General features: G+C 67.2%; 105 protein-coding genes and 1 tRNA gene (2 of these 106 running past the window's edge). 57 read left to right on the top strand and 49 right to left on the bottom strand.

Translation table 11 applies throughout. The features are described from left to right. The 13 genes from IBX22_RS18235 to IBX22_RS18175 all read right to left on the bottom strand — a co-directional run. A protein-coding gene (locus tag IBX22_RS18235) for an alpha/beta hydrolase family protein (protein ID WP_194816745.1) crosses the window boundary here: on the bottom strand, window positions 1-487 show its 5' portion. It extends 548 nt beyond the left edge of the window; the window shows 487 of its 1,035 coding nt (coding positions 1-487); its start codon is at window positions 485-487; its stop codon lies off the left edge, out of view. A gap of 283 nt (window positions 488-770) precedes the next feature. Beyond that, a complete protein-coding gene (locus tag IBX22_RS18230) occupies window positions 771-1,838 on the bottom strand; it encodes an alpha/beta hydrolase family protein (RefSeq protein WP_194816744.1) in 1,068 nt (355 codons plus the stop codon). A 212-nt stretch (window positions 1,839-2,050) separates the two neighbouring features. Further along, entirely contained in the window at window positions 2,051-3,106 is a 1,056-nt protein-coding gene (locus IBX22_RS18225) for an alpha/beta hydrolase family protein (protein WP_194816743.1), read from the bottom strand. Between the two features lie 247 nt (window positions 3,107-3,353). Continuing rightward, window positions 3,354-5,252, bottom strand: a complete 1,899-nt coding sequence (zomB, locus tag IBX22_RS18220; protein ID WP_228539133.1) for a flagellar motor control protein ZomB — start codon at window positions 5,250-5,252, stop codon at window positions 3,354-3,356. A gap of 4 nt (window positions 5,253-5,256) precedes the next feature. Next, window positions 5,257-6,189: a decaprenyl-phosphate phosphoribosyltransferase gene (locus IBX22_RS18215; protein ID WP_194816742.1), complete on the bottom strand. Its 933-nt coding sequence runs from the start codon at window positions 6,187-6,189 to the stop codon at window positions 5,257-5,259. A 23-nt stretch (window positions 6,190-6,212) separates the two neighbouring features. Then, entirely contained in the window at window positions 6,213-6,749 is a 537-nt protein-coding gene (locus IBX22_RS18210; protein WP_194817774.1) for a phosphatase PAP2 family protein, read from the bottom strand. Window positions 6,750-6,799: 50 nt separating this feature from the next. Next, the gene (locus tag IBX22_RS18205) at window positions 6,800-8,731 is read right to left on the bottom strand and encodes a glycosyltransferase (RefSeq protein ID WP_194816741.1); all 1,932 of its coding nucleotides are present in this window, start codon (window positions 8,729-8,731) and stop codon (window positions 6,800-6,802) included. After that, window positions 8,728-9,945: a UDP-galactopyranose mutase gene (gene glf / locus IBX22_RS18200; protein ID WP_194816740.1), complete on the bottom strand. Its 1,218-nt coding sequence runs from the start codon at window positions 9,943-9,945 to the stop codon at window positions 8,728-8,730. Before glf ends, IBX22_RS18205 begins: the two co-directional genes overlap by 4 nt. A 111-nt stretch (window positions 9,946-10,056) precedes the next feature. Continuing rightward, complete coding sequence (locus IBX22_RS18195; RefSeq protein ID WP_194816739.1) at window positions 10,057-11,196, bottom strand: hypothetical protein; 1,140 nt, start codon at window positions 11,194-11,196, stop codon at window positions 10,057-10,059. 26 nt (window positions 11,197-11,222) lie between these two features. Next, window positions 11,223-11,954: a DUF5336 domain-containing protein gene (locus IBX22_RS18190; protein ID WP_194816738.1), complete on the bottom strand. Its 732-nt coding sequence runs from the start codon at window positions 11,952-11,954 to the stop codon at window positions 11,223-11,225. Between the two features lie 84 nt (window positions 11,955-12,038). Then, a complete protein-coding gene (locus IBX22_RS18185) occupies window positions 12,039-12,542 on the bottom strand; it encodes a hypothetical protein (protein WP_194816737.1) in 504 nt (167 codons plus the stop codon). Window positions 12,543-12,669: 127 nt separating this feature from the next. Next, on the bottom strand, window positions 12,670-13,458 hold the full coding sequence (locus IBX22_RS18180; protein WP_194816736.1) for a MerR family transcriptional regulator: 789 nt from the start codon (window positions 13,456-13,458) through the stop codon (window positions 12,670-12,672). Window positions 13,459-13,533: 75 nt separating this feature from the next. Beyond that, window positions 13,534-14,478 carry an EamA family transporter gene (locus IBX22_RS18175; protein ID WP_194816735.1) on the bottom strand — a complete coding sequence of 315 codons (945 nt, stop codon included), beginning with the start codon at window positions 14,476-14,478 and terminating at the stop codon, window positions 13,534-13,536. 108 nt (window positions 14,479-14,586) lie between these two features. On the opposite strand from IBX22_RS18175, the gene IBX22_RS18170 reads away from it, so the two are divergent. Further along, window positions 14,587-15,087: a MarR family winged helix-turn-helix transcriptional regulator gene (locus IBX22_RS18170; RefSeq protein WP_194816734.1), complete on the top strand. Its 501-nt coding sequence runs from the start codon at window positions 14,587-14,589 to the stop codon at window positions 15,085-15,087. A gap of 7 nt (window positions 15,088-15,094) precedes the next feature. On the opposite strand, the gene IBX22_RS18165 is transcribed toward IBX22_RS18170, so the two are convergent. Then, window positions 15,095-16,336 (bottom strand): SpoIID/LytB domain-containing protein, encoded by a 1,242-nt coding sequence (locus IBX22_RS18165; RefSeq protein ID WP_194816733.1) that lies wholly within the window; start codon window positions 16,334-16,336, stop codon window positions 15,095-15,097. Between the two features lie 221 nt (window positions 16,337-16,557). Between IBX22_RS18165 and IBX22_RS18160 the strand changes: the two genes are divergently transcribed. Continuing rightward, window positions 16,558-19,428: an N-acetylmuramoyl-L-alanine amidase gene (locus IBX22_RS18160; protein ID WP_375540249.1), complete on the top strand. Its 2,871-nt coding sequence runs from the start codon at window positions 16,558-16,560 to the stop codon at window positions 19,426-19,428. 65 nt (window positions 19,429-19,493) lie between these two features. On the opposite strand, the gene IBX22_RS18155 is transcribed toward IBX22_RS18160, so the two are convergent. Continuing rightward, window positions 19,494-20,294: an HAD family hydrolase gene (locus tag IBX22_RS18155; RefSeq protein WP_194817773.1), complete on the bottom strand. Its 801-nt coding sequence runs from the start codon at window positions 20,292-20,294 to the stop codon at window positions 19,494-19,496. 101 nt (window positions 20,295-20,395) lie between these two features. Next, the gene (locus IBX22_RS18150) at window positions 20,396-21,202 is read right to left on the bottom strand and encodes a hypothetical protein (RefSeq protein ID WP_194816731.1); all 807 of its coding nucleotides are present in this window, start codon (window positions 21,200-21,202) and stop codon (window positions 20,396-20,398) included. Window positions 21,203-21,364: 162 nt separating this feature from the next. Between IBX22_RS18150 and IBX22_RS18145 the strand changes: the two genes are divergently transcribed. Genes IBX22_RS18145 through IBX22_RS18120 form a run of 6 tightly spaced genes read left to right on the top strand, consistent with a single transcriptional unit; the run spans window position 21,365 to window position 29,206 of the window. Continuing rightward, entirely contained in the window at window positions 21,365-22,342 is a 978-nt protein-coding gene (locus IBX22_RS18145; protein WP_194816730.1) for an ABC transporter permease, read from the top strand. Continuing rightward, the gene (locus tag IBX22_RS18140) at window positions 22,339-23,265 is read left to right on the top strand and encodes an ABC transporter permease (RefSeq protein WP_194816729.1); all 927 of its coding nucleotides are present in this window, start codon (window positions 22,339-22,341) and stop codon (window positions 23,263-23,265) included. Before IBX22_RS18145 ends, IBX22_RS18140 begins: the two co-directional genes overlap by 4 nt. Then, entirely contained in the window at window positions 23,262-25,121 is a 1,860-nt protein-coding gene (locus IBX22_RS18135) for an ABC transporter ATP-binding protein (RefSeq protein ID WP_194816728.1), read from the top strand. Before IBX22_RS18140 ends, IBX22_RS18135 begins: the two co-directional genes overlap by 4 nt. 25 nt (window positions 25,122-25,146) lie before the next feature. Then, complete coding sequence (locus IBX22_RS18130; RefSeq protein WP_194816727.1) at window positions 25,147-26,826, top strand: ABC transporter family substrate-binding protein; 1,680 nt, start codon at window positions 25,147-25,149, stop codon at window positions 26,824-26,826. Further along, complete coding sequence (locus IBX22_RS18125) at window positions 26,823-28,496, top strand: ABC transporter family substrate-binding protein (RefSeq protein WP_375540248.1); 1,674 nt, start codon at window positions 26,823-26,825, stop codon at window positions 28,494-28,496. Before IBX22_RS18130 ends, IBX22_RS18125 begins: the two co-directional genes overlap by 4 nt. After that, on the top strand, window positions 28,493-29,206 hold the full coding sequence (locus IBX22_RS18120; RefSeq protein ID WP_194816726.1) for a hypothetical protein: 714 nt from the start codon (window positions 28,493-28,495) through the stop codon (window positions 29,204-29,206). Before IBX22_RS18125 ends, IBX22_RS18120 begins: the two co-directional genes overlap by 4 nt. Here IBX22_RS18120 and IBX22_RS18115 read toward each other — a convergent pair. Continuing rightward, the gene (locus IBX22_RS18115; RefSeq protein ID WP_194816725.1) at window positions 29,203-29,637 is read right to left on the bottom strand and encodes an NUDIX hydrolase; all 435 of its coding nucleotides are present in this window, start codon (window positions 29,635-29,637) and stop codon (window positions 29,203-29,205) included. The two genes, IBX22_RS18120 and IBX22_RS18115, sit on opposite strands and share 4 nt — an antisense overlap. Window positions 29,638-29,751: 114 nt before the next feature. Between IBX22_RS18115 and IBX22_RS18110 the strand changes: the two genes are divergently transcribed. The 5 genes from IBX22_RS18110 (at window position 29,752) to IBX22_RS18090 (ending at window position 34,847) form a co-directional block, all read left to right on the top strand. After that, window positions 29,752-30,468 carry a FadR/GntR family transcriptional regulator gene (locus tag IBX22_RS18110; RefSeq protein ID WP_194816724.1) on the top strand — a complete coding sequence of 239 codons (717 nt, stop codon included), beginning with the start codon at window positions 29,752-29,754 and terminating at the stop codon, window positions 30,466-30,468. 23 nt (window positions 30,469-30,491) lie between these two features. Then, window positions 30,492-31,193, top strand: a complete 702-nt coding sequence (locus IBX22_RS18105; protein WP_194816723.1) for a sterol desaturase family protein — start codon at window positions 30,492-30,494, stop codon at window positions 31,191-31,193. Between the two features lie 142 nt (window positions 31,194-31,335). Next, window positions 31,336-31,554, top strand: coding sequence for a heavy-metal-associated domain-containing protein (locus IBX22_RS18100; protein ID WP_194816722.1), 219 nt, complete (start codon window positions 31,336-31,338; stop codon window positions 31,552-31,554). A 63-nt stretch (window positions 31,555-31,617) separates the two neighbouring features. After that, on the top strand, window positions 31,618-32,550 hold the full coding sequence (locus IBX22_RS18095; protein ID WP_194816721.1) for a hypothetical protein: 933 nt from the start codon (window positions 31,618-31,620) through the stop codon (window positions 32,548-32,550). Between the two features lie 47 nt (window positions 32,551-32,597). Then, a complete protein-coding gene (locus tag IBX22_RS18090; RefSeq protein WP_194816720.1) occupies window positions 32,598-34,847 on the top strand; it encodes a cation-translocating P-type ATPase in 2,250 nt (749 codons plus the stop codon). 70 nt (window positions 34,848-34,917) lie between these two features. On the opposite strand, the gene IBX22_RS18085 is transcribed toward IBX22_RS18090, so the two are convergent. The 4 genes from IBX22_RS18085 to IBX22_RS18070 form a co-directional block, all read right to left on the bottom strand. Next, on the bottom strand, window positions 34,918-35,874 hold the full coding sequence (locus IBX22_RS18085; RefSeq protein ID WP_194816719.1) for a purine nucleoside permease: 957 nt from the start codon (window positions 35,872-35,874) through the stop codon (window positions 34,918-34,920). Window positions 35,875-35,941: 67 nt separating this feature from the next. Further along, window positions 35,942-36,013: transfer RNA gene (locus IBX22_RS18080), tRNA-Gly, on the bottom strand. A 153-nt stretch (window positions 36,014-36,166) separates the two neighbouring features. After that, window positions 36,167-36,823: an HAD family hydrolase gene (locus tag IBX22_RS18075; RefSeq protein WP_194816718.1), complete on the bottom strand. Its 657-nt coding sequence runs from the start codon at window positions 36,821-36,823 to the stop codon at window positions 36,167-36,169. A gap of 178 nt (window positions 36,824-37,001) precedes the next feature. Further along, a complete protein-coding gene (locus tag IBX22_RS18070; RefSeq protein ID WP_194816717.1) occupies window positions 37,002-37,862 on the bottom strand; it encodes an NAD(P)H-binding protein in 861 nt (286 codons plus the stop codon). A gap of 223 nt (window positions 37,863-38,085) precedes the next feature. Here IBX22_RS18070 and IBX22_RS18065 point away from each other — a divergent pair, with 223 nt between their 5' ends. Beyond that, a complete protein-coding gene (locus tag IBX22_RS18065; RefSeq protein WP_194816716.1) occupies window positions 38,086-38,883 on the top strand; it encodes an AraC family transcriptional regulator in 798 nt (265 codons plus the stop codon). Between the two features lie 40 nt (window positions 38,884-38,923). Continuing rightward, complete coding sequence (locus IBX22_RS18060; protein WP_194816715.1) at window positions 38,924-39,346, top strand: PPOX class F420-dependent oxidoreductase; 423 nt, start codon at window positions 38,924-38,926, stop codon at window positions 39,344-39,346. 53 nt (window positions 39,347-39,399) lie between these two features. On the opposite strand, the gene IBX22_RS18055 is transcribed toward IBX22_RS18060, so the two are convergent. Beyond that, the gene (locus IBX22_RS18055) at window positions 39,400-40,149 is read right to left on the bottom strand and encodes a 1-acyl-sn-glycerol-3-phosphate acyltransferase (protein ID WP_194817771.1); all 750 of its coding nucleotides are present in this window, start codon (window positions 40,147-40,149) and stop codon (window positions 39,400-39,402) included. Between the two features lie 120 nt (window positions 40,150-40,269). Between IBX22_RS18055 and IBX22_RS18050 the strand changes: the two genes are divergently transcribed. Both IBX22_RS18050 and IBX22_RS18045 read left to right on the top strand, forming a co-directional pair. Then, entirely contained in the window at window positions 40,270-41,160 is an 891-nt protein-coding gene (locus IBX22_RS18050) for a hypothetical protein (protein ID WP_309234662.1), read from the top strand. 40 nt (window positions 41,161-41,200) lie between these two features. Beyond that, window positions 41,201-42,784, top strand: a complete 1,584-nt coding sequence (locus IBX22_RS18045) for a Rieske 2Fe-2S domain-containing protein (protein ID WP_194816714.1) — start codon at window positions 41,201-41,203, stop codon at window positions 42,782-42,784. 54 nt (window positions 42,785-42,838) lie between these two features. On the opposite strand, the gene IBX22_RS18040 is transcribed toward IBX22_RS18045, so the two are convergent. The 5 genes from IBX22_RS18040 to IBX22_RS18020 form a co-directional block, all read right to left on the bottom strand. Beyond that, window positions 42,839-43,192 (bottom strand): calmodulin, encoded by a 354-nt coding sequence (locus tag IBX22_RS18040; protein ID WP_194816713.1) that lies wholly within the window; start codon window positions 43,190-43,192, stop codon window positions 42,839-42,841. 153 nt (window positions 43,193-43,345) lie between these two features. Continuing rightward, window positions 43,346-44,374: a peroxiredoxin gene (locus IBX22_RS18035; protein WP_194816712.1), complete on the bottom strand. Its 1,029-nt coding sequence runs from the start codon at window positions 44,372-44,374 to the stop codon at window positions 43,346-43,348. A 131-nt stretch (window positions 44,375-44,505) separates the two neighbouring features. Continuing rightward, window positions 44,506-45,492 carry a DMT family transporter gene (locus IBX22_RS18030; RefSeq protein WP_194816711.1) on the bottom strand — a complete coding sequence of 329 codons (987 nt, stop codon included), beginning with the start codon at window positions 45,490-45,492 and terminating at the stop codon, window positions 44,506-44,508. Window positions 45,493-45,639: 147 nt separating this feature from the next. Further along, complete coding sequence (locus IBX22_RS18025; protein ID WP_194816710.1) at window positions 45,640-46,893, bottom strand: oxygenase MpaB family protein; 1,254 nt, start codon at window positions 46,891-46,893, stop codon at window positions 45,640-45,642. A gap of 115 nt (window positions 46,894-47,008) precedes the next feature. Next, window positions 47,009-48,367 (bottom strand): MFS transporter, encoded by a 1,359-nt coding sequence (locus IBX22_RS18020; RefSeq protein ID WP_194816709.1) that lies wholly within the window; start codon window positions 48,365-48,367, stop codon window positions 47,009-47,011. A 200-nt stretch (window positions 48,368-48,567) separates the two neighbouring features. Here IBX22_RS18020 and IBX22_RS18015 point away from each other — a divergent pair, with 200 nt between their 5' ends. Next, window positions 48,568-48,981: a hypothetical protein gene (locus tag IBX22_RS18015; protein ID WP_194816708.1), complete on the top strand. Its 414-nt coding sequence runs from the start codon at window positions 48,568-48,570 to the stop codon at window positions 48,979-48,981. Here the strand turns inward: IBX22_RS18015 and IBX22_RS18010 are convergent, their stop codons facing one another. Then, window positions 48,982-50,829: an EAL domain-containing protein gene (locus tag IBX22_RS18010; RefSeq protein WP_309234661.1), complete on the bottom strand. Its 1,848-nt coding sequence runs from the start codon at window positions 50,827-50,829 to the stop codon at window positions 48,982-48,984. Between the two features lie 75 nt (window positions 50,830-50,904). Further along, window positions 50,905-52,179, bottom strand: coding sequence for a serine--tRNA ligase (serS, locus tag IBX22_RS18005; RefSeq protein WP_194816707.1), 1,275 nt, complete (start codon window positions 52,177-52,179; stop codon window positions 50,905-50,907). 103 nt (window positions 52,180-52,282) lie between these two features. Here serS and IBX22_RS18000 point away from each other — a divergent pair, with 103 nt between their 5' ends. From IBX22_RS18000 to IBX22_RS17975, 6 genes are all read left to right on the top strand, one after another. After that, the gene (locus IBX22_RS18000) at window positions 52,283-53,983 is read left to right on the top strand and encodes an aldehyde dehydrogenase family protein (protein WP_194817768.1); all 1,701 of its coding nucleotides are present in this window, start codon (window positions 52,283-52,285) and stop codon (window positions 53,981-53,983) included. A gap of 45 nt (window positions 53,984-54,028) precedes the next feature. Further along, window positions 54,029-55,168 (top strand): septum formation family protein, encoded by a 1,140-nt coding sequence (locus IBX22_RS17995; protein ID WP_194816706.1) that lies wholly within the window; start codon window positions 54,029-54,031, stop codon window positions 55,166-55,168. A 16-nt stretch (window positions 55,169-55,184) separates the two neighbouring features. After that, window positions 55,185-55,526 carry a metallopeptidase family protein gene (locus IBX22_RS17990; protein ID WP_228538856.1) on the top strand — a complete coding sequence of 114 codons (342 nt, stop codon included), beginning with the start codon at window positions 55,185-55,187 and terminating at the stop codon, window positions 55,524-55,526. A 156-nt stretch (window positions 55,527-55,682) separates the two neighbouring features. Beyond that, complete coding sequence (locus IBX22_RS17985; RefSeq protein ID WP_194816704.1) at window positions 55,683-56,003, top strand: PE family protein; 321 nt, start codon at window positions 55,683-55,685, stop codon at window positions 56,001-56,003. A 40-nt stretch (window positions 56,004-56,043) separates the two neighbouring features. Beyond that, on the top strand, window positions 56,044-57,126 hold the full coding sequence (locus IBX22_RS17980; RefSeq protein ID WP_194816703.1) for a PPE domain-containing protein: 1,083 nt from the start codon (window positions 56,044-56,046) through the stop codon (window positions 57,124-57,126). 47 nt (window positions 57,127-57,173) lie between these two features. Then, window positions 57,174-57,953, top strand: a complete 780-nt coding sequence (locus IBX22_RS17975) for an ESX secretion-associated protein EspG (protein WP_228538855.1) — start codon at window positions 57,174-57,176, stop codon at window positions 57,951-57,953. A gap of 218 nt (window positions 57,954-58,171) precedes the next feature. On the opposite strand, the gene IBX22_RS17970 is transcribed toward IBX22_RS17975, so the two are convergent. The 3 genes from IBX22_RS17970 to IBX22_RS17960 are packed head-to-tail and all read right to left on the bottom strand — an operon-like array spanning window position 58,172 to window position 60,203. Beyond that, a complete protein-coding gene (locus IBX22_RS17970; protein WP_194816701.1) occupies window positions 58,172-58,831 on the bottom strand; it encodes a histidine phosphatase family protein in 660 nt (219 codons plus the stop codon). After that, entirely contained in the window at window positions 58,828-59,742 is a 915-nt protein-coding gene (gene pheA / locus IBX22_RS17965) for a prephenate dehydratase (RefSeq protein WP_194816700.1), read from the bottom strand. The genes IBX22_RS17970 and pheA overlap by 4 nt, the downstream gene beginning before the upstream one ends. A gap of 47 nt (window positions 59,743-59,789) precedes the next feature. Further along, entirely contained in the window at window positions 59,790-60,203 is a 414-nt protein-coding gene (locus tag IBX22_RS17960; protein WP_194816699.1) for a hypothetical protein, read from the bottom strand. Between the two features lie 186 nt (window positions 60,204-60,389). On the opposite strand from IBX22_RS17960, the gene IBX22_RS17955 reads away from it, so the two are divergent. Continuing rightward, window positions 60,390-61,151, top strand: coding sequence for a DUF2470 domain-containing protein (locus IBX22_RS17955; protein ID WP_194816698.1), 762 nt, complete (start codon window positions 60,390-60,392; stop codon window positions 61,149-61,151). Here the strand turns inward: IBX22_RS17955 and IBX22_RS17950 are convergent. Next, window positions 61,148-61,777, bottom strand: coding sequence for a TetR/AcrR family transcriptional regulator (locus IBX22_RS17950; RefSeq protein WP_194816697.1), 630 nt, complete (start codon window positions 61,775-61,777; stop codon window positions 61,148-61,150). The genes IBX22_RS17955 and IBX22_RS17950 overlap by 4 nt on opposite strands. Window positions 61,778-61,826: 49 nt before the next feature. Here IBX22_RS17950 and IBX22_RS17945 point away from each other — a divergent pair, with 49 nt between their 5' ends. The 5 genes from IBX22_RS17945 (at window position 61,827) to IBX22_RS17925 (ending at window position 66,433) form a co-directional block, all read left to right on the top strand. Next, entirely contained in the window at window positions 61,827-63,074 is a 1,248-nt protein-coding gene (locus IBX22_RS17945) for an oxygenase MpaB family protein (RefSeq protein WP_194816696.1), read from the top strand. Window positions 63,075-63,093: 19 nt separating this feature from the next. Then, complete coding sequence (locus IBX22_RS17940; RefSeq protein ID WP_194816695.1) at window positions 63,094-63,882, top strand: CPBP family intramembrane glutamic endopeptidase; 789 nt, start codon at window positions 63,094-63,096, stop codon at window positions 63,880-63,882. A gap of 200 nt (window positions 63,883-64,082) precedes the next feature. Beyond that, entirely contained in the window at window positions 64,083-65,249 is a 1,167-nt protein-coding gene (locus IBX22_RS17935; protein WP_309234753.1) for an LCP family protein, read from the top strand. Between the two features lie 10 nt (window positions 65,250-65,259). Continuing rightward, window positions 65,260-65,802, top strand: a complete 543-nt coding sequence (locus IBX22_RS17930; RefSeq protein WP_194816693.1) for a ferritin — start codon at window positions 65,260-65,262, stop codon at window positions 65,800-65,802. An 82-nt stretch (window positions 65,803-65,884) separates the two neighbouring features. Next, window positions 65,885-66,433 carry a ferritin gene (locus IBX22_RS17925; protein ID WP_194816692.1) on the top strand — a complete coding sequence of 183 codons (549 nt, stop codon included), beginning with the start codon at window positions 65,885-65,887 and terminating at the stop codon, window positions 66,431-66,433. Window positions 66,434-66,728: 295 nt separating this feature from the next. Here the strand turns inward: IBX22_RS17925 and IBX22_RS17920 are convergent, their stop codons facing one another. From IBX22_RS17920 to IBX22_RS17905, 4 genes are all read right to left on the bottom strand, one after another. Beyond that, entirely contained in the window at window positions 66,729-67,649 is a 921-nt protein-coding gene (locus IBX22_RS17920; RefSeq protein WP_194816691.1) for a DUF5926 family protein, read from the bottom strand. 298 nt (window positions 67,650-67,947) lie between these two features. Further along, window positions 67,948-68,715: a glycerophosphodiester phosphodiesterase gene (locus IBX22_RS17915; RefSeq protein WP_194816690.1), complete on the bottom strand. Its 768-nt coding sequence runs from the start codon at window positions 68,713-68,715 to the stop codon at window positions 67,948-67,950. Further along, entirely contained in the window at window positions 68,712-69,701 is a 990-nt protein-coding gene (locus IBX22_RS17910; protein WP_194816689.1) for a DUF4328 domain-containing protein, read from the bottom strand. Before IBX22_RS17910 ends, IBX22_RS17915 begins: the two co-directional genes overlap by 4 nt. A 22-nt stretch (window positions 69,702-69,723) precedes the next feature. Continuing rightward, complete coding sequence (locus IBX22_RS17905) at window positions 69,724-70,086, bottom strand: rhodanese-like domain-containing protein (protein ID WP_194816688.1); 363 nt, start codon at window positions 70,084-70,086, stop codon at window positions 69,724-69,726. A 497-nt stretch (window positions 70,087-70,583) separates the two neighbouring features. Between IBX22_RS17905 and IBX22_RS17900 the strand changes: the two genes are divergently transcribed. The 4 genes from IBX22_RS17900 to IBX22_RS17885 all read left to right on the top strand — a co-directional run bounded on the left by IBX22_RS17900 (window position 70,584) and on the right by IBX22_RS17885 (window position 73,800). Further along, window positions 70,584-71,195, top strand: a complete 612-nt coding sequence (locus IBX22_RS17900) for a hypothetical protein (RefSeq protein WP_194816687.1) — start codon at window positions 70,584-70,586, stop codon at window positions 71,193-71,195. Window positions 71,196-71,433: 238 nt separating this feature from the next. Beyond that, complete coding sequence (locus IBX22_RS17895; protein WP_194816686.1) at window positions 71,434-72,057, top strand: superoxide dismutase; 624 nt, start codon at window positions 71,434-71,436, stop codon at window positions 72,055-72,057. Between the two features lie 138 nt (window positions 72,058-72,195). Next, a complete protein-coding gene (locus IBX22_RS17890; RefSeq protein ID WP_194816685.1) occupies window positions 72,196-72,879 on the top strand; it encodes a DUF1361 domain-containing protein in 684 nt (227 codons plus the stop codon). A 102-nt stretch (window positions 72,880-72,981) separates the two neighbouring features. Beyond that, window positions 72,982-73,800 carry a class I SAM-dependent methyltransferase gene (locus IBX22_RS17885; RefSeq protein ID WP_194816684.1) on the top strand — a complete coding sequence of 273 codons (819 nt, stop codon included), beginning with the start codon at window positions 72,982-72,984 and terminating at the stop codon, window positions 73,798-73,800. A gap of 171 nt (window positions 73,801-73,971) precedes the next feature. On the opposite strand, the gene IBX22_RS17880 is transcribed toward IBX22_RS17885, so the two are convergent. Further along, complete coding sequence (locus IBX22_RS17880; protein ID WP_194816683.1) at window positions 73,972-74,739, bottom strand: SDR family NAD(P)-dependent oxidoreductase; 768 nt, start codon at window positions 74,737-74,739, stop codon at window positions 73,972-73,974. A 228-nt stretch (window positions 74,740-74,967) separates the two neighbouring features. Between IBX22_RS17880 and IBX22_RS17875 the strand changes: the two genes are divergently transcribed. Continuing rightward, window positions 74,968-75,852 carry an SDR family NAD(P)-dependent oxidoreductase gene (locus tag IBX22_RS17875; protein ID WP_194817767.1) on the top strand — a complete coding sequence of 295 codons (885 nt, stop codon included), beginning with the start codon at window positions 74,968-74,970 and terminating at the stop codon, window positions 75,850-75,852. Between the two features lie 92 nt (window positions 75,853-75,944). After that, on the top strand, window positions 75,945-76,622 hold the full coding sequence (locus tag IBX22_RS17870; RefSeq protein WP_194816682.1) for a TetR/AcrR family transcriptional regulator: 678 nt from the start codon (window positions 75,945-75,947) through the stop codon (window positions 76,620-76,622). Between the two features lie 18 nt (window positions 76,623-76,640). On the opposite strand, the gene IBX22_RS17865 is transcribed toward IBX22_RS17870, so the two are convergent. The 4 genes from IBX22_RS17865 to IBX22_RS17850 form a co-directional block, all read right to left on the bottom strand. Then, entirely contained in the window at window positions 76,641-77,333 is a 693-nt protein-coding gene (locus IBX22_RS17865; protein WP_194816681.1) for a TMEM165/GDT1 family protein, read from the bottom strand. Window positions 77,334-77,650: 317 nt separating this feature from the next. Further along, window positions 77,651-78,178 carry a peptidase gene (locus IBX22_RS17860; protein WP_194816680.1) on the bottom strand — a complete coding sequence of 176 codons (528 nt, stop codon included), beginning with the start codon at window positions 78,176-78,178 and terminating at the stop codon, window positions 77,651-77,653. Between the two features lie 210 nt (window positions 78,179-78,388). Further along, a complete protein-coding gene (htpG, locus tag IBX22_RS17855; RefSeq protein WP_194816679.1) occupies window positions 78,389-80,347 on the bottom strand; it encodes a molecular chaperone HtpG in 1,959 nt (652 codons plus the stop codon). A gap of 30 nt (window positions 80,348-80,377) precedes the next feature. Next, window positions 80,378-82,024, bottom strand: coding sequence for a TM0106 family RecB-like putative nuclease (locus IBX22_RS17850; RefSeq protein ID WP_375540270.1), 1,647 nt, complete (start codon window positions 82,022-82,024; stop codon window positions 80,378-80,380). Between the two features lie 247 nt (window positions 82,025-82,271). Here IBX22_RS17850 and IBX22_RS17845 point away from each other — a divergent pair, with 247 nt between their 5' ends. The 8 genes from IBX22_RS17845 to rraA are packed head-to-tail and all read left to right on the top strand — an operon-like array spanning window position 82,272 to window position 87,096. Continuing rightward, window positions 82,272-82,892 (top strand): DUF6474 family protein, encoded by a 621-nt coding sequence (locus tag IBX22_RS17845; protein ID WP_194816677.1) that lies wholly within the window; start codon window positions 82,272-82,274, stop codon window positions 82,890-82,892. Window positions 82,893-82,923: 31 nt separating this feature from the next. After that, window positions 82,924-83,451 carry a hypothetical protein gene (locus IBX22_RS17840; protein ID WP_194816676.1) on the top strand — a complete coding sequence of 176 codons (528 nt, stop codon included), beginning with the start codon at window positions 82,924-82,926 and terminating at the stop codon, window positions 83,449-83,451. Window positions 83,452-83,497: 46 nt separating this feature from the next. After that, entirely contained in the window at window positions 83,498-84,154 is a 657-nt protein-coding gene (locus IBX22_RS17835; RefSeq protein WP_194816675.1) for a YcnI family protein, read from the top strand. Between the two features lie 8 nt (window positions 84,155-84,162). Beyond that, a complete protein-coding gene (locus IBX22_RS17830) occupies window positions 84,163-84,705 on the top strand; it encodes a copper resistance CopC family protein (protein WP_194816674.1) in 543 nt (180 codons plus the stop codon). Further along, complete coding sequence (locus IBX22_RS17825; RefSeq protein WP_194816673.1) at window positions 84,702-85,631, top strand: CopD family protein; 930 nt, start codon at window positions 84,702-84,704, stop codon at window positions 85,629-85,631. The genes IBX22_RS17830 and IBX22_RS17825 overlap by 4 nt, the downstream gene beginning before the upstream one ends. A 37-nt stretch (window positions 85,632-85,668) precedes the next feature. Continuing rightward, the gene (locus tag IBX22_RS17820) at window positions 85,669-86,142 is read left to right on the top strand and encodes an SRPBCC family protein (RefSeq protein WP_194816672.1); all 474 of its coding nucleotides are present in this window, start codon (window positions 85,669-85,671) and stop codon (window positions 86,140-86,142) included. Window positions 86,143-86,202: 60 nt separating this feature from the next. After that, window positions 86,203-86,580 (top strand): DUF5313 family protein, encoded by a 378-nt coding sequence (locus IBX22_RS17815; protein ID WP_194816671.1) that lies wholly within the window; start codon window positions 86,203-86,205, stop codon window positions 86,578-86,580. Window positions 86,581-86,610: 30 nt separating this feature from the next. Then, entirely contained in the window at window positions 86,611-87,096 is a 486-nt protein-coding gene (gene rraA, locus IBX22_RS17810; RefSeq protein ID WP_194816670.1) for a ribonuclease E activity regulator RraA, read from the top strand. Here rraA and IBX22_RS17805 read toward each other — a convergent pair. Continuing rightward, window positions 87,093-87,311, bottom strand: a complete 219-nt coding sequence (locus IBX22_RS17805; RefSeq protein WP_194816669.1) for an RNA-binding S4 domain-containing protein — start codon at window positions 87,309-87,311, stop codon at window positions 87,093-87,095. The genes rraA and IBX22_RS17805 overlap by 4 nt on opposite strands. A 249-nt stretch (window positions 87,312-87,560) precedes the next feature. On the opposite strand from IBX22_RS17805, the gene lysX reads away from it, so the two are divergent. The 4 genes from lysX to IBX22_RS17785 all read left to right on the top strand — a co-directional run bounded on the left by lysX (window position 87,561) and on the right by IBX22_RS17785 (window position 92,422). After that, window positions 87,561-90,863 (top strand): bifunctional lysylphosphatidylglycerol synthetase/lysine--tRNA ligase LysX, encoded by a 3,303-nt coding sequence (lysX, locus tag IBX22_RS17800; protein WP_194817766.1) that lies wholly within the window; start codon window positions 87,561-87,563, stop codon window positions 90,861-90,863. Window positions 90,864-90,999: 136 nt separating this feature from the next. After that, window positions 91,000-91,227, top strand: a complete 228-nt coding sequence (locus IBX22_RS17795) for a hypothetical protein (RefSeq protein WP_194816668.1) — start codon at window positions 91,000-91,002, stop codon at window positions 91,225-91,227. 86 nt (window positions 91,228-91,313) lie between these two features. Further along, a complete protein-coding gene (locus tag IBX22_RS17790) occupies window positions 91,314-91,922 on the top strand; it encodes a histidine phosphatase family protein (RefSeq protein WP_194816667.1) in 609 nt (202 codons plus the stop codon). Between the two features lie 113 nt (window positions 91,923-92,035). After that, entirely contained in the window at window positions 92,036-92,422 is a 387-nt protein-coding gene (locus IBX22_RS17785; protein ID WP_194816666.1) for a hypothetical protein, read from the top strand. Window positions 92,423-92,645: 223 nt separating this feature from the next. On the opposite strand, the gene IBX22_RS17780 is transcribed toward IBX22_RS17785, so the two are convergent. From IBX22_RS17780 to gltB, 3 genes are all read right to left on the bottom strand, one after another. Then, window positions 92,646-93,545, bottom strand: a complete 900-nt coding sequence (locus IBX22_RS17780; protein ID WP_194816665.1) for a cutinase family protein — start codon at window positions 93,543-93,545, stop codon at window positions 92,646-92,648. Window positions 93,546-93,867: 322 nt separating this feature from the next. Further along, entirely contained in the window at window positions 93,868-95,337 is a 1,470-nt protein-coding gene (locus tag IBX22_RS17775) for a glutamate synthase subunit beta (protein WP_194816664.1), read from the bottom strand. Next, the gene (gene gltB / locus IBX22_RS17770) at window positions 95,330-99,982 is read right to left on the bottom strand and encodes a glutamate synthase large subunit (protein ID WP_194816663.1); all 4,653 of its coding nucleotides are present in this window, start codon (window positions 99,980-99,982) and stop codon (window positions 95,330-95,332) included. Before gltB ends, IBX22_RS17775 begins: the two co-directional genes overlap by 8 nt. Window positions 99,983-100,878: 896 nt before the next feature. Between gltB and IBX22_RS17765 the strand changes: the two genes are divergently transcribed. Beyond that, window positions 100,879-102,612, top strand: coding sequence for a DUF4407 domain-containing protein (locus IBX22_RS17765; RefSeq protein ID WP_194816662.1), 1,734 nt, complete (start codon window positions 100,879-100,881; stop codon window positions 102,610-102,612). Between the two features lie 378 nt (window positions 102,613-102,990). Here IBX22_RS17765 and IBX22_RS17760 read toward each other — a convergent pair whose 3' ends face one another. Further along, window positions 102,991-104,538, bottom strand: a complete 1,548-nt coding sequence (locus tag IBX22_RS17760) for an MFS transporter (RefSeq protein ID WP_194816661.1) — start codon at window positions 104,536-104,538, stop codon at window positions 102,991-102,993. Window positions 104,539-104,616: 78 nt separating this feature from the next. Here IBX22_RS17760 and IBX22_RS17755 point away from each other — a divergent pair, with 78 nt between their 5' ends. The 6 genes from IBX22_RS17755 to IBX22_RS17730 all read left to right on the top strand — a co-directional run bounded on the left by IBX22_RS17755 (window position 104,617) and on the right by IBX22_RS17730 (window position 110,604). Continuing rightward, window positions 104,617-105,192, top strand: coding sequence for a TetR/AcrR family transcriptional regulator (locus tag IBX22_RS17755; RefSeq protein WP_309234657.1), 576 nt, complete (start codon window positions 104,617-104,619; stop codon window positions 105,190-105,192). Between the two features lie 80 nt (window positions 105,193-105,272). Further along, a complete protein-coding gene (locus IBX22_RS17750) occupies window positions 105,273-106,175 on the top strand; it encodes a hypothetical protein (RefSeq protein ID WP_309234656.1) in 903 nt (300 codons plus the stop codon). Next, on the top strand, window positions 106,172-107,281 hold the full coding sequence (locus tag IBX22_RS17745; RefSeq protein ID WP_194816660.1) for a DUF4129 domain-containing protein: 1,110 nt from the start codon (window positions 106,172-106,174) through the stop codon (window positions 107,279-107,281). Before IBX22_RS17750 ends, IBX22_RS17745 begins: the two co-directional genes overlap by 4 nt. Then, on the top strand, window positions 107,278-108,261 hold the full coding sequence (locus tag IBX22_RS17740) for a MoxR family ATPase (protein ID WP_194816659.1): 984 nt from the start codon (window positions 107,278-107,280) through the stop codon (window positions 108,259-108,261). Before IBX22_RS17745 ends, IBX22_RS17740 begins: the two co-directional genes overlap by 4 nt. A gap of 2 nt (window positions 108,262-108,263) precedes the next feature. Further along, window positions 108,264-109,559, top strand: a complete 1,296-nt coding sequence (locus IBX22_RS17735; RefSeq protein ID WP_194816658.1) for a DUF58 domain-containing protein — start codon at window positions 108,264-108,266, stop codon at window positions 109,557-109,559. A gap of 88 nt (window positions 109,560-109,647) precedes the next feature. Beyond that, complete coding sequence (locus IBX22_RS17730) at window positions 109,648-110,604, top strand: triacylglycerol lipase (RefSeq protein WP_194816657.1); 957 nt, start codon at window positions 109,648-109,650, stop codon at window positions 110,602-110,604. 10 nt (window positions 110,605-110,614) lie between these two features. On the opposite strand, the gene IBX22_RS17725 is transcribed toward IBX22_RS17730, so the two are convergent. Next, window positions 110,615-111,391 (bottom strand): RDD family protein, encoded by a 777-nt coding sequence (locus tag IBX22_RS17725; protein WP_194816656.1) that lies wholly within the window; start codon window positions 111,389-111,391, stop codon window positions 110,615-110,617. A gap of 43 nt (window positions 111,392-111,434) precedes the next feature. Here IBX22_RS17725 and IBX22_RS17720 point away from each other — a divergent pair, with 43 nt between their 5' ends. After that, a complete protein-coding gene (locus IBX22_RS17720) occupies window positions 111,435-112,442 on the top strand; it encodes a stage II sporulation protein M (RefSeq protein WP_194816655.1) in 1,008 nt (335 codons plus the stop codon). Window positions 112,443-113,586: 1,144 nt separating this feature from the next. On the opposite strand, the gene IBX22_RS17715 is transcribed toward IBX22_RS17720, so the two are convergent. Continuing rightward, a complete protein-coding gene (locus tag IBX22_RS17715; protein ID WP_194816654.1) occupies window positions 113,587-114,996 on the bottom strand; it encodes a hypothetical protein in 1,410 nt (469 codons plus the stop codon). Between the two features lie 137 nt (window positions 114,997-115,133). Here IBX22_RS17715 and IBX22_RS17710 point away from each other — a divergent pair, with 137 nt between their 5' ends. After that, window positions 115,134-115,343, top strand: the beginning of a protein-coding gene (locus IBX22_RS17710; RefSeq protein WP_194816653.1) for a class I SAM-dependent methyltransferase. 414 nt of this gene lie beyond the right edge of the window; 210 of the gene's 624 nt are visible here — the first part of the coding sequence; the start codon lies at window positions 115,134-115,136; the stop codon falls past the right edge of the window.

The raw sequence follows: 115,343 nt of genomic DNA, 5'->3' as shown, positions 1-115,343 counted from the left end.
TGGGCAGTTCCTTGGATAGGAACGTCTCCCACTTGTAGGTGGTCTTCTGGCCGTTGGTGTTACTCGGAGAGACCCAGTCGGTGTAGAAGCTGGACTCGCCACCCACCGGCATCACCAAGGTGATGTTGTCGTTCTTGAACTGCTCCAACGCATTGGTCTCGAAGGACCAGGCGTTGCGATCACCGCGAGCACGCAGGCCATCGAGCAGGTACAGCGCGGCGCTGCCGCCACGCGCGGCCCACTGGACCTGCACCTTGATCGGGCCCATGGCCGAGGGAACCATCAGGTCCTCGAAGCCACCGGCCGGCGCACGCAGCGCCGGCGCCTGGATGGGCGCGGCAACAGCGGTCGGAGCGGCCACACCAGCGGCGATCGGCAGCGCCAACGTGGCGGCGCCGACGGCCAGAATTCGATTACGCCAACCGCGAGGTTCGCTGTGCCGGCCCGGCTGAGTACTCTTCGGCGCGGCGGCCCTGCCGAAACGCATGAATTCTGCTCTCTTTCTGCTGTTGTGGCATCACTCGAGACGCACGCCACATTCGTGCCCGGAGCCCGACCTCTCGGCACAACGGCGGCGCTACAACGATCTGGTCACACACTTGCACTCGAAGAGCACAAACTGTGATCGTGCGGTGACGATACCGCGTCGGCGACGTGATGTCGTCCCCTGGGCCGGATTTTGTTATGCCGGGCCGGATTTCGCAAAGAAAGCGCACCGCCCGGCACACATGTGCCGGGCGGTGCTATCCGATCTTGCTATGGCCGTACGGTCAGCCGATATTCGCCGAGAGGTCCGGCACCATCCGCGCCGCTTCCTCGATCCAGTTGTGCCAGTTATGGATACCGACCGGCGGGAACGAATACACGGCGTTGCCGCCACCCAGAGTGTCCATACGCACCTGAAACGCCTTGGTATTGATGTAGGCGAGCCACTCCAGCGGCATGCCCTGGATGACGTCCATCGCCGTCCGGATATCGCCGTCCATCGGCCATCCGCTGCCCGCCGCGATCCACAACCGGGTGCCGTTGTGAACCAGGTTGGGCGCGAACACGAATGGGTCCATCCGCAGCCAGCTGGGGCCCCAGGGCGGGGCCATCGAATCCACGTTGTACCCACCCGCGTCGATCATTCCGACCCGGATCGCCTCACGCATGCCGGGAGCGGAAATGTTGAGGAAGCCCGACATCGCACCGGCGAAACTGAATTGGTCCGGGTGATAGGCGGCCAGTGTCAGGGCCGCGGAACCGCCCATGGACAGACCGAAGACACCATTGCGATAAGGGTTGAACCCCAGCCGCTCGCTCAGCGCGTTGCGCAGATCGCGGGTGAGGAAGGTTTCCCAGTCGTACCGATAGCTCTTACCTGGACCACCGGAAATGACGTTGAAGCCACCCGATCCGGAGTCCGAGCTGCCCGTGGGCGGCTGGCCGAAGAACGAGCTCGGCGCGTTCCAGTCGGCGTAGAAGCTGGACATGCCGCCGACCGGCATGACCACGTTGATATTCCAATCCGCGAGTATCGCCGGAACGCTGGTTTCGATTTCCCAGCCGCTCAGAGTTTCCGGCGCGCGCATACCGTCGAGGGCGTAGACGACGCGATGGGTGTTGCCGTCGCGGGCGCGCAGGATGCGCGATTTGATCGGGCCCATCACCGGGGAGTCCACCCAGAAGTCGAAAGCCCCCGGGTCCAAGCCGGCTCGCGCGACCGGGGTACTGATGGTGGCGACCGCTCCCAGCGGGACCAGCAGCGCGGCAACTAATGCCAGAACCACGGGCTCGAGCCGGGTGCCCGAGGTTGCTGAACTACTCGGCCTCCGTATCCAGCGGGCAATTCGCATTCGACTCGACCTCTCATTTCAGACGATCAGCCAGCAAATCTGAGTAGCTCAAAGCCAAGATGAGTACATGTTGCTGGAAGTTGACCCCCGCTACAAGCACCGTGCGTTTATGGCCCTTGCGATTCGTTGCCGACGGTGTGGCGGATGTGCCCGAAATGAAAAAACCGCCCGGTGCGCGAACGCACCGGGCGGTTGGTGAAGCTGCGGCCGACTCAGCCGATGTGGGCCGACATATCCGGGATCATCCGGTTGGCCTCGGCCTCCCAGTTGGCCCAGTTGTGGATACCGGCGGACGGGAAGCTGTAGACCACGTTCTGGTAGCCCAGCGTCGCCATGCGCACCTGGAAGGCGCGAGTGTTGACCAGCGCCAGCGCTTCCAGCGGCATGCCCTGGATGACGTCCATCGGGTTGTTGATGTCGCCGGCCTGCGGCAGCGCGCTGCCCGCGGCCACCCACAGGCGAGTGTTGTTGTTGCGCAGCTGCGGCGCGAACACGAACGGGTCCATCCGCAGCCAAGCCGGGCCCCACGGCGGCGCCATCGCGTCGATGTTGTAGCCGCCGGCGCTGATCATGGCGACGCGCAGCGCCTCACGCATGCCGGGCGCGGAGATGTTCAGGTAGCCGGAGTACGAACCGGCGTAATTGAACTGGTCCGGGTGGTAGGCGGCCAGGGTCAGCGCCGCGGAACCACCCATGGACAGACCGAACACGCCGTTGCGCACCGGGCTGAAGCCCAGGCGGTCACGCAGCGCGTTCTTCAGGTTCTGGGTGAGGAAGGTTTCCCACTTGTAGGTGTTGGCCTTGCCGAGCGTCTCCTGCCAGCCCGACGAGCCGGTCATCGAGGAACCCGAGGAGGAACCGGACGGGCCGGAGCCGGTGGCGATGCCCATGAAGGTGCTCGGGCCGTTCCAGTCCGCGTAGAAGCTGGACGGGCCGCCGACCGGCATCACGACGTTGATATTGGCGTTGGCCAGGGCGGCGGGAATGTTGGTCTCGATTTCCCAGCCGCTGAGGTCGCCGCGGGCGCGCATGCCGTCGAGCACGTAGGCCACGCGGTTGGTGTTGCCGTCCGCGGCCCGGATGACGCGCGACTTGATCGGGCCCATGCTGGAATCGACCCAGAAGTCGAAGGCCGCGGGATTGAACGCGGCCTGCGCGGCCGGGGCGCCGGCGGCGACGGAGGCGCCGAGTGGCAGCACCACTGCCAGCGAAACCAGCACCGACTTCTTCAGCCAAGAACCGGCACGCCGGACTCTGAGAGGTCGCATATCTCTGTGGGGCCTTTCCCTCATCGCGACCGGGTTTCGGCCGCCTTCGACGATCAGCCCCGCCGGAATCTGCCCACGCAGAGTGGACGCCCCCGACGGGCGCACTTTCACCGAGCGTATCGCTACATCGATGCCCTGGTGTTATCAAACCGATATGACTGAGGCGCACGCCACGTTTATCGGCCTTTGTGATGTGCTCCAATTCTTCGCGAAACCGGTGCGAAGAAATGGGCCCACCAGCGAATCACTAGCGCGGCGGATCCGGATAGGGATTCACCAATCCACAACGCTCGATCTCATACTTCGGCACCCGATCCATCCGATATTTGGCGAAGGTCAGCGAGTGCAGCAGGTTGTGCTTGAACCGGTTCCAGGTGAGCGGATCCCGGTAGGAGATGAGCAGCGCCTCGGTCGCCGGGCAGGACATCGCGGTGCGCGCCTGCGCGGTCCACTTGTCGTCCATGAACCACGGCATCCACGGCTTCACATCGACCATGCCGGACTCGACGATCACCCAGTCCGGGTAGAGGCTCTTGTCGTGGCCGATGCGGCCGTCGACGAGCCGTTCGGTGTGCGCGGCCAGCGGATAGGCCAGGCCCATCGGATCGATGACGCGCACGTCCAGCGGGACGTTCATGCTCGTCATACCCAGGTTCAGGAAGTACACCGTGTGCCCGGCGCCACCCTCGGGAATCGGCAGCGGCGGCGGCGCGACGTACCAGAACATGAACGACGGCGAGTTCAGCAGCACGCCGCCGTTAGGGCTGGCGGCGATGTCGTCGACCATGGCCCGGATCCGCGGGTAGTCGAGGTAGTCCTCGGCGCGGATCGGATGGTCGTGGCCGGTGTTGAGCACGTAGTAGATGCGCTCGTCGACGATGCCGGAGGGCCGGATGACGGTGCCGGTCGTGATCGCGGTGGTGCTGGCGGCGAACAAGGCCCAGCCCATCGTGCCGACCCACGCGACCAGGATGCCGGCCAGCGCCCAGCTCACCCGGCGCCCACGTTCGGGCAGTTCGAGCGGGATGACAGCGACCGGCAACAGCAGCAGGAACAACTGCGGCAGCAGCATGCGCCCGTGCATGAAGTCGCCGCCGACGCGCAGGGCGTAGACGGTGAGCAGCAGCCCCGCCGTGATCACAATGGTCACCACCGCGCCGGGCGAGCGCAGCCATTCCCGGACCCGCTGCACGGTCCAGCGCTGCCGCTCGCCGTGCGTGCGACGGGCACGAGCGGCGAGCACGCCGACGACGAGCAGCACCAGCACCGGGATGAGCAGGTAGTACGGACCGGCGAAATCCCAGAGGTAGGTGAACCCCTGGCTCCACTTCGCTCCGCCCGCGTCCTTGGCGACGGCGGTGTTCGGATAGGGCAGGCCGTAGTAGCCCATCCGCCAGATCTGGTAGCCCAGCGGCACCAGCCCGGCGACGGCAACGATGAAGCCGCGCACGATGATCGGGCGCAACCGCGACTCCGGCATCGGCGCCAGGAAGATCATCATCAGCGCCAGCGCGCCGACGAGGGTCATCTCCGGGCGGATCAGCGGCGCCAGCCCGGCGAGGAACACCAAGCCGAACAGCTCGGGCATGCGCACGCGGTCGGCCTGCGCCCAGCGCATCATCATCCACCAGAGCAAACCGATCCAGCAGATGACCAGGCCGCTCTCCAGACCGGAGGTGGCGTAGTCCCGAGCCGGCGGCAGTGCGACGTAGACCAGCACACCGGCGGGCAGCAGCAGCGCCGACTTGGTGCCGCCCCACAACCGCGCCGACCCGAGCATGGCGAAGATGACGGCCAGCACCGACATCGTCAGCGCGATGCCGAGCACCACGTACTCCAGCCGCGCCTGGGTGACCCAGCTGAAGAACCACACCAGGTAGGTCCAGGCCGTACTGGTGTTGGCTTCCACGCGTTCGCCCGCGTTGAACACCGGGCCGTTGCCCGCGAGCAGGTTCCGGATGGTGCGCAGCACGATCAGGCCGTCGTCGGCGATCCAGCGCCGATTCCAGCCGCCGACCGCGAAAAGCACGGCGGTGAGCACGATCCCACCGACGAAGGTGGCGCGGGATAGCACAGGGAACCGCGAGGCGGAGCGCTCTTCACGCTCCGCCTCGTCTCCGATCCGATCCACTTCCGCGACCAGCATCTCGTCAGGTGAGATAGACAGCGACACCTACCGCTCCGATCAAAGCGATTGCGAGGAGCTGGAGGACACGGTCCCCCAGCGCGATCTCTTCGGGTTCACCAGCCGCGCCGCCATCGACGTCGACCGCATAGCGCAGGACTGCCATGGTGCACGGCACCATCGAAATCGCGTACCAGATGGTGTCGTTCTTTTCGCCCTGCTGGAACGCCCACAGACCATAGAAGATCACCAGGGCAGTCGCCGAGAGGGTCCAGACGAAGCGCAGATAAGTGGGGGTGTAGTACTCCAGCGACTTGCGGATCTTGGCGCCGGTGCTCAGCGCGATCTGCAGTTCGGCGTAGCGCTTGCCCGCCGCCATGAACAGCGAACCGAACGCCATCACCAGCAGGAACCACTGCGACAGATCGATGCCCGCCGCCGCGCCGCCGGCCACCGCGCGCAGCAGGAAGCCCGAGGAAACGATGCAGATGTCCAGCACCGCTTGATGCTTGAGCCCGAAGCAGTAGGCCAGCTGGATGCCGATGTACACCGACATCACGATGGCCAGATGCCAGGACGCCACGAACGAGATCAGGATCGATCCGATCAGCAGCACCAGCGCCAGCGCGTAGGCCAGGTTCACCGGCACCACACCGGCGGCGATCGGGCGGTACCGCTTGGTCGGGTGCGCGCGGTCGGCGTCGACATCCATCGAGTCGTTGACCAGATAGATGCCCGAGGCGGCCATACAGAACACCACGAACGCGATCGCGACGCTGCCGAGCACGCCGAGATCGCCGACCACATCGGGGCCGGCGGCCAGCGGCGCGGCCAGCACCAGCACGTTCTTCACCCACTGGCGCGGGCGCATCGCCTTGATCACCCCGCCGGCCAATGTCTTCGGCGGACCCTTGACGACCGCTTCGGCTAGGTCCGTGCTGGTCGGCTCTTCGCTCATCTCAGTCTTTTCCTTGGCGGTGGTCACGACTTATCGAGTCTCTTTTCGGCGGCAAGCACTACAGCGGCGGACGCGGCACCGAGCGCGGATCCGGCGAGCACATCGGAGGGATAGTGCACTCCGAGAACGACCCGGGAGAGCAACATCGGCGGTACGAGCACCGCAGGCAAGGGTAGCCCGGTGAGCCTGCCGAGCAACACGGCAGCCGCCGTGGTGGAGGTGGCATGCGAGGACGGGAAGCTCAGCTTGCTCGGCGTCCCCACGTTGACCTGCACCGACGGATGATTCGGGCGGGGCCTGCGGATTACGCGCTTGATCACGATGGAGGCGGCGTGCGCGCCGACCGCGCCGACCGCGACCCCGGCCCACTGCCGGCGGCGGGGCTTGTCGACCAGCCAGCCGGCCGCGGCGATGCCGACCCAGCCGAGCGCGTGCTCACCGAAGTGCGACATACCGCGGGCGGCGGAAACCACTGCCGGGTTGGCGCCGATGGTCGACTGCACGGCGTTGAGGATCGCGACCTCGGGCGGGCGGTTCTCCTCGACAGATCGATCCTCCAGGCGAAATTCTTCTGGCAGTTCGTCTTCGGCGAAGCTCCCTGGCACGGCGTTCACTTCTGATCGCTCCCCTTCTCGATACCGAAGGCCTTTTCCCACGCGGCGGTGCTGGTGAGTTCCGGATGCGCGGCACGATAGCGCTTCTGCATTTCCGGGAACCGGGCGGCCAGTTCCTTGCGCAGGCGCAGGGCCTCCTTGAACAGGCCGAGCGCCTGGCGCGGATCCCGCTTGCGGTAGACCACGCCGCGGCCGTCGGCGGTCGTGACGGTGACGCCGTCGACCTGGGACAGCAGGAACCAGCGCGCGTCCAGCGTGGGCACGTTCAACTGCGGGGTCTGGTGGTGTTCGGTGTGCGCGGGCTTGACGTTGTGCACCACGCCCTTGGCCAGGCGGACCACCTTGGCGATCGGGTTGGCCGGTTCCCCGACCGCGCCGACGCCGAGATGGCTGGCCAGCGGCAGTTCGGTGGAGGACGGGAGGATCACCGCGTCCGGGAACTGCTTGCGCAGCTCGTGCACCGCGCCCAGCGCGCTCGGCAGCAACTGGAACAGCCGCTCCGGGCCCGCCAAGAAGTCCTTGATCGCCAGGTTCTGGATCGCGACCGTCGAATATTCCAGGCACAGCAGGTGCTTCAGCGTCGCCTTGACCGTGTTGACGACCATCCCGCGGCCGTTGCCGGCCATCTGCAACGAGGCCACCACCAGACGGTTGCGCAGATGGAAGTACGCCTGCCAGTCGATGGCGTCGTCCTTGTCGCTCCACGCCATATGCCACACCGCCGCACCGGGCAGCGTGACCGTCGGGTAACCGTGATCCCGTGCGCGCAAGCCGTATTCGACGTCGTCCCACTTCAGGAACAGCGGCAGCGGCTGCCCGATCTCCTCGGCCACCCGGCGCGGGATGACGCAGGTCCACCAGCCGTTGAAGTCGACGTCGATGCGCCGGTGCAGCAGCTTCGAGTTGTCGCGATCCTTGAGCGGATACTTCGAGAAGTCGTGGTCGTACTCGACATTCGGCGCCGAGGACCACATGAAGACGCCGCGATCGACGACCTCGCCCATGGAGTGCAGGTGCGAACGCTCCTGCAGGTTCAGCATCTGCCCGCCGACCAGCATCGGGGACTTGGCGAACCGGGAGAAGGCCAGCGCGCGCAGGATCGAATCCGGTTCGATCTCGATGTCGTCGTCCATGTAGACGATGTACTCGGCGTCGGAGTGCTTCAGCGCCTCGTACATGACCCGGCTGTAGCCGCCGGAACCGCCGAGGTTGGGCTGGTCGCGGATGACCAGCCGATCACCCAGGGTCGCGGCCGCTTCGGTGAAACCGGGCTCGTCGACCACCTTGCGGTTGCCCTGATCGGCCACGATGACCTTGGCGACGTGCTCCAGCACCAGCGGGTCCGAGCCCAGGGCGGCAAGGGTTTTCACCAGATCGGTGGGCCGGTTGAAGGTCGGCATGCCGCAGGCGATGGTGCCCGCGCCGGGCGCTTCGACCGGGGCGTACCAGCCGCCGGACAGCAGCGTGACCGCCGTGTCGGTGGTGATGTCGAACCAGAGCCAGCCGCCGTCCTCGAACGGATTCAGTTCGGCCTCGAACTCGACGGTGGTGGAATCGGCGCCCGGAGCGACCGCGAACTCGTTGCCCTGCACATGGATTCGCGAACCGTCCGCCTTGGAGCGGTACAGGTCGACGCGGCCGTGCCCGGCCAGTTCCAGCCGCAGCACCACCGATTTCAGGATGCTCCAGCGCCGCCAGTAGCTGGCGGGCAGCGCGTTGAAGTAGGTGCAGAAGGAAACCTCGGACTCCGCGCCGATGGAGAGCTCGGTGCGGGTGGAGGCGTGCGCGCGGCGCGCGTTGGTGGTGGATTCCTCCAGGTAGAGGGTGCGCACATCGAGCGGCTCGCCCGGGCGCGGCAGGATGATGCGCTGCAGCAGGGAGATCGCGCGGGTCTCGGTCACTTCGTCGACCATAGAAGGAGAGCTCATGCGTTGTCCTCCAGCGCCGCGCCGGACTCCAGATGCGGGCGCAGCACGTTGTCGAACATGTTGAGCGCCGAGCCGATCGCCATGTGCATGTCCAGGTACTGGTAGGTGCCCAGGCGGCCACCGAAAAGCACCTTCTGCGAAGCGGTTTCGGCCTTCGCGCGCTCGCGGTAGGCGAGCAGCTTGGCGCGGTCCTCGGGGGTGTTGATCGGGTAGTACGGCTCGTCGCCGGTCTGCGCGAAACGGGAGTACTCGCGCATGATTACCGTCTTGTCCTGCGGGTAGTCGCGCTCCGGATGGAAGTGGCGCGGCTCGATGATGCGGGTGTACGGCACGTCGGCGTCGTTGTAGTTCATCACCGAGGTGCCCTGGTAGTCACCGGTTTCCAGCACTTCGGTCTCGAAATCGATGGTACGCCAGCCCAGTTCGCCTTCGGCGTAGTCGAAGTAGCGGTCCAGCGGACCGGTGTAGACGACGGGTGCGTCCGGGTTCTGGGCGCGCAGCTCGTCGCGCACGTCGAACCAGTCGGTGTTCACGCGCACCTCGATCAGGTCGGAGGCGGCCATGTTCGACAGCCACTTCGTGTAGCCCTCCTTCGGAAGGCCCTCGTAGGTGTCGTTGAAGTAGCGGTTGTTGAAGTTGTAGCGGACCGGCAGGCGGGTGATGTTGCCTGCGGGCAGCTCCTTCGGGTCGGTCTGCCACTGCTTGGCGGTGTAGTCGCGCACGAACGCCTCGTAGAGCGGGCGGCCGATCAGCGAGATGGCCTTTTCCTCGAGGTTCTGCGCGTCCTTGGTTTCCACCTCGGCGGCCTGCTCGGCGATCAGCTTCTTGGCTTCTTCCGGGGAGAAGTAGCGGCCGAAGAACTGGGAGATCAGGCCCAGGCCCATCGGGAACTGGTAGGCCTGCCCCTTGTGCATCGCGAAGACGCGGTGGTTGTAGTCGGTGAACTCGGTGAACTGCTGGATGTAGTCCCAGACCCGCTTGTTCGAGGTGTGGAACAGGTGCGCGCCGTAGACGTGCACCTCGATCCCGGTTTCCGGTTCCGGCTCCGAATAGGCGTTGCCGCCCAGGTGGTGGCGGCGATCGAGGACCAGCACGCGTTTGCCGAGTTGGGTGGCTGCGCGTTCGGCGATGGTCAGGCCGAAGAAGCCTGAACCGACGACGATCAGGTCGAAAGCGGAGTTTGCGGAGTTACCGGGGGACGATGCGACGGTCACGGGAGCCCAGAGTATCGGAAGTACGCAACCCGGCTGGGTGCAGTCAGCGCGGGCACGACTTCGCAGCCGATTTCCTGGGGAAATACAGCCGTTTGTGCGGGCCTTCCGCGATCAGAAGTAGCTGAGAACCTCGGCGTCGAACTCGTCCGACGACGGCGCCGCACTCGGCGGCCGATAGCCGGCGGCCCGCACATGCTGCAGAAACGCCTCGGGGACCGGAAAGCGGTGCTTGCTCAGGTAGTGGATCGAATCAACCCGCCAGATCCACTGCCCATCCGAATGCAACGAAGACGCACTCGAGATCTGCGTAGCGGGATCGAACACGTCCGCCACCACGTCGAGCACATCGAAAACCCCCGGCGCCGAACGCATGTACTCCAGCACCGCATCCCAATCCGGCAGCTGCTGCCCCGCACTCTGCTCCCGCAGCGACGGCAAATGCGGCTTGCTCGAATACATCTCGCGATACATCCCCACCGGCTGCAGTGTGAACTTTTGCGGAACACTCCCCGGCGCCCCGTACTGCGGTTGATTCGGCTGGCCGAATGCGGCTGGCTGGGCATACGCAGGCGGCTGACCATACGGGCCAGGCTGAGCGTAGGGCGCAGCGTGGCCAACCGGGACAGGCTGGTCATACGGTGCGGGTTGTCCAAACGGTGCGGGTTGTCCGTAAGGAGTGGTCTGGCCGTAAGGATCCGGCTGACCGAGCGGAGGCTGGCCATATCCTGCCGGCTGACCATATCCGGCAGGCTGGCCAAAGCCTGCGGGCTGGCCAAAGCCTGCGGGCTGCCCGTAAGGGTCATGGCCATAAGGCATTTGGCCAAACGGCGGCTGACCATACCCAGCAGCCCCGTGCTGACCACCGGCGATCCAGCGCGCTGTCGACGGTGCAATAGTGCAACCGAAGACAGCGCCCCAAAGCAAGAGTCCGATCGCGGCCGCCGGCCCGGCAATGACCGTCCCGACCAAGCCGAGGGCGACACCGAGTCCGGAAATCCCGAGCACGATCATCCGGCCCGCCTGTTTGCGCTGAAACAGCATCACCGCACCGGTCAGCGTGAACACCGCGACGCATCCGAGGACCAAGCCGATAACCGACGCGCTCGGCCCGCCGCCGCCGACCAGAGCGCCGACAGATGCGACCACACCGAGTACGCCCCAGAGGGATGCCAGCACCCCAGCGGTAATCGCCGTAGCCCCGCTGACCGGCTGCGAATACCCGTATCCCCCTGGGCCATACGGATAAGTCATCGATACTCCCCCTTCGAATGCTCAGATCAGTAGCGCGGCGGGTACTGCTGCTGGCCATAGGGATTCGCGGGCGGGGGCACCGGCTGGCCGTAAGGGGCCTGGCCGTAGGGCGCACCATATGGGGCGACCGGCTGGCCGTAGGGGGCAGCGGGCCGGCCGTAGGCGGGAGGCATGGCGCGGCCGGGGGCGGTCGCGAGCCAGCGGGTTGTCGAGGAGACGAGGCAGAGGGCGATGATGAGCGCCGCGATCAGCAGGCCGATCCAGCTGGTCGCGGAGTTGACGCCGTACTTGGCGGCGTTGATCGCGCCCACCAGGTTCAGCAGGCCGCCGATGCCGGCAACGGCGATGAGAATCACCCGGCCCGCTTGCTTGCGCATCAGCAGCAGCGCACCGCCGAGCGCCCACAGGGCCGCGATCAGCAGGCCGACGATCGCCAGGAAGTAGAGGAACCCGGTATCGGCACCGGCCGAACTTCCGGTGTACTTGCTCAGGCTCTTGGTCGCGTCTTCGAGTCTGCTGATAGCGCTGAAGGACATGATGCTGCCGATCAGGCCGAGCGCGGCGAGGAGCAGCGCCAGCCCGCCTGCCGCCTTGGCGGTGCCCCCGGTTTCCGGCATCCCCGGATAGCCGCCGGGTCCGCCGTAGGGAGTGTGCCCGGGCTGCGCATATGGCTGCTGTGGGTAGCCGCCGGGCTGCGGCCCATACGGATTCGGCTGCTGCCCGCCCGGTACTCCTTGCGGCCCATACGGATAACTCATCGGGTCCTCCCCCTGTGAAGCATTATTTTCCGCGAACCATACCGGCCGCGGCCGACCGTTCGCACAACGAATCCTCGGCACGAATCACGGCCGGCGACCGGCGGCGATCCAGCGCCCGGTCGAGCCCCAGGAGGCCAGGAGCAGGACGAGCAGCCATGGGGAAGCCGCGAACGCCGACGCATAGGCGAGGTCGCTGTTCGGGATCTGGTCGAACAGGACGACCACGGCCAGGACCGGGGCGAGAGTGATCAGCACCCCCAGCAGGGCGCCGACGATCACCATGCTGCGCCCCGCACGCCGGCGACCGGCTAGCAGCAGCGAACCGACGAGCAAGAAGAAGGCCGACAGCGCGATGGCTCCGATCATGGCGACGAGGGTGGAGTCGGCCCACCCCGGGGTCCTGCCGTCTTCGATCACGGCGAACACCAGATTGTCCGTGCGCAAGAATTCGTAGAGGCCGAGCGTGTTCCACACACCACCGGCCAGCGCCAGAAATGCTGCGGTGTAAGCGGTTCCGCCGCCCGGGCGGTGGTACCCACCCTGCGGGTGCAGCGGCTGGCCGGGGTAGGCGGGCAGGAATGTCGTCATCTGGATCGTCCCCTTCTTACGGTGTGCGCGAACCGTAACGAGGGCCATCCGGCCAACCGCATAACGAATCCTTGGCATGACGAAGCGCCCGCACTGGATGTGCGGGCGCTTCGGCGGATCAGCTAGGTCAGTCCTGGTGGGTCTCGGCGTAGGCCTTCATCGCGTCGCGGACGAACTCCGCGGTGCCTGCGCCGTGGATGTCGTAGTTGGCGCGGAAACGGTCGTCGGAGACATACATTTCGCCGATGCAGGCGAAGGTTTCCATCGGGTACTTCTTGCCGCCCCGGCCGTTGCTCATCCAGGCGTGGTGGCGGGCGGTAATGGCCAGGACCTCGGCGCTGTCCGGGGCCAGCCCGGCGGTATGGGCGTCGCCGTAGGCGGTGGAGATGTCCTGCGCCTCCTGCATGAACGCCTGCTTGCCGTTGTCGTCCAGCGAACTCCACCACTTGTCGCTGTCGTCGTAGGCTTCCTCGCCCCACCGTTCGATCACTTCGTCCTTGTACTGGGTGTGATCGTACTGGGTGTGATCGAACCCGTCGAAAACTTCAGTAGCCACGAGCTTTTCGCCTCTTTCCGTTTTGTGGAGCGTGGTCAGTACCGAGTCGATCTGGCGCTGGATCCGGCCCTGTTCCTGCCTTAGCAAATCCAGATGCGTGCGCAGTGCGTTGGCCGTATCCTGCTCTCCGGCGAGTACATCGGCGATAGCCCGAAGGCCGAGGCCGAGTTCTCGCAGCAGCAGGATACGTTGCAGCCGCACGAGGGAGTTCTGGTCGTAGTAGCGGTATCCGTTCGCGCCGGTGCGGCTGGGCGAAAGCAGCCCGAGCTGCCCGTAGTGACGCAGCGTGCGGCTGGTGGTACCGGCCGCCTTCGCCAGATCCTGGATGGACCATTCGCCGGTGTGGAATACCGTGCTCATGACCTGTTCTCCTCCCTGTGTCTCGTCGGTATAACCAGTCTGCAAGTTGACGTAGCGTCAAGGTCAAGCCTGAAGTTATTTCGCTGAAACAGCCCCTACCAGCATGCCCGCGGCCTGCGGCGGCGCAACCGGCGCGGCGAACCGAGCCCGCGCGGTGGTCTGGCCGAGGACGGTGGCGCCGAGCGCGACAGCCATGCCGAACACCTGCAGCGGGGTCAGCGCCTGTCCCAGGGCGATCCATCCGATGACCGCGGCCGACACCGGCGACAGCAGGCCGAGGAACGCGACCGAGGTGGCGGGCACCTTCGAGATTCCGCGCAGCCACAGCCAGTAGGCGACGGCCGTGCCGATGATGCCGAGGTAGAGGTAGCCACCGATGGCCGCACCGTCCAGGGCGGGCGGCGCACCTTCGATGAACAGCGCGAGCGGGGCGATGAACAGGCCCCCCGCGGTGAGCTGCCAGCCGGTCATGCCGAGCAGGCTGACGCCCTCGGGACGACCCCAGCGCTTGGTGAAGATGGTGCCCAGCGCCATCGACGCGGCCCCCGCGAGTCCGGCGACGACGCCGACCGCGTCGAGTTGCGCCGTGCTCTTCAACACCACAAGTGATACACCCGCGACACCGACGAGTGCCGCGAGAGCCTTACGCGTGCTGAGCTTTTCGGCCAGCACCAGCGTCGCGAAGCCGAGCGCGAACATCGGCGCCACCGCGCCGAGCACGCCGGCGATGCCGCCGGGCAGCCGGTAGGCGGCCAGGAACAGCAGCGGGAAGAACGCTCCGATATTGAGCACCCCGAGCACCGCGGCGCGGCCGATCCACGCGCCGTGCGGCAGCGTCCGGGTGAAGGCCAGCAGGATCAGGCCGGCGGGCAGCGCCCGCATGAGGGCGGTGAACAGGGGGCGGTCCGGGGGCAGGAACTCGGTGGTGACCGCGTAGGTGGAACCCCAGACGATCGGGGTGAGGGCGGTGAGCGCGAGGGTGGCGGCGGGTGAGCCGGTTCGCACTGCGGGGGTTGTCATGATGTTCGCTCCTCATTGATAATCTCAACGTTGAAATATTTACTCGCTCAGGTGTCTCATCGTCAAGTAGATGAACGTTAAGATTTTTAAGACCGAGAGGAACCGCAGATGACCGACGCGATCGACCTCATCGCCGCGCAGTGGGAACGCGAACGCCCCGACGTGGACGTCACCCCGATGGCGGTGATCGGCCGGATCACCCGGCTCGCACAGCTACTGGACGCCGAGCTCAAGAAGTTCTTCGCCGCACACGACCTGGAGTTCTGGGAGTTCGACGTGCTCGCCACCCTGCGCCGCTCCGGCACCGAAACCGGCCTCACCGCAGGCGCTTTGAACCGCTCCGCGATGCGCACCTCCGGCGCGATCACCAACCGGGTCGACCGCCTCACCGCCCGCGGCCTGGTGCAGCGCGCCGCCTGCCCCAACGACCGCCGCGCGATCCGCGTCCAGCTCACCCCCGAGGGCCGCGCGCTGGTCGACAAGGTGCTGCCGCTGCACATGGCGAACGAGAAGCGCCTGCTCGAGTCCCTCGGCGGCGACAACCGCACGAAGTTGGCCGACCTCCTGCGCGAGCTGGCCGAGTCGCTGGGCGACACCACTCTGGACTGACCGAAGTTCAGCCGGGGGCCAACTCCTGCAGCGTGCCGAAGTCGACGACGCGCGCGCCCATGGACGGCGTCGCGACGATGATGCCGTTGGTGAACATGCGGTAGTTACCGACGCTCCTGGGCAGTCGCAGTTCCGGTCCGAGTGGCGCGCCGAGAGAGCCGGTATCGCCGCCGAGCCTCAGGTATTCGTGATCGATGGGTGACAGCGCACCCGCGGCCGCGACCATCGGTTCCGGGCCGGGGACGATGCCGAGTTCGGCGGGCGTGGGGCCGACTTCGAAGGTGTAGATGTCGGCGGGTCCGCCGCCGTCGGGAGCGGAGGAGTACTCCGAGCGCAGGATCCGGCCCTCGCGCAGCAGCACGGTGCCCGCGGTGGCATAGACGGCCTCGGCCGCGCGGGCGTCCTCGATGACGGTTCCCGCATAGACCTGGCAGGCGGTGGTGTCGCAGGTCTGGGCGTAGGGGTAGCGGGATTCGGCGAGCGCGTAGGAGCGGGCGGCGATGGCCTGGGCGCGCAACGCCTCGCTCGCGCCCTGGTCGGCCCAGTTCGCCTGCATTTCGGCGGGGACGACGCCGAGCAGGTAGTCCTCGACGTCCACTCGGTTGACCGTGCGCGCCACGCCGCCCTCGGTGGCCAGGCCCAGCGCGCCGCGGTAGCCGGTGCCGTTGCACAGCATCAGGTGTTCGGCCGCGGGTCTGCCGGGACCGGGGTCGATCGGGTAGACCCACGGGTCCTGAGTGTCGGTCTGCCACAACACTTCTCCGTCGCAACCGACGGTCACGACAACATTCGCGCCGCCGTCCGGCAGCGCGGTCAGGTGCGCGACCTCACCGGGGCCGAGCACCCGGCCAGCAACCTGCAATCCGGCGTCGGCGTAGGTGTCGAGGGTGGAGTCGTCCTGCGTCATGAGCCGCACCGCGACGGTGGTCGGCGGGATGACGCTCAGCGTCGCGCCCGGGTAGTAGTGCTCGAGGATGCGCTCGGCGGCCCACCCTTGCACCGCGTTGTCGAAGGCGCCGTGCTGACTCATGCCGCGGCCGTGTCCCGGTCCGGCCAGCTGCTCGTACGCGGCAGGCCAGTTCGCGCAGGTGAGGGCGGTTCCGACGAGAGCCGCCGCGCATCCGGTAACCAGCAGCGGACGCCACGTTCCGGTCAGTGCGGACGGCCGGATCCGGCGTCGGCGGGGCGTTTTCCACAGGCCGCCGGCACGGCGGATTCGATCACCTGAAGGGCGTTGATTGCGTCGCATTAGTCCACTCCCACCGGGGGTTCGCCAAAGTGCAGAGCCGCCAACCGCATCGGTTCGGTAGCCGTCGGCATGTCGCTGCATCCGGGCAGATTACGGAAGCTACATTCGAGCAATCCTCAACTAGAGATTTAGACATGTGACAGTAGTTGCTTAGTGTGATCGGTGATGCATCAAGAAGCAAGCACATGTGGATTGCCGGTTCGACCTGAATGGAGATGCTCGTGCCGTACCGCAGACCGAAACGCTCCTACGTGCTCCCGGTTGTCACCACCCTTGCGGTTTCGGCCCCGCTCGTGGCGCTACAGCTGGGCGATTCCACCGACTACCGCGCGGCCGGCGACAGCGAATTCGCCGCCGTCCCCGCGCAACTGGCCGAGGTCGTGCTCAGCTCGGTCCCCGACATCACCCTCCCGCTGCGCGAACTCACCGGCCTCGAGCTGCCGGACCTGCGCCTATCGGACCTACGCAGATTGCCGCTACCGGCGTCGATCCAGGTCCCCGAGGACCTGCCGGTACCGCCCGGAGTCGAGCTACCCAGACAGATCCCGCTCCCCAGACTGGATTCCGGACAGAACGATCCCGGGCAGTACTCGATTCCCGGCCAGTCCCCCAGCTCGGCCCCCGCGGCCCCACCTGCCGCCAACGGCCAACCGGCCCCAGCTCAGAGCTTCGATTCGACCGGTCTGACTCCCGGCCCAGCCGCCGCGGTTCCCGGTCAGACACCCCCCGCGAGTGGCCGGATTCCTGGCAACACCGCCACGGTCCCCGGCCAGACTCCCCAAGCGAGTAGCCAGATTCCTGGCAACACCGCCGCCGTCCCCGGCCAGAATTCCGCTCCGGCCAGCCCGCTTCCCGCCTCGAACCCGGCGCAGACCAGCAACGCGCCCATGGCTTTCGATCAGAGTTCCGTCGAGGCGCTGCTCGGCATGATCCCCACGGTGACGAGCCAGATCCCCGCCCAGGCGGGCGCCGGCGATCCCGCGTGGAGCGCGCAATCCCCCGCGCGCCCGGGCCACACGACCGCGACCCCGCCGCAGGGCGGGCAGCCCGCGGATCCGCGGATCCCCAGCACCACCCGTTTCGTCGGCGACCCGGCCGACGGCGACACCGCGCCTGGCACAACGGATTTCACGCCGCCTGCGCCCGGGACCACAGATTTCGTCGGCGACCCCACAGCGCCCACGGCACAGCCGATTCCCGGAACCGGTCCCAGCACAACAGATCTCGCCAACGACCCCACGCCGACGAAGCCGAACGGCCCGATCTTCGGACCCGAAACCAGCCTGGACACACCGGCTCTCACACCCGGCGCGGTTTCCCCGGAGGTGCTCCAGCAGGTCGGCGCGCAGGTGAAAGAACTGTCTCGTGAGACCCCGTTCAGCGTGGTCGCGCTCACCGCCAAGGATCTCGCCGGCACCAAGGCGCTGGTCCGGGCGAAGCAGCCGGACGGCAGCTGGGGTCCCTGGTACGAGTCCGAACCCGTCGACACCCACCGCAACGACCGCGGCGCGGCGAGCCGGACCATGGGTACCGAGCCGATCTATGTCGGCGCGACCAAGGCCGTGCAGATTCTGGTGACTCGCAAAGACGCGGTGCAGGGTGCGCCGCAATCACCGGCCGCGGAACCGGCTCCGATCGCCACCCCCCAGGGTGAACTCCAATTCCCCAGCAACGAAGAAATTTTCGGGCAGGACGTGCTGTCGCCACTGACCGCGGTACTGATCGATCCGGGCCGCGGCGCCATCGACAGCTCCCTCACCCAGGTCGCCGCGGACTTGCCCGGTGGCGGTCCGAACGTCATCAGCCGCGCAGGCTGGGGCGCCGACGAGTCGATCCGCTGTGAAGACCCCACCTACGACGATTTCCTCGGCGGCCTCACCGTGCACCACACCGCGGGCCGCAACGACTACGACAAGTCCGAGTCGGCCGGCATCGTCCGCGCCATCTACGCCTATCACGCGAAGACCCTGGGCTGGTGCGACATCGGCTACAACGCCCTGGTCGACAAGTACGGCCAGATCTTCGAGGGCCGGGCCGGCGGGCTGGACAAGCCGGTGCAGGGCGCGCACGCGGGCGGGTTCAACGAGAACACCTCCGGTGTGGCGCTGATGGGCAACCACGTCTCCGAGCCGCCGTCGGACGCGGCGATCGACGCGGTCGGCCGTTTCGTCGGCTGGCGCTCCAAGGTCGCGGGCCTGAACCCCCAGGGTTCCACGGTGATGGAGTCCGAGGGCACCGAGTTCACCCCGATTCCGCAGGGCGGCACCATCAATCTGCCCATCGTCTTCGCGCACCGTGACGTCGGCAACACCACCTGCCCGGGCGATGCCGCCTACGCGGTGATGGACCGGATCCGCGAGATCGCCGCCGACGCCCCCGGCCCGGCCCCACGCGCCTCCCAGCAGCAGCGGAAGGCGAACAGCGCGCCTTCCAACATGGGCCCGGCCGCTCCCGGCCCGCAAGCAGACCCGCAAGCCGCCGAGGACGCGGAGAAGCTGGCCGCCCTGACGGAGCGGCTGCTCGGCATGCTCGACAACAACGCCATCGCCAAGCACTGGGCGGCCAAGGGCGGTGCGAACGGCCCGCTCGGCGCGCCCCGCTCCGAGCCGATGCCCGCAGCGCGCGGCGGCCAGTACGCCAAGTTCGTGAACGGCTACGTCTACAACCCGCCGAACGGCCAGGTCTTCGAAGTGGCGGGCAACATCCTGGACCGCTTCCTGGAACTCGGCGGCGACAACGGCATGCTCGGCTTCCCGATCAGCAACGTGTACCCGGTGCTGAACGGCCTGCGCTCGGATTTCCTGAACGGATCGCTGATCGTCAACGAGCTCAACGGCATCGTGACGACGGTGTGGAAGGAAATGAACGCCGACCCGTACGCGGCGGGAACCGTGCCCGAGGCGGTCGAAGTAGCGACCCCAGCCCCAGCAGTGGTCCCCGCTCCGGCCGAAATGACCCCTCCCGCTGAGGATTCCGCGCCGGGCATGGCGCCGCACGCCGACATCGCCGCTCCTGAGGAAGCCGCGCCGCCCGCACCCGAGGAGTGGGTCGAGCCCGAATTCCCCACGGAGCCGGACCTTTACGTCGACTGATCAAGCTGCGCTATCGACACCTTGACGGTGTGCCGACTTCCGCGTCGGCACACCGTCAATTTGTCTCAGGACCACCAGCGTTCGAGGATCTGGGCGACCCCGTCGTTGACGTTGGTACCGGTGACTTCGTCGGCGGCGGCGATGGCTTCGGGGTGGGCGTTGGCCATGGCGACGCCGTGGCCGGCCATGCCGAGCATCGGGACGTCGTTGGGCATGTCGCCGAAGGCGATGATGGCGGAGTGTTCGACGCCGAGGCGCTGGGCGACGATGGCCAGGCCGGAGGCCTTGGTGACGCCGGGCGCGGAGATTTCGATCAGGCCGTGGTCGGTGGAGTAGGTGATGTCGGCGCGGTCGCCGATCAGCGGGGCGAGCTTGGTCCGCATGTCGCCGCTGCGCATGTCACGGTGCCGGATCAGCATCTTGATGGCAGGGGAGTCGATCACCTCGTGCCGGGCGACCATGGTGTCGTCGGGGTTCAGCCAGGCGTGTTCGTACTGCGGTGAGCTGACGAACTGCGGTGTCACCGCGTCGTGCGCGCTGGCGCCGACCCGTTCGGCGGCCAGACCGCAGCCGGGTAGCACGGACTCGGCGAGGTCGGCGATCCAGGACAGGGTGTCCACGTCGAGGGTGCGGCTGGCGAGCACGCTGTCGGTGGCGCTGTCGTAGATCACCGCGCCGTTGCCGCAGACGCAGAGCGGGGCGTAGCCGAGCCCGTCGACCACGGGATCGATCCAGCGTGGCGGCCTGCCGGTGGCGAGGACGAAGGGCACGCCGTCGGCGATCAGAGCGTCGACCGCGGCCTTCGTTCGTGCGGTCACGCGCTCGTCATGATCGATCAGCGTGCCGTCCACATCGGAGGCCACCATCTTGGGCTTGGGCAGGTGCAGGCGGGTCACCTATTCCATCCTGCCGGAAAACCGTCTCGGGGCGGTCGCGTTCGCCCCAGGGGTATGACGTGCGCCTCACCTCAGCTCGGGCGGCGCCAGATGTCGTCGTCGGGCTTGCCGAAGGGGTTGGCCGGCGGAGACTGGGCCGGCGGACTCGCGCCGTTGCTCCCGGCGACCACCTGGGTCGGCGCATCGCCGAACCCGTCGACCCGTTGCGTGGGCACCGCGTCGGGCGCCGGCTGACCTGCCGGAAAGACCGGCGCCGGGCCGTAACCGTACGCGTCCTGCGGCGGCGCGAAACCACCGAACTGGTTGGGGGCGAAGGGATTCTGGGGCGGATACCCGGCCGGCGGGTAGCCGGGAGCGTACGGCGGATAGCCCGCTTCGGCGGGCCGGTACGCCAGCCAGCGGGCTGTCGAGGGCAACAGCACCAGAATCAGGGTGGCGATCGGGAAGACGATCCCGATCAGCCCGCCGAGACCGGTGCCGATCAGATCGTCGTCGGCGTATTCGCCCACAGCGGCCACCGAGACGACGATGCTCGCGATCTGCGCCAAGATATGAATCGCGCAGCCGACCGCGATCAGGATCCGGCCGATCGCCTTCCGCAGGAACAGGGTGACCGATCCGATCCCCAGCAGGACGGCGGTGAGCAACGCGAACCCCGCACCGACAAGCACGAAGGCGTACAGCCCATCCTCGTCGCTGAGCCCATCCGAGGTCGCGAGCGCGAGCCACAGCACCCCCACTCCGCCGAGCAATTGCGCGACAGTACCGAGCGCGGCCAGCACCCCGGCGCTGATCGCGGTGCCACCGCTCGGTTTCGGCTCCCAGCCCACGGTGGGCCCATACGGCTGATACCCACCAGGATTATGCGGATAGCTCACAGTCCCCCCTCGTTCTGCCAAACGCGACCGCGCTTGTCCAGCCAGAATAGGCCCGCCCACCGACACCCGCGACATGCCTGACTTCCTCTCGCCTGCGCGAACCGGACCTCTCTCCTTATGATCAGTGCCTACTATCCCCCAGGTGAAAGACCGTGAGGACTGATGACCGGCTTCTTGCTGCGACGCGCTCTCAATTACGTCGTGCTTTTGCTGCTGGCGTCGTTCCTGACATTCGCGTTGACCTCGTTGACATTTCGGCCGTTGGACAGCCTGGAACAGCGCAGCCCGCGGCCACCGCAGTACGTGATCGACCAGAAAGCCAAGGACCTCCGTCTCGACGAACCGATTCCGGTGCGCTACGTGAGCTGGCTGAAGGGGATCCCGGAGGGCGATTTCGGCAAGACCCTGGCGGGGCAGCCGGTGAGCGAGGAGCTCGGCCGCCGCATCGGAGTGAGCTTGCGGCTGTTGATCATCGGTTCGATCGTCGGCACGGTGCTGGGTGTGCTGATCGGCGCGGCCAGCGCGATACGGCAATACAAATTCTTCGACTATTTCGCCACGGTGCTGTCGCTGCTGTTATTGAGCACGCCGATCTTCCTGCTCGCGACCTTGTTGAAATATGGGGCACTGGAAGTCAATTCGCTGACCGGGCAGCAGATTTTCCTCTACACCGGCGAGACGTCGGCGACGCAGATCAACGGTTTCTGGCCGCAGTTGCTGGACCGAATACAGCATCTGGTGCTGCCAACGACCGCGCTGGCCATGGGCGCGATGGCCGGATACAGCCGCTATCAGCGCAACGCGATGCTCGATGTGCTGCAAAGTGATTTCATCCGGACCGCGCGGGCGAAGGGGCTCTCTCGCAGTAAAGCCTTGTACAAGCACGGTTTACGCACCGCGCTGATACCGATGGCCACACTGTTCGCCTACAGCCTGGGTGGCCTGATCACCGGGGCGACGTTCGTGGAGAAGATCTTCGGCTGGCACGGCGTCGGAGAATGGCTCGTCGATTCGATCAACGCCCAGGACATGTATGTGGTGGTCACGTTGACGGCGTTCGCCGGATTGGTGGTGCTGGTGTCGGGACTGCTGTCGGACGTGGTGCTGGCGATGCTCGATCCGCGGGTGCGTGTCTCGTGACCGAAACAGCCATCCTTCTCGAAGGCGCGCCCGAGGTCGCCGCCGCCGGACGGCGAAAGCTGGTGTGGCGGCGCTTTTTACGGAACAAGCCAGCCGTCGCGGGCGCGGTGGTTCTGCTGCTGATGCTGGTGCTCAGCTTCGCCTTGCCGCCCTTTCTGCCTTGGGACTATCAGCAGATGGATCCGACGGCGTTCCGGAAGCCGCCGAGTGCCCGGCATCCGTTCGGCACCACCCAAATCGGTCAGGACGTGCTCGCGCAAACCCTGCGCGGACTCCAGAAGTCGCTGGTCATCGGCATCAGTGTCGCATTGATCTCCACCATCATCGCCGCGACGGCCGGTGCGGTCGCGGGCTTGCTAGGCGGCTGGACCGACAAAGCCATCATGTGGTTGGTCGACTTGTTGCTGGTGATCCCGAGTTTCATCATCATCGCGATCTTCGCGCCCCGCATCAAAGGCAGCGGATCCATTCTCGTCCTGATCATCCTGCTGGCTGTGTTCAGCTGGATGATCAGCGCCCGCATCGTGCGCGGGCTCACCCTCAGCTTGCGGGACCGTGAATTCGTCCGGGCGGCACGGTATATGGGGGCACCGACCCGGACCGTGATCGTCAGCCACATCCTGCCGAACATCGCCTCCATCCTGATCATCGACACCTCTCTCGCGGTCGGGGCGGCGATCATGGCAGAAACCGGATTGAGCTTCCTCGGTTTCGGCGTGCAGGCACCGGATGTCTCCCTCGGGTCACTGATCGCGGCGGGAACTGCAGGAGCGCTGGTGTTCCCGTGGCTCTACATGTTCGCGGGCGGTTTCCTGATCCTCACCGTGCTTTGCGCGAACCTGGTCGGAGACGGACTGCGCGACGCCTTCGATCCGAGCTCGAACCGAGCGCGGGCCCGAGCGCGGAAGCAGGTGAAACCATGACGAGCCCGGAAACGAAGAGCTCGACCGCGCCGCTGCTGGAGGTCTCCGGACTGCGGGTGTCCTTCCCCAGCGAGGAAGGGCGGGTCGATGCTGTGCGCGGCATAGATTTCACCGTCTCCGATGGTGAGGTGCTCGCCATTGTCGGCGAATCCGGGTCGGGCAAGTCGGTGTCGTCGATGGCGGTGATGGGTCTGCTCCCGGAGCAGGCGCGGGTGCACGGGTCGGTGCGGTTGCGTGGGCGGGAGCTGGTCGGCCTGGGCGATCGGGACATGTCGCGACTGCGCGGCAGTTCGGTCAGCATGGTGTTCCAGGACCCACTCTCGGCGCTCACCCCCGTCTACCGAGTCGGTGACCAGATCGCCGAAGCCCTTCTCGCACACGGGAACATGGGCAAGAAGGAAGCGGCGGCGAAAGCGGTCGAGCTGCTCGACCTGGTCGGCATCACCGATGCGCCGGTGCGCGCCAGGGCATTTCCGCACGAGTTCTCCGGCGGTATGCGCCAGCGCGTGGTGATCGCCATGGCGATCGCCAACGATCCCGAGCTCATCATCTGTGACGAGCCGACCACCGCGCTCGACGTCACAGTCCAGAAGCAGATCCTCGGACTGCTGCGCAAAGCGCGCGATATCACCGGCGCCGGCGTCATCATGATCACCCACGATATGGGGATCGCGGCCACCATCGCCGACCGCGTCGCGGTCATGTACGCCGGAAAGATTGTCGAAACCGCCCCCGCCACCGACCTTTTCACCGGGCCACGGATGCCTTACACGGTCGGATTGCTCGGCTCCATCCCCCGCATGGACGGCCCCGCGCGCCAACCGTTGATCCCCATCGTCGGCGCACCGCCCGCCATGCACGCATTGTCGCCAGGGTGCTCGTTCGCACCCCGCTGCCCGATCGCCATCGAGGATTGCCGCGCCGCCGAACCGCCCTTGGCCACGACCGGCCCGGCGCACGCGGCCGCCTGTATCCGAACGGCCGAACTCGGCACCACCGACCTGTTCGATGCCTACCGCGCGGACATCTCCGAACCCGAGACCGCTGCGCACCCCGATCCCGAGGTAGTGCTGCGAGTCACCGACCTGGTGAAAACCTTCCCCCTCACTCGCGGGGTGGTGTTCCGCCGCCGCACCGGAGAGGTGCGCGCGGTCGACGGCATCAGCTTCGAGGTCCACGCCGGCCGCACCCTCGCCCTGGTCGGCGAATCGGGTTCCGGCAAATCCACCACCCTCACCCAGATCCTGGATCTCGCACGCCCCGAGGCCGGCACCATCGAAATCCTCGGCCGCGACGTCAGCACCATGACCAAGGCCGAAAAGCGCGCGATCCGCCGGCAGATGCAGATCGTCTTCCAGGACCCGACGGCGTCGCTGGACCCGCGCCTGCCGATCTTCGACGTCGTCGCCGAACCCTTGCGCATCGACGGCCGCTCGCGCACCGAAATCGCTTCGCGCGTACCGCAACTGCTGGAACAGGTCGGTCTGCGGCCCGAACACGCCGACCGCTATCCGGCCGACTTCTCCGGCGGACAGAAGCAGCGAATCAGCATCGCCCGCGCCCTCGCGCTGGAACCGTCGATGCTCGTGCTCGACGAGCCGGTGTCATCACTGGATGTGTCCATCCAGGCCGGTGTGCTGAACCTGTTGCGGGACCTGCAGACCGAGCACGGACTGTCGTATCTGTTCGTCTCCCACGATCTTTCGGTGGTCCGCAATCTCGCTCACGATATCGCCGTCATGCACCGCGGCAAGATCGTGGAATACGCTCCGGCCGAGCAGATCTTCGCCGATCCCCGCGACCCGTACACCCGGGCGCTGATCGACGCCGTGCCGGTACCGGTCGCCGGCCGGTAGTCCCTTCGAAAGTCAGGAGTTCGCGATGCGGGTCGGAGCCAGGCGAATGCGGTGGGCGGCCTCGCTGGTCGCGGTCGGGCTGATCACCGCCGGATGTGGCGGCGGCGAGGACAACTCGGGTCTCGGCCTGACCGATGCCCTCGGCACCGGCAGCGACATCAACCCGAAGTCCCGCGACGAGGTACGGGACGGCGGGAACCTGCGCCTTGCCACGTCCGCGCTCCCGGACAACTGGAACACGTTGTCCAACGACGGCAACAACGGCGAAATCGCCGACATCCAGCGGCCCATGATGCCGCGCGCGTTCGATGTCGACGCGGGGGGCAATCTAACGGTCAACCAGGACTACTTCACCAATGTCGAGTTGACCGGCACGAACCCGCAGAAGGTTACCTACACGATCAATCCGAAGGCGTTCTGGTCCGACGGTAAGCCGATCACCTGGGAGGATCTCGCGTCCCAGGCGAACGCGCTCAGCACCAGGGACAAGCGGTTCCTGATCGCCATCTCCACCGGATTCGAGTTCGTGGAAAAGGTGGAGCGCGGCGTCGACGATCGGCAGGCGGTGCTCACTTTCTCTCAGCCCTACGGCGAATGGCGGGGCCAGTTCGCCGGGAACTCGTCGCTGTTCCCGAAATCGGTGACCGAGACGCCGGAAGCGTTCAACACCAGCCTGGCCGAGGCGATGGGACCGACGGCGGGTCCGTTCCAAGTCCGGTCGGTGGACAAGACGCAGAAACGCATTGTGCTGGAACGTAATCCGAAGTGGTGGGGCGAGCAACCGAAGCTCGAGACCATGACCTACCTGGTGCTCGATCAGTCGGCGTGGGCCGGCGCATTACAGAACAACGAGATCGACATCACCCGGCTGAGCTCGATCGAGGATGTTACGACCATCCGCAACACCCAGGGCCTGCAGATCCGCAGGACGCCAGGTAATCGGTGGCGGCACATCACCTTCAACGGCGCACCCGGCTCGATTCTGGCCGATCCGGCTGTTCGCGTCGCGGTTTCAAAAGCCATCGACCGGCAGGGCATCGCCACCGTAAGTCAGATGGGCCTGGTCGAGAACCCGAAGTCGTTGAACAACCACGTCTTTCTACAGGGTCAAGAGGGCTATCGGGACAACAGTCTCGGCTACGACCCGCAAGCGGCGGCTCGCGAACTCGACGCGCTCGGCTGGAAGCAGGTGGGTGACGTGCGGGAGAAGGACGGGCGGCAACTGGTTATCCGCGACGTCATGTACAACGACCCGCTGTGGGTGCAGATCGCACAGATCATTCAGCAAAATCTCGCCCAGGTCGGCGTGAAGCTGGTGATCGACACCAAGCCGGCCCCCGGGTTCTTCCCAGACGTCATCCAGACCGGCGATTTCGACGCGGCGCAATTCGTGTTCCAAGGAGACGCGTTCCCGCTCAGCAGCATTCCGCAGATCTATTACTACGACCCCAACAATCTGCTGGGCAACTACGGGCGGATCGGTTCGCCCGAGCTCAACGCGCTGATCGACCGGACCCTCGCGGAACTCGACCCCAAGAAGGCAATCGAGCTCGCCAACGAGGTGGATCGGAAGGTGTTCGAGGAAGGGCACTCGCTGCCACTCACCCAGGATCCGGGGAACTTCGGGGTGCGGGCGGAAGTGGCGAATATGGGATCACCGGGCCTGGCGTCCTACGACTACACGAAGATCGGATTTGTGAAGTGAAAGTTCAGTATTCACAAGGGTTTCGGGCAGTTGCCACGCCCATAGCCATCGTAGCTTTGCTTCTGGCCGGGTGCGGCGACGATTCGGTGGTGCAGAGCGGGTCCAGCGCAATCGGAAAGACCAATGACATCAACCCGAAGAGTCGCGACGAAATACGCGACGGCGGGAATCTCCGATTGGCGATCTTCGGATTCCCGGCCATGTTCAACCCGCTGCATGTCGACTCTGATGCCGACTCCAGTGAGGTGACCAGCTGGGCGCTCGGCGGCACCGTGGATGCCGACGCGGCAGGCGAGCTCACCACCGATACCGACTACTTCACCGATATCGCCCTCACCAGCACCTCGCCTCAGCGAATTACCTACACCATCAATCCGAAGGCCGTCTGGTCCGATGGCAGCCCCATCACATGGGAGGATCTGCGATCGCAGGCGCATGCGCTGAGCGGCAAGGACACTGGGTTCCAGGTGTCGGCCACCCATGGCTACAGCAGGGTGGAGAAGGTCGAACGCGGTGCCGACGATCGTCAGGCCGTAGTCACTTTCGCCAAGCACTACGCAGAGTGGCGGGGGCTGTTCAACCCGCTGATGCCCAAGGAGTCGACGGCGACACCGCAGGCGTTCAACGATATCGATCGCGCGACGCTGGTGAAATCAGCAGGCCCGTTCGTCATTACCTCGGTCGATCGCGGGCAGAAACGAATTGTGCTGAGCCGCAATCCGAAATGGTGGGGCGACCCCGCGAAACTCGACACCGTCACCTACAGCGCACTCGACCCCTCGGCCACACTCACGGCACTGCAGAACAACGAGCTCGACGCGGCCTATCTGGGTGGGCTCGAAGAGGTCCAGACCGCCGCCGGCACCCCCGGGATCGTGGTGCGTCGCGCCGCAGCCCCCATCAATGCCCACATCACCTTCAACGGCGCGCCGGGCTCCATCCTGGAAGACCCGCGACTGCGGGTGGCGATCTCGAAGGCGATCGACCGCCAAACCATCGCCACCGCTTTGCAGAACGGCGTCGTGACCGATCCAAAACCGCTGAACAACCACATCTACATCGACGGCCAGAAAGGTCATGAGGACAATTCCGCCGTTGTCGCGTTCGACCCGGCCGCGGCTGCTCGGATGCTGGACGAACTCGGCTGGAAACTCAACGGCGACGTCCGGGAGAAGAATGGGCGCCAACTGGTGATCCGGGACCTGATGCCGCAGGCGGAACGGTGGCTGCAGATAGCCCAAATCGCCCAGCAGAATCTGGCCCAGGTGGGCGTGAAGTTGTTGATCGAACCCCAACCGCCCAACACGTTCTTCACCGAGTTCATCGATAAAGGCAACTTCGATATCTCCCAGTTCAGTTGGCAGCGCAGCATTTTCCCCCTCGGCGCGCTGCCGCAGATCTACGCCTACGACCCGGCGAACAAGCTCAGCAACTACGGCAGGATCGGCTCGCCGGAATTGAACGCGCTGATCGAAGAGATCCTGTCCGAGCTCGATCCGGTGAAGGCGATCGAACTGGCCAATCGGGCCGACAAGATGATCTTCGAGCTGGGCCACTCGTTGCCGCTGTACCAGTCGGCGGGTAACGAAGCCACCCGGGAAAACCTGGCCAACTATGGCGCGTTCGGTCTCGCCAGCCCCGATTACGCGAATATCGGCTTCGTGAAGTGAGTTCCGGCCCGCTGACCTATCCGGTCGGCGTGACGATCGGCGCCCTCGCGGTCTGTACCGCTTGGGCGCCGTTCGCCACTTCCAGCCAGGCGGCCGTTCTTGCCGCGGTGGCCCTAGTCATCCTCGGCTACACAGCATTTCAGCTCTCGCTCGCGCGCGGCCTACTGCGGACCGGACTGCCGGTTCCCGCCACCGCTGCGGTCAAGCGGGTCCGTCAAGAGCATCGGCTTCTCAGCCGCTCGTGGCTGGAATTCACCGCGGTGGCGACATCGCCGAATTCTCCACAATCATCCCCAGCCCCTCTAGCTGCTAAGACGCCGGGATCTACTGATACCTATTGGCTCCCGGTCTATTTCGACCCAGCGCTACTGGCTTTCACCCTGGGTGAGGCAGACCTGGCTGATCGCCTGATCAGGATCGCCGACCTGCGGGTCTACCCCTCCGGTCGTGCGCGCACCACCGAGCCCCCGGGCCGCCTGATCGACAACCCCTCGCGGGTCGATCCCGAATCTCCCGCCCTCGCAGCCACTTCCACCCGCATCTCGCGCCGCCTGCTGCTCGACGCCCAGTCCGCGGTCGCCGCCCCCTTCGCCGCCTTGCTCTGGGTCTACCTCGACGGCGGTGGCCTGCCCGCCTTCACCGGCGCCTGCTGCGTCGCGTTCGCCGCCGCGATCTGGCTGTCGGCCATCCGCGGTTCCGACCCCAGCTAGCTCAGGAGACCGAGGGCGTCGGCGTGGTCGAGGGTTTTGCGCACATGCCAGACGAGCGGCACATGCGTGGCTTCCTCGTAGGTCATCCACTCGAATTCGTCGTGCTCATCGTCCGGTAGGTGCACCGCGCGGCTGATCTCGTTCTCGAAGCAGCCGAAGGTGACCGTGTGGAAGTCGATGTCGCGGCCCTCGGCGTCCGGGTTGACGAAATGGGTCAGCTCGTCGGTGACCAGGACGTCCAATCCGGTTTCCTCGGCGACCTCGCGGCGGGCGGCGTCGGCCGGGTTTTCACCGGGCTCCACCGAGCCACCCGGAATATCCCACAGCCCACCCAGCGGCAAGGTCGGATTGCGGTGCAGCAGTAGCACTTTTCCGGTGCGGATGGGCAGGGCGTGTGCCGTCCACCGCTGCTCCCCGTTGCGTTCTGTCATGTCCCACTCCCTCCTCCCGGTGTCGAGTCTGCCACGCTCGGCGGCGGCATGGCTGGTCGACCCAAATTGGTCTGGCCACTTGACCAACTGACCATCAGGGCGCACAGTGGGGGCATGGCGTTGCAACCTGTGGTCAAGCGGTCGGTGTCGGCGGATGTGTTCGAGCAGATCGCGGCGGACGTGCTCAGTGGTGAATTAGCCCCGGGCGCGACGCTGCCGAGTGAACGGCAGCTGGCCGAGGCGCTCGGGGTGTCGCGGCCGGCGGTGCGTGAGGCTTTGCAGCGGCTGGCCGCGGCCGGGCTGGTCTCGGTGCGGCAGGGCGATGCGACCACGGTGCTGGACTATCGGCGCGGTGCGGGGCTGGAGGTGCTGCCGCGGCTGCTGGTGCAGTCGGGCGTGCTCGAGCCTTCGGTGGCGCGCAGCATTCTGGAGGCTCGTCTGCACAACGGTCCCAAGATCGCCGAGCTCGCCGCCGAACGCCGCACCGATCCCGAGCAGGTGCGTGCGGAATTCGATCGGATCATCGAAGCCCTTGCCGCCGAAACAGATCCGATCGCCAAGCAGCGGCACGCGCTGGCGTACTGGGATCACGTGGTCGACACCGCCGATTCGATCGTGTTCGGCCTGATGTTCAACATGCTGCGCGCCGCCTATGAGCCCGCGCTCGGGGCGCTCGCCCCGATCATGTCCGCCGAGGTGGACAACACCGCGGGCTACCGCGACCTGGCCGCCGCCATCGTGGCGGGCCGGCCGAAACAGGCCGCCAAACAGGCTCGGGCTCTGCTCGAGCCGGCGACCAAAGCCCTGATCGGCGCCCTCAGCGCGACCTGATCACGTGTCACCTAGGAAGATTCATGAGCAATTCTGTTCCAGCCCAGCCTGATTCGACGCCGCGCCCGAAGGCCGCACTGCGCCGGGGCCTGTCCCTGGGCGCCGCGTTCCGCGAGTTCACCCGGCATCGGTCGCCGTGGATGATCGGCACGGCGTTCGTCGCGGCCCTCACGTTGCGAATCCTGGTGGGCGACTGGCAAATCACCGATGCCTTGGTGCCCGCACTGATGCTCGCCGCTTTCCCGGCGGTCGAATGGGTTATTCATGTGCTGGTGCTGCATTGGCGTCCGAAGCGGGTGGGGCCGTTCCGGCTGGACAGCGAGCTGGCCCGCAAACACCGTGAGCACCATGTGGATCCGCGCAATATCCCGCTGATCTTCATCCCCACCCGTTCTCTCGTGGTGGTGATCGTGGCCCTGCTCGCGCTGACCGCTTTCGCCTTCCCGCGCACCGGGCTGGGCCTGACGTTCCTGCTCACCATCACCGTGATCGGCCTCTGCTACGAGTGGACGCATTACCTCGTCCACACCGACTACAAGCCGAAGACCGCGCTGTACCGGGCTGTGTGGAAGAACCATCGGCACCACCACTACAAGAACGAGCACTACTGGTTCACGGTGACCAGCTCCGGTACGGCCGATCGCCTGTTCGGCACGTACCCGGATCCGGCGGCGACGCCCACCTCCCCCACCGCCCGCAACCTGCACGCGCAGCCGAGCAGCTAGCCCTCGATAGACCGAAGGCACCCCCACGCCGTGGGGGTGCCTTTTTCGTGTGCCGGATCGACCGTTGACAAAATACCCTAGGGGGGTATGGTAATCAGCAGAGCGACGGCGCAGGTTCGTCGACAGACCGGAGGAGAGCATCATGAGCACCGCAGCCAGCACCGCCACTGTCACCGTCACCGGCATGACCTGCGGCGGCTGCGCCAACTCCGTCCGCACCGAGGTCGGCCGGATCGACGGCGTCACCTCCGTGGACATCGACCTGGCCAGCGGGCTGGTCACCGTGGACGGCTCGAGCCTGGTCACCCGCGAGGCGATCACCGCGGCCGTCAGCAAAGCCGGGTACCAGGTCACCGCTTGACCCGCCGGGATCGCGGTGCCCGGCATCGCGATCCCGCCTCACCCCGAAAGACGGAGCAATCCGATGAACACCACTACCAAATTCGCCGGTTTCACCCTCGGCCTCGCCGCGGTCTTCGGGATCGCGCTCGGCGCGGGCGCGGTCCTCGGCCCGGAACCGGCCGAACCCGACACCCACGACGCGAACGCCCACGGCGCACCCGCACCGGCGGCGGACCAGTTGCCCGGCGGGCTGATGGCCACCGAGTCCGGCTACACCCTGCGGCTGGACAGCCCGCAGGCCCCCGCCGCCGCCGATGTCCCCGTCCGATTCCGGATCCTCGACAACACAGGACAGCCGGTCACCCGATACACCCGCGCCCACGACAAGGACCTGCACCTGATCGTGGTCCGCCGCGATATGGCCGCTTTCCAGCATGTACACCCGGTGCTCGACAGCACCGGAACCTGGAGCGTTCCGCTGAACCTCAGCCGCGCGGGCGACTATCGAGTCTTCGCCGACTTCACCCCCGAGGGCGGCGAGAACCTGACCTTGGGCAGCGACCTTCGGGTCGCGGGCAATTACGACGCCCGGCCGCTACCCGCCCCGGCGACCACCGCGACCGTCGGCGACTACACCGTCACCCTGAACGGCACCGTCACCCCGGGCGCCGCATCGAAGGTCACCCTCTCGGTCAACCGCAACGGCAAGCCGGTCACCGACCTCCAGCCCTACCTCGGCGCCTACGGCCACCTGGTCGCCCTGCGCGCCGCCGACCTCGCCTACCTGCACGTCCATCCGGAGGGTGAACCCGGCGACGGCGTCACCCCGCCGGGCCCCGGCATCACCTTCTTCGTGACGGCCCCGAGCGCCGGCGACTACCGCCTGTTCCTCGACTTCCAGCACGAAGGCGTGGTCCGCACCGCCGAATTCACCGTCAGCGTCGGCACGAACGAGGCGGCCCCATCCGCCCCGGCCCACGCTCCCGAACCCGCCCAACCCGGCCACGGGCACTGAGCACGATGCACCGCCGCTGAACCACTTTTCCCAGAAAGGAACCTACGATGACCACCGTGACACAACCGTCCGCCGGACAGGTCGAATTGGTGATCGGCGGGATGACCTGCGCGTCGTGCGCCAACCGTATCGAGAAGAAACTCAACAAACTCGACGGCGTCACCGCCACGGTGAATTACGCGACCGAAAAGGCCCGCGTCGATTTCACCGGCGATATTTCGCCCGCGGATTTGATCGCCACGGTCGAGCAGACCGGGTACACCGCGACCTTGCCCGCTCCCCCGGTTCCGGAGCCGGAAAAGAGTGCGGCCGAGCCGGACCCGACCGCGTCCTTGCGGACTCGGCTGCTGGTCTCGCTGATACTCACCATTCCAGTGATCGCCATGGCGATGATCCCGGCACTGCAGTTCACCAACTGGCAGTGGCTGTCGCTGACCCTGGCCGCGCCGGTGGTGGTGTGGGGCGCGCTGCCGTTCCACCGCGCCGCCTGGACCAATTTGCGGCACGGCGCCGCCACCATGGACACCCTGGTGTCGATGGGCACGATCGCCGCGTTCGCGTGGTCGCTGTACGCGCTGTTCTGGGGCACCGCCGGCACGCCCGGCATGAAGCACCCGTTCGAATTCACCATCTCCCGGATGGACGGCACCGGCAATATCTACCTCGAAGCCGCCGCCGGTGTGACCGTGTTCATCCTGGCTGGACGCTACTTCGAGGCGCGCTCCAAGCGCCGCGCCGGTGCGGCGCTGCGGGCGTTGCTCGAGCTGGGCGCCAAGGAAGTCTCGGTGCTTCGCAACGGCTCCGAGCAGCGAATCCCGGTGGAGCAGTTGGCTGTCGGTGACCAGTTCGTGGTTCGACCGGGTGAGAAGATCGCGACCGACGGCGTGGTGGTCGAGGGTTCGTCGGCGGTCGACGCGTCCATGCTGACCGGCGAATCGGTGCCCGTCGAGGTCGCACCCGACGACACCGTGGTCGGCGCGACCGTCAATGTCGGCGGCCGGATCGTGGTGCGCGCCACCAGGATCGGCTCCGACACCCAGCTGGCGCAGATGGCGCGTCTGGTCGAGGACGCGCAGACCGGCAAGGCCCAGGCCCAACGCCTGGCCGACAAGATCTCCGGGATCTTCGTGCCCATCGTGATCGCCTTGGCGGTGGCGACGCTCGGATTCTGGCTCGGCACCGGCGGTTCCGTCGCCGCGGCCTTCACCGCCGCGGTCGCGGTCCTGATCATCGCCTGCCCCTGCGCCCTGGGCCTGGCCACGCCGACCGCGCTGATGGTCGGCACCGGACGCGGCGCGCAGCTCGGCATCCTGATCAAGGGTCCCGAGGTGCTGGAATCGACCCGGCGCGTGGACACCATCGTGCTGGACAAGACCGGCACCGTCACCACCGGCAAGATGACTCTGCTCGATGTCATCCCCGCCGCGGGTGAGGATGCCACCGAGGTGCTGAAACTGGCAGGCGCACTGGAGGATTCGTCGGAACACCCGATCGCCCAAGCCATCGCCAAGGGTGCCCGTGACAAGGTCGGCGCGCTGCAGCCGGTGCAGGACTTCGCGAATATCGAGGGCCTCGGCGTGCAGGGCATGGTGGACGAGCACGCGGTGCTCGTTGGCCGGGTCCGGTTGCTCGCCGACTGGTCCCAGCACCTGGACGCCGATCTGGAACGCGCCGTCCACACCGCCGAAGCCGAAGGCAAAACCGCCGTCGCCGTCGGCTGGGACGGCAAGGCCCGCGGTGTCCTGGTGGTCGCCGACGCGGTGAAACCCACCTCCGCCGAAGCGATTTCGCAACTGAAGGCGCTCGGCCTGACCCCCATCATGCTGACCGGCGACAACGCCGCCGCCGCCCGCACCATCGCGGACGAGGTCGGCATCGACGAGGTCATCGCGGAGGTCATGCCGCAGGACAAGGTCGACACCGTCAAGCGCCTGCAAGCCGAAGGCAAGGTCGTCGCCATGGTCGGCGACGGTGTCAACGACGCCGCGGCCCTCGCCCAAGCGGACCTCGGCCTGGCCATGGGCACCGGCACCGACGTCGCCATCGAAGCCAGCGACCTCACCCTGGTCCGCGGCGACCTGCGGGCAGCGGTGGACGCGATCCGCCTGTCCCGCAAGACCCTCGGCACCATCAAGGGCAACCTGTTCTGGGCCTTCGCCTACAACATCGCCATGATCCCCTTGGCGATGGCCGGCCTCCTGAACCCGATGCTCGCCGGCGCCGCCATGGCGTTCAGCTCCGTCTTCGTAGTCACCAACAGCCTGCGCCTGCGCGGCTTCCGCTCCACCGCCCGGTAACCCATCGATAAGCGGGACATGACCGAGGTAAACGCCGAGAGGCGGCCTCGGTCATGTCCCACTTCGGTTTTCAGCGGCTGGGTGGGCGGTTGCGGAGGAGGTGGTCGGCTACCTGGCGGCCGAGGGTGTAGAGGTTTTCCAGGGCGAGGCGGAAGCCGTCGCCGGTGGCGTCGAGGTGTTGGACGACGGTTTGGCCGGGGTGGGGTTGGTCGAAGTTGCTGATGGTGCGCAGGGAGAGGTAGCGGTTGAGGTAGCCGTGGCGGGACAGGGCGGTGGCGGTGGCGTTGTCTTCCATTTGGGTGGTGCAGTAGGTGCCTTCGCCCTGGGTGCGGACGTCCATGATGTGGCGGGCGGTGTCGGAGGGTTGTTTGCCGGAAAAGTAGTCGTCGCCGGTCATGGTGTCGCACTTCATGACCGAGGGGGTGCGGCCGACTTGCTCGGGGTATGCGGCGCGTTCGGCGGCTGCGGCGTCGCTGTCGGCCAGCCTGGTCTTCTCGGTGAGGCGGAACGCGGTGTCGACCAGGGCGTCGTCGAGGTGGTAGGCGGCGGTGTCGTACTTCTCGACCGGGCGGAAGCCGAAGGGCACTTCCGGCGCCTCGGTGGGGTCGAGGTGGTTGCCGAGGTCGAAGTCGACGACCCAGCGGGCCCAGGCCGCGGAGCCGAGCGTGCCCTGGTCGGGCGGGGTGCCGGCGATGCCGGTGGTGAGGAAGTAGGCGCGGGAGAAGTCGAATTTCGGGCTGCTCAGCACGGCCGTCATGGTGGTGGCGGCGTTGGATTTCCCCTGCCCGGTCTCGATGACGCACAACCCGTCGGAGTTGCACTGCACCGGCTTGTCGACGGTCGGCAGCTTCACGCTGATCGGCAGTGACTCCCGGCTCAGCCAGGCCTGGTGCTCGGGGTCGAACATGGTGATGATCAGCACGCCGACATCGAGCTTGTCCTCGGACTTGTCGTCCCCGGCACAACCCGCGACCAGCGCGCCGGCCGCGGTCACAGCCGCAGCAATCTTCCAGCAACGTAGCGTCATCGCGCGATCGTATGCCGCGACAGGCTGGAATGAGCGGACCTGAGATGGTCCAGTATTCGAAGAAGAGAGCGGATGACGAGATTCGAACTCGCGACCCTCACCTTGGCAAGGTGATGCGCTACCACTGCGCCACATCCGCATGCCCTCCGGTACCGGAAAACCGGCACCATCGTGCGAACGAGAACTTTAGCCGCTCGGTGCCGAATATTGAAATCCGCTGGTCACAGCTGTGACGCAGACCTCCGGATCTGGGCGGCGCCGTCGCGGGTGCCGCGGGTGCCCGGTGGTTCGGTCACGGCGTCGAGGGGGCGAGCAGGTCCGGGAGAGCATCGAGGTTGTCGATAACTGTTCCGTAGCGGGTGGCTTGGGGCAGTTCGGCGTGCAAGTAGCCCCAGGGGCCGCGGCGGATCAGGACCGGCTTCATGCCCGCGGCGTGCGCGGGGAGGACGTCGTTGTCGATGCGGTCGCCGACGTAGCAGATCTGCGTGGGACGGGCGCCCGCCACTTCGGCGACCTTCAGGAAGAACTTCGGGTCCGGCTTGTGCAGATCCCATTCGTCGGAGGTGTAGATGCCGTCCACCGGCAGATCCATCCGCTCCAGGGCCGACTTCGCCTGCGGTGGCTGGTTTCCCGCGACGATCACCTGCAGCCCGCGGCTCCGCAGCTCACCCAGCGCGCGACGCACATCCGGATACAGGTCCTCGGCATCGAAGTTGACCCGCAGGCTGTCGGGTTCGTCTGCGGCCCAAGCGATTTGCTCCGCCGCCACGTCGATCCCCGGCGACACCAATTCGAAGGCATCGGTGAGCGGCCGGCCCGTCGCCGCCATCCCGCCGATCACACCGAGCAACGCGAACCGCGGCACACCGAGCCGGTCGGCCCACCGGCACCAGATCCGCGTCTCGTCGATCAGTGTCTCGCCGACGTCGAACACCACCACCTTGATCATCAGGCCAGCGTATCGGTGCGCATGGCGACCACACGCCGGATCCCACCGCACTGGGCGGTTCAGCGAAGGTGGCGGTGTGCAGCGGGCCGACTCCGGTATGCAAACCGTGCAGAATTCGCCGGAAAGTGCTCGAATCAACCGGATTCACAGAGATCTGCACGATCTGCATAGCCTCCGATCACCCCCGTTCGGGAGTGAAGGCGGCGGCGTTCGCCGCGACCCAGTCGGCGTAGGTGTGGGGTGGGCGGCCGAGAACGGACTGGACGTCGTCGGTGAGCACGGCATTGCCGCCGCCGCGGACATACTCCTGGCCCGCGAGCGCGCCCTCGACATACTGCGGCGACATGCCCGCGGCCCGCATGTGTTCGGCAGCAACGGAATGCGGGATGTCCGCGACGTCGACCGGGCGGCCGAGGCCGTCGGCGAGGATGGCGGCCTGGTCCGGTCCGCTGAGCAGTTCGGGGCCGGTGAGGGTGTAGAGGCGGCCCGAATGCGCCGATGAGACAAGCGCTTCCACCGCGACGGCGGCGATGTCGCGCGGATCGATGACGCCCTGGGTCCCGGTGCCGGTGAGGTTGGGGACCGGCTGACCGGAGCGGACGGCGTCGGCCCAGCTCAGGGTGTTGGTGGCAAATGAGCTGGGGCGCAGGATGGTCCATTCCAAACCGCTGTCCCGAACGGCGTTCTCGCCCGGCAGATGCCAGGTGCTGAAGTCGCCCAGGCCCGGCTCCCCGGTGCCGATCGCGGACAGTTTCACAATCCGGCGCACCCCCGCGGCCCGCGCGGTGTCGACCAGCGCCCGATCGGTGTCGGCATCATCAGGACCGAGCACACTGACCAGGAACACCGCTTCGGCTCCCGCCATCGCGGCAGCCATCGACGCACCGTCGGTGTAATCACCGCGCACCACCTCGACACCGTCCGGAACCTGCGCCTGCGCCGGATCACGCGTCACTGCACGCACTTTCACCTCACGTCCCGCCAACTGCCGAACGATCTCACTGCCGATAGTGCCCGTAGCACCGGTAACCAGAATCATGGATCCGAGCCTGCCGCCACACACCCCTTCGCCTATAGGAGAATTCGGCACGGTCAGCACGGCGGAGGTTCTCTACAGTGGGTCCGGTGAGCACGCTGCAACTTCTCGCGCCGGAGACCGGCCCAACACCGGCGACGGCAACGTGACCGCGGCGCTGCGATCCGCGAGACCATCGGTCACGGACGATACGAGCGAGGCGCGACCCGCGGAACTCGGCGCAGGGATGGCGCGCCTGAATGTGCTGACCGCGGATCTCGTCGAGTCGACCGTGCGGGCTCCGGAGTCGTTGCGGCCGTGGATCACCGAGCTCGGCCACATTCCCACGGTGACCGACGTGTCCGCACCGTTCACTCATATCCCGCATACCGCGACGACTATCGTGTTGCGCACCGAACAGTCCGGCCGCCGCAACGCGCTTGTGCTCGGCCCGCAGACCCGGGCCACCTACTCGGTGAGCGACAAACCCGCTGGTTGCATGCGCCTACGCCTCGCACCGGGCGCTACCCGCCAACTCCTCGGCGTTCCCGCCGTCGATCTGGCCGATCGGGTGTTCCGTCTCGCCGATCTACCCGGTGTCGCCGCCGATCTCGTCACCGAGCTTTCCGAGCTCGCGCCGGAAGACGTGTTCCCTTTCCTGGAAACTGCCCTCCCGAAGCGTCTCTCCGACAACCCCACCGACCTCACCCACCGCCGACTGCTCCACGCCGCGGTCGAAACCCTCTCCGCCGCGACAACTCCGGTGCACACGCTCGCCACCGACCTGTCCGTCAGCGAACGCCAACTCCGCAACCTCTTCACCGCGGGCGTCGGTGTCTCCCCCAAACACTTCGCCCGCATCGGCCGAGTCCGCACCGTGCTCGCCCACGCCGGTAACACCCCTTGGGCTCAAATCGCCGCGAATTCGGGTTACTACGACCAATCCCACATGACCGCCGACTTCCGAACCCTCATGGGCGTCCCACCAGCCAAGTTCATCCAGGGACACCTCCCCGCCCCGACTCCTTGCAAAGCGCCTGCCTGACCGCAGGAATGAATCCCGTCGACGGGTGTTGGTAGTACGCATGCGACTCGATGATTCCGCACGTGAACTGATCGGCGCGGGGGTTGATGCGACGCTGGTGACGATCAATGCCGACGGCAGCCCGCAAGTTTCCGTGGTGTGGATTGCCTTCCAGGAAACGCCGGACGGCGACGAGCTGGTGACGGCGCACCTGGGCGAATACCTGAAAGTGCGCAACGTACGGCGCGACAGCCGGGTAGCGGTGACGATCCTGTCCAAGGAACCCGGCGAGCTGATGCGCCCCTACCTGGCGATCAAGGGCACCGCCCGCATCGTCGAAGGTGGCGCCCCCGAACTACTTACAGAGCTGGCACAAACCCTCGCCAGCCCCGACGTCGACTTCCCCCCGAAAGACGCCCCTCCAGGCCTCCTGACCCGCATCCGCATCGACAAAGTCGGCGGCATCGGCCCCTGGGCTTCCTAGAAGTGGGACATCGGCGAGGGCGCTACTCGGCGTTCCCCTCGCTCATGTCCCGCCTACTCGTCGGCTGATTCCCTGCGGGCGGCGCGTTCGGCGATTTCGGCGGCGTCGAGGGCGTCGGCTTCCTCGAGGGTGGGGGCGCTGCCGCCGAGGCGGGCCGGAACCCAGTACGCGCCGGGCTCGTGGATGTAGTCCTGCTGCAGGTCCAGCAGCATTGCCTGCATGGTGGAGCGGAGTTCCGCGGTGAATTCCGCGGCCGGCTCGTAGGGCTGGATCGGTTTGCCGACGGCGATGGAGATCGGGGTGTTGGTGCGGCCCAGACGCTTCGGGAAGCCCTTGGTCCACACCCGCTGCGCGCCCCAGATGACGATCGGGATCACCGGAACCCCGGATTCGATGGCCATGCGGGCCGCGCCGGACTTGAATTCCTTGATCTCGAAGCTGCGGCTGATCGTCGCCTCGGGGTACACGCCGACCAGTTCACCGCGCTTCAGGTAGTCGACGGCGGCCTTGTAGGAGTCGGCGCCGGCACCCCGGTCCACCGGAATGTGCTTGAGCGCCCGCATGATCGGGCCGGAGATCGAGTTGTCGAAAACTTCCTTCTTGGCCATGAACCGGATGTAGCGCTTGGGGGTGCGCACGGGCAGGCCGGCATAGGTGAAGTCCATGTAGCCGGTGTGGTTGACCGCGAGCACGGCGCCACCCGAGGCGGGGATGTTCTCCGCGCCCTTGACAGTGAACTTCAGACCTTCGACGAAGAAGACGGTGCGGGCAAGCCCGATGATCGTCCGGTAGACGGGTTCCACAAGTCCGCTAGCGTAGTCGCACCACTCCGGATCCGGCAGGGTCGGGCAGCAGTAGCGCGGCGGCACCCCATACGGCAAAGTGAGCACCGCAATTCCGAGTGAAGGAAGAGGATCGTCGAAGTGGAACGCGCTCGGCTGAAATCGCCTGTCCGCCAACGGAACACCCAACGCGACCGGCGTGCGTCGCTGAGCGGTCTGGCGGTAGCCGGGGCATTTCTGCTCGCCGGTTGTGATTCCGTCGCCGGAATTCCCGGGGACGAACCCGGTCCCGTTGTCTCGCAGGCACACACCACGCCACCGGCCGCGATCCCTGCGCCGGTCACCCCGACCCTGGCCCCGCCGCCCGCGGACGCTCCGCCGGTCGGCGCGGTCCCCGGCGTGCCCGAGGCCGCGCCCGCGCTGCAGCGCTGGGCCGCGGATCTGAGCTCGAAAACCCTTGCCGAGCTGCAGGACAAGTGCTGGATCATCCCACCGCGGAGCGCGCAGGAGATGTACGCCGACGAGGCGACCATCCTGGAAGCGCTCGCCAAGCCGGGCACCGCGACCAAGAACACGGTGACCTGGAAGAGCGCCGACGCGACCGTCACCGCCGAACGGGACGCGGTCACATCGGGTTACGCCTGCCCGCGCGTTTTCCCGGCGGGGGCACAGGTCGGCTATGACGACGCCGACGCCCGGCACACGGTTCGCCGGTATCTCTCCCGGTTCGTCGGCAGCCCGCTCGACCCCGCCGACAAAGAGGGCGACTACCCGCTGCTCTGCAACGCGAACCCGGCCAGCTGGGACCCGAACGGCACCGGCAAACCCATCCCCGCGCCCCTGTTCAACAACTCCGGCCGCCTCACCGGCACCACCAAGTTCGCCGATCAGCAGATCGGTTCCGAACGCTTGCGCGGGGACTACATCGCCGTAACCGTGCCGGTCACCAATTCCTCGGGCGCCACCCAGACCCGCACATTCACCCTGGTCGAACAGCCGGAGGGGTACTGCATCGGGGATGTTTCGGGCTAGCCGTACCCTGGATGACTGGTAACGGTAGGAGGAGCAGCTCGTGCAGATCACCAGCGTCGGACACGCCGGATTCCACATCCGCACCGCGGCCGGGACGATCCTTTGCGATCCCTGGGTCAATCCCGCGTATTTCGGGTCGTGGTTCCCGTTCCCCGACAACACCCGGCTGGACTGGGACGAGCTGGGCAATTGCGATTTCCTCTACGTCTCCCACCTGCACCGCGACCACTTCGACGCGAAACTGCTGGCCGAGAAGGTCAACAAGGACGCGACCGTGCTGCTGCCGGACTATCCGGTGCCGGATCTGCGCCGGGAACTGGTGAAGCTGGGTTTCCACCGGTTCTTCGAGACCGAGGATTCGACCAAGCACTCGCTGAAGGGTCTGCCCTGGCGCGCCGAAGTCCCCGAGGACACCGAGCTCGACATCATGATCGTGGCGTTGCGCGCACCCGCCGACGGCCCGATCGGTGACTCCGGCCTGATCGTCTCCGACGGCGAGACCACCTGTTTCAACATGAACGACGCCCGGCCCGTCGACATGGATGTGATCCACGACTCGTTCGGCCACATCGACATTCATCTGCTGCAGTACTCGGGGGCCATCTGGTACCCGATGGTCTACGACATCCCGTCGCGCACCAAGTCGAACTTCGGTAAGCAGAAGCGCCAGCGCGGTATGGACCGGGCGCGCAGCTACATCGAGCAGGTCGGCGCGACCTGGGTGGTGCCGTCGGCCGGTCCGCCGGTGTTCCTCGACGACGAACTGCGCTACCTCAACGACGATCGCGGCGACGAGGGCAACATCTTCCCGGATCAGATGACGTTCCTGGAGCAGATGCAGATCCACGGCAACGCGGGCGGGATCCTGATGATCCCGGGTTCGGTCGCGGAGGTGCACGGCAAGGATCTCTCGGGGCTGACGCATCCGAGTGATCCGGCGGCGATCTACGACCACAAAGCCGACTACATCGCGGACATGGCGCAGCGCCTCGCGCCCGTGCTGGCCGCCGAAAAGGCCTCCTGGGCAACGGGTTCCGAGCCGTTCCTGGAACGGCTGAAGGCGCTGTTCGAGCCGATCATGGCGCAGTCGGACCTGATCTGCGACGGTATCGGTTACCCCGTCGGCCTGGTGCTCGGCGACGAGACCGTGGTGCTGGACTTCCCGAAGCGTGTGGTGCGCGCGCCCATCGAGGGCGAAGGCAAGTACCGCTACGGTTTCCGCATCGCGCCGGAGCTCGTGCGCACGGTGCTGCGCGACAACGAACCGGACTGGGTGAACACCATCTTCCTGTCCACCCGCTTCCAGGCGTGGCGCATCGGCGGGTACAACGAATTCCTCTACACGTTCTTCAAATGCCTCACCGATGAGCGCATCGCCTACGCCGACGGCTGGTTCTCCGAGGCGCACGACGACACCGCGTCCACCGAACTCGGTGGCTACGAGGTGCAGCGCCGCTGCCCGCACCTGAAAGCGGATCTGTCCAAATTCGGTGTGGTGGAAGGAAATACCCTCACCTGCAATTTGCACGGGTGGCAATGGGATCTGGAGTCGGGGCGCTGCAAGACCTCCAAGGGACACGAGCTGCGCTCGCGCCGACTCGACGAGACCGCTACCAATAGCTGACGCGCCGATCCGGCCGGCACCCTCGCGGTACCGGCCGGAGGCGGAAGCACAGCCTCAGCTCTGGACCTCCGAGTCCTGGAGTTCACGCGTGAGACGCGAGGACCACGGGCACCAGAAGCAGCCCGGTAGGAACGCGCCGCACGCCTCGTCGAGGTAATCCTCGGTGTATTGAATGCTGGCGTCGCAGACCTCGATGGCCATGGTGAAGAAGGTGATGGTGTCCGGGTCGAAGGTGAAGGACCAGCCCGGGTTGTAGGGCTCCGACCGCTTCCGGATCTTTCCCATCACATGCGTCGACATCGTTTCCTCGCCGGAAATAATGCGACGCGCCTCCTGGATTCGCTGTTCATTGTTCAGTTTGAAGACGAATTCTTTACCGGAGTAGTCGGTAAAAGCGAAGTAAGCCATGGCATTTCCTCTCGGCCGAGCGATCTTCCGGAAAAACCTGCCCTCCGATGGTAAGCCGCCGTCGCGCTCCACTTCTCACGAAATCGATTGTGCGCCAACAGATTTAAGATACCGGCCCGTTTTGTCCGATTGAAACGGCGGCGGCGAGATCAGCTACCGCCGGTCCGGTACCCGCTGCCCGTTTTGTCTCGGGACCGGCTGCCGCCCCGTGTTTTTCGCCTGCATGATCAGCTCTCGCACCGCCATGGCGCCGCGGGCGACTTGGCCGGCAATCCGACCGTCCGCTCTGATCAGCACGCCCGACGGCGTCCCCCGCACCCGGTAACGCAGTGCGGCCTCATTGCCCTGCTGCACCAGGACCGGAATCGCACCGAGCCCCTGCTCCGCGCCCCAGCGCGCGTGCTCCGCCAGATCTCCATTGCCCACCACGGCAATTCGCAGCGCTTGTTCGGTGCGCTGCTGCCATCGTGGCAACTCCCGGGCCAGCGCCGCACACATTTCACAGCCGGGATGTACGAAGACCAGCAGCACCTGGCGGTCGTGCGCCAGCAACTCCGCCAAGCTCACCCGATCACCCGCGGTCCCGAGCAACTCGAACTCCGGCGCCACCGCCCCCACCGGCAGCCCCTCCGCTCCCAGTGTCGACAAGGCCTGCTCATCCAGTCGCCACCGCAGCGTCTGCACCTGCCCGAACCCCCACACCAGCAAAGCGGCCAGCACCGCGACCACAACCAGCCCGACGGCGTGATCCGCGGGCAACTCCCCCGGAACGCCCTGATACACCACCGAACCCACCGCGGCGAGCACCGTGAACAGCATCAACACCGCATTGCGCACCAGCGTCCGTCGTCCGATCGGCGCACTGCCGGCCGCGCCGAAACACGAACAGGCGGGCCGTTTCCCCTGCGCCAGCAACCTGGCCATCGCGGCGGTGAACACCGCCAAGACCAGCAGCGCGGCCACAGCCGCCCCCACCGCGGTCCACGGCGCCAGCACTCCCACCGCCAAGCCCGCCTCCAGCACCGGCAACGCCCACGCCACCGCCGGTCCCCATCGGACCGGCACGCCGAAATCGACCACCGCCTGCCGGGCCCCCACCCGATCCGCCAGCTTTCCCCAAGCCGCCAGCCCGAACACCACAGCCAGCCCCAACCGCACGACCCACACCCCGTACTCGGCCATTCCCGCACCATCCCACACCTGATGCGGTGTTGAATCATGAATGGCAAGAACGCTTTTCGCCGCAGACGGCACCTGACCGTACGGTTTGGCATACCCAGGACCAGTGCGGACCGCAGGGATGCCACGTCAGCTCATGGCGACCGCATGGGTTGCGGTTCGGCCGGTCCGGATCGGCGAGCGGCGATGACGACCGCCGCCAGCGTCAGCAGACAGCCGAGTACCGAGAGTGGTGACAGGCCCGCGCCGGTCGGTGTCAGCAGGTCGAGAGCCAGTGCAGCTATGAGCTGACCCGCCACCGACGTGAGTCCGAACAGCAAGACACTGATCCACCGCACGGTCAGCGCTGCCAGCGCGATGAAAGCGACACCGATCAGTCCACCGAGGTAAAGCCATGGGGTGGTGGGTAATTCAGCTGGTCCCCCGATGGTGACCAGGACCAGCGATTCGATCGCGAGCAACGCGATCAGTCCCACGCCGAAGTTCGCCAACGTGGCCGAGAACGGCCCGCCGACCGCACCCACTCGCCCGTTCACAGCCTGCTGCCACGCCAGCCCGATTCCCGCCACCGCAGGCATCACGATGAGCAGCACCGCAGGAACGTTCCGCAGCGAATCCGGCAACGCGAGCCCACCGCCCGACCCACCGGACCGATGCAGCCCCGCCAGCAGCACGGCACCCACCGCCAGCACCGCACCACCAATCCGCATGGCAGTCACCGGAGTACGTCCACTGGGCGCCAGCCCGAGCCGATCCACCACCAAACTGCTCACCAACTGCCCCGCCACCGCCGCCACCGTAAACGCGGTAACCCCGATCGCCGCCACCGTCAGCCCCTGACAAGCAACGAACAATGCCCCGAACAACCCGCCAAGCAACTGCCAAGGCCGCAACTCCCCCTCGGCCAGCCCCCGCCGCATCCGACCGAACCCAGCCCGCAACCGCCCACTGACCGCGAACGCCACCCCCAACGCCACCAGCCCGACCGCGAAACTGACACCCGCCGCAGCGATCCCATCATGCAGCCGCGCCCCCAGCGCCCCATTGATCCGACTCTGCACCGCCACCCCGGCCCCGATACAAAACCCGAACACCACCCCCAACCGCGTCCGCCCATTCACTCCCGCACGGTACCGCCGCCCGTCGAAACCGCCCCGCGCCGACACTTCGCCCGCCAGTCATCGGCCGCCTGGGTGGCTTCCGTTGATGCTTCGCCCTGCCAGTCAGCTGACAGGGCGGCGAAGCGACGGACTGCGTTGTGCGAGCGCTCAGCCCGCGCGGAGGGCGGGGCGGGCGTAGGTGTCGTGGCGGGCGTAGGTGCGGTCGCCGCCGTTGCGGGCGATGGAGCCGCGGACCAGGCGGGTGCGGATGCGGGCGCCGAGGTTTTCCTGGAAGCGGGTGGCGCCGGGGATGAGCTGGCGGGGGATTTCGAGGGCGCCGTTGACGACGGCGGTGGCCAGGACGGCGGACTTGAAGAGGGTGCGGTCGGGCAGGCCGAGGAAGTCGGAGTTGCTGGGGCCGAGGACGATTCGGCTGTAGGCGGCCATGTATTGGGTGACCATGCGGCGGAAGGTGCGCTGGGCGATGGTGTCGGTGCCGACGAAGAGGCCGCCGGCGGCGGGCAGCAGGGCTTGGGCCAGGAGCCGGGAATCGTTGTCGGGGATGAATTCGGTGTCGGCGAGGATCCAGAAGGCGCGCCAGGTGTCGGTTTCGTTGGTGGGCAGGATTTCCTGGTCGATGCCGAGCAGGAAACCGACGTAGCGCCACAGGTGGAAGACCGACTCCTTCTCGGTGGCCGAGAAGCGGAGGCCGAGGGCTTGTGCGCCAACGAGATTCGCCATGGAGAACAGGGTCAGGGTGCCGACGGTGAGTACCTGGTTGATCGGCTGGTCCCAGGCGTCGTAATCCCAGTCGGGGCGGTGGTTCATGCCGGAACGCACCAGCGCGTGCATCAACCGCACCCGCAGCACGCTCTTGTAGCCGACCGCTTGCCGATCCAGTTGGCCGGGCGTGGTGACATCGAGCCACCACTGGGTGGTTTCGGCCAGCCGACGCGGCGCCATAGCGTCCAGGTCGCCGGTGCCGACCAGGGTCTTGTCGGCGCGGGACGCGAGGTAGCCGCCCATCAATGCGAACATGCCCATCGCGATGCCGCCCCACACGCCGGTGCGGCCCACCACCCGGGCGCCACGCTCGATCTTGGCCCGATCCAGCCAGTACGGCTCCGACTCCACCTGGTCGAAGAAAGCCCGCAACTCGGCGGGCGCATCCGGCACGGCGTCGACCCCGCGCTCCACCGCGATCTCGAACATCCGCCGGCCCTCCCCGACCGGCAACCGCTTGATCATGGCGACCACGTCATCGGCCAGTGGGTCCCCGACCTGCGCGAACTTCCGGAACGAATCCCGCTGCTCCGCGGTGCACCGCAGATCCCCGGGCGAGAACACCGGCACCGCGTACTTGAACGGGAACTCGGTGAACAGCGGCGGAGTCGGCAGGAAGTTCCGGTTGTCATGCGCCATTGCATTGCACCCATCGGCTCGAAACGGTCCGCACCCGACCCCATCGTCGAGCGCATCTGATACCGACGGTCTCATACAATCAACCATCTGGCAACGCCTCCTGCCAGATGGCGCGTCACGCCTTGGGCGGCAGCCAGGCGGGGGTGACCAGGGCGATGGCGAGCATGAGGACGCCGAGCAGGGCGAGGGTCGTCGCCATCGACAACCAGATCGTGGCCAGGGCGACGAAACCGAAGATCGCCAGGGCGACGACCTCCGACAGCAAGCCGGATACCGAGGTGACGGTCGCGCGGGCGGGACCCTCGATGGAGTCCTGTAGGCGTGCTTCGGCGACGACGCTGCTGTTGTAGACGATGCCGTAGCCGACGCCGATCGCGGCGAATCCGAAACCGGTCAGCAAGTAGACCGACTGCGGGTGGCTCACCGCCAAGCCGGTTACCAGCGAACCAGCGATGAACAGCGCCGAGCCAGCCACCAAAGCCACCGCCATCGTGCGCGCGGACATGCCCTCGGTGCGCCCCGCCAGCAGCGCACCAGCCATCGAACCCAGCACCGTCACCCCGACCAGCACCGCCACCACCGCGGTCGCCGCGCCCGCCGACTGCGCGAGCAGCGCGAAATACTCGTCGTAGGCGGTGATTCCGTACAGCAGCGACCCGAGCAGTACGCCGTAGCGCACCCGCCGCACCCGGATCGCCTCACCGATACCGGTGCGCAGCATCAGCAGATACCTGGCGAATGTCGACTCCCCCCGCCCGCTCACTTCACCCGCGCTGGATGAGGTGGGATCGCTGACCTCCGGCTTACGCGTCGGGCGCGCGGAATCCACCTTTAGTGCGCCACTCAGGCGAGCCGAGTCCAGCTGTGCCGCTGCGGGACTCCGCCCCGGCGAATCATCCTCGGCTGCCTGCTCTTCCAATTCATCCACAGCCCCGGCTGATACAGCCATAGGTGCACGCGGCAACGAGAGCGCGACCAGCGCGTGCAAGACCGCCACCACCACGCTGGACCAGCCGACGAGGGCGTAGCCGCCCCAGGCGTAGAGGGGTGCGGCGGCCATGATCGCGACGACGACGGTTATTTCCTGGGCGGCGCGGGTGTAGCCCATGATGCGGGGGTAGGCGGTGCGTTCGCCGCGGGCGACCAGGTCGTCGTAGACGAGGGCTTCGAAGGTGCCGGATTCCAAAGCTCCTGCGGTGCCCCACAAGGCGAAGCCGATCGCGAAAGCGAGGTAGGACGGTGCGACGGTCCAGACGGTGAAGCCGATGGCCATCAGGACCGCGCTGAGGATGAGCAGCACGCGGCGCGACACCGTGTCGGCCCATGCACCGGAAGGCACCTCGAGCACGAACGCGGCCAGCGACCAGATTGCCAGCAGTGAGGAGATCTGCGCGACGCTCAGGCCGTGGTCGGCGAACAGGAGGGCGTACAGCGCGTACAGCGGAATGAGGTCGCCGGAACCTTTGAACAGCACCGCGCGCAGCGTGAGCCCGCGGACTCCATAGTCGGGACCGCGCTCAGGCTTGGCGAAGCTGAAAGGTCAACAGCCGTAGATGAGCATGCGCATGTCAACAACTTCACCGCAAACCACCAACCCCGTCAACCCATTTATCGCCGACGGCCCACAGGTAGGGTGCACCTCGAGCTAAGGCTTGCCTACACAAAGGAGTTCCCATGATTCGCTCGTTCGCCGCTGCCTCGATGACGGCCGCCGCCCTGCTGCTTCCGGTCGGCGCCGCCGTTGTCGTCACCGCGCCGGTTGCCGTCGCCGCCCCCGCCGCGCCCTCGCCCGCTGAACTCCAGGGCAAGTTGCAGGCCGCGCTCAACGGCTCGGCCGCGGAGCTCGAGTCGGGCGACACCAGCAAGATCCGCAACGTCGGCCAGGTCATCAGCCAGATCCCCGGCTACAACTGGGACGTCTCGGGGCCGGTCACCGTCGACGGCGATGTGCTCAGCGCGACCCTGAACAGCCGCCTCGGCGAATACAGCTACCCGATCCCGGTCACCTGGAAGAACGTGGGCGGCACCTGGAAGCTCTCCCGCGAGAGCGAAGAACTGCTGGCGAGCTACGCCAACATGGCTTACTGATCAGCCCAGCGGGAGCCAGCCGTTGGTGGAGGGCATGGGGTCGGCGTCGGGGTCGCGGTCGGCGAGCGGGCCGACTCGACCTTTTCCGTCGTTGAGATCGCTGATCAGTTCCGCAACGGGGTGCGAGTCGCTGTAGTGGTAGCCCTGGGCGAGCGCGAAGCCGAGTTCGGTGAGAACCGCTGCCTGGTACTCGGTTTCGACGCCTTCGGCGATGACCTGGAGGTCCAGCGCGGAGCTCAGGGCCGCGATGACGCCCAGCAGCGGCGGCGCCGGGGAGTCGGAACGGATTGCGGCGACGAAGGATTGGTCGACCTTCAGGATGTCGCTGGGCAGCGTGGCCAGGCGGCTCAGGGACGAGTAGCCGGTGCCGAAGTCATCGATGGCGATGCGCACGCCACGGTCGCGCAGGGTGTGCAGATTGGTGATGGCCGTCTGGGATTCGGCGGCGAGCTCGCTTTCGGTCACCTCGAGCACGAGCTGGTCGGCGGGCCAGCCGGTGCTGGCGAGGATCCCGGAAACCCGGTCCGCGTAACCGGTTTCCGCCAGTTCCAGTCCGCTGACGTTCACGTTCAGCGTCAGATCCAGCTGGGCGAAGGTTTCCTGCAGGCGCGCCGCGTCGGCGCAGGCCCGGCGCAGCACCAGCTCGTCGAGGTCGGCGATGAGGTCGTACTCCTCGGCGACGCGGATCAAACCCTCGGTGGTGACATCGGGTTGGGCGTTCGACGACCAGCGCAGCAGCGCCTCCACACCGACCGCTTTGCCGCCGCCTTCGCTGAGGCTGACGATCGGCTGGTAGTGCACGTCGAGGGCGCCGCGATCGATGGCTTCGCGCAGTTCCACCGCCAGCGGCAGCTGCCGCGAGGACTCCAGCACGGTCCGGTTGCGCCCGGCCTGCTTGGCCCGGTAGAGCCCCACGTCGGCGCGCGAGACCAGCAGTGAGCCGGATTCGCCTGGCTGCCACGAGGTCACACCCGCCGAACAACCCGTCGTCACCGCGGCGCGCAGTTGCTCGGTCAACAGGATCGCGGCCTGCTCGGTGGTGTTCGGCAACAGCAGCGCGAACGCGTCACCGCCGTAGCGGGCGAGGACCTGCTCGGGCTGCAGCAGCCCCGACCAGGTGTCGGCGACCCGCTGCAACACCGCGTCACCGGCTCGATGGCCGAGGTGGTCGTTGATCTTCTGAAACCGGTCGAGGTCGACCAGCACCAGCGAAAGCCCTTGTCCGGTGCGGGTGGCCAGCTCGATGGCCGAGTTCAGCCGGCGATCGAAGCCGCGCCGATTGTGCAGCCCGGTGAGCACATCGATATCGGCCTCGGAGGCCATCCTGGTCAGAATGCCCACGACCACGCCGACGCCGAAGGTGACGCCCGCCGGGATCAGCCCGGACCACCACGGCAGGTCCCGCGTCGGCAGCACCAGCAGGCACATCACCACGGCGAACGCGATATGCGCGGCGGCCTGGGACCACCGGAAGAACAGCGCCGCATCGCAGGCGACGAACACATAGAACGCCGCAAGACTGATCGCGCCAACGGTATTCGGGAACGAATGCACCGCGATGGTCACCAGCACCGTCGCGATCGCGACGTAGACATGGTGAATCCCGTGGGGCAACCGTGGTCCCCACGCCAGCAACGTCAAACCCAGCAGCAGCGCGATCGCTGCCGCTGTGCCCACCAGCGGTCGATTACCTTCCGAACCCGGGGCGATGGCAGTGATCACCAAGCCCAGCACACCACCCATGACGTAGAACGCCCCGGTGGTTCGAGCCATAACCATTGCTGTCGCCAGCGCCGATGCCGCCCGCACCCGGGTTCGGGTATCGCCGCGCGCCCCGATTCCTCGCACGGGGAATAGCGTAAAGGCAATGATTCTCGACGGTTGCCACAACAGGTGAATCAGGCCGGGCGAACCGTTAGCTATTTACCTGCTGGCAACTTTCGGGGGTGTCAGAACCTCGGTGCCGACGAACGGAACCAGGGCAGCGGGCACCCGCACGGAACCGTCGGCCTGCTGGTGGTTCTCCAGGATCGCCACGATCCACCGGGTGGTCGCCAGGGTGCCGTTCAAAGTGGCTGCGATCTGCGGTTTTCCGTTTTCGTCGCGGTAGCGCACGGCCAGGCGACGGGCCTGGAAAGTGGTGCAGTTCGAGGTCGAGGACAGCTCACGGTAGGTCTGCTGGGTGGGAACCCAAGCCTCACAGTCGAACTTGCGCGCCGCCGAGCTGCCCAGATCGCCCGCCGCGGTGTCGATGATGCGGTAAGGCACCTCGACGGCCGCGAGCATCTCCCGCTCCCAGGCGAGCAGCCGCTGATGTTCGGCGTCGGCTTCCTCGGGCGTGGTGTAGACGAACATCTCCACCTTGTCGAACTGGTGCACGCGGATGATGCCGCGAGTGTCCTTGCCGTAGCTGCCCGCTTCGCTGCGGAAGCACGACGACCAGCCCGCGTACCGCTTCGGGCCCTCGCTCAAATCCAGGATCTCGCCCGAGTGGTACCCGGCCAGCGGCACCTCCGAGGTGCCGACCAGATAAAGATCCTGGTCCGGCAGGTGGTAGACCTCGTCGGCGTGCTGGCCGAGGAACCCGGTGCCCGCCATGATCTCCGGGCGCACCAGTACCGGCGGAATCATCATGGTGAACCCGTTGGCCACCGCCTTCTGCGCCGCCAGCTGCAGCATGCCCAGCTGCAGCAGTGCGCCGTAGCCGGTGAGGAAGTAGAAGCGCGAACCCGACACCTTGGCGCCGCGTTCCATGTCGATCAGGCCCAGCGACTCGCCGAGTTCCAGGTGGTCCTTCGGCTCGAAGTCGAATGCGGTTGGGGTGCCGACCGTTTCGAGCACGATGTAGTCGTCCTCGCCGCCGGCGGGCGCGCCCTCCTGCACCACATTGGAAATGGCGCGGTGCGCGGCCTCGAGCTCGGCCTCCGCGGTGGTCTGCGCGGCCTCGGCCTCCTTGACCTTGACCGACATCTCCGTCGCCTGCGCGAGCAGCGCCGGACGCTCCTCCTTGGACGCCTTGCCGATCACCTTGCCCATCGCCTTGTGCTCGGCGCGCAAGTTGTCGGCGGTGGCAATGGCGGAACGGCGCGCCACGTCGGCTGCCAACAGGGCGTCGACGAGGGCCGGGTCTTCACCACGGGCGCGCTGCGAGGCGCGGACCGCTTCGGGGTCTTCCCGCAGGAGTCGGAGGTCGATCATGGAGAATCAGCCTAGTCGGCGAGATATCGCGGTTTCACCTGGATATCCGTGGCCAGATATTTGTCCGGTTCGGACCGATATGCCCAGTTCCGGCCAGTTGATCATGGGTCGCGCGCATAGTTGGCCTGTGGGTACGACTTTCGACGCAACGACCATCGACAACGCACTCGCGGATCTGGCCGCCGGCGAGAAAGTCTGGGCTCAGACCTCGCTACGCAGGCGCCGGGAGCTGCTCGACGAGATCCATCAGCGCACCGGCCGCTTCGCCGAGGACTGGGTGCGGGCCGCCCGCGAGATCAAAGACCTGGACGCCGCCTCACCGCTGGTCGGCGAGGAATGGATGTCCGGGCCGCTGACCTTGCTGCAGGCCACCGCGGCGCTCTCGGAGAGCCTGACCAAGCTGGAGGCCGGCCGCAGCCCGCTCGACGGCGTCAGCCTCGGCAGCGCCCCGGGCGACCGGGTCTCGGTGCCGATCCTGCCGCACGATCGCTACGATCGCCTGCTGCTCAGCGGTTTTCGCGGCGAAGTGTGGCTGCGTCCGGGCGTGGACGCGGACACCGCACGCCGCCGGGCGGGCCTGGCGCAGCTCGACCCGACCACCACCAACGGCATCAGCGCGGTGCTCGGCGCGGGCAACATCACCTCGATCCCGCCGCTGGACGCGCTGTACGAGTTGTACGCGCACAACCGTGTGGTCGCGCTGAAGCTGAACCCGATCACCGACCCGCTGTTCACGGTCTTCGAGATGATCTTCGCGCCGCTGCTGGAAATCGGGGTGCTGCGGATCCTGCTCGGCGGCGCGGAGTCCGGCAGTTACCTGGTGCGGCACACCGATGTCGCGCATGTGCACATGACCGGGAGCACCCAGACCCACGACGCCATAGTTTGGGGCACCGGCAAACGCAAGACGAAGCTGCTGGACAAGCCGATCACCAGCGAACTCGGCGGCGTCTCCCCCACCATCGTGGTCCCGGGCGACTGGTCCGACGCCGACCTGCAATTCCAGGCCGAGCACATCGCGACCCAGCGACTGCACAACGGCGGCTACAACTGTGTCGCCGCGCAGACGGTGGTGCTCAGTTCCGAGTGGCCGCTCAAGCATAAATTCCTCAACGAGCTACGCGCCGCGCTCGAACTCGCACCGCAGCGCACGCCCTACTACCCGGGCAGCGACGGTCGCGTCGCCAGTGCGCTGGAGTCCTACCCCGACGCCGAACGGCTCGGGCAGGGACGAGTACTGGTCGAGCTGCCCAGTGGCGAAACTCCGCTGCTGCGCACCGAATACTTCGCACCCGTCCTCGGCGTCGTCGAACTCCCGCACTCCGGCGGCGAATTCCTGGCTCACGCCGTCGACTTCGCGAACAGCGAGCTCGCCGGCACGCTCGGCGCCAACGTGCTCGCGCACCCGACGACCATCCGCCGCCTCGGCATCGCCTTCGACCGCGCTCTGGAACGACTGCGCTACGGCGCCATCGCCGTCAACGCCTGGACCGGGCTCGCGTTCCTGGCCCCGCGCGCCTCCTGGGGCGCGTTCCCGGGCCACACCATCGAGGACGTGCAGAGCGGAATCGGCGTGGTACACAACGCTTTCCTGCTCGACGACGTCGAGCGCACCGTGGTGCACGGCCCCTTCCGGCCCGCGCCGCGCACCCTGCTGCACGGCGAACTCTCGCTCTCCCCGAAACCGCCGTGGTTTGTGAGCAACTCCACCGCGGCCGCGACCGGCCGCAAACTCACCGAGTTCTACGCGGGCTCCAACCCGGCCCGCCTGCCCGGCATCTTCTTTTCGGCGCTCCGCGGCTAGATCCTTCGTGGCACCGCGGTCCCGACACTGCAATGATGGATCGCGATGTCTGCAGACGATGAGCACTCCCGGTACCCGGACCCCGAGCACCCTTCGGGCGCGTCGACGCGTGCCGAGGCGCTGCGGGATCAGCTGATCATCGACCGCAAGGTGCTCGACGGCGGCAAGGTTCAGCTGCCCGCGCCGACGTTGCGCTGGGTGCTGCTCACCGTCGCGGTCGGCGCTGTCGTCGCGGCCCTGGTGGGCGTGTTCATCACCGGATTCGACAACGAGAACGGCCTGGAGGCGCACAACCCGGCCGCGCCCGCGGAGACCGTGCTGGACAAGGAATTCGGCACCGCTTCCGCCGGCGACTGCCTGAGCTGGACCAAGGCCGATCGCTCCGATCTGGTGAAGATCGCCTGCTCCGGGAAGCATTTGTTCGAGGTCGCCTCCGACATCGACATGAGCAAGTACCCGGGCGTCGAGTTCGGGTCGGGTTCGCGTTTCCCCGATTCGCTGCGCCTGACCGAGCTCAAGGAAGAGCACTGCGTGCCCGCGGTGCAGCAGTACATGAAGGGGAAGTTCGATCCGCGCGGACGCTACGTCGTCGGGCTGATGTACCCGAGCCCGGACGGCTGGAAGCACGGCGATCGCACGCTGCGCTGCGGTTTGCAGTTCTCCGGTAGCACCGGCACGCCGCTGGCGTCGACGGGTAGCGCGATCGAGCACGACCAGTCGAAGGTCTTCGAGCCGGGCACCTGCCTGGGCATCAATCAGAACCTGCCGACCGATCCGGTGGACTGTGCCCAGTCGCACGCGGTGGAGATCGTGGCGACCGTCGACCTCGCCGGACGCTTCCAGGGTCCGCCGCCGGCCAAGGAGGAGCAGGACAAGTTCGTCGAGGAGGAGTGCTCGCGCACCTCCACCGACTATCTGGGCTCCCACGACGCCATCCGCAACAAGACGCTGACGCTGTTCTTCGACTACATCGACGCGCGCAGCTGGCTGGCCGGCAGCCGGAAGCTGGACTGCATGATCGGCAAGGGCACCGACCGCGAGGGTTTCGCGCCGATCCAGGGTTCGGCCCGGGGCGAGATCCTGATCAACGGCCAGGCCCCGGTGCCGCCGCCGAACTCGGGCCGCTCCACGCCGGCGCCGCTGCCCGGCGCCGCGCCGCTCCCCCCGCAGCCGCAGCCCCGGTAAGCGCGTGGCGGTCTCCATGTCCGACGATCGGTTCGAGCAACTGGTCGGCGATGCGCTCGATCAGATCCCGCCGGAACTGGCCCGTGCGATCGACAATGTGGTGATTCTGATCGAACCTCGCAATCCGGAGGATCCACAATTGCTCGGCCTCTATCACGGGATCGCGCTGACCGATCGGGTCGATAGTCAGTACGGCGGGGTGCTGCCCGACACGGTGACCATCTACCAGGACGCGATTCTCGACATCTGCGCTGATGAGAACCAGGTCGTCGACGAGGTCGCAATCACTGTGATCCACGAGATCGCACACTATTTCGGGATTGACGAAGACCGGCTGCATGAGCTGGGATGGGGATAATCTTGTTCGAGCTTGCGGGTTCATTAAGAGCTGGGCAAGATCGCTGAAAGAAGTAGGGGATTCGATGGAACCGATCGCAGCGCTATCGCGTCCTATCACTCGAAGGGGGAATTCTCGTGGTTCCGCCCAATTGCCGCCACTAGAAGGAGTCGAGTCATGGTTGGCCTCGTAAACATCACACCCGAAGCTGTCCTGCTTGCCGCCGCCGAGCTGGATCTGCTCGCCGATCGGCTCGCTGCCGCCGGCGCGCTCACCGCTCCCGCGACGCACGTCATCCCCTCCGGTGCCGAGGAAGTCTCCTTGCTCGCCGCCAATCACTTCAACAAGGCCGCGACGAGCCACGACCGCGTGGTCGCTCAGGGCGTGCTCGAGCTGCATCACGCCGCCAATGTGCTGCGTGCCCAGCTGGCCGCGCACGTCGCCGAAGACTCGGCCAAGGCGAGCATCATGAGCGCCGTCATGAACACCATCGTCTAGGCCACGCACTACTAGCACTGATTACAGGGGAGAAATAAGCATGACCGCAGGTATCACCGGGGTGTTCTGGCTGCCCCGTATGGCCGAAGCCAATTCCATCGCACTCAACGCGGGCGCGCACGCCGTTCCGATCTCGGCCGCCTCCAGCGCGTGGGGCGCACTCACCGGCGTCTGGGTCGAGGCCACCGCGACCGTCGCCCGCGTGGTCGCCGAACTCGGCGTCGGGTTGCAGGGCGTCAACGGTATGAACGCGATCGGGAAGCTCGCCGGGTTCACCGGCTGGGCCGAGCAGCAGGGCGTGCTGGCCGCCGCCATGAGCGCCAAGGCCGCCGCCAACGCGACCGCCTACACCGTGGCGTCGATCGCCATGCCCAGCCTGCCGGAGATCGTGGCGCTCAACACCGCCCGCGCGGCCTCGCACACCACCGGTGGCGCGCTGCGTGGCGACGCCGAGGTACTCGAGGCCGCCAAGGCCGCGATGGACCTGCGCGCCGCGCTCACCATGGAGACCTACGAGGCGGCCACCACCGCCCAGGTGTCGACCCCCGGTGAGTTCTCCGACCCGCCGCACATCGCCGAAGGCGCCGGCGCCGCCGATCCGATCAGCATGGCGCTCAGCGCGGTGTCGAGCGCGGTGCAGCACGCCGGCGGCGCGGCGACCCAGGTCGCCAATGTCGCGGGGTCGGTGGCCAGCAGCGCTGTCGGCACCGGCGCCAACCTGGCCGGTGCGGCCGTCTCGGCGGTCACCGCTCCGGCCGGAGCCGGGGCTGCCATGGTCGCTCCGGCCGCCGCCGCTGTCACCGCGCCCGCCGCCGCGATCACCGTCGCGTCCACCGTCGGCGCCAGCACGGTCCAGCTGCCCGCGGGCTGGGGCACCCCGGCCACGGTCGGTGGCTCGGGCCTCGGCTCGATGCCCGCCAGCAGCAGCGGCATGCGGATGGAAAGCACCGCCACCCGTCCGGCGTCCAACCTGAACAGCCCGCTGACCCCCACCCGCGCCGCCAACGACGAGGACGAAGAGCACGAGCGCAAGTCCGCCGTCGACCTGCAGGACGACCAGTTCACCGACGGTCGCTTCATCGCCGACGGTGTGATCGGCGCCAACACCGGGCAAAATAAGTGACAATTCTGGGTGCGGGCCCCGGTCCGTCAACGCTCGGGAGCGTCGCGTTGTCGCTCGACGAGATGCAGTTTCTGATGGAGAAGCTGCAGCTCGACGAGATGCCCGTGGTGCTCCAGGCCATGGGGCGCTACGACGACCAAGCAGCTCACGACGCGGCGATGGTCGTGGCCGCCCAGTCCCTCGACGACCGGGATCTGCTGGTCGATCGAGCGGTCCACGGAGAACTCGAAGACCGGCTGCGCGTGCTGTACCGGCCGCACTGGGTGCTTTCCCTGCGCCTGGTCGTGGAAGGCGCGATCAGCCGGTTGTGCCTCGCGAAGGGTGACGACCGGGCGGTCCTCGCCCTTCGCGGGCCGGAGTCCTACGTCATCAGCGCGGTCGACGACGATCTGCCCGGTCCGATCATCGCGGCCCTCGGCACCGCCGACCCGCTCGAACTGACCGGCATGAACGCCCAAACCGAGCTGCTCGCCGAGGTTTTCGGCGACACCGGCGACGCGGCAGCCACCACGAACCGCTTGACGAAAATCTGCACCCCGAACCGAGACGCGCAAACGCTCGCCTCGGCCGTGGTCGAAATCCATTCCCACGCCCAAATTTCGGCAGTGGTCTACGGCGACGGCACCCGCGACGTCTCCGACAACCACATCGCCATCTTCAACACCCGCAACGGCCGCTTCATCGTCACCGCCAGCCTCGCCGACGACGGCACCAAATGGTCGTCCATCAGCAGCGGCACCACCGCCCGCCTGCGCCAAGCACTACTGGACCTGATGAACTCACTCCCGGAACGGGAAGACTTCCCACCCTCCGCGAAACTTCAGTAAGAGCAACCACTTTCACCCCGTCGCAGGAAACTGCGGCGGGGTGAACTGCTTCCAGCCCAGCCTCTCTGCTTTTGCCCTCCAGTACCTCAGGGCGAACGCCGAGCGAAGCGAGGCAAGCCCGAAGCAGCGCGGCACCGGGGAAGCGAAGCGCCCCCGGTGCCCATCCGACGAAATCAGCCGGACGAAAGCCGAGCGCCAGCGAGGTGTCGTCCGGCTGATCACCCCATCGGGTCGTCTTGGGTAGGGGCGGCCTTGTAGCCGAAGGGTGGCGTGAAGCGACCCCAGCGGGCGCAGTCCCATCCGCCATCGGCGCGCGGTACCAACTCGATGGTCTCGGTGTTGTCCAAGTGGTTGTTGGTGGTGAACGGCGGTGCCACCCCGGCGAGCGTGCGGCCGATCAAACGCATTGCGGCACCGTGATTTACGAGCAGGACATCCCCACCCGAATCCTCACTCAGGTACTTCGCGCGCAAGTCCTCGATGATCGGAACGATCCGCTCTAGAACCTCAAGACCGGATTCCCCGCCGGGCACACGCAAGGCGAGATCGCCCTCGTGCCAGGCGTGATAGATCTCGAGAAACACATCGTGCGACCGAGAGTCGTTGCGGCCCTCCAGATCACCGACCTGGACTTCGTGCACCCCCTCGAGCACCTGAGCCGGCACGCCGGTCGCCGCTTCGATATAACTCGCGGTCTGTCTCGCTCGCAGCGCCGCCGAGCAGAACAGCGCCTGCGGCACCGCCGATAGGCTCGCACCGAACGTTTTCGCCTGTGCCGCACCGCGTTCGGTGAGCGGTAAGCCGGGCACGCGGGTATCGAGGATCTTGGCGACATTGCCTTCGGTCTCGCCGTGCCGGACCAGAATCAGCTTGCTCATCGGTCGGCCACCCCTTTCCGCAACTGGGTCAACCATTCCGCCGCGTCCTCGTCGGACGGGGGCGGGGCTCCGGTGGCCGAGGTCGCCGGCCAGGAACCGAGGAATCGGATTCCCGCGGTGCGATGCAGCGCCTTGAGCGCTTCCGCGACCGCGGTGTCGTCGATGTGCCCGACGCAGTCGAGATAGAACCGGTAGGTTCCGAAACTCGTTCGGGTGGGCCGGGATTCGATGCGGGTCAGGTCGATGCCGCGGGTCGCGAACTCGGCGAACGCGCGCATCAGCGAACCGGGCTCGTTGGCCAGATCCAGCACGATCGAGGTGCGGTCGGCGCCGGTCGCGGCGGGCGCTACGCACGGCCGGGTGACCAGCACGAACCGGGTGATGGCTTGATCGTGGTCGGCCACTCCGGCGGCGAGCACGTCCAACCCGAGCCGCTCTCCGGCCAGCGCTGTCGAAACCGCCGCGTCAGCGTGGCCCGCCGCCACGTCCTCGGCGGCGGCCGCGTTCGAGGCCGAGGTGTAGAGCTGAGCTTCGGACAGTTCCCGCGCGACCCATTCGCGCACCTGCGCCGCGGCCACCGGATAGGCGGCCAGTGTCCGCACATCGGCCAGCCGCGTCCCGGGCTGGCCGAGAATCGTGAAGGTGACCTCGAGCTCGGTCTCCGCGACGATCTGCAGCCGCGGCCCGATCGCCAGCGAATCCAGTGTCGCCGAAATCGAACCCTCCACCGAACTCTCGATCGGCACCACGGCGCCGTCGACCTGCCCGGCCCGGATCAACTCCAGCGCCGCCCCTTGGCTGGGCGCGGCGACGCGCTCCACCGCCCCCTCGAAGGCGCCAGAGGATTCGAGCTTGGCCAAAGCCATCTCGGTGAATGTCCCGGAGGGACCGAAGTACGCGATACGCGGCACGCCTACGACATTACTTGCGTCCGGAAGGGAGGCTCAGGGATCGCAGGCTAATTCGGGGCAAGAATCCCGAGCGCGCGTGTCACGTCCGCCACCGACTCGGTTTCGACGGCCAGCAGCACCCCGCGCGCCGCCTCGACGGCGGGCGGTTTCAGCCCGGTCAGAAACGCGATATCCGGTGCTGCGAGGGCCGCCCGAATGTCCTCCCCGCACAGCGCCGCCACGGTCGCCGCGACCACTGCCACGGCCCGCTCCCCGCTGTCCGTCCGGGCGACGAAACCGCCGTCGGCGTGCGCGACTCCGGCCAGGAAGTCCGCGAGCTCGGCATCGGGCACATCGACATCGACCACCGGCGCCGCGCCCGTGGTGACCCCGGCTTCGCGCACCAATCCCTCGACCAGACTCCGCCGAGCGGGCACCGTCAGCGCCACCAGCACCGGTTCGTTCGTCGTCCCATCCGCCACCCGTCAACCGTAACTTCGCGTCCCGGCGCGGCACCACCGGGCGGCACGGCGCGCTCTGAGTCGCTGTGTGCCAATGGTTTCCCGGTTCGGCGGCACAGCGAGTTCGGGCCAAGAGGTTGCGGAAGTGATCTCCGTGACTTAGCTTAGGTTTACCTAATTCCACCGCCGTCTTCCTCGGAGGTTTGCATGCCGACTTCGACCATCGCGCCCACGACCGCTGAGCGGGTGCGGAGCGCGTGTGCTCATGCCGAGCAGGCGGTGCTCGCGCTGCCCGGTGTCGATCCGACGCCCACGACCGTGCATTACCTGCGGGAATGCGGCGATGTCGTGATCGCGGTGCCGACAGCTTCGGTGGCCGCGGTGCTGGTCGGGAACGCACGGGCCGGCGGGTCGGCGGCGGTGCTGGAGTTGACCGATCACGCGCCGTTGCCGCTGCGGGAACCGGTGCGATCGCTGGTGTGGTTGCGCGGATCGGTGCGATCGGTGCCGGTGCAGGCGCAGCGGGCCCTGGCGACCGAGGTCGCGAAGGAGCACCCGCATCCGGAACTGCTCGACGTCGGCCACACCGCGACACTGCTGCGCCTGGTGCTGGAGTCGGCGGTGATGGCGGACGCGACCGGCGCCGAATCGGTGTGCGTCGATCAACTCCGGCTCGCCCAGCCGGATCCGTTCTGCGGCATGGAATCCGCGTGGCTGCAGCACCTCGACGAGGACCACGCCGACATCATCACCCAGCTCGCCCGCCACCTGCCCCCGCGCCTGCGCACCGGCGCCGTGCACCCGCTGGCCATCGACCGCTACGGCCTCACCCTCCGCATCGAAGGCCACGACGGCGACCACGACTTCCGCCTCCCCTTCAACGCCCCCGCCGACGACATCGAATCCCTCAGCCGCGCCGTCCGCACCCTCGCCGGCTGCCCGTTCCTCAATGGAATCCGCCGAATCTAGTTCCCCGGCAGCGCATCCCGCGGCAACGCGCTCGCACTCAACCAGCCCGCGACCATCACCGCGGCCTCGTCGATCAGTTTCGACCGGTCCAGGTGCGCGGGCGCGTCGATACCGATACGCAAGCTGGTGGCCAGGCCGACACTGACCATGACGTAGGCCTTGGTGTCGAGTTCGTCGTCCGGCAGCGGTCCGAGCACGTGCAGCAGATAGGCGCGGGTCAGCACCAGCAGCCGACGTTCCAGCTCGCCGAAGCCGAGGCCGTCCAGGGTCGCACCGGCCGTGAGCGCACGCACCAGGGCGCGGTGTTTGGTCAGCGTGCCGACGATGCCGTGCAGGCTGCGGTTGAAGGACTCGCGCGGGTCCAGCGACATCCCGGTGAGCACGGCCGTGGTGAAGTCCTCCTCCAATTCCGCGAGCAGCCGTAGCCGCAACTGCTCGAGGATTTCCTCCTTGTCGGCGAAATAGCGATACAGCGTGCCGATGCTCATACTCGCGTGCTCGGCGATCCGGTTGGTGGAGGTATTCGCCACCCCGCGTTCGGCGAAAAGTCGAGTAGCCGACGCCAGGACCCGCTCGACCGAGTCCCGGGAGCGCTCCTGGCTCGGCTGTTTACGCCGGGCGACCATGCGAAAAACGCGAGTAGAAGTCGAGCATTTACTCATCTTAGGCTGCGTTATGGCCGCAGAACCAAGAATTCCCACCGAGTTCCGCTACTGGGACCACCGCGACGATCCGAAGGTCCAGCGAGCCCGCCGCCTCTGGCAGCGCCTGTTCGGTTTCGATCCACAACCGTCCGACGACCTGGTCCGCGCCTTCGGCCAGGCCTACTACCAGGCCGATCCGGTCGCGGAAGCCTTCGTCGACGAGGTCTACCTGGGTCCGACCGGCCCCCGCGCCGGACGCGAAATGCTGGACCGGGCACTGGAATCCGGAGTCCACACGGTCCCGGACGCGCCCGCCTCGCTGATCCGGCTGTTCGAGGAGTTCGAGACACCGCCGGACTGGCTCGACCGCGACCTCGTCGATCTCGGCGCGAAAGTGTTCCGGCGCTGGGGTACTTCGGTTTTCAGCTTCGCCACCACCAGCACGCTGGAGATGTACTCGGAGAGTTCCATCGCCAAACCGCTGTCCTATACCGGCGGTTACGCGGGCGACCGCGCGCACAAACGCCAGCTGGAGACGGTCCGGTTCTGGATCGACGTCTCCGAGCCGGGCGGCCTCGACCTCGGTGCGCGCGGCCGGCAAACCGCGATGCGGGTGCGGATCATGCACGTCTTCATCCGCCGCAAGCTGGTGCAGCGGCCGGAATGGGACGCGGCCGCCTGGGGTGTGCCGATCAGCGTCGGCGACGCGACGCTGACCCTGATGGGCGGCAGCGTGGTGCCCGGCCTGGCGCTGTGGAGTGTCGGGCACACCACCACGATCCGCGAGATCGAGGCGACCCTGCATTTCTGGCGCTATGTCGGTCATCTGCTCGGCGTCCAACCCGACTGGTACCCAAGGGATTTCCGGGACTCGGTGCGGCTGATGTTCGCGGCCTTCGTCAAGCGCGCGCATACCGCCGGGGCGGACGGCGCCGAACTGGTGGAGTCCTACCTGCCCGCCTTCGCCCCGAAACCGGGCACCCCGTGGCACAAGCGGATCCGCGACGAGATCAACTACCGGGTGCAGATCGGCTACACCGGTTTCTGGTTGCCGCCCGCCACCTACGCCGCGCACACCATGCCCAGGCGCTTTCCCTGGGTGCTGCATCCGCTGGTGCAATTTCCGTTCCAGCTGACAGCCGAGGCGGCGCGGCGCCTGGTCCCGGGTCTGGACGAGGTGGCCGACCGGGTGCAGCGCTATCGGCGAGAAGCCTGGTATCGCAACGAGGTCGGGGACGCCGCCGCGGAATCCCGTCCGGTGCAGGAGTTCCGGCGCTGACTCCCATAGATTCGAGCGTATGCATGGTGCGGCGGGGTCCGGCGAGACGGAGTTGACGGAGCGGGAGCGGCGCGGGATCCGGCTCGAGATCGTGGTGGTGCTGGTCGTCACCTTCGGGCTCAGCGGAATGAGTGCGGCGCTGTCGCTGGTGGAGAGTGCGCTCTCGCCCGGCGGCGTGGGTGGCCAGACGATGAAGTTGAATCCGTCGCGGTCGGCGCAGTCGATGCTGGATCTGCTGTTCCAGTTGCTCGGGGTGCTGCGGCTGCTGGGGTGGGCGGCGCTGGGGTTGTATCTGTTGTGGCGCAGCGGGATCGGGCCGAAGGCGGTCGGGCTGGCGCGGCGACTCCGGTGGCGGCAGGACGTGCTGCCGGGCCTGGGGCTGGCGGCGCTGATCGGAATCCCCGGGCTCGGACTGTATTTGACCGCGCACGCGCTCGGAATGAGCGTGACGATCGTGCCCGCGTCGCTGGGCGAGCACTGGTGGCGGCTGCCGGTGCTGGTGCTGTCGGCGTGCGCGAACTCGGCGGCCGAGGAAATCCTGGTCGTCGGGTACCTGCTGACCCGGCTGCGTCAACTCGGCTGGACGGACAACCGGTCGCTGTTCGCCTCCGCCCTGCTACGCGGCAGCTATCACCTGTATCAGGGCCTCGGTGGTGGAGTCGGCAATCTGGTGATGGGTGTGATCTTCGCCCGGTTCTGGCAGCGCACCAACAGGTTATGGCCGTTGGTGCTCGCGCACGCCACCATCGACACGGTCGCCTACATCGGGTACACATTCCTGCACGGCCACGTGAGCTGGTTGCCGTAACGGAATGCGGCTCGGGCAGTATCGATAGAGGACGGCTATATGCCGTTCGTGAGCCGCTTCCCCCAGCGTGCAACCCTTCGATCAGTAAAGTCAGAGTGATGAACGGCGACGACCACCAGCGAAGCAACCGACCACGCCGGATGCCGCCGCCCAATTACGTTCCCGGCTCGGCGGGTTCGCAGCATCTGAAGCCGACCGAAGTGTTGCGGCGCGACGGCCAGGCTTATGAGCCCCCGCAGGCCTACTCGCAGATGCGCCGGCAACAGCAACCGCCACCGCCGCCGCGGCGCACCCACGCACCCACCCAGCAACCGCAGCCGTACCACGAGTCCGCGCCGAAACAGCGGCGTCAAGCACCCCCGCCTCCCCCGCCCGCGGCTCCACCAGCCCGCCGGGAACGCGACCCGCGCCCGCCCCGCGCCCGCCGCAAGCGCCGGCCGTTCCGCTGGTTCCTGATCTTCCTGCTGGTGCTGATCGTCGGTTCGGTCGCCGGTGTCATCCACCTGGACGGCAAACTCCAGCGCATCGACGCCCTCGCCGATTACGAAGGCCGGGTGGGCGATACCCCCGGCACCAACTGGCTGCTGGTCGGCTCCGACTCCCGCACCGGCCTGAGCCCGGAGCAGGAAAACGAACTCGCGACCGGCGGCGAGGTCGGCGGCGAACGCACCGACACGATCATGCTGATCCACGTTCCGAAGTCGGGCAGCACCACCATGGTCAGCCTGCCCCGCGATTCCTACGTCTCGATCCCGGGCTACGGCCGCGACAAACTCAACGCCGCCTTCACCTTCGGTGGCGCGCAACTGCTCGTGCAGACCATCGAGATCGCGACCGGCCTGCACATCGACCACTACGCGCAGATCGGTTTCGCCGGTTTCGCGGGCGTCGTCGACGCGCTCGGCGGAATCGACGTGTGCGTCCCGACCGCCCTGGACGACCCGCTCGCCGGAATCAACCTGGAAGCGGGCTGCCAGGAACTCAGCGGGCCGGAGGCGCTGGGTTTCGTGCGCTCCCGCGCGACCGCGCTCGCCGATATCGACCGGATGAACAATCAGCGCCTGTTCATGTCCGCGTTGCTGAAGAAGGCGACCAGCTGGTCGACCCTGGTCAACCCCTTCCGACTGTGGCCACTGGCCAGTGACACCGCGAAGTCGCTGAAGGTCGACGAGGGCGATCATCTGTGGCATGTGGCCCGCCTGGGCTGGGCCTTGCGCGGCGACACGGTGACCACGACGGTGCCGATCAGCGGCTTCGACAACACCGACAGCGGCAATGTGCTGGTGTGGGACAAGTCACGGGCGAGCCAGTTCTTCGAGGCGCTGGCTTCGGATCAACCGGTGCCGGAGGCTCTGCTCACGCGGTAACGTCGAACACATGGCCGGTACCGAGAGTTTCCCCGTCCTGCTTCGCGATCAGATCCGGCATGGCTTCACCGCTGCCCAGCAGTGTCTGGCCGTCGCGGTCTATTTCGATTCGCACCGCTTGCCGCAGCTGGCGAAACATTGCTATCACCGCTCCGAGCTGCACCGCGCGCACGCGCTGCGGATGATCCAGTACCTGCTGGATCGGGAGCTCGAGGTGCGGGTCGGCAATCTCGGCGAGGTCCAGCCCGATTTCGAATCGCCACGCGCGGCGCTGATGTTCCTGCAGAACGCCGAGAACGCGCACACCGCACAGATCACCGAGCTGGCCGGTGCGGCGCGCGCGGCGAACGACTATCTCGGCGAACGGTTCGTCCAGTGGTTCCTCAAGGAGCAGGTCGACAACGTCGCCCGGGTGAACACGCTGCTGGCCGTGATAGATCGGGGCGCGGGCGATCTGTTCGATGTCGAGGAGTTCATCGCGCGCGAGATGCAGACGCCGGCGCGCCAAGATCGGAGTGCTCCGAAAATGGCGGGCGCGGCAACAAACAATTAGGAATGGCTGACCTCAATAAGGCTCGGCTCAATAAGGATGCACTTGGATGACACGCGCTCTGACCAGCGTTAATGTGTCCCTCATGTCCAGCCACCCAGAGACCCCGCGCAGCAAATTCCACAAACTGCTTCACGACCAGATCCGGCATGAATTCAATGCCGAGCATCAGTACATTGCGATCGCGGTGTGGTTCGATAACGCGGACCTGCCGCAGCTGGCCAAGCGCTTCTACGCCCAGGCGGTCGAAGAGCGCAACCACGCCATGATGATCGCGCAGTATTTCCTGGATCGTGACCTGAGCGTCGAACTCACCGGAATCGACTCCGCCAAGTCCTCTTTCAAGAATGTGATCGAGCCGATCCAGCTTGCGCTCAAGCAGGAGAAGACGGTCACCGACCAGATCATCCAGCTCGCCAGCACCGCTCGCGAAGAGGGCGATTACCTGGGCGAGCAGTTCATGCAGTGGTTCCTCAAGGAGCAGGTCGAGGAGGTCGCCGCGATGCACACGTTGCTCAACGTCGCGGAGCGGGCCGGCTCGAACCTGTTCGATCTGGAGAATTTCATGGCGCGCGAAATGAGTGGCCCCTCGGATGCTTCCGGTGCGCCTTCGGCCGCGGGCGGCTCGCTGTAATACAGCCTTCGATACAACTCAGGCCCGGCTCTTCGCGACGAGCTGGGCCTGAGTCGTATGCAAAGTTTTTATCAGGCCTTGGCGCTCAACGAGCTGAGCAGCTTGGTGAGCAGAGCGAGAATGCCGGAAGCGGATCCAGTGTCCATGATGTTGCCTTCTTTCCTCATCTTTCGGTGAGGATGGTCCTCACCACCACCAGCTTTCGGTGATGGGGAGAACCTAACCGAGCAGAAGTCTGAAAGAAGCGTTTTTCACAAAATTCTTCCGGCAAATTTTGGACCTGTCACGAGCGACTTCAGCGCAGAGTGACCTGGCGCGAACGCAACCCGTCGCGGGACCGGCGCTCCTCCGACGTCATCGGTGCGTCGTTGGCCAATGCCGCGGCCAGCCGCACACCGAACTCCTTGGCCGGCGCTTCCCACTCGGTCGGATGCGACTCCGGGTCCAGGTCGAACACCGGCACCAGCAGACCGTGCGTGCGGAACGAACCCGCGAACCGCGAACCCTCGCCCAGATGCAGCTCGCCCTGGGCATGCAGCCGGGCCAGCGCCAGCATCAGGCTGTCCTCGTCCTCGGGGCGCACCCAGCGGACGTGCGCCTTCTCGCCGGCGTCGACCCACCAGGCCGCACCGACGGCGTCCGGACCGAGATCCAGCCGCGCCGAGGGCATGATTGCCTGCTTGGCCTGCTCGATGGTCGCGGCGACCTGCGCGTCGGGCGTGACACCCTCGGGCACCCACCAGTCGAAGTCCTGGTGCACCGTAAGTTCCAGGTCCGCACCGGGATCGATGACATCGGCCAGGCGCGGACCACCCTCGATCGCCTCGGCGGCGGTCAGCGATTCGCCCGGCTCGGCCGACTGGGTCCACAGGATCGCGGCCGCCATATCGGCGCTCGGATCCGCGCCCTGGAACTGCACCTGGGTGCCGACGAAACCGGTCTCCTGCTCACCGGCCCGCACCAGCCCGGCCACCGCACCCGGCAGCACCGTCGCCAGCACCACCGACCGCTCCGCGGCCACACCCGGCGCCAGCTTCAACGTCGCGGTCGCCGACGGCACGAACTCCCGCAGCGCCACCAGATCACATTCGGCGGCCAGCCCCTCGAAAGGACGCGTCACGGCTTGCGCCGCCTGCTCCAGCGAAGCCTTCCGCTCGGCGAGACGCTGGGCCCGGTTCCCTCCGGGCTTAGGACTATTGCGCTTGCTCTTACCCACGGTGCGCGAGCGTAGCAGGCAGGCCCTTTCGGGCCTCGGGGTCGCTATCCGGTATCGGCGGAAGCCATTGACAGGCGGTGCAATTGGCGTGCCTTCCGCACCTGGTACAACGCCAGCGGTCGTGTGCGTCCGGGTGGCAGGTAGTTGCCTACCGGCTCGAGTCCTCGGCGACGCCAGCTGTCGAACGTCTGCCGGGACACATTGAGCATTTCCTGAAGCTGGTCCTCGGTGGCCAGCGTGGGCAGATCACGCAATCGGTAGAACTCCTAGAGATATCGAACGTAGTGCCCGATTGCTGTCAGGCCGCGGAAAGCAAAGCCTTGGTGCGGCCCGGATGGTTGGTGGCGACCCAGCTGACGCCGAGGTCTGCGCAGAGTTGGACGTCTTCGGGGTCGTCGACGGTCCAGCAGTAGGTGGCGCGGCCGGCAGCGGCCGCTTTGTCGACGAGTTCGGGGTGCTCGCGCAGGGTTTTCACCGACGGGCCGACGGCGGTGGCGCCGACCGTGGTGGCCGCGCCGCCGCCGAGGTAGCGGGAGGATTCGCCGAGCAGGACGGTCGGCAAAAGGGGCGCCGAACGACGGATGCGCCAAACCGCGGTGGCCGCGAAAGACATGACGACGGCGCGGGAATGGTCGGCCGAGGCGGGCGTCGCGATACCGAAGCGCTGGAGTTCGGCGAGGACCTTGTTCTCCACCAGGGCGCCGTAGCGGACCGGGTGCTTGGTCTCGATGAACAGCTTGGTCGGGCGGCTGCGCCAGTCCAGAACGAGCTCGATCAGTTCGGACAGGGTGAGCACGGCGGCCGGTTCGCCGTTATCGCCGAAGTCGAGTTCCTTCAGCTCGTCCAGGGTCATCTCGCTGACCAGGCCGGTGCCGTCGGAGGTCCGGTCGACGGTGCGGTCGTGCACGCAGACCAGCTGACCGTCGCGGGTGAGCCGGACATCGCATTCCACGCCGTCCGCGCCTTCGGCGAGCGCGAGTTCATAAGCGGCGAGCGTGTGCTCGGGCCGCGCCGCCGAGGCCCCCCGATGCGCCACGACGAACGGTGCGCGATTGCCCTGGCTCACTTGGCCATAACCTCCTGGTCTTCGTTCTCGACCTTGCCCGCGCCCGGCTGCACCGGCTCGATGACGGGCACGGCCGCCTCGGTGGCGACCACCCAGCGCCGGGCCGGCTTGGTGCGGCCCAACAGGTCCCGGCCCGCCAGCAGGCGCACCACCCACAGCGTGAGCACCGCGACCCCGGCGGCGACCACATCGGTGTAGACCATGAACATCACGCCGTCGGCCTGGGCCTGCAGTGAATCGGCGGTCCGCCAAAACACGGCGGCGACTGCCATGGCGCCACCGAGAATCCAAGCGCACCACCAGATCCGGATCGCGCGCAGGGCCCGCGGATTGCCGCGCTGCTCGGCCAGTTCGGTGAGGAAGACGCCGGGCCACAGCAGATTGACGCCCGGAATCACGCAGCCCAATGCGAGGGTGCGCACCGAGCGCGGATCCCGGCGGCCGGCCTGCGCGAACGCGGCGCCGCGGGCTTCGATCAGCCAGCCGACCAGCGCCACCGCGGCGAGTAGCGCGAAAACCAGGGCCAGCACGGCGGATCCGATGACGAGCGCATCGGAGGCGCGCAACAGCAGCGGCTCGATCAGGCGGGTGCGGTTGCGCAGCAGCACGCCGTAGCGTCCCAGCTCGGCGACCGCGGCCAGCGCGAACAGCGCGGCGGTGACGATGAGCAGCGGTTCCACCCGCTCGGTCCACCGCTGCCACCGGGTGGGCGGCGCGTCGGCGGTCTGCGGGGCCGGGTCGATCAATCCCCAGCGCGGGATCTGGGTGTACTTCGGTGTGGCAGTGCCGGTTCCGGGCCGGCTCGCGGGCCGCCGGGTGCGTTGGTCGGGACGCCGGGCGATCCAGCGGTAGTTGCGCCGCTCCGCGGGGGCGTCGATGGGCGCGGGCGAGAGGAGGACGCCCTTGCAACGCGGGCACCAGTGCATCGGGGTCGATTGCACGGCCCAGCGCGCGCCGCAGCGCGCACATGGTTGCACCACGCTCATGGCATTCTCCTCTGCGGCATTGTCAGTAGATCTTCGCCTGGTGGTCGCCCTCGCCCACCAGCGGGCGGCCCTGCTGCTGCCAGGCCACCATGCCACCGTTCACCTGGATGGCGTCGAACCCGACATGCGCAAGATATTTGGCCACCTCGATGGAGCGGCCACCCTGCCGGCAGATGACGTAGAGATCGACGTCGAACTCCAGTTCGTCGATCCGGGCCGGCACGTCGACCATCGGAATGTGGATCGCGCCCGGCGCGTGCCCGAGTTCCCATTCGTCGTCCTCACGCACGTCGAGCAGGATGGGCCCCGCCTCGTCGCGTACGGGGTTGTCGAATGCGGCGGGCACGGCCTCCACCGGCACCGACGGAACTTCGGGGCTTGTCACATTTCCGATCCTGCCATGCCGAACGAGCTACTGCCCCGGCGAAGCCGGGGTGGAAACCAAACCGTCGATATTCAACCTTCGGTATGTTCTCCCCCCGGCGACCCTATCGGGCAGCTTGCCCACATGGACCTGTGCATATCTCCAGCAGAGTTATCCACATAATCCACAACCTCATCCACAGGTTCAGACTTATCGAACCGCGGGCGCGGTCGCCTTTCGGACGACAGAGCAAACTTGCGGCTCAGTCGATCACATGCGTCGATGCGGTTCGACCGCAGCTCAGTTGACCGTCAGCAAACGAAGGACGCGAACGACCGATCCGAGACTCCCCTCCTGAAATCCCGGAGCGGTCATCCGCCGGTGGGCGCGGGAACCCGCGCGGGACCCGACAACTACTTGGACGGAACAACCGGCCGTTCGGTTCCATCGGAAACCGGAAACAGTGGCGAAAATGTGAAATACGAGGTTCCACAAGGTCGTATCGGTAGCCTTTATGCATGAACGTGAGCAGGGGGCTACTCGACGGATTGGACACCACCGGACTCAACACCGCTCTGTCCGAGGCGACATGCCTCGGCCTGGATGTCGACACCAAGGCGCGTGAGCTGCGCCTGAAACTCGGTGTGTTGACACTTCCTGCCGAAGGGCAGGCCAGCGACGACTTCCCCGTGCAACTGACCTTCACCGGGGTCAGCCGAGTCGCGGCTTCCCTGCGCATGCAGCGCTGGGACGACGTGGAGCCGCAGGTGCTACCGCTGCAGCTCGACGGCCTCGACGAGGCGATCCGCAGCTTCGGCGGCGGCCGGCTGCACGGCTGGGAGTTCATCGATCTCGACGACAGCGGCTGGGCGCTCTGGCGCGAGCTGCTCAGCTTCGACACCACCTTCGACGACCACATCTCCTCCCACGTTCTGGAGTTTTCCCAGGAGGAGGGCATCGATCCGCGCGAACTCGATATCCGCGTGTGGTTCGACAACATGACCATCCACGATTCGGCCGGAAGACAGATTCCGCTCGAGGAGTTCATCGCGGGTGGCAAGAACTGGTGGAAGGCCCACGACGCGGGCGATCCGCGGACCATCCGTCCCGGCATCGTGCCGCAGCTCTAGACCCGACCGGACCCACACTTCCGCGACCGCGCACCCATCAGGGTGTGCGGTCGCTTCATATCCGCGAAAAAGAGGGGTTTTCTGGTGCGCAGCGGGTACCCGGCACCACGATCCGTTCGGTAGTTTCCCAGGGGAATGAGGGGGGACCGAGCCAGGTTGCTACCTAGCGGGTGTACGAATGGTGGTTGGGTGTTGCTCGATAACGGGCACACACGGCCCGACATTAGGAAGGGACATCGTGGCTGTCTACACGCTGCCAGAACTTGATTACGACTACAGCGCCCTGGAGCCGTTCATCTCCGGGCAGATCAACGAACTCCACCACTCCAAGCACCACGCCGCCTACGTCGCGGGCGCGAACGCCGCGCTGGAGAAGCTGGAAGCCGCTCGTGAGGCCGGCGATCACGCCGCCATCTTCCTGAACGAGAAGAACCTGGCTTTCCACCTCGGCGGCCACGTCAACCACTCGATCTGGTGGAAGACGCTGTCCAAGGACGGCGGCGACAAGCCGGTCGGTGAGCTCGAGGCCGCCGTCGTCGACCAGTTCGGCTCGTTCGACAAGTTCGTCGCGCAGTTCTCCGCCGCCGCCAACGGCCTGCAGGGCTCGGGCTGGGCGTGGCTGGGCTACGACACCCTCTCGGGCAAGCTGCTCACCTTCCAGCTCACCGACCAGCAGGGCAACGTGCCGCTCGGCATCATCCCGCTGCTCGGGCTGGACATGTGGGAGCACGCCTTCTACCTGCAGTACAAGAACGTCAAGGCCGACTACGTGAAGGCGTTCTGGAACGTCGTCAACTGGGCCGAGGTGCAGGACCGCTTCGCCCGCGCCGTCGGCCAGGGCAAGGGCCTCATCTTCGGCTGAGCCTGAATTACGCTTTCGAGCCCGCGAACCTCTGATGGTTCGCGGGCTTGCTGCGTTCTTGTGGAGAAGTCGTGCAGGTGTGGTGGTCTTTGGGCGATGGCATGGCCGATGCCAAGATCTTTCGCTCATCCTGAGGGCATGGATGTGCTGGAGCGGGTGGGGCCGAACATGCTGGATATCGTTCGGCGGGACTTCTTGTGGATGACCTGGAACACGATTCTCGCGTGGATCCCCGTGGGTCTCGCGCTGCTGATCTTTCGCTTCAAACCTGCCGTGAACAGGCATTTTCCGCGTTCGCCGCTGTGGTGGGCGGGCATCGTGCTGTTCGTGTTGTTCCTGCCGAACGCGCCGTACGTGGTGACGGATCTGGTGCACCTGCGCTACGACATCGAGTTCGTGGGTGAGGGTCCGGTGGTCACCACGGTGCTGCCGGTCTACTTGGCGTTCATCGGATCCGGGTTCCTCGCCTACTACTTGGCGCTGGAGCAACTGGGGAGATATCTCGACCAGGTCGGACTGCCGAACTGGCGGGTGCCGGCCAACCTGACGTTGCATTTCCTCTGCGCGGTGGGCGTTTTCCTCGGCCGCTGGACCCGGCTCAACAGCTGGGAGCCGGTGGTGCAGCCCGCCGACACCTTCGAACGCGTGCTGCTGGCGCTGACCTGGTCGTGGGCGCCGATCCTGATCGCAGCGGTGTTTGTGGCAACCGCGGTCGGGCATTTCGTCACCAAGGCTGTGGTGGAAGCCGCGCTGGCCAGCGCCGGGCGCGGTGCGCAATGGTTGCGGGGCGTCGTCATACGGGCGGATCGGCGCCGAGCGTGAGTTCAGACACGTTAGGGCACAGCAATATTCGCATGAGGTGGTGGTTAGGGCGGGGGGTAGCCGCGTAGCCTGAGGCGGTTGGGTAGATCGTGGAGGAAAGACATGTCCGGAAACCCCCTGGCCGCCGCCGAGCCGTGGGACCTCGTCGCCGATGGTTACGCCGAAGAAGCACTGGCGATCATGGAGCCATTCTCCGCGCGCGCCCTGGAATTGGCTGGGCTGTCCCAGGATTCACAGGTCCTCGACGTGGCCGCCGGGCCGGGCACCTTGAGCCTGCTCGCCGCAGGCCAGGCCGCCCGCGTCACCGCCCTCGATTTCGCCGAGCACATGCTCGAACTGCTGAACCAGGCGGCTACGGCCGCCGGGCACGCCAACATCGAAACCCACGTCGGCGACGGCCAAGCGCTGCCGTTCCCGGACAACGATTTCGACGCGGGCTTCTCCATGTTCGGCCTGATGTTCTTCCCCGACCGCGCCAAGGGCTTCGCCGAACTCCGCCGCGTCCTCCGCCCCGGCGGCGTCGCGGTCGTCTCGAGCTGGGCCCCCGTCGTCGAATCCCCCCTGATGCGCATGATGTTCGGCGCCATGGCCGCCGCCGACCCCGGCATCCAAGAGCCCCAACCGAACTACCTGAGCCTGGAAAACCCCGAAGTCTTCGCCACCGAAATGCGAGCAGCCGGCTTCGCAGGCGTCACCATCCAACGCCACACCACCGAACTGGCTTGGAACAGCGCAGACGAAATGTGGGAGAAAATGTCCCGTAGCAGCGCCCCCATGGTGCTACTACGACGCTCCCTCGGCGAGGACCTATGGGCCGAACGATCGGCAATCATGCGGGCGTACCTCGCCCAGAACTACCGCCCCAAAACACCACTGGCGACCACCGCCTTCCTCGGCATCGGCCACAAGCCCACCCCCTGAAACGCAAACTGCGCGCAACCCTTCCGAGTCACGCACAGTTCAGGGCGAACGCCGAGCGCAGCGAGGCAAGCCCGAAGCAGTGCGGCACCGGGGAAGCGAAGCGCCCCCGGTGCCAACCCCAAACCGCGATAGCCAGGACGAAAGCCGAGCGGCAGCGAGGCTTCGTCCTGGCTAGCGCGGCGCCATGCGGAGGGCGCCGTCCATGCGGATGGTTTCACCATTCAGGTAATCATGCTCGGTGATGTACTGCGCGAGCTGCGCGTACTCGTCCGGCCGACCCAGGCGGGACGGGAACGGCACGCCCGCCTCGAGCCCCTTGCGGTATTCCTCGGTCACACCGGCCAGCATCGGGGTATCGATGATGCCGGGGGCAATGGTGTTCACCCGAATGCCGAACTGCGCCAAGTCACGAGCCGCCGGAACGGTCATGCCGTGCACGCCACCCTTGGACGCGGAGTAGGCGATCTGGCCGATCTGGCCCTCGAACGCCGCGACCGAGGCGGTGTTGATGATGACGCCGCGGCTGCCGTATTCGTCGACCGTGTCGGTCTTGGCGATGGCGTCGGCGGCCAGGCGCATGACGTTGAAGGTGCCGAGCAGGTTCACCGTGATGACGGTGCGGAACAGCTCCAGGTCGTGCGGGCCGTTCTTGGACAGGATGCGTCCGGCCCAGCCGACGCCGGCGCAGTTGACCACGACGCGCAGCGGGACGCCGGATTCGACGACCTTCGCGACGGCCGCGGAAACCTCGTCGTGGCTGGTGACATCGGCGGGAATGAGGGTGACGCCCGCGGGCACGTTGTCGCCCGCGCGCTCGATGGACTGCGGCACGTCAAGGCCGAAGACGGTGGCGCCGGCTTCGGCGAAACGCTTGGCAGTGGCGGCGCCGAGGCCGGATGCGCCTCCGGTGACAATGGCGGCGGAACCCGAAATCTCCACGATGGTCCTCTCGTTCGTGACAGCCAGTTGGCCTTTCGTCAATTGCACCCTAGCGCCTGCCCTTTGAGAGACCTAGCACCCCTCCTTCTCACCCCGGTAGGACAGTCCTTTGTCCGGTGAGTGACGTCGAATTATTCACGAACAAGCCTGTTCATCGGTGGTATTGTCGCCCGCATGAAGCTCGCCCGCCCGTCGCCCGACCACCACCCCTCGCGGAATCGCTTCGCGATGCGGTGGTTTCGGGGCCCGGGGGTTCGCGGCCGGAAAGTCTTGATCACCGGTGCGGCGCGCGGGATCGGTGCGGCGCTGGCGCGGCAGTTGCATGCGCGGGGGGCGGCGGTGGCGCTGCTCGGGATCGAGCCGGACCTGCTCGCGGAGGTGGCTCGGGATTGTGGTGAGGCGCCGTGGCGGTACTGCGATATCGGGGATCCCGCGCAGGTGCAGCGGGTGGTGGACACGCTGGTTTCCGAGCTCGGCGGGCTGGATGTGGTGATCGCCAATGCCGGTGTGGCCAAGCAACTTCCGCTGCTGGGGGGTGATCCGGCGGTGATGGAGGAGACGCTGGCGGTGAATACCCTCGGCGTCTATTACACGCTGCGTGCCGCCGGGCCGCATGTCCTGCATGCGAGTGGATACGTGCTGATCGTGTCCTCGCTCGCGGCGGCGGTGAACCTGCCGCTGGCCGGGGCGTACAGTGCGTCCAAGGCCGGTGTGGAGGCGCTCGGCAATACCCTGCGCCACGAAATCCGGCACACCGGAGCGAAAGTCGGCATCGCCTACTTCGCCGAACTCGACACCGATATGACCACCCGCGGCTTCGGCACCGCCGCCGCCCGCGCCATCCTCGGCCGCTCCACGGTGTCCGGGGTGGCGCCGCTCGGTCCGGCGATCGACGGCATCGAACGCGCCATCGCCCGCCGCAAACGCCAGGTGGTGTCGCCGTGGTGGGTGGCGGTGGCCCTGCCGATGCGCTCGATCGCGCAGCGGCTCATCGACATCGCGCTGCGCGGCGGCGTCGCGGATGCCCTGGAGATCGCCCGCACCGAAGACGCGCCTTTCACCACGGACCAGCCACGGCGGCCCCGCCGCGTGAAATCCGGCGGCGCGGCATAACCCTGCTGCAGACGCACACGAACCTGACCGCAGGCAGCTGTTTCAATGGAGCGGCAGCCCGATCTCCCCTACCCCGATCCCGGAGCCACCGAATGACCCAACCCGCCGCCCGCCAACTACCCCGCGGCCGCCATGGCTTGCCGCGGGAGCAGGTGATCGCCTCCCAGCGCGAACGCATCCTGCAGGCGATGGCCGAGGCCATGGCGGAGAACGGGTACGTCGGCACCTCGGTCGCGGTGATCCTGAAGCGCGCGGGTGTTTCCCGGGAAACCTTCTACGAACAGTTCCGCTCCAAAGAGGACTGCTTCGAAGCCGCCTACGAACGCGCCGTCGGTGGCCTCCTGACCCGCATCGCCCACGCCTCGGCCACCCCGGAAACAGCCGATAAGAACGGCACCGCACCGGCCGATCCGGACCGGATGAGCCGCATCCTCGCCGCTTACTTGGACGGCCTGGCCGCCGAACCCGCCTACGCCCGCCTCTTCCTGGTCGAGGTCTACGCGGCCGGTTCCAAAGCGGTAGCCCGCCGCGCACTCCTGCAGGAATCCTTCGTGGAACTGATGGCCGACGTCCTCGGCGCTCACACCGAAGCCCAGCGCTTCGCCTGCCAAACCCTCGCCGCCGGTGTCAGCGCGATGGTCACCACCCGCCTCGCCGCCGACGACCTCGACGGCCTGCGCGCCCTGCACCAGCCTCTCTTGGAGATGGTCCGCCGCAGCGGCGACCTCTACGGATCAGCCGTGCTCCACCCCAACGGCACCCGCCCCTGACACAGTTGCGTCGGCGAGCTACCGGGTACTGATCGGCTCCGGTGCCGGGCGGCGCGACCGGCGGCGCGCCAGGAGGACGGCGCCCGCGGTGGCGGGGACGAGCGTGGCCAGGGCCGCGCCGGCAAGCAGGCTCAGCCCCGGGAGGACGGCGGCGAGCAAGGTGGCGGAGCCGAAGTAGAGGAACAGCAGACCGGCGGCGAGGCCGATGGCGCGTTCCGGGAGGTGCTTGCCGATGAGGATACCCACGGCGATGGCGAGGGCGTCAGCGGCGACCATGCCGATGGTGGAGCCGAGCCAGACGGCGAACCAGTTGTTGTCGGTGGCCAGGGCGGCGGTGGCGAACATGGTGCGGTCGCCGAGTTCGGCCAGAAGGAAAGCCGACAGGACGACGAAGTACGGGGCCTTGGTGGAGCGCGGCGGTTTCGGTTCGTCGTCGTCGGGCTCGGTGAGGTTCTCGCGGATCGTCCAGATACCGACACCGAGGAACATCAGGGCCGCGACCAGGGCGATGGCGGTGGTCGGCAGGGCCGCGCCCAGGAAGTGGCCGACGGCGACCGAGATGACGTGCACCAGAGCGGTGGCGGTGGCGATACCGCCGAGGACGACCCACCAGCGGTACCGCAGGGCGAACGTCAGGGCCATGAGCTGGGATTTGTCACCTAGCTCGGCCAAGAAGACGATGCCGATACTCAGCAATATCGTGGCGATCATGATTGTGGCTGCTCCCAGGTCTCCGGCCTGCCGGCCTGGAGACGGGTACGCCTCCGGCCGACAACGAATGGTTGTTCAGGCCGAAGGTCTCGCCCACCGGTGTGTCACCGGTTCACGCAACCGGACCCTGGCTCGATCTGAGCGGTGGATCAGTATGTCGACTGCATGATTGGGGGCTACTCCCCTTCGCTGCAGCCGACTCTACCCGGATGCCCTCCGGTTGCCAAGTTCCTGTTATCGAAATCGCAATGCGCACAATAAGTTTGGGGTCCGACGCGCAAAGTTTCGGGTACCCGTACCGGGATCGGAGGGCACGCTCACGCGGCCAGCAGCATAGCCAGAACCGCGGTGTCGGGATCGCTGATCGGGTCCAGTCCGACCCGGCTGACCAGGGAAGTAATGGTCCCGTCCGATTCCGCCTCGACCCATGCCGCGCGATGCTCCAGACCCAGATACGGCACTCCGGGCAGCAGCACACAACCCGAGGCGGCGCCCGCGCATTCCGGCAAGGTAGGCCGGGTTTCGGAGGGCGGATGGAGCATCAACAGGGCCGGTGGCACATGCTCGGCAAACCTTCCGGGCTCCACGGCCCGCTCGCCCAGCACCGGCCCCTCGGCCAGCACCAGGCCGACCATGTCGGGCGCCGGATCATCGGGCAGTTCCTCCCGGACACCGAAAACAGTCGACGTGGTCAACAACCCGGGTAGCGTCGCGACCCGCACGGCGAGCACCAGCACCTGAGCCCATTCCTTGGTGGTATCGGGCCAGCGCCCGGAAATGACGAACCCCCGCAAGGAACCCTGCGCTTGAAACGGCGTGATGCCGATCGGTCCACTGGTCCGCATGATGCCTCCGTTCTTCTGGCATCGACTTCCACAACTGTTGGAGTCAGAGAATGAACTAGACATCACCTGGCACACAAGTACCAAAGAGTGCCAGCCTTGTGATTTCCCGTGCACCCGGCCAACCCTGTTACCAGTGAATACCCCGGCTGAAACCCCCGTAACAGCGAATGGCCGCCCCCGAAGGAGCGGCCATTCGTTAACCAGAACTTCTCAGAGCGTCCGGGTGAGCCGGTCGGTCAGGATATGGGCGAAGCGCGCCGGATCCTTCAGTTCCCCGCCCTCGGCCAGCACCGCGGTGCCGTAGAGCAACTCGGCGGTCTCGGTGAGCTCGGGAACCTTGCCCTCGTCGGCGTCTTCCTTGCGCGCGAAGTACGCCTCCTTGAGCCCGTTCACCAGCGGATGCGTCGGATTCAACTCCAGGATCCGCTTCGACTCCGGCACGATCTGACCCGACGCCCGGTACATCCGCTCCAGCATCGGCGTGAAGTCGAAGGTGTCCCCGACCAGGCAGGCCGGCGAGGTGGTGAGCCGGTTGGTCAGGCGCACCTCCTTGACGCTCTCGTCCAGGGCCTTGCCGAGCCAGGACAGCACGTCGGCGTAGTCCTTGTCCTGCTGTTCGCGCAGCGCCTCGGAGGCCTTCTTCTCCTCCTCGGATTCCAGGTCGACCTCGCCCTTGGCGATGGACTGGAACGGCTTACCCTCGAACTCGGTGACCGAGCTGACCCACATCTCGTCGACCGGGTCGGTCAAGATCAGCACCTCGCGGCCCTTGGCCTTGAAAGCCTCGATGTGCGGGGAGGATTCGATCTGCTGACGGCTCTCGCCGGTCATGAAGTAGATCTGCTCCTGGCCCTCGGGCATCCGCTCCAGGTACTGGGCGAGAGTGGTCAGCTCGGAGTCGGAGTGGGTGGAGGCGAACGAGCTGACCTGCAGGATGGTGTCGCGGTTGTCGAAGTCCGACAGCAGGCCCTCCTTGAGGACGCGGCCGAACTCCTTCCAGAAGGTCTGGTACTTCTCCTGGTCCTCGGCGTTGCGCAGGTCCTTGACGGTGGAGAGCACCTTCTTGACCAGGCGCTTGCGGATCATCTGGATCTGGCGGTCCTGCTGCAGGATCTCGCGCGAGACATTGAGCGAGAGGTCCTGCGCGTCCACCACACCCTTGATGAAGCGCAGGTACTCCGGCATCAGCTCTTCGCAGTTGTCCATGATGAACACCCGCTTGACGTAGAGCTGCACGCCGCGCTTGTGCTCGCGGGTGAACAGATCGAACGGGGCGTGCGACGGAATGAACAGCAGCGCTTGGTATTCGAAGGTGCCCTCGGCCTTGAGCGGGATGATCTCCAGCGGATCGTCCCAGCCGTGGCTGACGTGGCGGTAGAACTCCTTGTACTCCTCGTCGCTGACCTCGCTCTTGGGGCGGGTCCACAGCGCCTTCATGGAGTTGAGGGTCTGCTCCTCGGTGACCGTCTTCTCGGTCTTCTCCTCGCCCTCACCTTCGGTGACGGTGCGCTCCACCGACATCCGGATCGGCCAGGCGATGAAGTCGGAGTACTTCTTGACGATCTCGCGGAGCTTCCACTCCAGGGTGTAGTCGAAGAGGTGATCATCCTCGTCGGCGGGCTTCAGGTGCAGGGTGACCGCGGTGCCCTGGGGCGCGTCCTCGACGGTCTCGATGGTGTAAGTGGAACTGCCGGCGGCGGATTCCCAGCGGGTGCCCTCGGTTTCGCCCGCCTTGCGGGTGGTCAGGACAACCTTGTCGGCGACCATGAAGGTCGAATAGAAGCCGATACCGAACTGGCCGATCAGTTCCTCGGCCGCAGCCTCGGACTTGGCTTCGTTCAGTTGCCTGCGCAGTTCCGCGGTGCCGGACTTGGCCAGGGTGCCGATCAGGTCGACGACCTCGGCGCGGGACATGCCGATGCCGTTGTCCCGGACCGTCAGGACCCGCGCGTCCTTGTCGACCTCCAGCTCGATGTGCAGATCGGAGGTGTCGACATGCAGGTCCTTGTCCTTGTAGGACTCCAGCCGCAGCTTGTCCAGGGCGTCGGAAGCGTTCGAGATCAGCTCCCGCAGGAACGAGTCTTTGTTGGAGTAGATCGAGTGGATCATCAGCTCCAGGAGCTGATGAGCCTCGGCCTGGAACTCGAGTTGTTCGACGTGCTCTGTCACGCCGCAAATATTAGCGTCCTCGACTCAAGGTTAAACACGGGCCGTGAAATCTTCGAGGCCAGGCACTTCCACGTCCGCGCTGTGCGCCGTCGGCACCTTCGGGCACATCCATTCGCGCAGCACCATGGTGGCGCGGACGTCGTCCTCGTTGTACTCGAGCAACCGGGTGCGCTGCGACATATCCGGGTCGGCGTCGTAGCCGACCGCCAGGCGATACCAGCTCATCGACGCCTCGCCACCGGCCTCCGGATCCCGCCAGGAGAAGCCCGCCACCGGGGCGATCTTCTTCAGGCCCTTGCCGGCCGGGCAGATGAACTGGTCCGAGACGGCCTGGAACATGTCCACCCACTCGGGGCCGTCGACGAACGCGCGGATCTGATCGACCGTCGGCACGCCCGGCTGCCCCGCGAACCGGCGCGCCGACTCGTAGAGCCACTTGTCCTCGGCGGTCCGTGAATAGCAGTAGGCGGCAAAGGATTTCCCGGCCAGGGCGGCCTCGGCGCGCACCTGCATGAGCCAGGTCCAGAACTCGGCGAAGGAGCGGCCCTCGTCCTCGGTGGGCAGCGGATCCCAGGTCATGAACGGGCGATACACCCCGTCCAGCAGCGTGCCCCACAGGTAGGCGCCGTACTCCTGGTAGCTCTCCAGGTCGACATCCACCTCGACGTCGGCGCGCTTGACCCACACCCGGTCGACGCGGCGCACCAGCGGCGCGTTCGCGATCCAGGCGCGGGCGGTGACCACGGCCTCGTCGAACGGGCCGTGCTGCCAGTCGTCGGGATCCTCACCGGTCCAGCCGGCCAGATCGTCGATGGTCTCCACGCCGTGCCCGCGCAGCACATCCGCGCGCGAGCCCGGTGCGACCAGACTGACATCGCGATGCTCGGCCAGCCAGTCGGCGCAGCTGCTCAGGCCCGGCGCGGCGCGGTTCCACCACGGGCACTGCCGGCACTCGGGGACCTTCGACGGAATCGTCGGCAGTTCCCCGCGCACCACCGCGATGCGGTCGGCGTACCGGTGGTCGTAATCGTCGAGGAGCGGGCCGATGTCGTGCACCAGGATCCGGTCGAGGTGATACCCGATGACGCCACCGACCAGCGCCGGGCTGGCCAGACCGTGGCGCTGCAGCATGCGATACAGATGCGCGAGGCGCTGCTGATCGCGCGGCTGCTGGCGCAACTTGCGCGTCGGATCCGGTTTCGGATTCCACTCGTACGGATCGGAGGTGGTCGGGTGGAAGTCGGCGGGCTCGGGTCGGCGCGGGTCGGTGACCTTGTGGTTGACCACGATGACCGGGATGTAGCCGCCGCGGTCCAGATCGCGGAGCAGGATTTCCGCGCCGCCACGTCTGCCGGTGTCGGATTCCTGTGGTAGCAGGCCGCCCCAAATATGGTGTGTCGCAGCCGCACACGCGGCCATGGTGGCTTCGGCGCGGGCGCGGGCGGTGAGCGTGGGATCGATGACGACCCAGCTGTCCGGGTCGGCGGCGATCAAGGCGTCACGCACCCGCAGGCGGTGCGCGGCGGCGGCCTCGCGGCGCTGACGCACGCCCGGATCCTCCACCACGCCGCTCATCTCACGCGGAAAAGCGGCATCCAGATGCAGCCGATGACGGCACCCGATCAGCGCCCGCGCATCGATATAAGCGACCGGAATTCCAGTGGCGGACGCACCGATGCCGACCGGCCGATCCTCGGCCGAAGCGTCGTTGTTGCGACCGTCGCGGTCATCGATGCCCGAATACACGTAGGCAAGTATGGTCCCTACCCCCGACATGTCCCGCACCGGTCGACATGCGCGGGTTCACCCGATGGCAGCGATGCCCCGGGAACCGATAGGGTACTGGCAAACCGTGTGACATGGGCGGACGGGCGTTTGTGCACGTCGATCCGCCGTGGCGAACCAGCATGACGGAGGGCCTTCGATGGGGTTGTTCACGAAGCGCAAGCGGCGGCCGAGCCGCCGGGCCGAGGCGAAAGCCCTCAAGCACAAGGCTGCCTTGGAGGCCAAGTACGGGGCCAAGATCACCCGTAAGGCCAAGCGCGCGGAAGCTCGCACCCAGCGCGAGGTCGCCAAGGCGCAGATCGCCGCGTTCCAGGCCGAGGAGAAAGCCGCCAACAAGCTCGCGGCCAAAGCCGAGCGCGACCCGTTCAGCGCGGCCCAGGTCCGCAAATACCTTGGCGTGGCCCGGATCCTGGTGCCGGTGCTCGCACCGCTGGCCTACCGCGCCGCCACCATTGTCCGCGCGCAGCTCGACGCCCGCCGCGCCCAGCAGCTCGGCATCGGTATCGACCAGCTCGGCGACTTCAGCGGCCACGGCGGGAAACTGCACGCCCGCATCGCCAATACCGAAGCGGCCCTGGCGAAGATCACCGATCAGGGCGAGTTCTCCCTGGCCACCCGCGATCGGCTGGACAGCCTCAGCGCCGCCGTGCGGACCGCCGAGCAGATGCCGCCGGCGCGCCGCCGGGCCGTGCACACCTCGATCGGCCACGAGCTCACCACCATCGAGACCGAAGTGCTCGCCCGCCTCGGCGTCAGCTGAGCGAAACCATGGATAGCGCGGCGAGACCGGCATGACCAGACCACCCCAGGTCCTGGTCGGCGGTGTCGTCGGCGCGATGGTCGCCACGCTCGCCATCGCCGCGCACGGCACGGCGGGCGGTGATTTCCCGGGGTCGGCCGAGGGCGCGCTGATGCTGCTGGTCGCCGCGCTGACCGGAAGTGCCGCGGCGGTACTGCCTTCGGCGCGCAGCCGGCTCGGGGTGCTCGGGGTGCTCGCGCTGCTGGCGGCGGGTCAATTCGCCAGTCACAGTGTGCTTTCCGAATTCAATGGGCACGACCATGCGCCCGCATCGGCGCAGCTGCCGGGTGGCTGGATGCTGGCCGCGCACGCCGTCGCGACGGTGGTCGGCGCGGCGCTCATTCTGCTCGCGCAGCGGCTCTATCTTGTTGCCTCGGGTGCACTTCGGTCTGCGTTGACGCGGCCACGCGAGCCACGCCCCCAGGTTCCGACGACGGGCTGGGCCGCACCTGGCGTCGGCCGTTACGGCTTTCATCCGAATGGCGCGATCGGTCCGCGCGCACCACCGGTGCCCGCCTGACCGCCGCACCCTTTCGCAATCCCATTCGGAGAGAAAGTCTTTCATCATGCGTAGTTCTGTTCTGCGTGCCTGCGGCGCGATCGTGCCCGCCGTCGGCCTGGTCCTGCTCGCCGGTGGCACCGCCGCCGCCCATGTCACCGTGGACGCGCCCGGCGCCCAGCAGGGGAAGTACTCGGTCGCGACCTTCCGGGTGCCGACCGAGTCGGACACCGCCTCGACCACCGCGCTCACCGTCACCCTGCCGAACCTGAAAAGCGCTCGCACCGAGCCGATTCCGGGCTGGAGCTCCAAGGTGGAGAAGAACGACAAGAAGGAAGCCGTCTCGGTGACCTGGACCGCGGATCCCGGTAATCCGGGCGTCGCGCCGGGCCAGTTCCAGCGGTTCGTGCTGTCGGTCGGCCCGCTGCCGAAGGAAGCTACGGTGAGTTTCCCGGCCAAGCAGACCTACAGCGACGGCAAGGTCGTGGCCTGGGATCAGTCGGCGAAGTCCGACGGCTCCGAGCCCGAGCACCCCGCGCCGACGCTGACGCTGGCGGCGAGCAAGGACGATCCCGAGAACGGCCACAAGGTCGACACTGCCGAGGCGAGCGCGGCCAAGACCACCGACGACACCGCGCGCTGGCTCGGCGGCGCCGGACTCGGCCTCGGCATCCTCGCTGTCGCGCTCGGCCTGGGCAACGTCATCCGCGGACGCAAGTCGTGAAGCGCGCCATGACAACCCGGGTGCTCGGCGCGCTGGGCGCGGGTGCGCTCCTGCTCGGATTCGGCGTGGCCGGTGCGGGTCCGGCGGCGGCGCACTCCGCACCGGTCGCCAGCGTCCCCGCCGACGGCGCCAGCATCGACGCCAGCCCCGGGAAGGTCTCGATCACCTTCAACGAGGACCTACAGCCCAACTTCCCGTCGCTAACCGTGGTGGGCCCGCCGGACCGCAACCTGTGGTCCAAGGGCAGCCCGGTGGTCGAGGGCAACACCGTCAGCGTGGACGTCGGCGATCTCGGTCCGGCCGGTGAGTACACCGTGGCTTACCGCATCACCTCCGCCGACGGCCATCCGGTCAGCGGCACCAGGACTTTCACGCTGACCAAAGCCGGCGCCGGCAGCCCGGGCCCGCGCGCGGACGCCAAGGCGAACGCCGACGGCGACGACGAGGACGGCGGAGTTCCGTTGTGGGTCTTCGTCGCCGGTGCGGTCGCGCTGTTCGGCGGCGGTCTGGCCTTCGCGCTGTTCGGCGGGAAAGGGAAAGCCGGCAAGTGAGTAGCGGCAGCGGCGGCCGGGACGCGGGAACTTTACTGGTGCTCGTCCCGGCCGGGCTGCTCGGCGTCGCCCTGGCATGGGTTCTGACCAGCCAGGATTCGGCGACCGTGGAGGCGACGGTGCGGATGCTCGCCGACTGCCTCGGCGCCACCGTGCTCGGTCTGGCCGCGCTGCCGCGCCTGCACGAACGGCTGGATCCGCCGTGGCGGCCGCTGGCCGCGCTGGCCGGAATCTGGTGTGTGACCGAGGCGGCGGTCCTGGTTTTCGACGCCGCCGAGGTGGTGGGTGTGCCGGTGCGGCGACTGAGCGCGCACCAGTTCGGCACCTTCCTCACCGACATCAGCGGCGGCCAGATCGGGATCGCGATCCTGGTCGGCACCGCGGTGGTCGCGGGTTACGCGGCGCTGGCATTCCGGCGGCCGGATTCCGCCTCGACCGACCTGGTGCTGGTATTCGCCGCTGTCGCATTGGCTTTGCGGCCGATCACCGGTCATATGTCACAGCAGCCGTTCGGTTCGGTGCTGGCCGCGGTGCACGCGCTCGCGGCGGCGGCCTGGTTCGGTCTGCTCGTCGCGCTCGCGCTCGTGGTGCGCGCCCGGGGCGAGTGGGCCGCGGTGCTCCCCCGCTACTCCGCGGTCGCGCTGCCGCTGGCGGGCACGGTCGCGGTCAGCGGCCTCGTCAACGGGCTGGTCCGCATCGAAGGCCTCACCCCGTTGGTGACCACCGGTTACGGGCGCATTCTGCTCGCGAAAGCCGTTGTGCTGGCGGGTCTGCTGGCCCTCGGCTGGTGGTGGCGCCGCACCTGGGTGCGCCGGGCCGCCGACCATCGGATGACCGCGGAATCCTCGCTGCGGCGGGCCGTGATCGAGGTCTCAGTGATGGCATTTGTCTTCGGTTTGGCGGCCACATTGGCCGTCACAGCCTGAAGAGCGACCCGCTATAGAACCCGTTACAGTGGCCCGCATGACCGAAGTCAAGATCATCGAAACCTGTGCGGCATCGGCCGAATCCGCGTTCGCCTACATGAACGACTACCGCAATCTGACGAAGTTTCTGTACGGCATCCAGTCCTTCACGCCGGTCGGTGCGCAGGTCGAAGGCGTCGGCGCCGCGTTCGACGGGCAGCTGAAACTCGGCCCCGCCTCGCTGAAGTCGCGCGTCGAGGTGAACAAGTGGGAAGAGAACGCCGCCATCGGCATCACCACGATCAAGGGTTTCGAGATCAACTCCACCTTCCGGTTCCACGCCAAGAGCGCCGACGAGTGCACCATCGACGCGATCGTCGACTACCGGGTGCCGGGCGGTCTCGCGGGCAAGGCGCTGGGCCGCACCATCGAGCCGTTCGTGAAGATCGCGGTCAAGCACACCACCGAGAACCTGATCAAGCAGATCACCGAGTTCCACCGCACCCGCGCCCAGCAGCCCGACGCCCACTGACGAATGCCTACCGGCCGCCCAACGCCGTGCCGCCGGGATATCTAGTGGGATGCTGAACGCATGACCGAGCGGACCACGCCGACTTTCACCCAGCGGATCGGCTACATCTGCGGACGCACCCTGCCGCCGTCCATGTCCGACTGGGTGCGCGACGATCTCACCGGCCCCGGCGCCACCCGACGCTATCTGACGCGCTTCCTGCTGCCGATCGTGCCGGTGCTGTGCATCTTCTTGCTGGTCCCGGGCCCGAAGTGGGTGGGCCTCGGCATGATGGCGTTGCTGTATCTGCCGCTTGTCTATTTCACGATCGCGCTGCTCTACGTCTACCGGCGGCATCGTCTGATCAAGCACGGTCTCGATCCGGAACTCGCGGACTCCGACGCGCGGGCCCGCAACGAATCCGACCGTCTGGACTATGAACGCCGCCACGGTCGCTAGAGATGCAGGTCACAGGCTTAGGCTGAGCCCATGACCGAATCGAATGTTGTTGCCACCGCGGACCTAGCCGACGAGATCGGCCCGGAGATTCGCAGCTGCGATACCCAGTTCATTCAGTTCGGCGGGCGCGCCGCGTTTTCCGGCCGGATCACCACCATCCGCTGCTTCCAGGACAACCTGCTCGTCAAGCAGACGCTGAGCGAGCCGGGCAACGGCGCGGTCCTGGTGGTCGACGGCGGCGCCAGCGTGCACACCGCACTCGTCGGCGACATCATCGCCGGCCGCGGCGTGGACAACGGCTGGGCCGGTGTCATCGTCAATGGCGCGGTGCGCGATTCGGCGATCCTGCGCACCCTCGACATCGGCGTCAAGGCGCTGGGCACCAACCCGCGCAAGAGCACCCAGACCGGCAGCGGCGAAAAGAACGTGCCGGTCGAATTCGGCGGCGTCACCTTCACGCCGGGCGACATGCTCTACAGCGACCACGACGGCGTCGTGGTCCGCGCGGAGGACTAAGCCGAGACGATGGCGCGGCGGCCGGCGAGGGTGACGACGTCGCCGACGACCAACTGCCGTCCGCGCCGTAGTTCCACCTCGTCGTTCACCCGGACCAGACCGTTCGCGATCACGGTCTTGGCCTCGGACCCGGAGTCGATCAGGCTGGCCAGCTTCAGAAACTGGCCGAGCCGGATTCCTTCGTCCTCGATCGGCACTTCGACTGGATCTGACATGGCTACATGCTTACCTTGCCGTCCAACTCACCGGAACGCCCACCCCCGCCGTGCCGACTGACACGCGTATGCGACGCGCCGAGAACCGGCTGAGCGAAGCGAATCCGGCAACACCTCGAGCCAGATCCGCACGACGCACCCGAGCGCCAGCGAGGGTTCGTCGTGCGGATCCAGCACACTGGTTCGGTGACTTCCACGCAAGGCGAGCACCGCACCACAGAACACCCGCCTGAAAGATCGAATAGACCTATCCCACAGAGTTCACCCACCCCGCCGGCTGCGCCTCCTTCCATCCCCCATCGCGGCCACGGACGCCTAACCGACGTCCCGCACATCGCGGCGACGACCCTCGGCGTGTTCGCGGTTGTCTGTTTTCTGTGGAGTCTGTCCCCCGGCTTCCGGTTCCTGACCCACACGCCGCGGCACTACATCGACGACTACTACATCGACGCGCCCGACACGAACCTCATGTGGGCGCTCATCGTCGGACTGCTGGCCGGTGCGGTGGCCAGCCGCAAACGCATCGCCTGGTGGCTGCTCGTCGGCTACACGGTGCTGTGGTCGGTCGCCAACGCCCTCGAATTCGCCGACAGCGGCAGCATGCACGCGCTGGTGGCGCTGGTCGTGCACGTCATCGTGCTGGGCTTGCTGCTGGCGTCGTGGCGGGAGTTCTACACCCGGGTGCGTTCCGGCGCGGGCTGGAAAGCGCTGGGCGTGCTCGCCGGGGGACTCGCGGCGGGCTGCCTGCTCGGCTGGGGTCTGGTGGAACTGTTCCCCGGCACGTTGCCGACGGGCTGGCAGCGTCCCGGCTGGGCGGTCTACCGGGTGACGGCCGCGGTGCTGGTGGACAACGAGCACTTCGACGGCCGCCCACACCAATTCGTGAACTTCCTGCTCGGCCTGTTCGGCGCGGCCGCGTTGCTGGCGGCGGTGATCGTGCTGCTGCGCTCGCAGCGCGCGGACAACGCGATGACCGGCACCGACGAGTCGGCGATCCGCGGGCTGCTGGAACGCTCCGATGTCGAGGACTCGCTCGGCTACTTCGCCACCCGCCGCGACAAGGCGGTGGTGTTCGCCCCGAACGGCAAGGCCGCGATCACCTATCGCGTCGAACTCGGTGTCTGCCTGGCCAGTGGCGACCCGATCGGCATCCGCGAGGCCTGGCCGCAGGCGATCGATGCCTGGCTGCGGCAGGCCGACCAATTCGGCTGGGCGCCGGCGGTCATGGGCGCCAGCGAGACAGGTGCGACCGCCTTCCGCCGGGCCGGGCTCTCGGCGCTGCGACTCGGTGACGAAGCGATCCTCGACACCCGCGGTTTCTCGCTGGCCGGGCCGGAGCTCAAACAGGTCCGCCAAGCCGCGAACCGGTTGCGCAAACACGGTGTGACCGTGCGGATCCGGCGGCACCGCGATATCCCCGCCGAAGAGTTCCAGCAGGTGATCGCGCGGGCGGATGCCTGGCGGGACACCGAAACCGAGCGTGGTTTCTCCATGGCTCTGGGCCGGCTCGGCGATCCCCTCGACGGCGACTGCCTGCTCGTGGAAGCGGTGAACAGTCACGACGACGTGCTCGGCATGCTGTCGCTGGTGCCCTGGGGCCGCACCGGCGCCTCGCTGGAGCTGATGCGCCGGGATCCGCACGGCCCCAACGGCGTGATGGAGCTGATGATCTCCCAGCTGGCGCTGACCTCCGAGCAGCACGGCATCACCAAGGTGTCGCTGAACTTCGCGGTGTTCCGCTCGGTGTTCGAGGAGGGCGCGCGGATCGGCGCCGGGCCGGTGCTGCGGATGTGGCGCGGTGTGCTGATGTTCTTCTCGCGGTGGTGGCAGCTGGAGGCGCTGTACCGCTCGAACGTGAAGTACCAGCCGCATTGGGTGCCACGGTTCTTCCTGTTCGAGGAGCGCAGACACCTGCCCCGCGTCGCCATCGCGAGCGCGCTGGCCGAGGGCTTCCTGCCGCGCTTCGGGCGCGACCCGGAAACCATCGTCCACACCGGTCTGCACAGCGCCGTCCCCGCGACCATGACCGGTTTGCACGCCGACGGCAGTCCGCCGGAGCCGCCGGAACTCGAAGCGGAGGAACAGTTCCCGCGTCGCCCCGAGCAGGTCCGGGTGCGCATGGACAAGCTGGACCGGCTCAACGCCGCGGGCGTCGACGCCTACCCGACCGCCTACCCGCCGACCCACACCGTGGCCGCCGCCCGGCGTTCACCGCGCGGCACCACGGTCCGAATCTGTGGCCGGCTCTTGCGGATTCGCGACTACGGCGGCGTCATCTTCGCGGTGGTGCGGGACTGGTCCGACGACATCCAGCTGGTCATCGACCGGGACCGGGTCGGCGCGGAACGCAGCGCCGAGTTCACCGAATTCTTCGACCTCGGCGACCTGATCGAGGTCAGCGGTCAGATCGGCACCAGCCGGCAGGGCGAGCTATCCCTGCTGGCCGCGGACTGGCGGATGAACGGCAAATGCCTGCATCCGTTGCCGGACAAGTGGAAAGGCCTCGCCGATCCGGAAGCGCGGGTGCGCCAGCGCTACGTCGACATGGCGATCAACCCGGAGACCCGGGAGATCCTGGCCAAGCGCAGCGCGGTGGTGCGCTCGCTGCGGGATTCCCTGAACGGTCTCGGCTATCTCGAGGTGGAGACCCCGATCCTGCAGCAGGTGCACGGCGGCGCCAACGCGACCCCGTTCGTCACCCACATCAACGCCTACGACTTGGATCTCTACCTGCGGATCGCGCCCGAACTGTATTTGAAGCGGCTCTGCGTGGGCGGCATGGAGAAGGTCTTCGAACTGGGCCGCACCTTCCGCAACGAAGGCGTGGACTTCAGCCACAACCCGGAGTTCACGATCCTGGAAGCCTATGAGGCACACAGTGATTACCAGCGGATGATGGACACCTGCCGGCAGCTGATCCAGCACGCGGCGGTCGCGGCCAACGGGAAGATGGTCGCGCTGCGGCCCGGCGCGGAAGACGGGACCTTCGACGAAATCGACATCTCCGGTAACTGGACGGTGAAGACCGTGCACGGCGCGGTGTCGGAGGCGATCGGCGCCGAAATCACCCCGGAGACAACGCTGGAGGACCTGCGCGCGCACTGCGACAAAGCCGAGGTGCCCTATCAGCACGGCTGGGACACCGGCCAGGTCGTCCTGGAAATGTATGAGCACCTGGTGGAATCGCGCACCGAGGAGCCCACGTTCTACATCGACTTCCCGACCTCGGTCTCCCCGCTGACCCGCGCGCACCGCTCGATCCCGGGCGTGGCCGAACGCTGGGATCTGGTGGCGTGGGGCGTCGAATTGGGCACGGCCTACAGCGAACTCACCGATCCGGTGGAGCAGCGCCGCCGCCTCACCGAACAGTCGATGCTCGCGGCCAATGGCGATCCCGAAGCCATGGAATTGGACGAGGATTTCCTGCAAGCCCTGGAGCACGCGATGCCGCCGACCGGCGGCCTGGGGATGGGTGTGGATCGAATCGTCATGCTCATCACCGGGCGAAGCATTCGCGAAACGCTGCCCTTCCCATTGGTGAAACCACGATGAACGTTAACGACTACGCGTAGATTTCAGAGTGAGATTTCGCATCGGAGAACTACGCACACCGGACGAATGCACCGTCTAGTGTGGGAAACTCGGCCCCGGGAGGAGGCCGTTTCACCTTCGAGATGGGGATGGACTTATGTACCTTGACCTGCTGACCAACGCGAGCCTGCTGGACCATGCGGTGTGGGCCAACCCGGACACCCTGCTGGCGTCCGACACCTACACCCAGGCCATGGAGCTCGCCGCCAAGAAGAAGGGCCGCAAGGGCGGCGGCGGCCTGATCTTCGGTCTCATCTGCCTGCTCATCGTCATCGCGCTGGCGCTCGGCGGTTACCTGCTCTACAAGCGCAGCAAGAAGAACTAGCCTCCCCGGCTGCAGACTCGACCGGCCCGGATCGCGCAACGCGACCCGGGCCGGTTCTGTTTGCCCGCTTGCGGCAGAGTGGGGGTGTGCAGTTGATCCTCGTCCGCCACGCCCAGCCGCTCCGCGTCGTGAACGCCACCGGCCCGGCCGATCCGGAGCTGTCGCCGATCGGGCAGGAGCAGGCCGAACGAGTGCCCGCCGCCCTGAGCCAGCACCGCGTCAGCCGGATCCTGAGCAGCCCGCAGCGCCGGGCCCGCGACACCGCCGCCCCCCTCGCGACCAAGCTCGGCCTGCCCGTCGAAGTCATCGACGACCTCGCCGAATACGATCGCGACCTGCCGGTCTACATCCCGATCGAGGACGCGAAGACCGAATTCCAGGCCACCTACGAGCGAATCAAAGCCGGCCACCTCCCCGAACAGATCGACGGCCCCGCCTTCATCCAGCGCGTCCGCGACACCATCACCGAGATCGCCGCGACCACCGACCCCGCCGACACCGTCGTCGCCTTCGCCCACGGCGGCGTAATCAACGTGCTGCTCCAAGAGGTCCTCGGCCTGGCCCGCCCCCTGACCTTCCCGATCGACTACTGCTCGATCACCCGAATCCTGTTCTCCCGCACCGGCCGCCGCACCGCCGCCACCGTCAACGAAAACGGCCACGTCTGGGACCTGCTACCCCGCAACCTGACCTGACCACTCCCAGCTGATTGCCAGCTTCATCGCACCGTCATCCCAGCCTCCAGCCCTTTGATGGGTCCGGTGAGCCGCCGCAGGGCGCTCCCCCACCCCAGAGAGAGGAAACCGACGTGCGTACCAACACAACTTTCCGCCGCCGCGCCGCCCAATTCGTAGTAGCCGGCGCCCTGGTAACCATCCCCCTCAGCACCCTCGCCGTCACCGCCAACGCCCAAACCCCCACCGACGCCCCCGTCGAATTCGAAGCCGAAACCATCACCACCGCCTCCCCCGACGCCGCCGCGGTCTCCGACCGCCGCCTCCCCGCCCTCCCCACCCGCCCGGGCCCGGGCCCCGACCACAGCCAAACCATCATCATCCCCGGCCCCGGCGCCAACGCCGTCCCCGCCCTCCCCTACCCCGGCGGCCCCCGCGTCGAATACCGAGAGGGCCCCGAACAAGGCCCAACCCTCCACCTCCACCACCGCCCCTCCACCGGCTCCGCCGGCAGCAGCTAACAACAACCAGGAACAACAAAGGCCCGCCTCCCCTTTCGGGGCAGGCGGGCCTTCAACAAAGTTCACCGGGACTCAGCGCGCTCCAACGGATCCACCGGGCTGTGCGCGCCCCAACCGGTTCACCGGGACTGTGCGCACTCCGAGTGAGCTTGCGAACTCGGAGTCACCTCGAAGCAGATCGCCAGGCCGAAACCCGAGCGTCAGCGAGGGTTCGGCCTGGTGATCAAGCCATACCTGCAAGCCAGTTGCGCATCCAGGAGATTGCGGTTTGGCCGCCACCCACCGAATAACTGCCGTACAGGTGATGCGCCTGCGACTTGTAGAACTCTTCCAAGCTCCGCGCCCGCTCCTGGTTGGCCGAATCCGTCAGCTGCGCCTGCAAAGCCGGAACCCCGCCGTGCGCCATCAAATCGCTGATGATGGCCCCGGCCTCCAGCTGGTAGCGCCAGATGTTCGCCGGATTCGCCTCCGAACTCTGCGCCAGCCACCCGGCAAACCGGGTAACGAAGTCATCGGTAGCCGTCGCACAGTAAAGATCATCAACCGCGCAGATCGTCCGAGTCCGGTCGGACAGCCAGCCGAATCCACCAACCCGCGGCCCGCCCGCGCCCGCGCCGTGCGCGTACGGACCGACCTGCACGTCGGTCGGCGAACGCCGCGGATCGGAGATCAGGCCGACTCCGGCGACGCGGTCGGCCGGGACCACGCTCAACCCGGTACCGATTTCGGCCGCCAGATCACCCGCGGCATCGGCACCCTGGCTGTAGCCGACGAGAGCGAACTTCGTCGCACCACACCGGGCCGCCATCTGGCCGATGAGTCCGCGCGCGTTGCCGACGGCTTCCTTCTTGGAGTTGCCGTAGACCTCACCTTCCCAAGGGAAGGCGGTCGCCGCGTAGCTCACGTAGTCGACGTCGGTGTTGGACGGTAGTCCTCTGGTGACACCGGACAGCATGCCTGGGCCGGGCGGCTTGTCGTGCCCCGTCTCCCAGGTGCCGGGGATCGCCACCACATACAGGCTCGGGCAACCGGGAGCCGCCGCCGCGGCGCCGCTGCCGAACATCAAGCCGGACGCAATCGTCGCGGAAGCACCGAGTGCCGCGACAACCTTTTTCAGTTGCATACTGCTCCAGTTCAAACCTGCCCTCTTGTGGAGGGCGCTCCCCGACAAGTTGCCGCTAACAATGTTGAACTCGGCGGATGACTCACTAGTGCACGCCGAGTAACCACATAGTTAACCCGGTGGTATAGCACTGCGAAAACTCTCACATCCCAAAGATCCGCAGCACGCCGCTGATCACACTAAAGCCCAACCGCCGTGCGCGCCACGCAAACAGGACCGGCATGTCCGATTTCCGATGAAGATCACTCCATCAGAGTCGCTTCCGGAAAGCAAAAGCGCCTGCGGACTCGAGTCCGCAGGCGCCCTTGGCGATTCGTTCAGGTCAGCGCTGAGCGACCATGGTCGGGGTGACCGGCGACGGCAGCGCGGTCTCACCTTCCAGGAAGTTGTCCACCGCGGCGGCCGCGGCGCGGCCTTCGGCGATGGCCCACACGATCAGCGACTGGCCGCGGCCCATATCACCGGCGACGAAGACGCCGGGAATGTTGGTGGCCCAGTTCTTGTCCCGCTGCACGTTGCCGCGCTGGTCGTAGCCGACGCCGAGATCCTCGAGCAGGCCCGGCTTCTCGGGTCCGGTGAAGCCCATGGCGAGCAGCACCAGGTCGGCTTCGAGGGTGAAGTCGGTGCCTTCGACCTTCTCGAAGCGGCCGTTGGCCATCTTCACCTCGTGCGCCTGCAGGCCGGTGACCTTGCCGTCTTCGCCGACGAAACGCTCGGTGTTGACGGAGAACACGCGCTCGCCGCCCTCCTCGTGCGCCGAGGACACCCGGTACATCAGCGGGTAGGTCGGCCACGGGGTGGAACCGGCACGCTCCTCCGGTGGGCGCGGCATGATCTCGAACTGGTGGATGCTCGCCGCACCCTGCCGGTGCGAGGTGCCCAGGCAGTCCGCGCCGGTGTCGCCGCCACCGATGATGACGACCTTCTTGCCGCGCGCGTGGATCGGCGGCAGGCCCTCGGCATCGGTGACATCGTCGCCCAGCTGCACCCGGTTGGCCCACGGCAGGAACTCCATCGCCTGGTGGATGCCGTCCAGCTCGCGGCCCGGGATCGGCAGATCGCGGGCGAGGGTGGCGCCACCGGAGAGCACGACCGCGTCGAACTGCTCGCGCAGCTGCTCGGCGGTGATGTCGACGCCCACGTTCACACCGGTCTTGAAGATGGTGCCTTCGGCCTCCATCTGCGCCATCCGGCGATCGATGAAGCGCTTCTCCATCTTGAATTCCGGGATGCCGTAGCGCAGCAGGCCGCCGATGCGGTCGGCGCGCTCGTACACGGTCACGGTGTGGCCGGCGCGGGTCAGCTGCTGCGCGGCGGCCAGGCCGGCCGGGCCGGAGCCGACGACGGCGACCTTCTTGCCGGTGAGGCGGGTCGGGTAGACCGGGGTCACCCAGCCCTCGTCGAAGGCGTTCTCGATGAGCTCGACCTCGACCTGCTTGATCGTCACCGGATCCTGGTTGATGCCCAGGACACAGGACGCCTCACACGGCGCGGGACACAGCCGCCCGGTGAACTCCGGGAAGTTGTTGGTCGCGTGCAGCCGGTCGATGCCTTCACGCCACTGACCCTTGAAGACCAGGTCGTTCCATTCGGGAATCAGGTTCCCGAGCGGACAGCCGTTGTGGCAGAACGGGATACCGCAGTCCATACAGCGGCTGGCCTGACGCTTGAGGGTGTCCTTCTCGAAACCCTCTTCGTAGACCTCTTTCCAGTCCATCAGGCGCAGCGGCACCGGACGGCGGGTGGGGAGCTCCCGCTTGGTGTGCTTCAGAAATCCCTGTGGATCAGCCACGAGCCGCCTCCATGATCGCCTCGTTCACGTCCGCGCCGTTCTTTTCGGCCTCGGAGATCGCGAGCAAAACCTTCTTGTATTCACGCGGCATGACCTTCACGAAGTGGGCCGATTCCTTGGCCCAATCGGTCAGGATGCGTTCGGCGACAGCCGAACCGGTCTGGGCACGGTGCTCGGCGATGATGTCGCGCAGGAAGGTGCGGTCCTCATCGGTGAGCTCCTCCAGGGCGCCGGCCTGTTCCGGGTTCACCCGCTCGGCGAAGGCGCCGTTCGGGTTGTAGACGTAGGCCTCACCGCCGGACATACCGGCGCCGAAGTTACGGCCGGTCTCACCCAGGATGACGACCTTGCCACCGGTCATGTACTCCAGCGCGTGGTCGCCCACGCCCTCGACGACCGCGGTGGCGCCGGAGTTGCGCACCGCGAACCGTTCACCGACGACACCGGACAGGAACGCCTTGCCGCTGGTCGCGCCGAACAGCAGCACGTTGCCCGCGATGATGTTCTCTTCGGCCTTGAAGTCGGCTGGAGCGTTCACCGCCGGGCGCACGCTGAGGTGGCCGCCGGAAAGACCCTTGCCCACATAGTCGTTCGCGTCGCCCTGCACCCGCAGCGTGATGCCGGCGGGGACGAAGGCGCCGAAGCTGTTGCCCGCGGAACCGGTGAAGGTGATGTCGATGGTGTCGTCGGGCAGGCCGACGCCACCGAAGTTCTTCGTCACCTCGTGGCCCAGCATGGTGCCGACGGTCCGGTTCACGTTCGTGATCTTGGTTTCGAACTTGACCGGGGTGCCGCGCTCCAGAGCGTCGCGCGCCTGGGTGATCAGCTGCTGATCCAGCGCCTTGTCCAGGCCGTGGTCCTGGGTCTTGGTGCAGCGGCGATCCTGGTACATGAACGCCGTCTCGACATCGTCGAGGATCGGCGACAGGTCCAGCTTGCTCGCCTTCCAGTGCTGCTTGGCCTTGGCGGTGTCGAGCATGTCGACCCGGCCGATGGCCTCGTCCAGCGTGCGGAAGCCCAGCGACGCCAGCAGTTCCCGGACCTCTTCGGCGATGAACATGAAGAAGTTCTCGACGAATTCCGGCTTGCCGGTGAAGCGTTCGCGCAACAGCGGGTTCTGCGTCGCGACACCCACGGGGCAGGTGTCGAGGTGGCAGACCCGCATCATGATGCAGCCCGAGACCACCAGCGGCGCGGTCGCGAAACCGTACTCCTCCGCACCGAGCAGCGCGGCGATCACGACGTCGCGGCCGGTCTTCATCTGACCGTCGACCTGCACCACGATGCGGTCGCGCAGACCGTTGAGCAGCAGCGTCTGCTGGGTCTCGGCCAGGCCGAGCTCCCACGGACCGCCCGCGTGCTTGAGCGAGGTCAGCGGCGAGGCGCCGGTGCCGCCGTCGTGGCCCGAGATCAGCACCACGTCGGCGTGCGCCTTGGAGACACCCGCGGCGACGGTGCCGACGCCCGGCTCCGCGACAAGTTTCACGTGAATCCGCGCCTGCGGGTTCGCGTTCTTCAGATCGTGGATCAGCTGCGCCAGATCCTCGATCGAGTAGATGTCGTGGTGCGGCGGCGGCGAGATCAGACCGACGCCCGGCGTCGAGTGCCGCACCTCGGCGACCCACGGGTACACCTTGTGCGCGGGCAGCTGGCCGCCCTCGCCCGGCTTGGCGCCCTGGGCCATCTTGATCTGGATATCGGTGCAGTTCGACAGGTAGTGCGAGGTCACGCCGAAGCGGCCGGAAGCCACCTGCTTGATCGCGGACCGGCGCCAGTCGCCGTTCTCCTCGACCTCGAAGCGGGCCGGATGCTCGCCGCCCTCACCGGAGTTCGAGCGGCCGCCGAGCCGGTTCATCGCGATCGCGAGGGTCTCGTGCGCCTCCGCCGAGATGGAGCCGTAGCTCATCGCGCCGGTGGAGAACCGCTTCACGATCTCCGAAGCCGGCTCGACCTCGTCGATGGAGATCGGCGCGCGGTTCTTGGTCTTGAACTTGAACAGACCGCGCAGCGAAGCCAAACGCTCGGACTGGTCGTCGACCAGCTTGGTGTACTCCTTGAAGATGCCGTACTGACCGGTGCGGGTCGCGTGCTGCAGCTTGAACACGGTGTCCGGGTTGAACAGGTGGTATTCACCCTCGCGCCGCCACTGGTACTCACCGCCGACCTCGAGCTCGCGGTGCGCGCGCTCGTTGCGGTTCTCCAGGAACGCCACCCGGTGCCGGGCCGCCACGTCGTCGGCGATCTCGTCCAGGCCGATACCGTCCAGCGGCGAGTTCAGGCCGGTGAAGTATTCGTCCACCAGATCCTGCGACAGGCCGATCACCTGGAACAGCTTGGCGCCGTTGTAGGAGGCGACGGTGGAGATGCCCATCTTGGACATCACCTTCAGCACGCCCTTGCCGGCGGCCTTGTTGAAGTTCGCGACGGCCTTGCGGAAGTCGGCGGCGTGATCGCCGGTGCTGTCCGGCATTTCCAGCGCGCCGCGCTCGAGCAGGTCCTCGATGGTCTCGAAGGCCATGTACGGGTTGATCGCGGCCGCGCCGAAACCGACCAGCAGGGCCATGTGGTGCACCTCGCGGGCGTCACCGGCCTCCACGACCAGACCGACCTTGGTGCGGGTGCGCTCACGCACCAGGTGGTGATGCACCGACGCGGTCAGCAGCAGCGACGGAATCGGCGCCAGCTTCTCGTTGGACTCGCGGTCGGACAGCACGATGATCCGCGCGCCGCCGTCGATGGCTGCCGACACCTGGGTGTTGATGGCCTCGAGCGCCTTGCGAAGTCCCTTGCCGCCCTTCTTGACCGGGTACAGACCGCGCACCACGACCGAACGCAGCTCGCGATGCGAGCCGTCGTCGTTGATGTGCACGAGCTTGGCCAGCTCGTCGTTGTCGAGGATGGGTCCCTCGATGGCGATCTGCTTACAGGACTCCGGGCTCGGATGCAGCAGGTCGGCCTCGGGGCCGATGGCCCGCTTCAGGCTGGTGACGACCTCTTCGCGGATGGCGTCCAGCGGCGGGTTGGTGACCTGCGCGAACAGCTGCGAGAAGTAGTCGAACAGCAGGCGCGGACGCGACGACAGCACCGCGATCGGGGTGTCGGTGCCCATCGAGCCGAGCGCTTCCATGCCGTTCTTCGCCATCGGCGAGATCAGCAGGTTCAGCTCCTCGGTGGTGTATCCGAAGATCTGCTGCCGGATCAGCACCCGGTCGTGCGACATGTGCACGTGCGGGCGGTCCGGCAGATCGCCGAGCTTGGTGACGCCTTCGTCGAGCCACTGCTGGTACGGGTGCTCGGCGGCCAGCTGCGACTTGAACTCGTCATCGCTGATGATGCGGCCCTGGGCGGTGTCGACCAGGAACATCTTGCCGGGCTGTAGTCGGAACTTCTGGACCACCTTGGACGGGTCGATGTCCAGCACGCCGACCTCGGAGGCCAGCACGACCAGGCCGTCCTCGGTCACCCAGATGCGGCCGGGGCGCAGGCCGTTGCGGTCCAGCACCGCGCCGACGACGGTGCCGTCGGAGAAGCAGACCGAGGCCGGGCCGTCCCACGGCTCCATCAGGTAGGAGTGGTACTCGTAGAACGCGCGCCGCTGCGGGTCCATGTTCTCGGAGCGCTCCCACGCCTCCGGGATCATCATCAGTACGGCGTGCGGCAGGCTGCGGCCACCGAGGTGCAGCAGTTCCAGCACCTCGTCGAAACGCGCGGTGTCCGAAGCGCCCGGGGTACAGACCGGGAAGATCTTCTCCAGGCGGTTCTTGCCGGCCGAATCGGTGCCGAACACGTCGGAGTTCAGCAGCGACTCGCGGGCACGCATCCAGTTCTCGTTGCCGGTGACGGTATTGATCTCACCGTTGTGCGCGACCCGGCGGAACGGGTGCGCCAGCGGCCACGAGGGGAAAGTGTTGGTGGAGAACCGGGAGTGCACGATGCCCAGCGCCGACTCGACGCGGTCGTCCTGCAGGTCCAGGTAGAAGGCACGCAACTGCGGCGTGGTGAACATGCCCTTGTAGACGAAGGTCTCGCCGGACAGGCTCGGGAAGTACACCGACTCCTTGCCGGTCGAGCCCTCGCCCGCGCCGGCCTTGCCGAGCTCGTGCTCGACCCGCTTGCGGATGACGTAGGCGCGACGCTCCAGGGCAACGCCGGAGAGCTGCTCGGCGGCGTCCTTGGGCGAGGCGATGAAGATCTGCCGGAAGGTCGGCATGGCGTCGCGGGCCAGCGCACCCAGCGAGGACTCGTCGATCGGAACCTCACGCCAGCCGAGGACCTCCAGGCCCTCTTCCTTGACGATCTTCTCCACGCCGTAGGCGGCGCGCGCGGCTTCTCGACGGGCCTGCGGCAGGAACGCGATGCCGGTGGCGTAGGCGCCTTCCGCCGGCAACTCGAAGTCCACGATGGCGCGGAAGAATCGGTCCGGGACCTGCAGCAGGATGCCCGCACCGTCACCGGAGTTCGGTTCGGCGCCGGCAGCACCACGGTGCTCCAGGTTCAACAGAGCCGTAATAGCCTTGTCGACGATGTCGCGGCTGCGGCGGCCGTGCATGTCGACGACGAACGCGACACCACAGGCGTCGTGTTCGTTCGCCGGGTCATAGAGCCCGATGGGTCCAGGGGACCTGTGGCCAGGAAGTTGCGTCATGCCTCTGCCTTCAAGAAAAGTCGGCCTTCGAAGAAGAAATGGCCTTTCCGATCGAACGCCTACGTCAAGACTGCGCCCGTACGTTCCGAATCCAGCCGCGCTGATGGTCCGGCGTGCAGTCACGTCTCCAGTTGTCCACCCGCATTGGTGTGGGGTGCTCAGAAGTAACGGAACTCTTACTAGTTCCTAACTTCCTTGCGGGTGTCGCCCGCTACGCTGGGGCACCGGCTGGGTGAACCGTGCGGGCGATACAGCCGACCAGTTTGTGTTCGGCGTAAGAGCAAACGATAAGTCAGGTCCGGGGCCCAACCAACTTAGGTTTGACTAATAACCAGGTCTAGCTGGGCTTCTTCATGCGGTCCTCCAACTCGTGCGCGTTGTCCAGTGTAAAGCAGCGGGTGCGGACCGATCGATTCCCAGCTCCGGGGTGTCAACCAGCGGAAACTTGATGTTCGCCAGCTTGTGGACCCATCCGGATCCACCTTCCGACCTGCATCGAAGTGGATTTCCCCGCGCTCTCGATCGACAAACCAGGCAGCGGCCGCTACCTCGCTGCGGAACCGGCTGAGACATTTCCGACACGAGGTGTGACGAGCATCGGAGCCGAATCCGACCGTCCGGACTCTTTCACCTCCTGTGGCTGACAGCACATTCTCAGCTATCGATTTAGGTGGGATTCCCCACAGCTCGCCGCCGAAGGCCGCGCAACCCCGCAGAGCACCCCTGGCACACCCCTTCAGCCGCGAAATCCACTGCCGGAGCGGCGGTTCCCCGGCCGATTGTGAGGCTGCCCACAACCCTGGCCGCGCGCTCGGTGTGTCGGGCGAGTGCCTGTCACGCTGTCACAACGAATCTGTGACAGTTTCGCCTGACGCCATAAGAGGATGTGAGATCCCATGACCGTCACCGGCTTGTTCACCTGGCTCGGCGGGGGTCTGCGGTGGGACGACCCCGATCGGCCTGATGTCTATCGACACGAACGCTCCAATTACGCCGTCACCGGTGCTGTCGTCGCGTTGTTCGCGGTGGTCGCCGGAGCGGTCACCACGCTCGCGCTCGTCGCGGCCGATTGGTCGCTGGTCGCTGTAGTTCCGGTCGCGCTCGTCGTCACCCTGCTGGCCGGGGTGGTCGGCCGGGCGCTGGCCACCGTCCGGCCCGGCGGCACACCCGATCGGAGTGGGCAGCTCGCCCGGATCGGGGTCGCGGTGCTGGCGGGGGTGCTGATCGCGGAGTTGGCGAGCACCGTGCTGTTCGGCGGGACCGTCGACCGGCTGCTGGACGAGAAGGCCCAGCGCGGCGTCGATTCAGCGCCCGCGGTCGTGGCCGCGCGCACCGACCTCGACAGTGCGCGGGCCGACCGCAGTGCGTTGGACCAGGCGATCACCAAGGCGCAGGCCGACATCGATCGACTGCTCGTCATCGCGCGGTGCGAATTCAATCCGACCCCGGAATGCCCGCAGACCAGGATCACCGGCGTGCCCGGCAACGGGCCCGAGGCCCGCACCGCCAACGAGATGCTCGGCGACGCGCGCCGGCAGCTGACCGCCGCACAAGACCGGATCAACGCGGCCGACCAGCGGATCGCCGACGAGGAAAAGGACGCCGCCGCAGCCCGATCCGCGGCGTTCACCGACGCCGATCGTGGCCTGGGCGCGCGCTGGCTCGCCGTGCACGACCACGCCTTCGGCAGCGCGGGCGCGCTGCTGCTGTGGCTGCTCACGGTCGTGGCGTTCACCTTGCTGGCCCTGCTGCCGCTGATCCTGCGCTGGTGGCGTGGCAGCACCTCCTTCGATCGGCACAACGCCTTCCGCACGGTCCAGGACGAGGCCGAGCGCGCCGCCGACGCGGCGATCGCCGTCAAACAGGCCGAAGTCCGCGCCGAGGCCGAAAACCTGCGCGCCGAACAGCAACTCACCGCCGCCCGCCTGGCCGCCGAAGCCGACACCGCCATCGATCGGGAGCGCCAGCGCACACGCGTCATCGCCGCCCTCGGCGGACTGGAGATCGGCGTCAACGAACCCGAGCGCCTCGGGCCAGCCCCGCGACCCGCCGAACTTCCGGCCGGAAAGGACAGCACCGTGTCTTCCAACCTGCCCGCCACCGTCTCCCCCCAGCCGCTCGCCCGCACCGGCGAACTCGTGCCGCACCAGTCCCCTGCGCCCAAGTACGGCGGCCTGGAACTGCCGATCATCGGCCAGGTTCCGTTCTCCGACACCGCCGCCCGCTTCATCCGCCCCCTGGTCCCGTCCTTCGTCGCGAACGCCATCGACACCGCGACCCACCCGCTGCGCACCGCCCGCCAGGCCTTCGAAGAGGTCGAGGAAATCACCTTCACCCTGCGCCGCACCCGCAAAGTCACAGTGGACACCCAAGATTCACACGCCCCCGCGATGACCGCCCCCCAAACCGGCTACCAACTGCCCCCGAACTCCCCGCAGTCCCACCACATCGCCGCCACCGTCGTCGACGCGGATTACACCCAGCAGCCACACTATTCGGCCCTGCCGGAATCCCCCGCCCCGCAGAGCACACCCCTGCCCGACGCCGATCGCCACGACAAACTGTCCGCCCCGAAGAAACGCCAACTCCTCGGCCGCCGCGGCCCCCGCGAACTCCCACCCTCCAACTGACTTCTGCATCAGCAGCCCTCCCCCCGAACACCTTTGACGATTGCACGCCTTTCGAGATCATCAGGGGCTGCTGGCGGCATCTCCCGACCAGGCCCCGCCCCGAACATCATTGGACGAATCGGGCAACTTTCAAGATCATCAGGCCTGAATGGCGGCATCGCCCGAGTAGGCCCGCCCTCAGTGCCTGATGATCAGGGCAACCACCCGCAACGCGCACATGCGAGCAAACCCCGGGGCCCGGAGATCCTTCCCAAGATCATCAGGACTTGGTGGCGGCATCGCCCGAGTAGGCCACGCCACCAGTGCCTGATGATCTTGGGGTTCAGGGTGTGCGTACTGCGTCCTGGCCGAAATGTGCCGGGGTGCAGCGGGATCGGGCTAGTCGGGCGAGGTCTTGGCGCGTGCCGCTCGGTACACCATTACCGCGGTGAGGAGCAGGATGACCGTGGTGCCGGTGGCTGCCCAGTGGACGCCTGATACGAAGGCTGTGCGGGCCGATTCCAGTAGGGCGGTGGCGGCGGATTCTGGTAGGACGCGGGCGGTTTCGACCGCGCCGCCGAGGGACTCGCGGGCGGCGCCGGAGTGGGCGGCGGGGACCGAGGACGCGTCCAAGCCGTGCCGGAATACGCCCATGACGACGCTGCCGAGTACCGCGACACCAAGGGCTACACCGGCTTCCAGGGCCGTCTCCGAGATGGCGGCGGCGTTGCCGGCGCGCTCGGCGGGGGCCGAGCTGATGATCATGTCGGCCGAAACCGTCAGGGCCACACCGGCTCCGATGCCGATCAGGGTGAAGCCGAGGACGAATGGCGTGACTCCGGCCGACGGATCAGCGCCCAGCAATAAGAACAGCAGCGCGCCGAGGGCTGCCACCAGCAGGGCTCCGCACAGCACGTGCACCGGACGCCAGTAGCGCACCAGCCAAGCCGCGCCCAGTGAACCGGCGATGCTGCCCACCATGCCGGGCACCAGCAGAACACCGGCCTCGAGCGGTGAGCGGCCGAGCACCAGCTGCAGATACTGCGAGCCGAAGAACAGCACGCCCGCGAGCGCGAAGACCGACAGCAGATTGGTCAGCGCGGCCGCACGGAACGGGGGACGCCGGAACAGATCCAGGTCGAGCAGTGGGTCGGCCAAGCGGCCCTGACGACGCAGGAACATCGCGCCCGCCAGCACACCGACCACCGCGGCGAGTACCGCGAGCCAGCTGAAGCCGTGCGCCGCGGTCTCCTTGACCGCGTAGACGATCGGGATCAACGCCAGCATCGACAGTCCGGCGCTGGCCAGGTCGAAGCGGCCCGGGTTCGGGTCGCGCGATTCCGGCACCAGGAACGGGGCGAGCACGATCAGCAGGGCCATCACCGGCAGGTTCACCAGGAACACCGAGCCCCACCAGTAGTGCTCGAGCAGCCAGCCACCCAGCAAGGGGCCGAGCGCGGAACCGGAGCCCGCCATCGCACCCCACACCGAGATGGCGATGGTGCGCTGCCGCCGATCGGCGAACATGCTGCGGATCAGGCCGAGGGTCGCGGGCATCAGCGTGGCGCCGGCCAGGCCCTGCAGCACGCGTGCGGCGATCAGCATTTCGGGGCTGACCGCCCAGGCGGCCAGGGCCGAGGCCAGGCCGAATCCGGCGGCGCCGATGAGGAGCAGCCGGCGGCGTCCGATGCGGTCGCCGAGGGTGCCCATGGTGATCAGCAGGCCGGCCAGCACGAACGAGTAGACGTCGATGATCCACAGCAGCTGCGGGGTGGTCGGGGCCAGGTCGGCGCTGATGGCGGGGACCGCGAGGTCGAGCACGGTCGCGTCCACCGCGATCAGCAGTAGGGCGAGTGCGAGGACGCCGAGACCGGCCCAGGTGCGGGCGGTGGCCCGGGCCGGAGCGGGTGCGCTCAGGGCGGGTGCGGCGGTGGGTTTGGTGGTCATTTTCCTTCTGCTTCCGGAGGTGAACCGTCCAGCCGGTACAGTATCAGATTTACCGTCCAGACGGTACAGTGACAAATCGTGACGACTCGCGACCCCGCCAGTACCCGCGACCGCATCCTCGACGCACTGGAGACACTGCTCTTGGAAAAGGGCATGTCCCAGGTGACCCTGGAGAATGTCGCCGCCGCGGCCGGTGTCTCCAAGGGCGGGCTGCTCTACCACTACAAATCCAAGGACGCCCTGCTCGCCGGCCTGGTCCGACGCCTCGGCGAACGCTCCGATCAGCAGCTGGAAACCGCCGTCGCCGAGGGCAAATCGGTCGCCGAGTGGTACCTGCAAGCTCCGCACCCGGATGACGAGGACGACGCCCTGGAGATCGCGGTGCAGCGCTCCATGCTCGCCGCCATGCGCACCCTCGACGGGCCGCAGGACAGCGACGTGGACGAGGTCGACCGCGCCCTCGACGAGGTGATGACCAAGTGGCAGGCGGGCCTGGACAGCGAAATCCCCGACCCGATCCAGGCCCAGATCGTCAGCCTGGTCGGCGACGGCGTCTACCTCCGCGCTCTGCTGGGGCTGCCACCGGTGGAACCCGCCCTGTACCGCCAGGTCGTCGCGCGCCTCCTCGGGCAGCCGGATTCTCCGTCCGCCTGACCGCTGCGTGGCCGACGCTCCGCCCGGACCTGCGTTTACCGAGGTGACGGGAGCCGCGCGGACGCTCTAGACTCGGCCGCGTGTTACCAGCCGACCCGGCCGGTGCCGTCGGGGCGGAAGACGATCCGGCACCAGGGTCAGTAGGACCGACGGTGCCGGTGCGCCCGTTGACCTTCCGTGAACTGCTCGACGTACCGTTCGCGCTGGTCCAGGCCAATATCGGGGCGCTGGTCCGGCTCGCGGCGGCGGGGCTGGTGGTGGCCGAGATCTTCGTCATGGCCGTCACCGTGGGTGTTTCGACGCTGACCGACGGATCCGATGACGGCATCTGGTGGGCCGCGGTCCTGTCCACAGTCCTTGCCGCGTGGGCGCTGCGCTTCCTACTCCGTGGGACGACCGTCGCGCTGGGGCTGGCCGATGTCGCCGGGCGGCGGATCGGGTGGCGGGCCGCGCTGGATCGCATGGGGTCTGTCGTGCAGCCGATGGCGCTGTTCGAACTGCCCTACACGCTGATCTGGGCCGTGACCTTCATAGCCTTCTGCTTACTGCTCAATGCCGTCCCCGCGCTCGGGATCACCCTGCTGGTGCTGTTCGCGTTCTTCGGTGTGCCCTTCGTCGGCCGATGGCGGGTACGGCACTATGTCGCCGTGCCGGTGATCTTCGCCGAACGGGCCGACCGGACCACGGCCGCAGGTCGCACGAAACTGCTTGTCGCCGGGAAGGAATGGTCGCTCACCGGTTTGTGGCTGGCGCATCGCGGGCTGTTGCTTCTGCTGATGCTTCCGCTGCTCGGCCTGGGGCTGTTCATCGCCGATTTCTCCGGTACCCGCATGTGGACGGTGGTCACGCTGACCACCTCCGCAATGCTGCTGTTCCTCGCGTTCGGTGAGCTGGTCGAATCGGCGACGCGGGTGGTGTCCTACCTCGACCTGCGCTGCCGCCGTGAGGGTCTCGACATCCGAATCCCGGAGCAAGTGCGATGAGCGATCCCGTCGAAATCGAATTCTGGCGGCCCCCGGCGGAAGACCCCGCGCCCGAGATCCCGCCGCTGGGCTCGGCCGCCCAGCACCGCGGCGCGGCCGATGCCGCCGCCGCGAATCGTGACTACGACCGTGCGCTGCGGGAGCGATTCCGGGCCATGGTGCGCGGCCTGGAACAGGGCGGCGTGCTCGAGGTCCGGCGTTCGCGCACCGCGGACGAAACGGCTCAGGACGTCTCGGGTGCGCTACCGCTCGAGGTGACCACCGAGATCCAGCCCGCGGCACGCAGTTTCGACGAGGTCGTCTACGGCGGCCGCAGCGCCACCGAGGACGAATACCGGCGGCTCGAACTCGCCGACCGATACTCACAGGCCGCACCAGGACCCAAGAAGGGACCGGTCGAGACCGACCCGGTCGAGGTCGGCGCACGTAAGCGCCGCGAGCTACCCGCGGTTCCCCGACTGCTGCGGAACCCGAAATTCTGGGCCGGCGTGCTGGCTTCGATCGCGCTGGCCTTGGTGCTGTGGGGCGCGCTCAACGCGCTCGGCACGCCACCCGCGCCGAAACCGCCGCAACAGCCGGATATCCCGCCGCCGAAACGGCCTGAGGACGACGACACCTGCTGGATCTTCTGCTCCGGCCAGGACTCGATCTTCACCCGCCTGCCCGCGTGGCTGGCGTTCGGCGGATTGCAATTCCTGATCGCCGGGGCCGCACTGGCGTGGTGGCGGGCCCGTCGCCGCGGCGCCCTGGTCCGCGAACCGCGCCCGGTCGAGGTCGCCGCGAACGAACTGCTCGCCGGGCAGTCCGCGCTGTACCGGCGCTCCGGCGACCACGACTACGTCGCGGCGAAACTGCGCGCGGCCACCTTGCGCCGGGTCCGCCCGCTCCTGGGCGTGCCCGCCGACGCGAAACCAGAACAGGTCATCGCCGCCGTCAGCGCGCGCACCGGCACCGACGAGCGCATGGTCGGCACCGCGCTCTACGGGCCCGTGCCCGACACCGACACGCTGCGTATCGTCGCCGCGGTGCTCGATCTGATCGAGGCCGATACACCGAGCAGCACACCGGCCGGCGCCGCCGCCGGACCCAGAGGAGGGGACCGATGACCCAGACCGACACCACCCACACCCCCACCGCCGCGGAGGCCGTGCAGGCCTTCGCCGCGCTGCGGGCCGAGATCGGCAAGGCGGTCGTCGGCAACGACCAGGCCGTCATGTATCTGGTGCTCGCGCTGCTGTGCCGCGGGCATGTGCTGCTCGAGGGTGTGCCCGGTGTCGCGAAGACCCTGCTGGTGCGGGCGCTGGCGACGGCCTTGGATCTGGAGCACTCGCGGGTGCAGTTCACCCCCGACCTGATGCCGGGCGATGTCACCGGTTCCCAGATCTACGACCCGCATTCGGCCGAGTTCACCTTCCGGCACGGCCCGGTGTTCACCAATCTGCTGCTCGCCGACGAGATCAACCGCACGCCCCCGAAGACCCAGTCGTCGCTGCTGGAATCGATGGAGGAGCGCCAGGTTTCGGTGGACGGCAAGCCGCAGCTGCTGCCCGACCCGTTCGTGGTGATCGCCACCCAGAACCCGATCGAGCAGGAGGGCACCTACCCGCTGCCGGAGGCGCAGCTGGACCGGTTCCTGTTCAAGGTCGACATCCAATTGCCGGGCCGGGACGACGAATTCCGCATTCTGCAGCGCCACGCCGCCGGGTTCGATCCGCGTGATCTGACCGCGGCCGGGCTGCGTCCGGTGGCCGGGCCCGCGCACATCAACGCCGGACGGGCGGCGGTCGCCCAGGTGACGATCAGCCCCGAGGTGCTGGCGTACACCGTGGACCTGTGCCGGGCCACCCGCAACTCCCCCGCCGTCCAGCACGGCGCCTCGACCCGTGGCGCGACCGCGCTGATGGCGGCCGCGCGCGCCTTCGCCTGGTTGAACGGTCGCGCGTTCACCACCCCGGACGACGTGAAATACGTTGCTACCGCGGTACTCCGGCACCGGCTGCAGCTGAAGCCGGAGGCCGAACTGGACGGCGTGACGACCGAGGGCGTGCTCTCGTCGCTGCTGCTGTCGGTCCCGGTCCCGGTGTAGCCGTGGTCGTCACCGGACGGCTGGCGGCCGTCGCGGCGCTGGGTGCGGTGCTGGTCGCCGCGGCCCTGCACGGCTGGGGCGGGATCATCTTCGTGACCTCGATCCTGGGCTGGTTGCTGCTGATCGATATGGGGTGGGTGGCGCGGGCCCGCGAGGTGACCCTGACGCGCGAACCGCTCACCGTGGTCCGGCTGGATCGCAGTGTCGAGGTGGAACTCGTGGTGACCAACACCGGGAACCGCACCGTGCGCGGCTACCTGTGGGACGACTGGCCGGACAGCGCGCGCACCCGGAACCGGCGGCACCGAATCCATTTGGCGCCCAACACGATGGTGCGGCTGCGCACCACCCTCACGCCGACCTATCGCGGTGACCGCGTCGCGGGCCCGGTGACGCTGCGGCTGCTCGGCCCACTCGGGTTGGCGGGCAGGCAAACTCGCCGGGTCGTGCCCGCGCGGGTGCGGGCGCTGCCGCCGTTCCGCAGTGAACGACTGATGCGGTCGAAGGTGAAGCGATTGCAGCATCTCGAGGGCCGCAATGTCGCGAACACCCGCGGCCAGGGCACCGAATTCGATTCGTTCCGTGAGTATGTCGCCGGTGACGATGTGCGTTCCATCGATTGGCGTGCGACCGCGCGCGCGACCGATGTGCTGGTGCGCACGTGGCGGCCGGAACGCAACCGGCACGTCATGATGCTGCTGGACACCGGGCGGATCAGCGCGGGCCGCGTCGGCGAGGGCACCCGCCTCGATGCGAGCATCGAGGCCGCGCTACTGCTCGGCGGGATCGCCGGTGCCGCAGGTGATTCGGTCGATCTGCTCGCCTACGACCGTCAGGTCCGCGCCGAGGTGCGCGGCATCGGCGGAAGCCGCTTGCAGCTCAAGTTGATGCACGCGCTGGCCGGGGTGACGCCCGCCCTGGTCGACACCGATGCCCCGGGCCTGGTGCGCGCCGTCATCCAGCGGGCCCGCGGCCGCAGCCTGGTCGTCTGGTTCACCACCCTCGACGGCGCCGCGGTCGAGGAGAACCTGTTGCCGGTGTTGCCGGTACTGGCTGTGCGGCACCGCGTCCTGATCGTCTCGGTCACCGACCCGGATATCGCCGCGGCCGCCACCCGCCGGGACCGCCTCGACGACCTCTACACCGCGGCCGCCGCCGAATCGGTGCTGGCTGAACGCGCGTTGGTCCAGGAGTCCTTGCGCCGCATGGGTATTGCGGTGGTCTCCGCGTCCCCGGATCGGCTGCCCGCGGCACTCGCCGACGAATACCTCGAACTGAAGCAGTCCGGATCCCTGTGAATCGCACTGTCCCAGTTGGTGATTTCCCGCATATTTAGAACCGGTTCCAGTTAGATTCTGCGGGGCAGAACCGACTGGAGGGTCCATTATGCGTGCGTTGTTCCGGCGCTCACCGAAGCCACTACTGATCGTCGCCGCGCTCGCGGCCCTGTGGACCGCGGCGAGCGCACCCGCTCAGGCCGAACTCCCGGTGGACTACAACTTCTTCTCCGGCATCCCCTCGGAACTGACCGACCCGAACGGATCCCTGCCGGGCTCGAACGACTGGTCCTGCCGCCCCACCGCCGCGCACCCCAATCCCGTTGTGCTGGTGCACGGTACCGGCGGCGGTGCCCAGACCAACTGGGGTGTCTACGCACCGCTGCTCGCCAACGAGGGCTACTGCGTCTACTCCCTCACCTACGGCGCGCACCCGGCGCCCTGGCCGCTCAACCAGATCGGCGGCCTGCGCCCGATCCCCGAAAGCGCCGCCCAGGTAGCGGCTTTCATCGACCGTGTGCGCGCCGCGACCGGCGCCGACCGCGTCGACATCGTCGCCCATTCCCAGGGCAATTTCGTCGGCAACTACTACATCAAGCGCCTCGGCGGCGCCGGCAAGGTCGACAAGTTCGTCGGCATCGCCCCGCCCTGGCTCGGCATCTGGGAAGACGGCACCAACCTGATCCGCGCCTTCGGCCGCGCGCTGGGCGCACCCGCCGCGGCCGTCGACTCCATGCTCACCCTCGGCCTGTGCCAAGCGTGCCCCACCATGCTCGGCGGCTCCGGCTTCCTGGCCGCCTTGAACGCCGACGGCGTCTACGACCCGACCGTCACCTACACCAACATCGCCACCCGTTACGACGAAGCCGTCATGCCGTACACCGTCGGCCTGGTCCCCGGCCCCAACGCCACCAACATCACCGTCCAGGACGGCTGCGAATCCGACTTCTCCGAACACGCGGGCATCGCGGGCAGCCCCCGCGCCGCCGCCTTCGCCTTGAACGCCCTCGACCCGGCCAACCCGCGCCCGGTCCCCTGCGAGTTCATTCCCCCGTTCACCGGGTAGCCCGCGCTCGCTAGCCGGTGCGCACCAGGCTGGGGCCGGCCGGTGTCAGGGCCCGGCGCTGCCGTTCGGCGATGATCGCGCCGAGAATCTGGACCGGCGGATAGTTCGCGGGGGCCGCAACCTGGAGGCGGGTGCAGACGGCGTGCACGAGCTGCTGGCCCAGGCCGGATTGCGTTGCGGGGGTGAGGGTTCGCAGGCGGGTCAGGTATTGCCGGATCGCCAGGGCCAGATCCTCGGGGATGCCGGTGAGATCGAGCTGGGTAACCCACCCGGCCAGCCACGGCGGGGCGACGGCGAGGGCTGGGCGGGGCAGCGGCTGCTGGGCGTGCACGACGACGGTGCCCGCGAGGACGTCGCCGACGCGGCGGGCGTTCGGCGAGCAGATCGAGGTGATGACCGCGATCGCGCCGAAGCCGCCGAAGATCCAGAAGTCGACGATGGCGCCGCCCAGGCCGCGGGTGAGGGCGTGCCGGAAATCGATCGGGCCGCCGTCGGTGCGGACCACGCGCAGACCGACCGCCAGCTTGCCGAGGGTGCGGCCGCGGGTGAGGGTTTCGCAGGCGACCGGGTAGCCGACCAGAATGGCGACCACGGTCAACAGCATGATCGCCGCCTCCCACGCGTCGCCCGCGTCGAGCTGTTCGAGGGTGATGGCGACCGCGATCAGCGCGAAGAAGCCCAGCATCAGCTGGACCAGCACGTCGAGAAGGAACGCGGTGGCCCTGGTGGGGATCCGGGCGATCGGAAGCTCTAACGAGACCGCTTCCCCGGTAGTGAATTCAGCCATGTGACTAGCATTCTTCCCATCGGCGGTATGGGAGGCAACCGAAATGGACGTGGACGCCTACAGCGTCATGCACCGGCGGTCCTGGGACCGCCTGGATCACCTGTCCCGGCGGGGGAAACTCACCGGTGCGGAAGCGGAGGAACTGGTCGCGCTGTACCGGCGCACCTCGCAGCAGCTGGCCCGGCTCCAGTCGCACAGTCCGGAGCCGGAACTCATCGCCGGGCTGAGCGCGGTACTGACCCGCGCCCGCGGCAAGGTGCTGGGCACCAAGTCCGATCCGTGGGCCGAGTTCGGCCGGTTCTGGACGCAGGTGTTCCCGGCCGCGGTCTATCGGACCTGGGTGTGGTGGGCGACCGCGGGCGCGCTGTTCGTGTTGCTGACGGCCGGGATCGCCGAATGGGTGCGCGGGTCGGGTGCAGCGCGCGAGCTGTTCGGCATTCCGGCGGACAACACCGCGATCACCGCGCCCGGCGGCAAGTTCGAGACCTATTACACCGAGCATCCGAACGACGCGTTCGCGGCGCAGGTCTGGACGAACAACGCCTGGGTGAGTGCCGTCTGCCTGTTCACCGGCGTGCTGATCCTGCCCGTGGTCTACATGCTCGTGATGAACGCGGTGAATGTCGGCATCACCGCGGGCCTGATGGCCGAGGCCGGGCGGCTGGACGCGTTCTTCGGCTACATCCTGCCGCACGGGATGCTGGAGCTGACGGCGGTTTTCGTGGCCGGTGGCGCGGGCCTGAAGCTGGGGTGGACGCTGATCGATCCGGGCCGGCTGAGCCGGTTGGAGGCGGTCGCCAGACAGGGCCGGGCCGCCGCAACGATCGCGCTGGGTCTGGTGGCTGTGTTGTTCGTGTCCGGTCTGCTGGAGGGTTTCGTGACGCCGAGCGGGCTGCCCGGCTCGATGCGGATCGGAATCGGATTCCTCGCGGAGATCCTGTTTCTGGTGTATGTGTTCGTCCTGGGCCGGCGCGCGGTGCTCGCGGAGGACAGCAACCCGGTGCTGGAGACGCTCGACAACCCTTGGCAGACAACGCCGAGCACACGCTGAGCGATGCGGGGCCGGAGACGCGGTAGCAACGCCGGTAACAGCGCGGTTTCGGAACCCCCCATTTGAGTTCCGCTGGCCGCAGCGAGTCCAGCTCAGCTGCGGCCAGCGTTGGCGTTAACTCTACACAATCGTTACCCCTACGCAACCCCCTGCACGGATGTCAAGCGTATTTAGCAGCCCGCCAGCAAACCCTGGTGAGCACAGGGTTTTTCACTCATCCAGCTAACCCATGGCTGTCCTGCCAGGGGCCTTGCGAGCGGCCCTGAGCACGGAGCTTTACTGGTTACGAATATCGATAGCGCCAGCCGCACCAAACGCGACAGCCGTTGCCGGATTGATTTGCCATGCATCCGCTGCTACTCACACTCATCCACATCAGGCCTCTCGACCTGCGATTTCCGGGTTGCTAATCGAGTAGCTGGATTGCGGACGAAAGGAAAGCGACTCCAAGTTTGTTTATCGGGCAATTTGCAAGATGCGCGCCTAGGGTTTTACTTCTGGACATACTCCAGACAGCCTCAACCCAACGATAACCAGTTACAGAAATGCCGTGGCCCCGGTGCCGCGATCCAGGTCGAACAGCAGCACAACCGCTACTCCGGCCGGCAGTGTGATCTTCGCCTCAACCGAGTTTCCAGGGCCCCGCAACCGGCACGGCCAGCACCGAGACAACTCGCCTGTGGACAACCCGTCCGGAGCATCGAACGCGCGGCCCGCCGGTACGCAATCCACAGAGCGGGGCTCCACTGTGCATAGTTGCGCTGATCTCCACAGCGAGCGCGGAAACCACCCGCCACCAGCGCGGAAACGGGAGCGCGGCGCAGTTGCGCCAACGCCGTGTGCACAGCCTGCGCAGCACAGCGGCTTTCCTTCCCCAGCCCCGGCCACGTCGCCACAGCCAGCGCAAACACCGGGGACCCACAACTGTTATCCACAATTTGACCCCAGATATCCACAGGCTCGCGTACATCCGGCGAACGGCACAAACGCGACCTTTCCCGGCGCCGGCGCCGCCGCGAGATCCCCCATTTCACCGGCCGTCCGTGCCCGAGCCCCGGCACCCGCGCTCTACCAGCGCTTTCCCTGCCGGCACGGCCGAATTCCACAGGGCTGCCCCAGATATCCACAGGATGCGGGCGAAAGTTCAGCTGATGCGCAGGATTCCGGTGATCGTGCCCTGCAGCAGGCGCGCGCCGGTGGTGATCAGCGGCGAGGTCTGCAGCGGGTCATCGACGATCGTGCCCGGCAGTGGCCGATTCGAAAGCACCACGCCGGTCTCGGGATCCAGCACGGTAAACGCATAACCGTCGAGCGGTGTGGTGGTATTCAGCCCCACCCGGCTCACTGTGTAGAGATTGCCGTCGGCTGTGGATAGATGTGGCACCGCGGCACTGCGCACCGTGTTCTCCCAGACGGTGCGGCAACCGTTTTCCTCCACATCGACCCGGGTCATCCCGCCGGTGAACGGCGCGCTCGCGGGCACCGCCGGCCCCGCATCTTCCGGCACCGCGGGATACGGGTATCCGTAGGTGCTCGCCACGAACAACGACCGCCCGATCCCGATCGGCGAATTCTCGCTGCCCGCACCGCCCTTGGTGAGCACCGGCTGCGAACACACCAGCTCGCCGCTGCCGGAGCGGTACACCAGTGCACGCACCTGGCTGTCGGCGTTGTCGACGATGGTCAGATAATCGGCTCCGGTGACCGGCCCGAAATAGGTAGGCGTCGAACCGGTCCCCCAGCTGAGCTGACCCGGTTTCCGCGCCGCGCCCCGTTCATAGGCAGCGCGCCACAGGATTTCGGGTCGTGCGCTCGCATCGGCACGCAGCTCGTAGAGCGCATGGGTAGTAGCCACGCCGACCCGGCCGCTCGGCGCGGCCGAAATACTGTTTGCCACTTGCTCACCCGCGGGCAGCCCGATGGTTGCTGCCGCACCGGATGGCGTAACCAGACCGACTACACCCTTACCGGTCGCAAACCACACATTCCCGGACCAATCGGGCACCAGCCCGGTCACGTTGTCGCCCACCGGAATTACCCCGGACAGATCAGTGGAGTTGTCCACAGTCAGGCGCCAGTGCCCGGATTCCCGGGAATGCCCGATTCGCAACAGTTTTCGGTCGCCATCCACCGCCACCAGACGATCGCTGTTGTCCAGATACGCGTAAACCCCGCCGAGCAGACTGCCTTTCGCCAATTCCAGCGAGGCGAGCGAGGTCCCGATCGGACTGTTGTTCGCCGGATCGAGCAGGTGCACGGTCGGATGCTGTCCGACGATCGCGGTGCACAGTGCCACCACCAATCCGTCGACCCCTTGCAACAACGTCGGGCAGGCCAAAGCCAGCGGGTACGCGGCCACCGAAATATGCCCCGGCCCCGGCCCGGCCAGCGGCGTCGCGTCCGAGGACCCCGCGTCCCCATGCATCGTCGACGTGCCCACCGGTCCGAGATGCGGATTCGGCGGCGCCAGCGGCCCCCACCCGGCGGCCTGCGCCGTACCGGTCGGCGCGAGCGCCAGCGCACAGGCGGCGAGCAGGATAAGGGGGGAACGCATGGCGATCAGCTTTCGAGGTCGAGTCGTAGACATCCGTGCCGATCCAACCCGACCGGCGCCTGCCGCAACAGTATTTGAACCATTGCCAGTTCAATTCGTCCAAGCCCGCCGTGCCGCAGCTCCCTACGATGGGCGACATGCCTGGTGTTCGCGCGAAAGTCCTGTCCACCCTCGCCGGTCAGCTCGGCAATCCCCACGGCGTGCTGGGTAAGGGGGTCGCCTTCATCCTCAACCGCGGAAACCGGGGCCTCATCGAAGCCGCAGCCGGCGCGGCCACCGGCGCGACCGTCGCCGATATCGGTTTCGGCGGCGGTGTGGGGCTCGAGCTCCTGCTCGCCCGCGACGGC

The organism is Nocardia sp. XZ_19_385, assembly GCF_015355755.1.
Classification (GTDB): Bacteria; Actinomycetota; Actinomycetes; order Mycobacteriales; family Mycobacteriaceae; genus Nocardia.
This window is presented reverse-complemented; position numbering and strand designations above follow the sequence as displayed.

Excerpts from the sequence above, each read along its gene's own strand:
- IBX22_RS17780 (WP_194816665.1), bottom strand. The coding sequence starts at position 93,545 with ATGCAACTGAAAAAGGTTGTCGCGGCACTCGGTGCTTCCGCGACGATT.
- IBX22_RS18040 (WP_194816713.1), bottom strand. The coding sequence starts at position 43,192 with ATGGCTTACTTCGCTTTTACCGACTACTCCGGTAAAGAATTCGTCTTC.
- zomB (WP_228539133.1), bottom strand. The coding sequence starts at position 5,252 with ATGCTGGTCGCGGAAGTGGATCGGATCGGAGACGAGGCGGAGCGTGAA.
- IBX22_RS17930 (WP_194816693.1), top strand. The coding sequence starts at position 65,260 with ATGGCCGGTACCGAGAGTTTCCCCGTCCTGCTTCGCGATCAGATCCGG.
- IBX22_RS18100 (WP_194816722.1), top strand. The coding sequence starts at position 31,336 with ATGAGCACCGCAGCCAGCACCGCCACTGTCACCGTCACCGGCATGACC.
- IBX22_RS17805 (WP_194816669.1), bottom strand. The coding sequence starts at position 87,311 with ATGTCAGATCCAGTCGAAGTGCCGATCGAGGACGAAGGAATCCGGCTC.
- IBX22_RS17815 (WP_194816671.1), top strand. The coding sequence starts at position 86,203 with ATGACCGAGCGGACCACGCCGACTTTCACCCAGCGGATCGGCTACATC.
- IBX22_RS17925 (WP_194816692.1), top strand. The coding sequence starts at position 65,885 with ATGTCCAGCCACCCAGAGACCCCGCGCAGCAAATTCCACAAACTGCTT.
- IBX22_RS18070 (WP_194816717.1), bottom strand. The coding sequence starts at position 37,862 with ATGATTCTGGTTACCGGTGCTACGGGCACTATCGGCAGTGAGATCGTT.
- IBX22_RS17955 (WP_194816698.1), top strand. The coding sequence starts at position 60,390 with ATGCCGACTTCGACCATCGCGCCCACGACCGCTGAGCGGGTGCGGAGC.
- IBX22_RS18190 (WP_194816738.1), bottom strand. The coding sequence starts at position 11,954 with ATGAGTTATCCGTATGGGCCGCAAGGAGTACCGGGCGGGCAGCAGCCG.
- IBX22_RS17835 (WP_194816675.1), top strand. The coding sequence starts at position 83,498 with ATGCGTAGTTCTGTTCTGCGTGCCTGCGGCGCGATCGTGCCCGCCGTC.
- IBX22_RS17795 (WP_194816668.1), top strand. The coding sequence starts at position 91,000 with ATGTACCTTGACCTGCTGACCAACGCGAGCCTGCTGGACCATGCGGTG.
- IBX22_RS17765 (WP_194816662.1), top strand. The coding sequence starts at position 100,879 with ATGACCGTCACCGGCTTGTTCACCTGGCTCGGCGGGGGTCTGCGGTGG.
- IBX22_RS17760 (WP_194816661.1), bottom strand. The coding sequence starts at position 104,538 with ATGACCACCAAACCCACCGCCGCACCCGCCCTGAGCGCACCCGCTCCG.
- IBX22_RS18095 (WP_194816721.1), top strand. The coding sequence starts at position 31,618 with ATGAACACCACTACCAAATTCGCCGGTTTCACCCTCGGCCTCGCCGCG.
- IBX22_RS18180 (WP_194816736.1), bottom strand. The coding sequence starts at position 13,458 with ATGAGCACGGTATTCCACACCGGCGAATGGTCCATCCAGGATCTGGCG.
- IBX22_RS18115 (WP_194816725.1), bottom strand. The coding sequence starts at position 29,637 with ATGACAGAACGCAACGGGGAGCAGCGGTGGACGGCACACGCCCTGCCC.
- IBX22_RS17940 (WP_194816695.1), top strand. The coding sequence starts at position 63,094 with ATGCATGGTGCGGCGGGGTCCGGCGAGACGGAGTTGACGGAGCGGGAG.
- IBX22_RS17890 (WP_194816685.1), top strand. The coding sequence starts at position 72,196 with ATGGATGTGCTGGAGCGGGTGGGGCCGAACATGCTGGATATCGTTCGG.
- IBX22_RS17830 (WP_194816674.1), top strand. The coding sequence starts at position 84,163 with ATGACAACCCGGGTGCTCGGCGCGCTGGGCGCGGGTGCGCTCCTGCTC.
- IBX22_RS17730 (WP_194816657.1), top strand. The coding sequence starts at position 109,648 with ATGCGTGCGTTGTTCCGGCGCTCACCGAAGCCACTACTGATCGTCGCC.
- IBX22_RS18015 (WP_194816708.1), top strand. The coding sequence starts at position 48,568 with ATGATTCGCTCGTTCGCCGCTGCCTCGATGACGGCCGCCGCCCTGCTG.
- IBX22_RS18135 (WP_194816728.1), top strand. The coding sequence starts at position 23,262 with ATGACGAGCCCGGAAACGAAGAGCTCGACCGCGCCGCTGCTGGAGGTC.
- IBX22_RS17900 (WP_194816687.1), top strand. The coding sequence starts at position 70,584 with ATGAACGTGAGCAGGGGGCTACTCGACGGATTGGACACCACCGGACTC.
- IBX22_RS17910 (WP_194816689.1), bottom strand. The coding sequence starts at position 69,701 with ATGAGCGTGGTGCAACCATGTGCGCGCTGCGGCGCGCGCTGGGCCGTG.
- IBX22_RS18035 (WP_194816712.1), bottom strand. The coding sequence starts at position 44,374 with ATGGCCGAGTACGGGGTGTGGGTCGTGCGGTTGGGGCTGGCTGTGGTG.
- IBX22_RS18085 (WP_194816719.1), bottom strand. The coding sequence starts at position 35,874 with ATGACGCTACGTTGCTGGAAGATTGCTGCGGCTGTGACCGCGGCCGGC.
- IBX22_RS18175 (WP_194816735.1), bottom strand. The coding sequence starts at position 14,478 with ATGACAACCCCCGCAGTGCGAACCGGCTCACCCGCCGCCACCCTCGCG.
- IBX22_RS17970 (WP_194816701.1), bottom strand. The coding sequence starts at position 58,831 with ATGAGCAAGCTGATTCTGGTCCGGCACGGCGAGACCGAAGGCAATGTC.
- IBX22_RS18025 (WP_194816710.1), bottom strand. The coding sequence starts at position 46,893 with ATGGCGCATGACAACCGGAACTTCCTGCCGACTCCGCCGCTGTTCACC.
- IBX22_RS17865 (WP_194816681.1), bottom strand. The coding sequence starts at position 77,333 with ATGATCGCCACGATATTGCTGAGTATCGGCATCGTCTTCTTGGCCGAG.
- IBX22_RS17715 (WP_194816654.1), bottom strand. The coding sequence starts at position 114,996 with ATGCGTTCCCCCCTTATCCTGCTCGCCGCCTGTGCGCTGGCGCTCGCG.
- IBX22_RS17950 (WP_194816697.1), bottom strand. The coding sequence starts at position 61,777 with ATGGTCGCCCGGCGTAAACAGCCGAGCCAGGAGCGCTCCCGGGACTCG.
- IBX22_RS17945 (WP_194816696.1), top strand. The coding sequence starts at position 61,827 with ATGGCCGCAGAACCAAGAATTCCCACCGAGTTCCGCTACTGGGACCAC.
- IBX22_RS17745 (WP_194816660.1), top strand. The coding sequence starts at position 106,172 with ATGAGCGATCCCGTCGAAATCGAATTCTGGCGGCCCCCGGCGGAAGAC.
- IBX22_RS18225 (WP_194816743.1), bottom strand. The coding sequence starts at position 3,106 with ATGCGACCTCTCAGAGTCCGGCGTGCCGGTTCTTGGCTGAAGAAGTCG.
- IBX22_RS18130 (WP_194816727.1), top strand. The coding sequence starts at position 25,147 with ATGCGGGTCGGAGCCAGGCGAATGCGGTGGGCGGCCTCGCTGGTCGCG.
- IBX22_RS17870 (WP_194816682.1), top strand. The coding sequence starts at position 75,945 with ATGACCCAACCCGCCGCCCGCCAACTACCCCGCGGCCGCCATGGCTTG.
- IBX22_RS18090 (WP_194816720.1), top strand. The coding sequence starts at position 32,598 with ATGACCACCGTGACACAACCGTCCGCCGGACAGGTCGAATTGGTGATC.
- IBX22_RS18000 (WP_194817768.1), top strand. The coding sequence starts at position 52,283 with ATGGGTCGCGCGCATAGTTGGCCTGTGGGTACGACTTTCGACGCAACG.
- IBX22_RS18145 (WP_194816730.1), top strand. The coding sequence starts at position 21,365 with ATGACCGGCTTCTTGCTGCGACGCGCTCTCAATTACGTCGTGCTTTTG.
- IBX22_RS18230 (WP_194816744.1), bottom strand. The coding sequence starts at position 1,838 with ATGCGAATTGCCCGCTGGATACGGAGGCCGAGTAGTTCAGCAACCTCG.
- IBX22_RS17740 (WP_194816659.1), top strand. The coding sequence starts at position 107,278 with ATGACCCAGACCGACACCACCCACACCCCCACCGCCGCGGAGGCCGTG.
- IBX22_RS18110 (WP_194816724.1), top strand. The coding sequence starts at position 29,752 with ATGGCGTTGCAACCTGTGGTCAAGCGGTCGGTGTCGGCGGATGTGTTC.
- IBX22_RS17980 (WP_194816703.1), top strand. The coding sequence starts at position 56,044 with ATGACCGCAGGTATCACCGGGGTGTTCTGGCTGCCCCGTATGGCCGAA.
- IBX22_RS18075 (WP_194816718.1), bottom strand. The coding sequence starts at position 36,823 with ATGATCAAGGTGGTGGTGTTCGACGTCGGCGAGACACTGATCGACGAG.
- IBX22_RS17820 (WP_194816672.1), top strand. The coding sequence starts at position 85,669 with ATGACCGAAGTCAAGATCATCGAAACCTGTGCGGCATCGGCCGAATCC.
- IBX22_RS18185 (WP_194816737.1), bottom strand. The coding sequence starts at position 12,542 with ATGACGACATTCCTGCCCGCCTACCCCGGCCAGCCGCTGCACCCGCAG.
- IBX22_RS18060 (WP_194816715.1), top strand. The coding sequence starts at position 38,924 with ATGCGACTCGATGATTCCGCACGTGAACTGATCGGCGCGGGGGTTGAT.
- IBX22_RS18205 (WP_194816741.1), bottom strand. The coding sequence starts at position 8,731 with ATGAGCTCTCCTTCTATGGTCGACGAAGTGACCGAGACCCGCGCGATC.
- IBX22_RS18105 (WP_194816723.1), top strand. The coding sequence starts at position 30,492 with ATGAGCAATTCTGTTCCAGCCCAGCCTGATTCGACGCCGCGCCCGAAG.
- IBX22_RS17875 (WP_194817767.1), top strand. The coding sequence starts at position 74,968 with ATGCGGTGGTTTCGGGGCCCGGGGGTTCGCGGCCGGAAAGTCTTGATC.
- rraA (WP_194816670.1), top strand. The coding sequence starts at position 86,611 with ATGACCGAATCGAATGTTGTTGCCACCGCGGACCTAGCCGACGAGATC.
- IBX22_RS18155 (WP_194817773.1), bottom strand. The coding sequence starts at position 20,294 with ATGGTGGCCTCCGATGTGGACGGCACGCTGATCGATCATGACGAGCGC.
- IBX22_RS18195 (WP_194816739.1), bottom strand. The coding sequence starts at position 11,196 with ATGACTTATCCGTATGGCCCAGGGGGATACGGGTATTCGCAGCCGGTC.
- IBX22_RS17840 (WP_194816676.1), top strand. The coding sequence starts at position 82,924 with ATGACCAGACCACCCCAGGTCCTGGTCGGCGGTGTCGTCGGCGCGATG.
- IBX22_RS17995 (WP_194816706.1), top strand. The coding sequence starts at position 54,029 with ATGTCTGCAGACGATGAGCACTCCCGGTACCCGGACCCCGAGCACCCT.
- IBX22_RS17885 (WP_194816684.1), top strand. The coding sequence starts at position 72,982 with ATGTCCGGAAACCCCCTGGCCGCCGCCGAGCCGTGGGACCTCGTCGCC.
- IBX22_RS18170 (WP_194816734.1), top strand. The coding sequence starts at position 14,587 with ATGACCGACGCGATCGACCTCATCGCCGCGCAGTGGGAACGCGAACGC.
- IBX22_RS17725 (WP_194816656.1), bottom strand. The coding sequence starts at position 111,391 with ATGGCTGAATTCACTACCGGGGAAGCGGTCTCGTTAGAGCTTCCGATC.
- IBX22_RS17845 (WP_194816677.1), top strand. The coding sequence starts at position 82,272 with ATGGGGTTGTTCACGAAGCGCAAGCGGCGGCCGAGCCGCCGGGCCGAG.
- IBX22_RS17720 (WP_194816655.1), top strand. The coding sequence starts at position 111,435 with ATGGACGTGGACGCCTACAGCGTCATGCACCGGCGGTCCTGGGACCGC.
- gltB (WP_194816663.1), bottom strand. The coding sequence starts at position 99,982 with ATGACGCAACTTCCTGGCCACAGGTCCCCTGGACCCATCGGGCTCTAT.
- IBX22_RS17990 (WP_228538856.1), top strand. The coding sequence starts at position 55,185 with ATGTCCGACGATCGGTTCGAGCAACTGGTCGGCGATGCGCTCGATCAG.
- serS (WP_194816707.1), bottom strand. The coding sequence starts at position 52,179 with ATGATCGACCTCCGACTCCTGCGGGAAGACCCCGAAGCGGTCCGCGCC.
- IBX22_RS18065 (WP_194816716.1), top strand. The coding sequence starts at position 38,086 with ATGGCGCGCCTGAATGTGCTGACCGCGGATCTCGTCGAGTCGACCGTG.
- IBX22_RS17860 (WP_194816680.1), bottom strand. The coding sequence starts at position 78,178 with ATGCGGACCAGTGGACCGATCGGCATCACGCCGTTTCAAGCGCAGGGT.
- IBX22_RS18215 (WP_194816742.1), bottom strand. The coding sequence starts at position 6,189 with ATGAGCGAAGAGCCGACCAGCACGGACCTAGCCGAAGCGGTCGTCAAG.
- IBX22_RS17985 (WP_194816704.1), top strand. The coding sequence starts at position 55,683 with ATGGTTGGCCTCGTAAACATCACACCCGAAGCTGTCCTGCTTGCCGCC.
- IBX22_RS18165 (WP_194816733.1), bottom strand. The coding sequence starts at position 16,336 with ATGCGACGCAATCAACGCCCTTCAGGTGATCGAATCCGCCGTGCCGGC.